Below are 98,881 nucleotides of genomic sequence, written 5' to 3'. Positions count from 1 at the left end.
CGGGACGGATTGGTGTTGGTAGATGCGGAACTGCTGGCCTCGCCCCAGCAGGGCAAAGTGGGGTTCCAGGGTGATTTCGTAGCGGGCTTCATCAACGGAGCCGGACAGGCGTTTGAAGCCGGTGACCACGCCATGCAGCGTGCGCAACTGCCTGGCAGGCGGCGGGATGAAACCGCGCATCGGTGATTGCTGCGGTGCGCTGTACAAGCTGAACGTGGCGTCCTGGCCGAGCATTTTCTCGGCAGCAATGTCGCGGGCGGTGCTGGTGAACTCGACACGGTAGTTGAACAGTTCGCTCAGGCCTTCTGTACCCTCGAAGGCCAGGACGTCGAGTACTGCATCAACATTGCGAACGGTGAGTTTATGGCGACTGTGGTCGAAAAACGGGAAGGGTGATGCGCTGAAGGTCATGCCTTTTCATCCCTGGACTTTGCGAAAGTCCAGAGAGTAAAGAGTTGCTATCACTGATTAATGTCGGAAAGTTCGCCTTTGAAAGCAGGGTGCTTCCCAATTAGGTTTTGCCACCTACAAACTAGCGATCACCGTCACCATCGGGTGCTTGTGCCTCGGCGCCCTGAATACTCGGTCGGTTCAGTGGGCAGTGACCCGCTGGCGCGCCGCGGAGTTACTCGGCGACAACGCCAGCGCCAACTGCGTGCGGTTGTGCATGTGGGTCAGGCGCAGCACCTGGGACACGTAGAGTTTCACCGTGTTTTCAGTGATGCCCAGTTCACAGGCAATTTGATAGTTGGTCTGGCCCTTGCCTACCAGCCTTGCGACATCCAGCTGGCGAGGGGACAGTTGATTGAAGATCGCCGGGATTTCAACACGCTCGATGTCGCTGACGTCGCCATCCGCTTCATTCGGCACGGCGGATTGCGGGCTGCTGCGCACCTTGTCGAGGTCATGGTAAAGATCGTCAATGGACGCCGAAAGAAACTGCAGCTTCTGGTTCAGATTCCCCAGCTCAAGGTTTTTTTGCCGGTCTTGCAGCGCCACGGCCTGGCGCTGTAAGCCTTCCAGCAGTTCGTCCAGGTTGATTGGCTTCTGGTAGTAATCGGCAATCCCGGCGCGCAGGGCCTTGATCACGTCTTGCTTGTCTGCGCGACCGGTCAACATGATGGCCTCAAAAGCGCGCTGCTTGCCGGCCAGGCGTTGCAGGGCCTGGACCAGCTCGATCCCGTCCATCTCGGGCATATGCAGATCGCACAGCACCAGGCCGATCTGGGCATCGTCGCGAAAGCGCTCGATGGCCTGCTGGCTGGAGTGGCAAGGGACACAACGGTAACCGTTGCTTTCAAGAAATTCGCAAAGCTCTTCCACGATCAGGGGCTGATCATCGACAACGAGCACTTTCACTTCAGAGGTAAGCTTGTTCACGCGCTACTCCATGCCTGGGCAAGCCAAAGACCGACCGATCCATTCCGACCACTTTCCTATACAACCTACCCATAAACGTAGACGTACTTTCCTACTATGTACATAGCGATACCCTACGTGGCGACTAATGGGATCCAAAGCCAGGCGACGCCAAAACCGGCCAATAAAAACGGCACGAACGGCTGCTTGGCCGAACAGGCCGGATCCAGGTGCTGCAAGGTATTCCTAACCCCTTGATTCATCAGCGGCCACAGCCTGGGGGCCAGTAGTAGCCAAGCCGCGCTGGCGAGGCCTGCGCCGATAAACGTGCCCAGAATGTAGAGGGAGTTGGTCGCCAGTCCCAAGGCCGCGATCAGTTTCACGTCACCGGCCCCCAGACGGCCCAGCGCGTAGCCGGGCAGGGTGAACAGCAGCGCCAGGACAAAGGCCACGCCACCCTCGACAGCCGGCGCGCCGAGCCAGGTGGTACCGCTCCAAAGCAGGTAGACCAGCGCCAGCAGGCCGGCGCCGAGGGTCAAGCAGTTGGAGATCTGACGTACACGGATGTCTTGCACAGCGCACAGCGCCAGCCAAACGAATAGGACGAGGCTTTGAATCACGTAAAAAAAATCCCTTTTTGCTGAATGATTCTATGCTGATATCAGGTAGTAGCAGTCAGGGTAGACGAGTCATGAAAAAAGACCTCCCTAGAAAGCAGAAAGGTGCCGCCGCGCTGGAGTTCGCGATGGTCTTCATGATTTTTTTTGCCGTGTTTTATGGTTTGGTCAGCTACAGCCTGCCGTTACTGCTGATGCAGTCCTTTACCCAGGCCGCCGCCGAGGGCGTACGGCGCAGCGTCGCACTGGACCCCGCCACGGCCAGCTACCCAACGGCACTGCCCCAGCAGGCCATCGCTGCCGCCCAGGCGCAACTGACGTGGATCCCTCCCCAGTTCAAATTCCTTCCCACGTATGTCACGGCAACCTACACCCCGGCGGGCCTGTTGACGGTGTATATCAACTACCCGACGTCCAGCCTCCAAAGTGTGTTGCCGTTCCTGGTGCTGCCAGGCTTTGGAACCGTCCCCGCCCTGCCCCCCACACTGTCCACCCAGTCGAGCATGCAGTTTTGACCTCAGGGGATAAACTGTTCGGGCGCCTGCTCGGGCGCGGCAATCCGTTGGCTGCCGATGCGCCGACAGCGACGCCAACCACCGCCGCGCTGCTGTTCTACCTCGACACCCTGGGCCAGGTGGTGGACATCCAGGGCCCGCTTCGTCATCGGCTGGAACCGCCCGGCACGCACTCGCAACAGCCGGCTTCGCTGCTCGAATACCTCACGCCACAGAGCAGCCTGGTGATCGAAGGCACGCCCGGCGACTGGCAAGGGCAAAGCCTGGACCTGGCGTTCAAGGGGCTTGCCGGGCAAACCCTGCATACCCGTGGCTGGGTGCAACCGGAGGGCAAGGGTTGGCTCCTGCAACTGCTGGACATTGGCGACCTGGTTGCCCATCGCCAACTCACCCAGGTGCGCGAACACAATCAGCGCGTCAGCGATCAGATCAGCGAACATCTGCGGGTATGCAGCCTGGCACGCCTGCCCGAGGTGCTGCAGGACACGCTCCAGACCGTTTCCCAACACTGGCATATCCCCAGCGTCGCCCTTGCCGTGCTGGACGAGGCAGGCCAGGAGTGGCGTATCCAGGGCCATTACACCTCACACGATGCGCCGGCACTCTGGAGCAACGGGCAAGCCCTGGGCACCAGTCTCGACAGCCTGGGGGCCACGGCACCGGTGAGCCTGGAAGTACACCGTGGCCACAGCGACCACCCGCGCCTGCAAGGCCTGTTTGGCAATACCGATGGTTTTCTGGTGCCCTACCGCGACGCCCATGGCGTCGCCGCGTGGCTGCTGTGCGGCTTTTACCGGGCACAGGCCCACACCAACGACCGTGACTGGCTGCAACTGGCCGCCGCCGTCGCCACGCCCCTGCTCAACCGCCTGCGGGAACAGCGCCACCAGCAGCAGCTGGATCGCCTCGAAGCGCTGCAAGGGCTGCTCGGCACCGGCTGGTGGGAGTTGCCCCTCCACAGCGAAGACATTGAACTCGCCCCGCAGCTGTTGCACACCCTCAGCCAGGGCGAGGCGGCCACCCGGCTATCGTTGCCGATGTGGCTCAACCTGATCCACCCCGCCGACCGGGAAGAACTCGCCAGCCGCCTGCAAGACCTGAAAAACCTGGGCAAGCCGCTCTCCACCAGCGTTCGCCTGCAACGTGCCGACGCGGGGTTGAACCCCATTTGGTACCGCGTGCAAGGACAAGCGCTGGGCTCGGGTGAGCACCGTCGGCTGGTGGGCTTCATGCTCGACATCAGCGACATAAAAAACCAGCAACAACAGGCCGCCGCCGCCCACGCACGGCTGGACAACCTGATCGCCAGTTCCCCGGCCGTGATCTACGTGCAGCGCTATGTCGAAGGCACGTTGCAACCGGTGTTCTTCAGCGACAGCCTGCTGCCATTGCTGGGCCACACCCTGGCCGACTTCACCCCGGCGGCGCTGAACCAATGGGTCCACCCCGAAGACCGCGACCTCTACTTCGACCGCACCCGCCAACTGCTGCGTGAAGGCCACGTGAGCTGCCGCTACCGGGTGCTCGACAAACAGGGCGATTACCACTGGCTGCTGGATGAAGCCCGGCTGCTGCGCGACGACCTGGGGTTGCCCGTGGAAGCTGTGGGCCTGTGGCTGGACGTCACCGAATCGACCCTGGCCGCGCAACGGGTCAAGGACAGCGAGGAGCGCTATCGGATCCTGGTGGAAGACTCCCCGGCCATGATCTGCCGCTACCGCCCGGACCTGACCCTGACCTTCGGCAATACGCCCCTGGCCAACTACATGGAATGCCGGCCGGACCAGCTGCCGGGCATGAACCTCAGCCAATGGCTGTCGGCAGAACAACACGAGGCGTTTGTGCAGCGCATCCGGCAACTGACCCCGGAGTTCCCCGTGAGCACCGCCGAAATCAGCCTGCAACTGCCGGGGCGTACACACGCCTGGTGGGTGTGGTCGGACCGTGGCGTATTCGACGAACAGGGCCAGCTCCAGGAAGTGCAAGCCGTGGGCCGGGACAACACCGAAGTGCGCCGCTCCCAGCAGCAACTGACCCAGAGCGCCAAAATGGCCACCCTCGGCGAAATGGCCACGGGCCTCGCCCACGAGATCAACCAGCCGCTGAATGTGATGCGCATGGCCATCGTCAACGTGCTCAAACGCCTGAGCAATGGCGATGCCCAAATCGACTACCTGACGGAAAAACTCCAGCGCATCGACGCCCAGGTGCAGCGCGCCGCCCGCGTGGTGGACCACATGCGCGTGTTCGGCCGCCGTTCGGAAGTCGAACAGCAGCCCTTCAACCCGGCGCAGGCGGTGGAAGGCACCTTGTCGTTGCTCAGTGAAGGCCTGCGCGGCAAAGGCGTGGAACTGCGCGTGGTACCGCCGGACGTTACGGTGCAGGTCAAAGGTTATGTCGACCAGTTGGAACAGGTGCTGATCAACCTGATGGTCAATGCCCGGGATGCCCTGCTGAGCAAGCGCGAGCACAACCACGATTTGCAACCGTGGATCTCGGTGCAGATCGAGCATGACAGCCGCCATGTACGCATCTGGGTGGAGGACAACGGCGGCGGGATTGACCCGCGGCTGCTGGAGCGGATTTTCGAGCCGTTTTTCACCACTAAACCGATTGGCGTGGGCACCGGCCTGGGGTTGTCGGTGAGCTATGGCATTGTGGAGAACATGGGCGGGCGGCTGAGCGTCGCCAACAGTGAGCATGGGGCGAAGTTTTGTGTGGAGTTGCCGGTGGTCGAGGCCTAGTTCACCAGGGCTGCTTGCCCATGGGGCCGGCAACTGAGGTTGGCGCCCACTTCCACCGCATTCAGGTTCACCCCAAGGTTCGACAGCAAGGTGTTCACCAATGGATCGAGGATCGGGCTGAGCACTCCGCCGATAATCGTGCCCAGGGAGCTGTTGAGCCCGTTGAGCAGCGTGCCTGTCGTCTGTAGTAATCCTCCCAACAGATTGAACCCCGTCGGCTTGTAGACCTGGAACTGAATGCCGCTTAACGCGTTGCTGATGGCGCTCAACAGGTTGGTCGTCGACGAGGCGTAGTACTGCGCCGGTATGACGTTGATTTCGGGCGGCTGATTGTAGGTGTGAGGAGGCAGCGTTTGCACGGCGGCACCCACCTGAGCACTGACGCTGAGGCCTATGCCGCCACCATAGAACGGCTTTCGGGTCGCCGGGTCACACGTCGTCGGGCCGAGCCCCAACAACGGTTTGAAACAGGTAATCGCGCCGATATCGACCACCGGCAGCGGCGCGACCGGATCGAGAGCCGTGTTGTTGTTGAATGCGTTGATCAACTGCGGGCTCTGACCAATTTTCACGTTCACCAGCGAGGCGTTGGTTTGGGTGGTCAGGGTCTTGGTGGCATCACTGGCGCAGGTGAAGCCGGTGACATAGCTTTCAGCCGTACCCAGTTCCAGAACCACGTCGATCCTCGCCGCCGGCGGGTTCGAGGAAGAGGACAACACTTGCAGGTCCGTACGCTGGCAATAGCCGCCCAGCACACACAACAGCGAACTCACCGTTCCGCCCAGGTTCAAGCTGAGCAGGTTGTTCAACACGTCTGAAAGTGGCCCGATCAAGCCATTCAAGGCGACGTTCACCACCGGCTGATCCAGCACCGGCAAGCCCAGCGTCAGGCCGACGCTCATCTGAGCCGTTCTTACATAAATTCGCGTCGCTGGGGTTTTATCTTTGGCATAGGTCGGGTCACCGATCGCTGACAACTGCGGTGGCTGAATCACCTTTACCTGAACACCTGCATTCACCAGCCCCGGGATATTCACCGGGATAGTTGCCACCACCCCGTTCTTGGTATTGGCCAATTGCACAAAGGCTTCCGCCAATTGGAACACGTTCAGGCTGGTGTTCAGCCCCGCCGACACCGCCCCTGTTTGCAACTGCAACAGGCTGCCCAGGGTCACATCCAAGTTGCCGATTATCGCCTTGATACTGGTGAGGCCACTGACCGCCACGCTGGCCGTACTGCCACCGGCATTGAGCACCGTAATCGCCGCATCGAGCAGTTGGCTGATCTTGAGGTTCTTGGTCAACAGTTGGTCATAGGCACCCGCCGTCACCCCCACGTTCAAAGCCAACTGGTTGAGGTAGCTGAGCAGGTTGATATTGGTGTCTACCAAGCCTTGCCAACCGGCCACGCTCAGGTTCAACGAACCGCCCAACAGTTGGCCGAACAGCAGATTCAGCGCGGCCGACTTGGTCGAGTCCACGGTGACCAGCGTCGATTTGATCGTCAGCTGTGCCTGGGGCGGCAGAATCTTCGGCGCCGCCACGGCGACGGCAGACAATTGGGTGTTCACGTTGTAGCCGCCACCATTGGCCATTGCCCAGAGGCCCCCGGCAACACTGGTCATCACCGGGCGCGAAGCGGTCACCTGGATGGCGTCGGTCTTGGTCGAGTCGGCGGAGAACACCCGCTGGTTGGTGGCCCCGGTTGTCAGCACCCCACACTTCACTATCAGCGCACTTCCCGGCGGGATCACATAACCGTTGCGCACGGCACTGGCACCGGCATACGTGGGCGCGGTGTTGGTGGCGGCCAGGCAATCACCCTTGCGCTGCACCGCCTCCAGCGCCGCTATGTCGGCGATCGCCTGCAACTTGCGCTTTTCCATGTACAGACGACCGCTGTCGATGACCAGCAGCAGAAACACCAAGGCGATGCCCAGGGTCGCGGCCGCCATCAAGCCAATTGCACCACGCTGCCCAGCAGGCCCGGCCACGCGGCCGCAACGAACTCGGGGAGACATCAAGCACTCCTTTGCCGGCTCAATGCCGGGCGCCTACTCTCCTGTGTTGAGGTTGAGTGTAGACAAGGCTGCGTGGCGTGCTGGCCGGATCTCAGTGCGGCGGGTAGTTGGAAAGCACCTTGGTCACCGTCGCACGAATAGCCGCGCTACGGTCTTGTGGTTCAGGCGAGCTGGCGAGGATCTGCTCATCGCTGCCACGCCACACCAGCTTGCCGTCCTTGCCGTCGAGCAAATCAATCTGGATGGTCGCCACCTTGTAGGTGATGTTGCGGGTTTCGTTGTACATCGGCGCGCCCCAGTAACCATTCCACGGGCCGCCCCAGGCGCCGCCGTAGTTGGTGGTGACTTGTTGCTGGCGGTCTTCGACGATCAGGTAGGTCTGTACGTTCAGGTCGGCCTTGGTGCCCGGCGCCGCTGGGCGCAGGCCACGTTGGTCGAGTTGCTCGCCCACGGCCTGGCGGATGCGCTGTTCGGTGAGGTCACTCTTGATCCGCGGGTCGTCCGGGCGGTATTGCAACGCGGGTTCTTTCCAGCTCCAGCTGCGGTACGCGCCAAAGTCCCGGCTGGCGTCAAAATCGTGGTTGACCTGACTGGTCTGGCAACCGCCCAGCAACACAACAACAGCAAGTGCAGCGATACGACGAAGCATGGTTGTTCTCCAAAAGACGATCCGGGCCTGAGATGAGAATAGCTGCTAACTGGGCGGGTAGGCAGTCATTGCCTTTTGCATCGCCTCACGCAGGGCATCGGCGCGCTCGCCGAGGGTGCCCTGGCTCGCGGTTTCTGCGCTGGTGCTCCATACCGGCTGGCGGGTGCGGGCATCGAACAGGCTGATGCGCGCCACCGCCACCGTCACTTCATAGGTGCGTACCACCGGCACGCTGTTGTACATGCCGTAGCCGTTGCCATAGCGGTTATAGCCGCCGTAGCCGTAGCCATAATCGTCCTGGACCTGACGCAGGCGTTTTTCCAGGCGCACATCGGCGCTCACCAGCAGGTCGGGGGCACGGTTGTCATGCAGGGGGCGCAGGCCACGCTGGTCGAGGGCGCCGCTGACCGCTTCGGCAATCTGCGCCGAATCGGCCCAGGCCGAGCCCGCCGGCAACTGGTTGTTGAGCCAGGCCCAACTGCGGTAGGCGCCGTAGTCACGCACCGGCGCCGGGTAGGCGCTGGCATCAAAGGTATTGGCCGCCTGGGCAGGCGCCGGTGGCATCGGGGCAGACGCCGCCACATACGGGTTGGGGCTTTGGCAACCCGCCAGGCCCAGGCCCAGCAGGATCAGTCCAAGACAGCGCTTCATTTCGACCTCCGCAGACTGGGCCGCTTAAACCGGACGGCAGATCCAGTGCAAATAACGCCCAAGTCCGGCAAAGCTTGGGTGACGACGGTGTGCGAGCTCCATCTCCAACAAATCCTGCAATTGGGCGCGGGCCTGGAATTCCACCGGCATATAGTCGTGGAACACCCGCACGCCACTCTGGGTTTCGACCTGCCACAGGCCCTCGAGTTGCGTCGCCAACTCCCGTGGGTCCAGGGGTTGTTGCGGCGTGAGGCTCTGTTTTTCGCCGGCCATGTCGTTCTTGCGCATTTTGCGGAAGTGGCCTTTGAGCAGGTTGCGGTAAATCAAGGCATCCCGGTTATAGAACGCCAGGGACAGCCAGCCACCGGGGGCGGTCAGTTGGTGCAGCACCGGCAGGATCGCGTGGGGTTCGGCCAGCCATTCCAGTACGGCGTGGCACAGCACCAGGTCGTAGGGTTCGGTGAGTTGGCCCAGCAGATCCTGCCACGGCGCTTGAATGAAAGTGGCCGTCTGCCCGGCTTCGGCGAAACGCTGGCGGGCGCCTTCGAGCATCGGCTCGGCGGGTTCGGCCAGGGTCACCTCGTGGCCACGCTCGGCCAGCCACAGCGACATATGGCCCAGGCCGGCGCCGATATCCAGCACCCGCAGCGGGCGGTCCGGCAGCGCTTCAATCAGGTCGGCCTGGAGCACGGCCAGGCGAATCGCGCCCTTGGCACCGCCGTAGATCTTCTCGGCGAAACGGGTGGCCAACTGGTCGAAATGACGGTCACTCATTTGGCAAACCGCCGTTCGCTGTCGGCCAGTTTGGCCTGTACCACTTGATCCATGTCCAACCCCAACTCGCTGCACAACAGCAGCAGATACAGCACGATGTCACCGACTTCCTGGCCTGCATGGGCGAGTTTGTCGGCGGGCAGCTGGCGCGACTGGTCTTCGCTCAACCACTGGAAAATCTCCACCAGCTCGGCCATTTCAACGCTGGCGGCCATCGCCAGGTTCTTGGGGCTGTGGAACTGCTTCCAGTCGTTGGTATCGCGGATGCGGTGCAGGCGTTCGGTGAGGTGTTCGAGATTCATGGGGCGCTCCTGAAGGTGCATAGCTTCGGGCGCAAGCCGCGCGAAGGCAAGTGAATCCCTGTAACGCGTAAACCTCTATGCTAGTAGGGAACTAGGGTTGAGTATTAACGACCAAAGCCTCAGCTACGCCCACCTTTTCATCAGGACACACACATGCAGGTAGAAAGCTTCTTCGAATGGCTGGGCCAGGCGCTCGGTTCCGTGATCCGCTTTATCGTCGACGGGCTCAGCGGGTTGTTCAATGCGCTGACCCACGCGGGCGGGAATTTTATCGACGGGCTGTCGCGTACGCTGGGCATGGACACCTCGATCATCAGCATCCTCACCCTGATCATCGGCCTGATGCTGCTGTACTCCGCGGTGCGCGCGTTCATGCGGGCGTCGATCATCATGGGGATTATCTGGTTGATGCTGGGGTTGTGGTTGTTGAGCTGGGTGGTTCGTTAATAAAGGGCCAGCAGGGTAAATCCCTTTAATTTGACGGACGTTTCCGAGACAATCTTTCGGCCTTGTGCCTGTTGGGAGGGGTGGCTAGTCTTCGCTCCTTCACTGCATATCAGTGATCGGGTTTAGTCGCCCGAGTTCAGACAGGCGCATGTCTCCCATGAGGTTTTATGGTGGCTGTGCGCAGGGCACCCTCGGGTGCGCCGGAGTTTTCCTGTCTGACCGGTCGACTAACCTGCGTATAGCCGCCACCCTTCGTTTAGTCGCGACAGGGCCGGCTCCTTAATTAGACAGGAGCTACGCCATGAATAAACCAGTCCCCGATCCACCGAGCGACCTCTTCAACGACCGCGCCGCCTTCAACCGCGCCCTCGAACACTACCTGCCCTCGCAGGGCTTCCACACCATCAACGAAGACCTGAGCTTCGAAGATTCCCTGCTCTACACCGCCAGCCTGCTGAGCAGCGCCTCGGCCACCGCGCTTGATTGCGGCGAGCTGCTGGAAAGTCCACAGCGGGCGAAGATCCTGGCCGTGTGGCACTTGCTGGAAATTGCCAAGACTACTGTCGACCGCTCGATCGAGTGCCTGCACCCGCGTAAGACTTAAACCTTCATTGCCTGGCCGTCAGCTATCGCAGGCAAGCCTGCTCCCACAGGAGGAATGCATTCCAAGTGTGGGAGCCGGGCTTGCCCGCGATAGCGATCGCCCAGGCAACAGATAAGCGTGCAGCCAGTTACACTACCGCTCCCCAAAGGAGCCCGCATGACTTCCCTGCTGACCGACTGGCGCGACCGCCCCACCCACCGCCGCGTGTGGGCCCTCGCCGCGCCGATGATCCTGTCGAACATCTCCGTGCCGCTGGTGGCGCTGGTGGACAGCATGGTCATCGGCCACCTGCCCCACGCCCATCAACTCGGCGCCGTGGCCGTGGGCGCCAGCCTCTATACCTTCCTCGCCTGGGCCATGGGCTTTTTGCGCATGGGCTCCACCGGCTTTGCCGCCCAGGCCGCCGGGCGCGGTGATGGTGCGGCGCTGCGGCAGATTCTGTTGCAAGGACTGTTGCTGGCGCTGGGGCTGGCGATGTTGCTCGGCAGCATCGGCATTCCCTTAAGCGGCCTGGTGCTGGACTGGATGCAGCCCTCGCCCGAGCTGAACCAACTGACCCGCGAATTCTTCCACACCCGCCTCTTCGGCCTGCCCGCGGCCCTTGCCAGCTACGCGCTGGTAGGCTGGTTCCTCGGCACCCAGAACGCCCGCGCGCCGCTGGCGATCCTGCTCACCACCAACCTCGTCAACATTGCCCTCAACCTGTGGTTCGTGCTGGGCCTGGATTGGGGCGTGGTCGGCTCGGCCCGCGCCTCGGTGATCGCCGAATGGACCGGCGCCCTGCTCGGCCTGGCCCTCACCCAAAAAGCCCTGCGCGCCTACCCCGGCCATATCGCCTGGGCCGCCCTCAAACTGTGGCAAAGCTGGCGCCCGCTACTGGCGGTGAACCGCGATATCTTCATCCGCAGCCTGGCCCTGCAATCGGTGTTTTTCATGATCACCGTGCAAGGCGCCAGATTGGGTGATGCGACGGTAGCGGCCAATGCGCTGCTGCTAAACGGCTTACTGCTGACGGCTCACGCCCTGGACGGACTGGCCCACGCCGTGGAAGCGTTGTGCGGCCACGCCATCGGCGCCCACGACCGCCAGGCCTTGCGCCGCTCGCTGGTGGTGGCCTGTGGTTGGTCGTTGCTGGCCAGCGTCGGTTTCGCGATCCTGTTCGCCGTGTTCGGCCACCTGTTTATCGCCATGCAAACCGACATCCCGAGCGTGCGCGAAACCGCCGACATCTACCTGCCTTACCTCGCCGTACTGCCGTTGATTGCAGTGTGGAGCTACCTGCTGGATGGCTTGTTCATCGGCGCCACCCGCGCCCGGGAAATGCGCAACGGCATGCTGCTGACGGTGGTGATTGTGCTGCCGTTCGCCTGGGCCTTGCAGGGGCTGGGCAACCACGGGCTGTGGATAACTTTCCTGCTGTTCATGGCCCTGCGCAGCCTCACGCTGTGGGCGATTGCCTGGCGCCTGAACAAACAGGACCGCTGGCTTACTGGCCCGGCGTGAACTTGATAAACGCGGTGACCCGGTCCAGCACCGGCGCCAGCCAGCGCAACGGCCGGGACATGGACGCTACCAATGTCGCGTGGCTGGTTTTGCTGAAGTAGAACTCCTCAACCGGCACACCCGCCGCCCGCAGCTTGTTCGCCAGGCCGCCGGTGTTGCGCTTGGGGTTGACCAGGTTGTCGTCCACCGAGGCAATCAACAGGCTCGGCGGTGCGTCATGGCTGACGTGGTTGATGGGTTGGGAGTCGGGCGGCGAATCCGGATAGAAGAACACCGGGCGCACATCGCGGTTTTCAATCGGCAGGAAATCATACGGCCCGGCCAGGCCGATCCAGCCTTTGAAGACTGACGGCGACAGGCCGACCCCGGCCAGCCACTGTGGATCCAGCGCCAGCATTGCGGCGTTGTAGGCACCGGAACTGTGGCCCATCACATACAGCTTGCGGGGATCGCCGCCGTACTCGGCACTGTGCTGGTGCGCCCAGGCGACCGCTTGGGCGCCATCCTGCAAAAACGCTGGGTAGCGCACTTGCGGGTAAAGCCGGTAATCGGCAATCACCACCACGATGCCGCGCGAGGCCAGGGCTTCGCCGACAAAACCGTAGTCATCCTTTGAGCCGCTGTTCCAGCTGCCACCATAGAAAAACACCACCACCGGCGCATCGGGCAAGGCGGTGACGGGACGGTAGATATCGAGTTTCTGGCGGGGATCGTCGCCGTAGGCGATGGAGGATGTTTTGGTGAAGGTGCTGGAGGGTGTGAGTGCGTTGAGCACTTTGATCGGGGAGCAGGCCGCGAGCAGAGTCGCGATGGCCAGGGTGAACACTTGCAGGAGTTTGCTCGACATCGTTCAGGCCCTATAAAGAGGGTACTGCCGAAACGCTGATCAAATCTGGGAGCTGGCTTGCCTGCGATGGCGGTGGGTCAGCCAGCCCATTGGCTGCCTGACCCACCGCCATCGCGGGCAAGCCCGGCTCCTACATTAGAGCCGGGTCGACCTTTGGAGCGGTGTACTTACGAGGACAGGTAAGACGAACGGGTCAGCCCAAGACGCAACGCATCCAGGAACTGAGTCCGCTCCGCCGCCGTGATCTTCGCGCTGGCGCACTTGTCACGGTAGTGAGTCATCAACTCCTCCGGCGACAAGTGCACGTAGCGCAGCATGTCTTCGATGGTGTCGTGGGTCTCGATCCCGGCGCTGTACACCGAACCGTCGTCACGCTGGTAGATGTTCACCGAGTCGGTGTCACCGAACAGGTTGTGCATGTCACCGAGGATTTCCTGGTAGGCACCCACCAGGAAGATCCCCAGCAGGTAATCCTCACCCTCTTTCACCGCGTGCACCGGCAAGCTGGTCTCGATGCTCTGCTCGTCGACGTACTGCTTGATCTTGCCGTCGGAGTCGCAAGTCAGGTCTTGCAGCACGGCACGGCGCAGCGGCTCTTCATCGAGGCGATGCAGCGGCAGGATCGGCAGTACCTGGCCGATGGCCCAGGTGTCCGGCAGGCTCTGGAAGACCGAGAAGTTGCAGATGTACTTGTCGGCCAGCTTGTCGTTGAGTTCGTCCAGCACCTGGCGGTGGGAACGCTGGCGGGCCTTGAGCGAGTCGTGCAGGCGACGGCAGACGGCGAAGTAGCACTGCTCGGCCAGGGCTTTTTCGGCCAGGGTGATCTTGCCGTCGGCGTACTGGGTGGCCACGTCGCTCATGTAGTGGGTGGCGCGCCAGTAGGTTTCGGTGACCATTTCAATGTCGGTCGGGCCCAGCAGGTCCACCAGCCATTGCACGGTTTCCGGCAGGCTTTCCTTGTTCTCGATCACCGGCACGTCGTCGTTGTGTTTCTCGACGTCGGTGACTTGCACCACCAGCATGGCGTGGTGGGCGGTCAGGGAACGGCCGCTCTCGGAGAAGATGTTCGGGTGCGGCAGGCTCTGCGCGTCGCAGAATTCCTTGAGCATGCCCACGACCACACCGGCGTAGTCGTCCATGTCGTAGTTGATGGAGCTGGCGTTACGCGAGTGCGTACCGTCGTAGTCCACGCCCAGGCCGCCGCCCACGTCGATGTGGTCTACCGGCAGGCCGAGGTTGCGCAGTTCGCCGTAGTAACGAATGGCTTCCTTGAACCCGTGCTGGTAGTCGGCCAGGTTGGCGATCTGCGAGCCCATGTGGAAGTGCAGCAGGCGGATGCCCTGGTCCAGGCCGGCCGCGCGGAAGCGCTCGACCACCGACAACAGTTGCGCCGCCGACAAACCGAATTTGGATTTCTCACCGCCGGTGTCTGCCCACTTGCTCGACGCCAGGGACGACAGGCGCACCCGCAGGCCCACCTGAGGCTTGACCTTGAGGTTGGCGGCTTCTTCGATCACCAGGCCGACTTCGGATTCTTTCTCGATCACGATAAACACGTTGTGGCCGAGCTTCTGGCCCATCAGCGCGAGGCGGATGAACTCACGGTCTTTGTAACCGTTGCAGACGATGGTGCCGCCTTTCGGGGCCAGGGCCAGCACGGCCAGCAGCTCGGGCTTGGAGCCGGCTTCCAGGCCGATGGACACGTCCTGGGTGGCGATGATGTTCTCGATCACCGCTTCCTGCTGGTTCACCTTGATCGGGTACAGCGCGGTGTATTTGCTCTGGTATTCCAGGCGCTCGATATTCGCGTCGAAGGCACCGGTCAGCTGGCGCACGCGGTCTTGCAGGATGTCGGGGAAGCGCACCAGCAACGGCAAGGACAGGCCGCTTTTGCGCAGCTCGTCGACTTGCTCGTACAGGTCGACGGGCGTGCTGTTCGGGCCGTTCGGACGGACTTCAACGCGACCGGCATCATTGATCGCGAAATACCCGGCCCCCCAATGGCGAATCCCGTAAACACTGCGGCTGTCCGCAACTGTCCATTGGCTGCCATCGTCTTTGCGTGTGCGTCGTACGGACATCGAAGTCCCCTATAAATGAAGTCGAAGTGCACCGGCCTGATCAGAGGCTGGCGCAGTCTAAAGAATGAAAATGACGATTTGCCTGTGAGAGGGGTAGACCCCACTTGCAGGACAGAGTTTAGACACCGGTCAGGAACAGGCTCTGTGAAAACCATGGAGACGACAGTTCGCGTTCAGCAAGCGGGTCATCGGGGTGGTTTTCACAGAGGCTGCTAGCCGCCGGATTTCTTCGCCTTGTAACCCAGCTTGATCAGCTCGGCCAACAGCAACTCGACGTGGTCGCCCTGAATCTCGATGATGCCGTCTTTCAGGGCGCCACCGGTGCCACAGCGCTTTTTCAGCGTGGTGGCCAGCTCCTTCAGGGCATCCTCGGCCAGGGGCACGCCGGTGATGGTGGTCACCGTCTTGCCGCCACGGCCCTTGCTCTCGCGACGTACGCGGGCAATACCATCGCCTTCGGGAATCAGGGTTGTTTTGCAGGTACACGCGTCCACGGGCTGGCGACAGTCCGGGCAGTGTCGACCTGCGTCGGTGGAAAATACCAGGCCACCAAGGGCGGCGAAGGATGCGGCTTTTTTGGCCACCGGCAATCCTCTTGGGAGGACAAAGACTGATCGGTGCGATCACCGACCGCGAAGCCCCACTCAGGCAGGGGCAGCGCTACTGAGCCGCAGGCATTCAACCCACTGTAGGAGCGAGCTTGCTCGCGAAGGTCGTCAACGATAACGCGGGCATTCAGGCAGCACGCGTCGTGCTTACGTTTTTCGCGAGCAAGCTCGCTCCTACAGGGTGAAGCAACAACGGTTCAGCTTGAAAAGTCGCGCAGTGTAACGGCAAAAAGGCCCCTTGCTAAGAGCCTAATGGCGCCAATTTATGCAACTTTAGCGACGCAGGGCCAAATAACGACGCAACCCTTCCTGGGCATCCGGGCAATAGGGCTTTTGCTCGGCCTCCTCCAGCACCGTCGCCAGTGGCAGAAAGCGGGCTTCCATGACTTCTTCCGGCTGGATCCGCAGCGGCCCGTCCCACACGGCCGAGAACGAAGTGCACCAGAGCCGACTGTCGCCGTCTTCGAAATAGAAATGGTCGTGAGCGGTGAGTTCGACGCCGCTGACGCCCAATTCCTCTTCCAGCTCCCGGGCCGCCGACTCGGCGTAGGATTCGTGGGCCGCTACCATTCCGCCCGCCGCCGTGTCCCAGAACCCCGGGTACATGGCTTTGCTGAGGGTGCGCCGATGCACACACAGCTCACCGGCCGAGTTGAACAGAAAGATAAAGGTGCAGCGGCCGATCAGCCCGCGCTGGCGCAAATCGGAACGCACCCGGGAGCCGAGCAGGTTGTCCTGCTCGTCGACCCAGGCGATCAGTTCGGCGTCGGAGGCGGCGCGGTGCGCCGCCTCTCGGGTGGAAGCGTCCATCATCAACCCTGGTTCAGGAGCTGACGCAAGTCGATCACTGCAGCGTTGGCCCGGGAAATATAGTTGGCCATGACCAGCGAGTGGTTGGCCAGGATGCCAAAACCGCTGCCGTTCAGGATCATCGGGCTCCACACAGGCTCCTGCGAGGCTTCCAGCTCACGAATGATCTGGCGCACGCTGACGGTGGCGTTCTTCTTGGCCAGCACGTCGGCGAAGTCGACTTCGATGGCGCGCAGCAGGTGGGACAAAGCCCAGGCCTGGCCACGGGCCTCGTAGAACACGTTGTCGATCTGCATCCATGGGGTTTCCACCACTTCTTCATCGACCTGTGGCACTTCACCCGGCGCCAGCGCTTCGGTTTTCAGCGCGGTGTTGAGCTTGACCCGGCCCACACTGGCCGACAGCCGTTGCGACAGCGAACCCAGACGGGTCGCCACATCACCCAGCCAGTTGTTCAGGTTGTCGGCACGCGCATAGAACAGCGCGCCTTTCTGGTTTGGGTCAGACAAACGGGCTTCGTAGCGGCTCAGGGAGTTGATGCCTTCCTGGTATTCCGACTCGCTGGACGGCAGCACCCAGCTCTTGTTGTCGAAGTTGAAGCGCGGCTCGGCCTTGGCCAAATCTGCGTCTTCTGCCGACTGCGACTGCGAACGGGCGAAGTCCTTGCGCAGGGCACGGGTCAGGTCACGCACCTGCACCAGCACGCCGTATTCCCAGCTGGGCATGTTGTCCATCCACAGGCCCGGCGGGAAACGGTCGTTGGAAATGTAGCCACCCGGCTTGTTCAACAAGGTGCCGACTACGGTCTTGAGGGTTTCGACGGTGGTGAAACCCACCACCATTTGCTTGCCATCCTTCTCGGCGGCAATCTGCGCGTTCTGCTGCACCGGGAACAACGCGGGCTCTTCGCTCCAGTACCAGCCCAGGGCACCGGTGACCAACAGGTACAACGCAACCAGCGAGAGCAACGCACGGCTCATCAGCAGGTTACGGAAATAGCTGCGGGGGGCCGACTTGGTTTCGGGGGCCGGGCCCTTTGCACTGCCTGCGCGGTTTTTCCAGTCCAGCATGGCGATATCCTTTCAATCACTTGAGTTCAATAGCTACGACCACAACCCTACCCCATCGTGCCGAGCATCGGGGCGCTTTTAGTCGGGGTGGCGCGTATGCGCGGCTCGACTATAAAGGATGCACGCTTTTTACGCCCGCGCGACTGCAGGGTCGACAAATGAATATCCAGGACCTCGCAGTTAATTGACGTATGACACTCGTGCAAAGGAAAAGAGGTGCTAGCATAGAGCCATCAGTTCGACCTCAGCATGCAGCCTAACTAGTAGTCAGGATATGACCGAGCCAGAAGACCCCAGCCGTGAGCGTCTCAAGCACCATTTTGCCCAGCGGGTAATTCATCAGGCACGTCAAATTCTTGAGATCTGGCAGCGCCTGCAACGCAGCGAATGGTCGACCACTGACTTGTCCGAGCTCAGTGAGGCCAACCTGCGCCTGCTGCGTTTTGCCGAACGCTTCGAGCAGCCGGAACACGGCCAGTTGGCGCACCTGATCAGCGATTCACTCAAGGCCGTGGACGACAACCGCGGTCGCCTCAGCAGCCACCTGATCACCGAACTCAACCGTTTGATGCAGCGCCTGTCCCGCACCGGCCTGCGCCAGGGCGACCAGCTTGAGCAAACGCTCCTGCCGCCGATGCGCAAACCGATCTACGTGATGCTGGCCGACCACGACCGTGCCGAGCGCCTGGCCAAGCAGCTGGAGTTTTTTGGATTGAGCGCCCAGTCCCTCGACAGCGTGGCGGCGTTTCGCGCCTCGATGTCCGAGCGCTTGCCCGCGGCTATCGTGATGGATGTGGATTTCTGCGGCACCGGCCTCGGCCTCAAGCTTGCCGCCGAAGCCCAGGAAGGCCTTGAGCAAAAACTGCCGTTGCTGTTTTTCAGCCTGCACGAAACCGATACGCCCACGCGTCTCGCGGCCGTGCGCGCCGGCGGCCAGGAGTTCCTCACCGGAACCCTGGAGGCCTCGAGCCTGCTGGAAAAAATCGAAGTGCTGACCTGCGTCGCCCAGTACGAACCTTATAAAGTGCTGATCATCGATGACTCGCGGGCCCAGGCCATGCACACCGAGCGCCTGCTCAACAGCGCCGGCATCGTCACCCGCACCCTGATCGAACCGATCCAGGCCATGGCCGAGCTGGCGGACTTCCAGCCCGACCTGATCATCCTCGACATGTATATGCCGGCCTGCACCGGTACCGAACTGGCCAAGGTGATCCGCCACAATGACCGCTACGTCAGCGTGCCGATCATCTACCTCTCGGCCGAAGACGACCTGGACAAGCAACTGGACGCCATGAGCGAAGGCGGCGACGACTTCCTCACCAAGCCGATCAAGCCCCGGCACCTGATCACCACCGTGCGCAACCGCGCGGCGCGGGCGCGCAACCTCAAGGCGCGGATGGTGCGCGACAGCCTCACCGGGCTGTACAACCACACCCACATCCTGCAACTGCTGGAAGACTGCAGCTTCCGCGCGCGCCGCGAAAACAAGCCGCTGAGCTTTGCGATGCTCGACATCGACCACTTCAAGCGGGTCAACGACAGCCACGGCCACCCCATGGGCGACCGGGTGATCAAGAGCCTCGCGCTGTTTCTCAAGCAGCGCCTGCGCAAGACCGACTATATAGGCCGTTACGGCGGCGAAGAATTTGCCATCGTGATGCCCGACACCGACCTCGACAGGGCTTGCCAGGTACTGGACGAGATTCGCGGGCGCTTCGCCGAGATTCACTACCCCGCCCAGCCGCAGGATTTGTGGTGCACGTTCAGTGCCGGCGTGGTGGAGCTCTGCGACGGCTCCGACAGCCTGATGATGGCCGCCCAGGCGGACGAGGCGCTGTACCGTGCCAAGGATGCCGGGCGTAACCGGGTCGCGTCGGCCCGGGCATCAAAGCAAAGTGCCACCTTTTCACCGGAATCCACCGAATCCGTCATAACTCTGTAATGGAAACGCAATAACTTCAGGCACTTACTTCTGCTGTCGGTTGAAACCACGCATGCGCCTGAAGCTGCTGACGAATCTGAACACCCTCCTGCTGGTCGCCGTTTGCCTGGCCCTGGGCGCGACACTCTGGTGGTCGCAACGCGCCCTGGAACGGCCTTACCTGCTGATGGAGCGCTACCTGGGCCTGTCGCAGACCTTTCAGAACCAGGCCGCGCGCAATATCGACGATTACCTCGCCAGCGGCGACGCCCTGCGCCTGAGCAGCGCCAGCCAGAGCCTGGAGAACCTGCTGCAGCACCTGGATGAGTTGCCGCCGGACCTGGCGCAGAACCTGCGACCCAGCCTTGCCGACCTGGATACCTTCAGCAAGACCGACCTGCTGGCCGCCGGCAAACTGGCCGGCGACCCGCAAGCCCTGCTGCTGCAAGCCGAACGCGAACTGGGTGCCAACCTGGAGCAATTGAACCAGTACGCCAGCGGGGTGAATTCGCCGGAGTCTGCGCGTTATTTGCCGCCTTTATTGGCCGCGTCCCAGCATCTGGCCAAACTCTCCCTGGCCCGGGACAAACTGGTGAGCAGCGGGCGCAGCGAACTGGCTGATGATGTGGAGCGCGAAGTCAGCAACATCCGCAGCCAGGCTGACGTGCTGGGGCAATTGCCCTTGCTGGGCGTGACGGCCAGCAGCGAGTCCAATACCGACGATTTCTCGGCCATGATGGGCCTGGAAAACACCGAAAAAACCGTGGCACAGGACACCGGCGTCGACCTCAAGCGCGAGCTCAACAGCCTGCTGACCCGCTACCCCGCCGAGCTGAAACGCACCCGCGAGCAAATCCAGCAGCGCACCGAACTGGCCACCAGCACCCATCTGAAAATCAATGCCGTACAGCAGGCCATCGCCGGGCTGGAGCCCGTGGTGCGCGCCCAGCACGGGAAAATCCAGGGCGAAGTGCGCCTGATGCAAGGCGTGATGATCGGCCTGATTTTGCTGATCGCGCTGTTGATCGACACCTTGCAGCGGCGCCTGGCACGGGTGCTGACTAACCTGGCGCCGGCCTTGTCCACCTGGGCCGAGGGCGATTTCAGCCAGCCCATTGCCTTGGGCAAGACCAACCGCGAACTGCACGATATCGAAGAATCCCTGAACCGCCTGCGCGCCTACCTGGTGGACCTGGTGGGCACCATCAGAGGCAACGCCGAGCAAGTGGCCGGCAGCAGCAGCGCGCTGGCGGAACTGAGCAGCGGCATGCACGACGGCGCCGAACGCCAGGCCGGTGACACCGCGCAGATTCGCGATTCCCTGGGCGAACTGGAGGCCACCATCCAACAGGTTGCCGGCGACGCCAGCCAGGCCGCCCAGGCCAGCCGCAGCGCAGGCGAAGCAGTGGAACAGGGCCAACGCGTAATCGGCTTGAGCCTGACCGGGCTGCATGCCTTGGTGGGCGAAGTGCAGATCAATGCGCAGATGATCGAAAAACTCGCCGAGGAATCCGCGACCATCGGCGGCGTACTCACGGTGATTCGCTCGATTGCCGACCAGACCAACCTGCTGGCGCTTAACGCCGCCATCGAGGCCGCCCGCGCCGGTGAGGCCGGGCGCGGGTTCGCCGTGGTCGCCGACGAAGTTCGCTCCCTGGCCCAGCGCACCGCCGGCGCCACCGCCGAAATCCAGCACCTGATCGCCGGCCTGCAAACCGCCGCCCGACAATCGGTAGAAGGCATGCGCGCCCAGGTCGAACACGCCGAAGCCACCGCCGAACAAGCGCAGGCGGCTGACGGCGCGCTGGATGAAATCGTCGGGGCGATCCAGACCATTTCCGACACCGCCGTGCGGATTGCCGATGTCACTGCCCAGCAAAGTGGCGCTGTGAGTGAAATCCGCGATAACAGTGAGCGAATTCACCAGTTGGGCGAGGACAACTTGCTGCGAATTGGCCAGGGACGCCGCCAGGGAGAGCATTTGCTGGTGCTGGGCGGGCAACTCAACACCGCCGTGCAGGCATTCCGCGTCTGACCCAATGTGGGAGCTGGCTTGCCTGCGATGGCGGTGAATCAGTCAAAAAACCTGACGCTGACACACCGCCATCGCAGGCAAGCCAGCTCCCACACTGACCGGATTCAGCCTTGCGGTCACATATTTTGCGCAATCCTCGCTAATCGTGCTGCCTACTGCATAGAACTGGACAGTCACAAAGCCTTTGCGGCATAGTCGCCGGGTTCTACCGTGCCCACATCAATAACAAGGAACAGCCGATGGCGACCTTACTGGTTCTTCACGGACCCAACCTGAACCTGCTCGGCACCCGCGAACCGGGCGTCTACGGGGCAGTGACCCTCGAACAGATCAACCTCGATCTGGAACGACGGGCACGTGATGCCGGCCACCATCTGCTCTACCTGCAAAGCAATGCCGAGTACGAATTGATTGATCGAATCCATGCCGCGCGCAGCGAAGGCGTGGACTTTATCCTGATCAATCCCGCCGCTTTTACGCACACAAGCGTTGCATTACGTGACGCGCTGCTGGCGGTGAGCATCCCATTCATCGAAGTGCATTTATCGAACGTGCACAAACGCGAACCTTTCCGCCATCACTCTTACTTCTCCGACGTTGCGGTAGGAGTGATCTGCGGCCTTGGCGCCAGCGGTTACCGACTGGCCCTGGAGGCCGCCCTGGAACAGCTTGAAGACACGGCCAAGCGCCCCTGACCGACCCTTTGGGAGTTGATGATTCATGGATATCCGTAAAGTTAAGAAACTGATCGAACTGCTGGAAGAATCCGGTATCGACGAGCTGGAGATCAAGGAAGGCGAGGAATCCGTACGGATCAGCCGTCACAGCAAGACCCCGGCCCAACAGTTCTACGCGCCACAGATGCAAGCGCCAGCCCCTGCCGCTGCGCCAGTGGCTGCTCCGGTTGCGGCCGCTGCCGAAGCCCCTGCCGCACCTAAACTGAACGGTTTCGTGGTCAAGTCGCCAATGGTCGGTACCTTCTACCGCACTCCGGCACCGACCTCGCCAGCCTTCGTTGAAGTCGGCGCAACCGTGAAAGTGGGCGACACCATCTGCATCGTCGAAGCGATGAAGATGATGAACCACATCACGGCTGAAAAAGCCGGCGTCATCGAATCCATCCTGGTAGAAAACGGTCAGCCGGTTGAGTACGACCAGCCGCTGTTCACCATCGTTTGAACCGCGGAGCGCCTTCGATGTTGAAACCTGCGAAGAAACTGCAAAAAGTCCTGATCGCCAACCGCGGCGAGATCGCGCTGCGTATCCTGCGCGCCTGTAAGGAAGAGGGCATCAAGACCGTCGCTGTTTACTCGACGGCCGATACCGAATTGATGCACGTGAAACTGGCGGACGAAAGCATCTGCATCGGCCCGCCACTGGCCACGAACTCGTACCTGAAAGTCTCGAACATCATCGCTGCCGCTGAAGTGACCGGCGCTGATGGCATCCACCCGGGCTACGGCTTCCTCGCGGAAAACGCCGACTTCGCCGAACAGGTGGAGAAATCCGGGTTTGCCTTCATCGGCCCGAAAGCCGAAACCATTCGCCTGATGGGCGACAAGGTATCGGCCAAGGACGCCATGATCGCTGCCGGCGTGCCTACCGTTCCAGGTTCCGACGGCCCGCTGCCTGAAGACGAGGCAACCGCCCTGCGCATTGGTCGCGAAGTCGGTTACCCGGTGATCATCAAGGCCGCCGGTGGCGGTGGTGGTCGCGGCATGCGCGTGGTGCACAAGGAAGAAGACCTGATCGAAGCCGCCAAGCAGACTCGCTCGGAAGCTGCCGCCTGGTTCGGCAACCCGATGGTCTACCTGGAAAAGTACCTGACCAACCCACGTCACGTGGAAGTGCAGGTACTGTCCGACGGCCAGGGCCACGCCATCCACCTGGGCGACCGCGATTGCTCGCTGCAACGTCGTCACCAGAAGGTACTGGAAGAAGCTCCGGCACCGGGCCTGGACGAGACCGCTCGCCAGGAAGTACTGGCTCGCTGCGTGAAGGCGTGCATCGACATCAACTACCGTGGCGCGGGCACTTTCGAGTTCCTGTACGAGAACGGTCGCTTCTACTTCATCGAGATGAACACTCGTGTGCAGGTAGAGCACCCGGTTTCGGAAATGGTCACCGGTATCGACATCGTCAAGGAGATGCTGAGCATCGCCGCTGGCAACAAGCTGTCGTTTACCCAGGATGATGTGAAGATCCACGGCCACTCGCTGGAGTGCCGGATCAACGCCGAAGACCCGAAAACCTTTATCCCAAGCCCTGGCCTGGTCAAGCATTTCCACGCGCCCGGCGGCAACGGCGTACGTGTGGATTCGCACCTGTACAGCGGCTACAAGGTTCCGTCCAACTACGACTCGCTGATCGGCAAGCTGATCACCTGGGGCGCCACCCGCGACGAGGCCATGGCCCGTATGCGCAATGCCCTGGACGAAATCGTGGTAGACGGCATCAAGACCAACATCCCGCTGCATCGGGATCTGGTTCGTGATGAAGGCTTCTGCGAAGGTGGTGTGAACATTCACTACCTGGAACACAAGCTGGCTAATCAGTAAGCGAAGTGCTCCACCCAACAAAGCCGCCTTCGGGCGGTTTTGTTGTTTGTGGGATACAGAAAACACCACAAAACCCTCTGGGAGCTGGCTTTTGTGGGAGCCGGGCTTGCCCGCGATGCAGACACCTCGATTTATCAGCCGGACCGAGGCGACGCTATCGCAGGCAAGCCAGCTCCCACATTTAGCCTGCGTTCAGTCAGTGGTGTCGTCTTCTGCTGTTCGCTCGCGTAAACTTGCGCGTCTTTCGCAGCCCTACCCCGCTGCACACTCATTTTTTCAAAGGTGCCCGCCATGCCTTGGCTGCAAGTCCGTCTCGCCATCAGCCCAGAACAAGCCGAAACCTACGAAGACGCGTTCCTCGAAGTGGGCGCCGTGTCGGTGACCTTCATGGACGCCGAAGACCAGCCGATCTTCGAACCCGAGCTGAACACCACCCCACTGTGGTCCCACACCCATCTGCTGGCCCTGTTCGAAGACGGCACCGATGCCGCCAGCGTCCTGGCCCACATGGAACTGCTCACCGGCGGCCCGCTGCCCGAGCATCACAGCGAAATCATCGAAGACCAGGACTGGGAACGCAGCTGGATGGACAACTTCCAGCCGATGCGTTTTGGCCAGCGCCTGTGGATCGTGCCGAGCTGGCACGCCGCCCCCGAGCCTGACGCGGTGAACCTGCTGCTGGACCCGGGCCTGGCATTCGGCACCGGCACCCACCCGACCACCGCCCTGTGCCTGGAATGGCTCGACGGCCAGGACCTGCAAGACTGCAACGTGCTGGACTTCGGCTGCGGCTCGGGGATCCTGGCGATCGCCGCCCTGCTGCTGGGCGCCAAGGAAGCCGTCGGTACCGACATCGACGTGCAGGCCCTGGAAGCCTCCCGCGACAACGCCGGGCGCAACAACATCGCTGAAGAGAAATTCCCGCTGTACCTGCCGGAGCAATTGCCCCAGGTGCAGGCCGACGTGCTGGTGGCCAATATCCTGGCCGGGCCGCTGGTGGCCCTGGCGCCGCAGCTGTCGAGCCTGGTCAAGCCGGGCGGGCGCCTGGCGCTGTCGGGCATCCTCGCCGAACAGGGCGAAGACGTTGCCGCCGCCTACGCCCTGGATTTCGAGCTGGACCCGATCGCCAACCGCGACGGCTGGGTACGCATCAGCGGTCGTCGGCGCTAGAATGAGCGCCTGCATGAATCGGATGGCCGCATGACCGACAGTTTCGTCACCCAGTGCCCACATTGCCAAGCGCGCTTTCGCGTCAGCCATGCTCAATTGAGCGTGGCCCGTGGCGTGGTGCGCTGTGGCTCGTGCCTGCAAGTGTTCAACGCCGCTCGCCAATTGCTGGAGCAGCGGGCCAATGCGCCTGCGGCCCAGCCACCGGCAGCCGTAGAACCGCCACCCGAAGCACCGCGGGCCATCAGCCAGAAGCAATGGACCGCCGAAGAGCTGGACCTGGATAACCTGGACCTCGACGAAGAACTGGCCAAGCTGGAGCGCCGCGAGATTCAACACACCCAGCCTGTGGGTGCAGACCGTCGCCAACCCGGCGCCGACCGTCGGCAAAAGGAAGACTCCCTCAGCGCCAGCCGCGACACCGCCAAGGCCGAGGAAGAGCAATGGGCCGCCAGCCTGTTCAGCGAGCCGCGCGACGAAAGGGCCCAAGCCCCGCAACCGAGCGACGACGAACCGCAACCCGCCAAGACAAGCCCCGGCAAACCCAAGCGCACCGAACCGTCGATGTCGTTTGAAGCGGCCGAGCCTGACGACGAGCCGCCGCTGCACGCAGCCGCCGTCGATGACGAACTCGATCCACCGGTGACCGCCGCAGCACAAGCGCCGGAACCCGAACTGCCGGAGCGCGCGCAGCCCAAACGCAAACGCCCTCGCCCAGAGGCAGGCGCCCACGACGACCTGCTGTCGGACCTGGAAGACGACCCGCTGCACCTGTATTCCCAGAAGCGCTCTTCGGGCTGGGGCCGCCGCCTGTTCTGGGGCCTGTTGGTACTGTTGGCCGCCGCCGGCCTGGCAGGTCAATACGTCGCCTACCAATTCGACGACCTGGCACGCCAGGACGCCTACCGCCCGTGGTTCCAGGAACTGTGCCCGAAACTGGGCTGCACCGTGCCCTCACGCGTTGATATCGCCCACATCAAGAGCAGCAACCTGGTGGTGCGCAGCCACCCGGAGTTCGCCGGCGCCCTGGTAGTGGACGCGATCATCTATAACCGCGCGACATTCTCCCAACCGTTCCCGTTGCTGGAGCTACGCTTCGCTGACATGAACGGGAATATGATCGCCAGTCGTCGCTTCAAGCCGGCCGAGTACCTCAGCGGCGAGCTGGCAGGCCAGACCGAGATGCCCTCCCAGACGCCGATCCACATCGCCCTGGACATTCTCGACCCGGGCAACAAAGCGGTGAATTACAGCTTGAGCTTCCACTCCCCCGAGTGAAACGGGTCATCGGCCGGGGTTTGACGGCAGATTATTGACTGCACGGCCTTGGACCAAACCAGCGGCGATAAGAAAATAACTGTTCAGATTTTATCCAATTCAGCCTTTATCCAGTCATCGAGAGCGGGTATCATGCCAACCCTTTTTCGAACTCTAATGATCCGGCCCCACAACAGGGAAGTCCTATGTCGGCGGTACGCATCGGCCCATACACATTGCACAACGGCTTGATCCTCGCCCCGATGGCGGGTGTCACCGACCAGCCCTTTCGTCAGCTTTGCAAGCGTTTGGGCGCAGGGCTTGTAGTCTCGGAAATGGTCACCAGCGACATGAGCTTGTGGAACACCCGCAAATCGCGGATGCGCATGATCCACGAAGGTGATCCCGAGCCCCGCTCGGTACAGATCGCCGGCGGTGATGCGCAAATGCTGGCGGATGCGGCCCGGGCCAACGTGGAGTTGGGGGCGCAGATTATTGATATCAACATGGGTTGCCCGGCCAAGAAGGTCTGTAACAAGGCCGCAGGTTCTGCCCTGTTGAAGGATGAGCAGTTGGTGAGCGAGATCCTGCATGCCGTTGTCGCTGCAGTGGATGTGCCGGTCACCCTGAAGATCCGCACCGGCTGGGACCGGGACAACAAGAATGGCCTGACGGTGGCGAAGATCGCCGAGCAGGCGGGCATTACAGCGCTGGCGGTGCATGGCCGCACCCGCGCCGACCTTTACACCGGTGAAGCCGAGTACGACACCATTGCCGCGATCAAGCAGGCGGTGTCGATTCCCGTCTTTGCCAACGGCGACATCGATTCAGCCGAGAAAGCCCGGCGCGTGCTGCACGCGACCGGCGCCGATGGCCTGTTGATTGGCCGGGCTGCCCAGGGGCGGCCGTGGATTTTTCGTGAGATCGAGCACTTTCTGCGTACCGGCGAAATCATGCCGGCACCGGAGTTGATCGAGGTGGAACGTATTCTGCTAGAGCATCTGGCCGCCCTGCACGCCTTCTACGGAGACGTGATGGGAGTACGCATTGCTCGCAAGCATGTGGGCTGGTATCTCGCAACCTTGCCGGGCGCCAGGGAGTTTCGCGCCCACTTCAATCGTTTGGATGATACGGAAGCACAGTGCGCCAACGTTCGTGAGTTCTTCAGCGAGCGTTACAAGAGCCTGGTGACAGGGGACGGAGAAGGGGTGGCCGCATGACGATGATGACCGAGACTTTAGTGAGTGGAACAACACCCGTGAGCGACAACGTCAATTTGAAACAGCACCTCAACACGCCGAGCGAAGAAGGCCAGACCCTTCGCGGGAGTGTCGAGAAGGCGCTGCACAATTATTTCGCCCACCTTGAGGGCGCTGCCGTCACGGACGTGTACAACCTGGTGCTCTCCGAAGTCGAAGCGCCGTTGCTCGAAAGCGTGATGAACTACGTCAAGGGCAACCAGACCAAGGCCAGTGAGCTGCTCGGTCTGAACCGTGGCACGCTGCGCAAGAAACTCAAGCAGTACGATTTGCTGTAAGCATTCAATCAAACCAGAAAGGCGCCCGCGTAAAAACGGTCGCCTTTTTTGCTGACTCCTTTGCTTTTGATGGAAATTGAAATGACCGACCAGACTACCCGCCTGCCGATCCGCCGTGCCTTGATCAGTGTCTCCGACAAGACCGGGATCCTCGAATTTGCCCGGGAGCTGGAAGCCCTGGGCGTGGAGATTCTCTCCACCGGCGGGACCTTCAAACTGCTGCAGGACAACGGCGTGGCCGCAGTGGAAGTGGCGGACTACACCGGTTTCGCAGAAATGATGGACGGTCGGGTCAAGACCCTGCACCCGAAAATCCACGGCGGGATCCTCGGTCGTCGCGGTATCGACGACGCCATCATGACCGAGCACGGCATCAAGCCGATCGACCTGGTGGCCGTTAACCTCTACCCGTTCGAAGCCACCATCAACAAGCCAGGCTGCGACCTGCCGACCGCCATCGAAAACATCGATATCGGCGGCCCGACCATGGTTCGCTCCGCAGCAAAAAACCACAAAGACGTGGCCATCGTGGTCAACGCCAGCGACTACGCCAACGTACTGGAAAGCCTGAAAGCCGGCGGCCTGACCTACGCCCAGCGCTTCGACCTGATGCTCAAGGCCTTCGAACACACCGCCGCCTACGACGGTATGATCGCCAACTACATGGGCACCGTGAACCAGGCGGCTGAAACCCTCAGCACAGAAGGCCGCAGCCAGTTCCCGCGCACCTTCAACAGCCAGTTCATCAAGGCCCAGGAAATGCGCTACGGCGAGAACCCGCACCAGAGCGCGGCGTTCTACGTTGAAGCCAAGCCTGCCGAAGTCGGCATCGCCACCGCAACCCAACTGCAAGGCAAAGAGCTGTCCTACAACAACGTGGCCGACACCGACGCCGCGCTGGAATGTGTGAAGAGCTTCGTCAAGCCCGCCTGCGTGATCGTCAAGCACGCCAACCCGTGCGGCGTGGCCGTGAGCCCGGACGCTGAAGGCGGCATCCGCCAGGCCTACGAACTGGCCTACGCCACCGACACCGAGTCGGCTTTCGGCGGCATCATCGCCTTCAACCGTGAGCTGGACGCCGAGACCGCCAAGGCGATCGTCGAGCGTCAGTTTGTTGAAGTGATCATCGCCCCGTCCGTGAGCGACGAAGCCCGCGCCATCGTTGCTGCCAAGGCCAATGTGCGCCTGCTGGCCTGCGGCGAGTGGTCGGCCGAGCGTGCCGCTGCCTGGGACTACAAGCGCATCAACGGCGGCTTGCTGGTACAGAGCCGCGACATCGGCATGATCGGCAGCGCTGACCTGAAAGTAGTGACCAAACGCGCCCCGACCGAACAGGAAATCAACGACCTGATCTTCGCCTGGAAAGTCGCCAAATACGTTAAATCCAACGCCATCGTCTACGCCAAGAACCGCCAGACCATCGGTGTCGGCGCGGGCCAGATGAGCCGCGTGAACTCGGCACGTATTGCCGCGATCAAGGCGGAACATGCCGGCTTGCAGGTGCAGGGTTCGGTGATGGCGTCCGACGCATTCTTCCCGTTCCGTGATGGCCTGGACAACGCCGCGAAAGCCGGTGTTACCGCCGTGATCCAACCGGGCGGTTCGATGCGTGATGCTGAAGTCATCGCTGCTGCCGACGAAGCCGGCATCGCCATGGTCTTTACCGGCATGCGTCACTTCCGCCACTGATCCAACCTGATCGAATGTGGGAGCCGGTTTTGTGGCGAGGGAGCTTGCTCCCGCTGGGGTGCGAAGCGCCCCCAAAAGCGGGCTCCAGCTGCGCTGTCGAACGGGAGCAAGCTCCCTCGCCACAAGTGTCCGGCTCCACATTAAAGCGCTTCAGCGGCGCCTTACAGAATTTGAGGTTTTTGAAATGAATGTTTTGATCATTGGCAGCGGTGGCCGTGAACACGCCCTGGCCTGGAAAGTTGCCCAGGACCCGCGCGTCCAGAAAGTTTTCGTTGCACCCGGCAACGCCGGCACCGCCATTGAAGCCAAGTGCGAAAACGTCGCCATCGACGTGCTAGCCCTTGAGCAACTGGCAGACTTTGCCGAGAAAAACGTTTCCCTGACCATCGTCGGGCCGGAAGTGCCGCTGGTAGCCGGCGTTGTGGACCTGTTCCGCAGCCGTGGCCTGGATTGCTTCGGCCCTACCGCCGGCGCTGCCCAGCTGGAAGGCTCGAAAGCCTTCACCAAGGACTTCCTGGCTCGCCACAAGATCCCGACTGCCGACTACCAGAACTTCACCGAGATCGAGCCAGCCCTGGCTTACCTGCGTGAGGTCGGTGCACCGATCGTGATCAAGGCCGACGGCCTGGCCGCCGGCAAAGGCGTGATCGTCGCTATGACCCTGAGTGAGGCCGAAGACGCCGTACGCGACATGCTCGCCGGCAACGCTTTCGGTGAAGCGGGCTCGCGCGTCGTCATCGAGGAGTTCCTCGACGGCGAAGAAGCCAGCTTCATCGTGATGGTCGACGGCAAGAACGTGCTGCCGATGGCCACCAGCCAGGACCATAAACGTGTTGGCGACGGCGACAGCGGCCCGAACACCGGCGGCATGGGTGCCTACTCCCCTGCCCCGGTAGTCACCGCCGAAGTGCACAAACGCGTGATGGACCTGGTGATCTGGCCAACCGTGCGCGGCATGGCCGACGAAGGCAATGTGTACACCGGTTTCCTGTACGCCGGCTTGATGATCGACAAGGCCGGCAACCCGAAAGTCATCGAGTTCAACTGCCGCTTCGGCGATCCGGAAACCCAACCGGTGATGCTGCGCCTGCAATCGAGCCTGGTGCTGCTGGTGGAAGCTGCGCTGGCCCAGGCCCTGGACAAGGTAGAAGCCCAGTGGGACCCGCGCCCGAGCGTCGGCATCGTGCTGGCCGCCGGCGGCTACCCGGCCGACTACGCCAAGGGCGATGTGATTGAAGGTCTGGATGCGGCTGCTACGCTGGAAGGCAAGGTGTTCCATGCGGGCACCGCGCTCAAGGATGGCAAGGTTGTCACCGCCGGTGGTCGCGTGTTGTGCGCAACCGCCATGGGCAGCAGCGTAGATGCCGCCCAGCAACAGGCGTACAAGCTGGCGGCAAAAATCGACTGGAAGGGCTGCTTCTATCGCACCGACATTGGCTACCGTGCCATTGCCCGCGAGCGTGGCGAAAGTCAGTAAACAGCTATCCGTTCGGTTAGGCAGGGGCGTTTTGCCCTTGCCCTACTCTTGTGGCCCCGCGCATAGTTATACCCATGCATCAACCTACGAAGGGATTTCGCCGTGCGCTGGCTCAGGATCGCCATAGGTTTCACTGTCAGTCTGCTGACCTTGCTCTGCTTGCTTCCGGCCCAGGCCGCCGCACAAGGCAGTGGCTGGGCGGTATTGCTTGATGAACAGGCCGATCTGCAACTGAGCGATATCCGCTCGCCCCGCTACATCAATCAATTCAGCCCCATCGAACTGGACCGGATTACCGCCGCGCAACCGGACGGTGCGTTGTGGGTACGCTTCAGGCTGCAACCCGGCAAGCACGAGCAAGTGCTGCGGGTATTCGCCCCTGACCTGTCACACCTGAACCTGTACGTACTCGACGGCGACACCCTGGTGGAGCAGCAAGCCACCGGCACCCGCCAGCCCCAGGCCGAGCGCCCGCTGCCCAGCAGCGACTTCATGCTGCCGATGCCTCAGAGCCAGAAGCCGCTGGACGTGTACCTGCGCCTGGTCTCGGAACACGAACTGCGCCCGTACATCACCCTGGAGCCCGCCGTACTGGCCGCGGCCAACCAGAACCAGACGCTGATCTACGGGCTGCTGTTCGGCTGCCTGGTGATGCTGATCCTGCACAACCTGACCCGCTACGCCTACCATCGCTCCCGCAGCAGCCTGTGGCTCGCCGCCTGCGAAGTGCTGTTGCTGCTCAGCCTGGCGCTGCTGCTCAATGTGGTGGGGCCATGGCTGCCGAACTGGCACGCGGTACAAACCCCCGGCGCCTACCTCGCCCTGCTGCTGACGGCGCCATGCGGGCTGATGTTCGCCTACCGTTTCTTTGCGCCCCTGGGCCCGCATCCGCTGAACAAGCTGTTGATGGCCGACATCCTGCTGATCGTCCTGGTCGGGCTGTTGCTGCTGTTCGTCAACACACTGCCCCTGAACATCATCACCTACGCCCTGGTGGCGCTGGCCGGCCTGAGCATGTTGTTCGTTTCGGCTTATCACTGGCAAAAAGGTTATCGCCCGGCGCGGCTGTTCATGCTGGCGATGGTGATCTTCAACATTGGCACCCTGATTATCCTGCCCGCATTGCTGGGCCTGACACTGGTGGCGCCCCAAGGTCTGATCGTCACCTTGCTCGGTTTTATCTGCCTCAGCGGCTTGTTGATGAGCCTGGCCCTGGGCGAACGCCAGCGCGCCATCACCGAAGACAACTTCAGCCTCAGCCGCGACCTGGCGGCCAGCAATGCCGAGATCGCCGCCAAGGCCGAGTTCCTGGCGAAGATCAGCCACGAAATCCGCACCCCCATGAACGGCGTGCTGGGCATGACCGAACTGCTGTTGGGCACGCCGCTGTCGGTCAAACAGCGGGACTATGTGCAAACCATCCACAGCGCCGGCAATGAACTGCTCACCCTGATCAACGAGATCCTCGACATCTCCAAGCTGGAGTCCGGGCAGATCGAACTGGACGACGTGCAATTCGACCTCAACGCGCTGATCGAAGACTGCCTGAGTATTTTCCGCGCCAAGGCCGAACAGCAGAACGTCGAGCTGATCAGCTTTATCCAGCCCCAGGTGCCACGGGTGATCAGCGGCGACCCGACCCGCCTGCGCCAGGCAATGTTGAGCCTGCTGGAAAACGCCCTGCAAAAAACCGATGAAGGCGAAGTGCTGATCGTCGTCGCGCTGGACGAGCGCAGCAGCAAACCGCGCCTGCGCATCGCCGTGCAAGACAGCGGCCTGCCAATGGAACCCGCCGAGCGCGACGCCCTGCTGCACAGCGAGTTGCACAGCAAGAATTTCCTCTCGGCCACACGCCTGAGCGGCCATCTGGGCCTGGTCATCGCCCGCCAGTTGATCCTGTTGATGAATGGCGAATTCGGCATCAAGAGCGGCAGCCAACAGGGCAGCACCTTGTGGCTGACCTTGCCGCTGGACCCGGAACGCCTGGAGCATCCGACCTCCGACCTCGACGGCCCGCTCCAGGGCGCTCGCGTGCTGGTGGTGGACGACAACGACACCTGCCGCAAAGTGCTGGTGCAGCAATGCACGGCCTGGGGCCTGAACGTCAGCGCCGTGCCTTCGGGCAAGGAAGCCCTGGCGCTGCTGCGCACCAAGGCGCACCTGCGGGACTATTTCGACGTGGTGCTGCTGGACCAGAACATGCCCGGCATGACCGGCATGCAACTGGCGGCGAAGATCAAGGAAGACCCGAGCCTGAACCACGACATATTGCTGATCATGCTCACCGGCATCAGCAATGCGCCGAGCAAGATCATCGCGCGCAACTGCGGGATCAAACGCATCCTCGCCAAACCCGTGGCCGGCTATACCCTCAAGACCACGCTTGCCGACGAGTTGACCCAGCGCAGCAAAGGCACCGTGCAGCCTCGCCAGCCCGCGATCAGCGCGCCCGTCCCGGTGACGGTGCCGAGTGATTTCCGGATCCTGGTGGCGGAAGACAACAGCATCTCCACCAAGGTGATTCGCGGCATGCTCGGCAAGCTCAACCTGCAGCCCGACACCGCGAGCAACGGCGAAGAAGCCCTGCAAGCGATGAAGGCCCAACGCTACGACCTGGTGTTGATGGACTGTGAAATGCCGATCCTCGACGGCTTCTCCGCCACCCAGCAACTGCGGGCGTGGGAAGTCAGCAACCAGCGCATTCGTACGCCGATCGTGGCGCTGACGGCGCACATTCTGTCGGAACATAAAGAGCGTGCACGCCAGGCCGGGATGGACGGGCACATGGCCAAGCCGGTGGAGCTGTCGCAATTGCGCGAGCTGGTGGAGTATTGGGTGGCGCAGCGGGCACAACGGCCGGAACACGCCCCTACCTGACCTGAAACAGGATCTCCCTGTGGGAGCTGGCTTGCCTGCGATGGCGGTGTATCAGCCACAAACATGGATGCCTGACACACCGCCATCGCAGGCAAGCCAGCTCCCACATTTGTTCCGTGGCGCCTGATAGACTCCCCACACGTCCCCGCCGCGAGCCGCGCCCATGCTCCATGTGCTATTCAGCGTTTACCTGAAGATGCTGGTGCTCTACAGCCCCTTCTTCGTGCTCTCCTGCTTTATCAGCCTGACCCGCGGCTACTCCAGCAAAGAGCGGCGGCGCCTGGCCTGGAAAGTCGCCCTCGCCACCCTGGTATCGAGCGTGTTGCTCTACCTGTTCGGCCGGGTGATTTTCAGTGTGTTCGGCATCACCGTCGACGCCTTCCGCATCGGCGCCGGCAGTGTGCTGTTTATCTCGGCCCTGGGCATGGCCCAAGGCAAGTCGGCGGTGCAGACCGACAACGTGCAGCAGGACGTGACCATCGTGCCGCTGACCATTCCCCTGACCGTCGGCCCCGGCACCATCGGTGCGCTGCTGGTGATGGGCGTCAGCCAGCCGCACTGGGACGACAAGATCACCGCCATCCTCAGCATCGCCCTGGCCAGCCTCACGGTGGGCGTGGTGCTGTACCTGTCCAACCGTATCGAACGCATCCTCGGCGACCAGGGCTTGCAGATTGTCAGCCGGTTGATGGGGCTGTTTGTGTGTGCCCTGGCCGCGCAAATCATCTTTACCGGTGTACGCGGCTACCTGGTGCCGTAACGCTCAAATCCTGTATTTGGCGATAGCCAGGCGGACCTTGTCCCCTGCGCTGTCCCGCAGCAGTTGAATCGTGGCTTCATTGACCACCGAGCTGTTCAGCACCAGGCACGTGCGGCCACTGAAGGCTTCAACGGAGGCACTGTCCCACTCCAGAAACGGTATGCCCAACTGCTTGCTGACGCCGTGGGAACTGTAAGTCACCAACACCATCGAGACCTCTCCGGCCGTTTCCGAACAGGACGCCAAGCCGAAATCACCACCGTCGCGGGTGGTGGTATTGCGTTTGAACAACTCGAACGAGGCCGGAAGCTGCTTCAAGGCCTCCACTGCATCACCCACCAGCTTGGGCAGCGCACTGATCAGCGGCCCCGACAGGAACGTCGAAGCCACCGTGGCCGCTACCAGGTTCAGCGCCGCCAACTGCACCGACAGCCCTTTGCGGGTCGTGTACACCCGCTCAAAACTGCTCCTCACCGGGATCCAGCCCAGGCTGGTCATCACCTTGATGAACTCGTCGTACCAGGCCTCGCTTCCCCGGGCGATGCGCAACACATCGCTGACGTAGCTGCTCGCCAGCAAATAGCTCTTGCGGGTGTACTCCTTGTTGAGACTGGTCATGCCGTCCACAAACGACATGACGCTGTTGTTCACCACCGCCGCATTCAAATCATCATCGTCAGCCTTTATCGGCGGGCTCGACCCGGACGACAGGCTGGACGCCCCCGGAAGCCGGTAAGCGGAAATCAGCCTCCTCCTTTTTGCGCTGTTGATCCGTCTGTTATTTCGCTCCATAGCCATTTCTCCATAACCCCCAACATGGGGCTTAACGCCAACACTAGTCGAGTTGCCGGAGATCTTGAGCTACAGGAAATTGACGACAGGACGCGCTGCTGCACGCAGGAAAAATCAGCGCTCGCGGCGACGCTGAGCAAACACGGGGGATGAACCTGTGCGGTGAAAAGATGCGGTGTTTTTCTTCGGCCCGTAGAGAAAGGTAAGACTCGACCTGGCGACAGAACGGCTCGGCAAGCAGACCTTTCTTCCATCACCTGATGGCTTTTTCAAGGTGGCCCCATTGCGGGGCCACCGTGTTTCAGGAGGCCGGTTTCTCGCCGTACCAACGTGGCGTGTACACCCACTCACCGCCACCGGCGCGGGGGAATACGCAGGTGGTGGACGAGCCGATGAGCACCATGGTGCGCATGTCCACCTGCTCCGGGGTCAGTTGCCCCAGTGTGGTGACGCGCAGGGTCTGCCCCGGACGACCGATATCACGGCCCAACACCACTGGCGTCTCGGCCGTGCGGTGCTGCGCGACGATCTCCAGGGCACGCCCCAACTGCCACGGCCGCGCACGGGAAATCGGGTTGTAGAACGCCAGCGCCAGGTCGGCCTGGGACGCCAGGTCCAGGCGCTTCTCGATGATAGCCCAGGGCTTGAGGTTGTCCGACAGCGACATCACGCAGAAGTCATGCCCCAGCGGTGCCCCCGCCTGGGCCGCCGTGGCCAGGGATGCCGATACGCCCGGCAGGATCTCCAGGTCGACCTGATGCCAGGCCGGGTCGCTGGATTCGTGCAAGGCTTCGATCACCGCAGCGGCCATGGCGAATACGCCCGGGTCACCCGAGGACACCACCACCACCGAACGCCCCTGCGCCGCCAGCTCAAAGGCGTGGCGGGCGCGCTGCATTTCTTCGCGGTTGTCGGTGCAATGCTGGATCTGGTCCGGTCGGAATGGCCCGGCCATGCGCACGTAGGTTTCGTAGCCCAGCACGTCGGTGCAGCGGGCCAGCTCGGCCTTTACCGCCGGCACCATCAGCTCGGCAGCGCCGGGGCCCAGGCCGATGACCGCCAGGCGTCCACGGGGACGACCGATCAGGGACAGGTTCAGAGGGGCATCGGCGACCGTGATCGCGATGTCGGCCTGGGTCGCCAAATCGGCAAAGCGCAACGGTACGTCCAACTCGACTGAAGCTTCGTGCAATGACGAATCAGCCATCTCCGTTTCAGCCGCCAGCAGGCACGCCAGTGACTGCACGGCGAGCCCTGCATCCTGCAACGCCGCACGAATGCGCGAGGCCAATTGCGGCCCTGGCTGGCAGGTGACCAACACGTTCTTCGGATAAATCAGCAGTTCATTCGCCGCAGGCGTGCGCTCGGCGCTGCCCACGTGGATCGCCAGTCGCGCCTGCTGATCCTGGGGCAAATTGGCCTGATCCAGCCACGGCGCAGCACCTTCGATGCGCACCGATTCGCCCGCCAGCAAGTCCGACACAAAGCGCTTGCCCAGCTCCAGATCTGCGAGCTGATAACCGCTGGGAGGGTTGAGCAGGCAGGTGCCGAAACGCAGTTCGCCACTGGTGGTGATCGCAGCGGCAACGCCCAACGCAGCAGCGATTTCACGCGCCATTACGTTCACACCGCCGAGGCCACCGAGCAGCGGCACTACCGCGCTGCCGTCTTCGGCGACTGCCAGCACGGCAGGCTCCACGCCTTTCTCCAGCAGCAGCGGCGCCAGGGTGCGGATCACAATTCCGGCGGCGCACAACGCAATGATCGACGTGCCCTGTTGATACAACTGGCGCAGAGTAGCGCCGAACTCGGTGTAGGACTGGTCTGCGCCCTCGACCCGCCCGGCCAGGCCGTGGATCAGCGCGTCGGGATACACCTGCTGGATAGCCCGGGCCGTGGGGAGGCTGCCCTGCCCCAGGATGACAATCGCGGGACTCGTCATCAGCCTTGCCACCTTTCACCAGGAACGATGATCAGCGAGAAATATGGCGAGGACGTTGGATCGACTTCGTTCAGGGCGACGATTTTCTGATTGGCCATGGTCGCACGCTCGACGTACAACGCCCGGCTCGCCAGGCCCAGTTCTTCCAATACCTGGCGCACCTTGGTGAAGTTGCGCCCCAGCTTCATGATCACCGCCGCATCGGCATCCGCCAGGCGACGCTTGAGTTCGTCGTGGGGCAACACGCCGGAGAGCACCGACAGGCTCTGGTTGCGATACACCAACGGCGCGCCCAGCACCGAGGCGCCACCGAGCATCGAGCACACGCCCGGGATCACCTGGGCTTCGTAGCGCTCGGCCAGGCGGTCGTGCAGATACATATAGGAGCCGTAGAAGAACGGATCGCCTTCGCAGATCACCGCCACATCGCGCCCGGCATCCAGGTGCGCGGCAACGTCGACACTGGCGGTGTCGTAGAAGTCGCTGATCACTTGCTCGTAGGACAGCGGCGCCGGCAACACTTCGGTGGTCACCGGGTACACCAGCGGCATCAGGGTCTGCTGTGGCACCAGATGGTCTTCGATGATGCCGAAGGCGTTGCCCTTCTTGCCCTTGGCCACGAAGTACGCCACCACCGGCGATTCGCGCAACAGGCGCAGGGCCTTGAGGGTGATAAGTTCCGGGTCACCGGGGCCTACGCCCAGGCCAATCAAACGTCCGCGTGCCGGCATTATTCGACCTCCGTGGCCAAGGCGTTCACCGCGGCGGCGGCCATTGCACTGCCGCCCAGGCGGCCCTGCATGATCACGAACGGTACGCCACGGCTGTCTGCAGCCAGCATCGCCTTGGATTCGGCGGCGCCGACAAAACCCACCGGGAAACCGAGGATCAACGCGGGTTTTGGCGCACCGGCGTCGAGCATTTCCAGCAGGTAGAACAAGGCGGTCGGGGCATTGCCGATCACCACCACACTGCCTTCCAGGTGCGGGCGCCACAGCTCCAGGGCGGCGGCGGAACGGGTGTTGCCCAGCTCGCGGGCCAACTCCGGCACACTGTCATCGCGCAGGGTACAGATCACCTGATTGTTGGCCGGCAGGCGGGTGCGGGTTACGCCTTCGGAGACCATCCGCGCATCACACAGGATCGGCGCGCCGGCGGCCAGGGCTTCGCGCCCGGCCTTGCCCGCGCCCTCGGAAAATTGCAGGCCGTCGATGGCGTCGACCATGCCGCAGGCATGAATCACCCGCACGGCGAGTTTTTCCAGGTCGGCAGGAATGCGATCAAGCTTGGCTTCTGCGCGAATGATCGCGAAGGAGTTGCGATAGATCTCCTGACCGTCGCGGATGTAATCAATCATCGGTGTTGCTCCGTGGGTGGGCGCGCAACACGGCGCCCGCCGCTTCAATGGAAAGAGTGCGCGCGTGCAGGCGGCCGAAACCGGGCAGGCCTGCGTCGCGAAAATAGAGGTCGTAGTGGCCGGGGCTCACCGCCAGCAAGGTGACCGGCGCGGTGTGTGCGGCAGCGCAGGAACGCGTGCAGCCGGACAGGTGCACGTTGTGGCCGGGGGCAAGCGTGGCCAGGTGCAGGGCGTCGGCCTTGGTGTCGCAAAGGCCTTTGGCGCAGCCACTGGAACCGGTGCAGGCGATCAGGCGCGCCAGGGGTTGGTCCACAGAACACAGAAAGCCAAGCTGTTCGAGGCGTTCGGTCACAGCCGCCGCGTCCCGGATATTGGGCAGCAGCAGGCCTTGCCACGGCGTGACACGCAGGGTGGCGTCGCCATGGTCGACGGCCAGTTGCGCGGCGCCCCTGAGCATCGCCGAATCGAGGCGGCCCAAGGGTGCGACGCCGGCAACGTAGACCCGGGTTTTTTGGTGCTGTGGATAACTTCCCAGGTGCAGCGGCGCAGGGTTTGCACGGCGCGAGAAGCCGTCGGCAGGCTGCAATGGCAGGTTTATTTGCCCCAGGAAGTTATCCACAGATGTTTCGGCCAGCAGGTGCCGCATGCGGGTTTGTTCAGGCCGGGCCAGTGCAAGGAAGCGTTCCAGAACCGCCACCACCAATGCATGCCCTTGCGCCAAAGGCACGGCCGCCAAGGGCGCGTCCTGCGCCGGGCAACCTGCCAGGCCGAACGCCAACAGCGTCTGGCCATTGGCGTTAAAGGCCGACAGCCACAGGTCGTGGTGATGCTCGAGCATCGCCAAGGCTTCACCACCGTCCAGTTGCACGGCGAATTTCGCCGACAATTCATGAAAGCGCGGGTGGGTTTCCAGGGTGACGAGGATCTCGTCCGCCAACGGTCGGGTGTCGAACAGCATGTCGCGGTCGATACCGGCGCTGGGGCTGAGCATCAGGTTGCGCACATCGTCCCCGGCGGCGCTTCTGGGGCCCAGGTCGGCGGCCAGCAAGGCCGCGATCAATGCGTCCTGTTCGGCGCCGATTCCGCGGATTTGCAGGTTGGCGCGGTTGGTCGCCTCGATCACCCCGCCGGCATAGGCCTGGGCCGCGTCGGCCACGGCAAACGCCTGCCCGGCGCGGATCGAACCACCGGCCAGTTTGATCCGGCAAATCCCGCCATCCAACGCCTGGACAATACGCAGCAACCCCGGACAGGCCGAGGGGCGCAAGGTATTGGACGATGGTGTTGGTTTCACAGGGCTACCGGTTCACGGGTAAAGGCGCGGTATTATGCCTGCTTTGTCCGGCGGCATGAAAAGCCTGCCCGTCGGATGTCGTTCAAGGAATTCATATGTCGCCCTGGCTGACGGTAGTAGGCATCGGTGAAGACGGCTTCAAGGGCCTGGGCAGAAACGCCCGGCACGCTCTGTTGCGCGCCTCTCGCATAGTTGGCGGCCAACGCCAGCTGGACTTATTGCCCGTGTGCATTCGCGGCGAACGCCAGTTGTGGCCCAGCCCGTTTTCCACGGAGCCGGTGCTGGCGCGCCGTGGTGAGGCGGTGTGCGTGCTGGCCAGCGGCGATCCGATGTTCTATGGCGTGGGCGCGAGCCTGGCGCGGCAGCTGCCCGCCGATGAGCTGCTGATTCTGCCGGCGCCTTCTTCCGTGTCGCTGGCGGCGGCGCGTTTGGGCTGGCCGTTGCAGGACGTGGTGACACTGTCGGTGGTTGCCCGGCCGCTGGCGGCGCTGAATGCGCACCTGGCCACCGGCGTGCGTTTGCTGGTGCTGAGCAATGATGACCAGAGCCCGGCGGCGATTGCGGCGCAGTTGGCCGAGCGTGGGTTTGGCGCAAGTCGCCTGAGTGTGTTTGAACACCTGGGTGGGCCGGATGAGCGGCGCGTCGACGGTATCGCCCAGGACTGGCAGGGCGAGCCGATTGCTGCATTGAATCTGGTGGCCATCGACTGCGTGGCTGACGCCAACTCACCGCGCCTGTCACGCCTGGCGGGGTTGCCGGATTCGGCGTTCAAGCACGATGGCCAGCTGACCAAGCGTGACGTACGCGCCATGACCCTCGCCCGCCTCGCGCCAATGCCCGGCGAACTGCTGTGGGATGTGGGCGCGGGCAGCGGCTCCATCGGGATCGAATGGATGCGTGCCCACCCCAGCTGCCGCGCGCTGGCCATTGAGGCCGACGAAGGCCGGCAACTGCTGATCGAACACAACCGTGATGCCCTGGGCGTCCCCGGCCTGCAACTGATTCGCGGCACTGCGCCCCACGCCCTGAACGGGCTGGAAGCACCCAACGCGATCTTCATCGGCGGTGGCGTAACCCGTGACGGCGTGCTCGACACCTGCTGGCAACAGCTGCGCCCCGGCGGCCGGCTGGTGGCCAACGCCGTGACCCTGCAAAGCGAAATGACCCTGATGGCCTGGCGCGAACAACACGGCGGCGAGCTGACCCGCATTCACGTGGCCCAGGCCCAGCCGCTGGGGGGCTTTGATACCTGGCGCCAGGCGCTGCCGATCACCTTGCTGGAAGTGACCAAGCCGCTATGAAACGCATCCTGCTGCTGGGCGGCGTGACGGAAGCCCTGGCCATTGCCCGCACACTGGGGCCCGAGCATATCTACAGCCTGGCGGGCGTTGGCCGCGTTCCGACCGACCTTGGGTGCCAGGTGCGCGTCGGCGGCTATGGCGGCGCTGAAGGCTTGGCGCAGTTCATTCGCGATGAAGGTATCGAGCTGGTGCTGGACGCGACTCATCCGTATGCCGCACAGATCAGCGCCAATGCTGCCCGCGCCGCCGGTTTGTGCGACGTTGCCTGCTGGGCCCTGCGCCGCCCGGCATGGCAGCCACAGGCGGGTGACGACTGGCGCGAAGTCAGTGACTGGGCGCAGTTGATCGAAGCCCTCAAGCCCTTCAAGCGACCGCTGTTCACGCTGGGCCGCGAACCGTTGCAGCACCTCGACGAAATTCCCTCCGAGCAGTTCTGGACGTTGCGCGCACTGGATGTGTACCCCGGCAATGAACGCTGCGAAGTGATTGGCGCCCGAGGGCCGTTTTTGATCGAGGACGAGCGGGCGTTGTTTGAGCGGCGGCAGATTGATGTGCTGATCAGCAAGAACAGCGGCAGCACGGCTACGGAGCCGAAGCTGGAAGTGGCAAGGGAGCGTGGGGTGCCGGTGTTGGTGTTGAGGCGGCCGGTGTTGGCGGGGGTGGATATGGAGTTCACGACAGTCAACTCGGTACTGGAAGCATTCCAGTCTGTATGACGCAACACGAAACAAAGGTGGGAGCTGGCTTGCCTGCGATACAGACGACGCGGTCGTTCAGATACACCGCAGCGATGCCATCGCGGGCAAGCCAGCTCCCACACTAACCTGCGTCGCGCTGTCAGCTCCGCGTGGCGGCCGCCTGTTCGGCAGCATCGTGCACCCGATCAGCCAGCAACTCCGCCAGTTCGATCAACTGAGCAACGCCCAACAACTCCTCTCGCTTCGATCCTTCCAGGCTAAACGCCAAGTCGCAACTCAGCGCGTTGGCCGAGGCAAGTGTTTCGATGAGGTTGACCAGCAAGTCTTCGGTGCTGATTCCGTCGGTTACGGTGAACAGCCGAAAAGGGGGATTTGGGGTAGGTTTAATCATTGTGAAGCTCCGGAGAAGTGCAAAGGAGCTACCACTGATCGCCGCGATGCGATGGGGGTGGCAGCTGTACGCAGGTTCGCGGACCGGCTCTCCAGAACACCGGCATACCCGAAGGTATCCCGCGCACAGCCACCATAGCGCCGCACAGTAGACGATAAAAAAGCGCCAACTGAAAGGACACGATGACGCTTTTGCGTCTGAAGAAATCCGGGCCGCGACGCCCGACCGCTGATTTTGCAGCGGTGTACGGAGACTAGAGATTGAGTTTCCCAAGGACAACCTCCAATCTCTGTCGGAAATTTCTGTGGAGGGCCTCCACATTCGAATCGGACACCATCCAAACTGTGGGAGCTGGGTTGCCTGCGATACAGACGACGCGGTCGTTCAGATACACCGCAGCGATGCCATCGCAGGCAAGCCAGCTCCCACACTAACCTGCGTCGCGCTGTCAGCTCAGCGCGGCAGCCGTCTGTTCGGCTGCATCGTGCACCCGATCAGCCAGCAACTCCGCCAGTTCGATCAACTGAGCAACGCCCAGCAATTCCTCTCGCTTCGATCCTTCCAAGCTAAACGCCAAGTCGCAACTCAGCGCGTTGGCCGAGGCAAGTGTTTCGATGAGGTTGACCAGCAGGTCTTCGGTGCTGATTCCGTGGGTTACGGTGAACAGCCGAAAAGGGGGATTTGGGGTAGGTTTAATCATTGTGAAGCTCCTAAGGGAAGTGGAGCTGCCACTGATCGCCGCGACGCGATGGAGGGTGGCAGCTGTGCGCAGGTTCGCGGACCGGTCCCTAGGCAACCCGGCATACCCGAAGGTATCCCGCGCACAGCCACCATAGCGCCGCACAGTAGACGATAAAAAAGCGCCAACTGAAAGCAGACGATGGCGCTTAGCGCCTACAGGAATCCGGGCCGCGACGCCCGCCCGCTGAGTTTGCAGCGGTGTACGGAGACTAGAGATTGAGTTTCCCAAGGACAACCGCCAATCGCTGTCGGAAATTTCTGTGGAGCATTCCCGTATCCAGGTTACATGGGGGCCCAATGAGAAGCTGCCTACACAGACACCAGAACCCGCTGACTACCGGAATAAGTATTCCCTTGGCGATGATCTTCAACATTTCGTCCACCGACGTTAAACATGAGGTTCATCGCATGACTGAAAAATCCCATCCCCGACGCTTAACTCGACCTGCTGAACATACGATTATCGAACACATAATCGCGAATCCCGAGCTTGCGCACGCGATTGGCCTTGAAGCGGAAGCCCCTAAATCGGATGAGCCCGAAGTCGCAGAACGATTGAACCAATGGCTGGAAAAAGCCCAATGCCTGCCTGACACGAAGACACAGTTCACGCGTTTCGATGCTGCCAACCATCTACGTACACAAGAAGAGATCGACGCTTATCTGGAAGCCTGCATCGAAGAAGACCCAGGCGATGGCTCATTGGTCAGCACAGCGCGAGAGACCATTGCCCGAGCAACCCGCAGGCTGAATACCAGGCAATAGCCGAATACAATCCCTCAGTTCCCGTCTATCCTCAAACCCAGCACTGCGACACCAAACCACACCGTCCCTTTTTACTTATCCCCCCCGATCAGGCTAAATACCCACCTGATCGCTTAACCCTACGGATTGTCCGCCATGGCCCGTCAACGCTTTGCAATTGCCTGGATAGCCTGCCTTGCAGTGCTGTTCAATGCGTTTGCTATGCCGCTGGCGGGTGCGATGCAGCAGGCGGATGACCCGGTCAAGCAATTGCTATGGGGCAGTTTCTGCTCCTCCAATGCCAACAAGCTGACGGCCATTGCCCTGGGCAAGCTGGAGATTCCGGCGCCGCAGCAGGACGATCACTCCACCATGCAGCATTGCTGGTGCTGCTCGGGCTCGGCGCCGTTGGTGGCGCTGCCGGGGCATTCGCCAACACTGTATTTCGCACGATTCGACGCAGTGCAGGACCTGCCGCCGCCGTCATTGCAATCCCCTGCCCCGCGCCAGCAATGGCCGAGCCTTAACCCCCGCGCCTCTCCAACGGTCTGATTTCTTCGCAAGTGAACTGCGTTTAGAACCGTTCTGGAGAACTGCCATGCTCAAATCTTCCCTGCTTCTGGCTGCGTTGTTGCTGCCGGTGTGTGCTGCTGCCAATGCCGAAGACTTCAAGGTCGGCGAACTGGTGGTCAGCGAACCCTGGTCTCAGGAACTGCCGCCCAACGCGCCGACCGTCGCGGCGTATTTCGTGATTCATAACCAGGGCGAGCATGCGGACCGCCTGCTCAGCGTCGACACGCCCGTGGCCGCCAAGGCCGAGCTGCATGAGCATGTGATGCAGGGCGACCTGATGAAGATGCAACAGGTGACCAGCGTCGCGGTGCCGGCCAAAGGTGACCTGACGTTCGCCCCCATGGCCTACCACGTGATGCTGCTGGACCTGAAGGACCGCAGCGTATTGCGCGACGGCCAGCATTTCCCGCTGACCCTGAATTTCGAGAAAGCCGGGCCGGTGAAGGTGGAAGTGTCGGTGCAGAAGCAACCGCCCATGGCCGGCCACGAGCACATGCACGCCCAGTAGATAAACCTTGATGGGCGCCCCACGCGCCAGGTTGCCCGCACACCGCCGTAAGCCGATGAGCCTTATGCGCGGCAGCTGGATCAGCCTGTTCGCCATGCTGATGATCTTTATCGGTCCGCTGATTTCCCAAGCGATGCCGATGGATCATCACGCCGGTATGTCGATGGCAATGTCCATGGACATGCCGAGCTGCCATGGCGACGCAAAACCTCAAAAGGCCCCCGACGAACACCACGTGCTGTGGGAAAAGTGCGGCTATTGCAGCCTGCTTTTCAGTTGCCCGGCGCTGCCTGGCAGCGTGTCGTTTGTCACCCTCGGCAGCCCGCCGCCCGCCAACGGCCTCACCCCCGCCCCACGCCTGGGCCATGCCCGGCAAACCGTGTTCCCCGGCGCCCGCAGCCGCGCGCCACCCATCATCGCGTAAGCACTTCACACCGTTACTTCACACCGGCCGACTTTCAAAAAGACAGCCGCAGGCTGCTGGCCGTGTTGTTTACGACTGATTGATGGAATTTTTCATGTCCAGGTTTTCTGCTGACACCCGTTTGGGATGCACTCCCGTCTTCGCCGTTCTGTGCGGCGCGTTGCTGGTTCCACAGGCCCACGCCGATCAGGCTGACACTGAACTGAGCCCGACGGTGATCACCGCGATCGCCCCCAGCTCGCCGCTGACGATCGTCACCAACCCGAAAGACCCGCGCCAACCGGTGCCCGCCAGCGATGGCGGCGACTACCTCAAGACCATCCCCGGCTTTGCCCTGGTGCGCAACGGCGGCACCAATGGCGACCCGGTACTGCGCGGCATGTTCGGCTCGCGCCTGAATATCCTCACCAACGGCAGCATGATGCTCGGTGCCTGCCCCGGCCGGATGGACGCGCCCACCTCCTACATCTCGCCGGAAACCTACGACAAGCTGACCGTGATCAAGGGCCCACAAACCGTACTCTGGGGCCCGGGCGCTTCCGCCGGCACGATTCTGTTCGAGCGCGAGCCCGAGCAGTTCGGCACGTTGGGTACACGGGTCAACGCCAGCATCCTGGCAGGCTCTAACGGGCGCTTCGATAAAGTCGTCGACGCGGCAGCCGGCGGGCCATTGGGTTATGTGCGAGTGATCGGCAACCAGGCCCACGCCGATGACTACAAGGACGGCAACAACGACACCGTCGCCTCGCGCTACGACAAGTTGAATGGCGACGTGGCCGTGGGCTGGACCCCGGACGCCGACACTCTGCTGGAACTCACCGCCGGCCGTGGCGACGGCGAGGCGCGTTACGCCGGGCGCGGCATGGACGGCTCGCAGTTTCTGCGGGAAAGCCTCGGGCTGCGCTTCGAGAAGTCGAACATCGGCGAGGTGCTGGACAAGGTCGAGGCGCAGGTCTACTACAACTACGCCGACCACGTGATGGACAACTACACCCTGCGCGTCCCGTCGGGCACCGGGATGATGGCCGGCCCCATGGCGGCCAACGTCGACCGCCGCACCCTCGGCGCACGCATCAAGGCCACCTGGCGCTGGGCCGATGTGCAGTTGATCGGCGGCATCGATGCGCAAACCAACGAGCACCGCGAACGCAGCGCCATGGGCGTCGACACCTACAAGGACCTGCCCCGCAGCAAGGACGCCAACTTCCACAACTACGGCGTGTTCGGCGAGCTGACCTGGTACGCCGCCGACCGCGACCGCCTGATCACCGGCGCCCGTGTGGACCGTGCTTCGGCCAAGGATTTCCGGCAAACCATCGACTCAGGGATGATGAGCAGCCCCAACCCTACCGCCGATAAGACCCGCGCCGACACGCTGCCGTCGGGCTTCGTGCGCTATGAGCACGACCTGGCCGACAGCCCGACCACCGTGTACGCGGGCCTCGGCCACTCAGAGCGTTTCCCGGACTACTGGGAGCTGTTTTCGCCGAACACCGGCGCGGTGGGGTCTGTGAATGCCTTCGACGGCGTGAAGCCCGAAAAAACCACCCAGCTGGATTTCGGCCTGCAATACAAATCCGCCGACCTCGACGCCTGGGCCTCGGGCTACGTCGGCCAGGTGCGGGACTTCATCCTGTTCGACTACCAACCGGGAATGATGGGCACCACCTCACAGGCGCGCAACGTCGACGCACGAATCATGGGCGGTGAACTGGGCGCGGCGTACAAGCTGACAGCCAACTGGAAGGCCGATGCCACCTTCGCCTACGCCTGGGGCAAGAACAGCAGCGACGGCAAGCCACTGCCACAGATTCCGCCGCTGGATGCGCGTTTCGGGCTCACCTACAGCCAGGACGACTGGAGCGCCGGCGCCTTGTGGCGAGTGGTCGCGGCGCAAAACCGCATCGACCAGAACAAGGGCAACGTAGTCGGCAAGGACTTCGACAAGAGCTCGGGGTTTGGCGTGTTCTCGCTGAACGCGGCGTATCGCATCAACAAAAACTTCAAGGTCAGCACCGGCGTCGACAACCTGTTCGGCAAGGCGTACGCCGAGCACCTGAACCTGGCCGGCAACGCCGGGTTCGGCTACCCGGCCAATGACCCCCAAGCCATCAAGGAACCGGGGCGCACGCTCTGGACCAAGGTGGACATGAGCTTCTAAGAGCATCGCAGGCAAGCCCGCTCCCACAGTTGAACTGCATTCCCCTGTGGGAGCGGGCTTGCCCGCGATGGCGTCCTCGATAACACAAAAAATCCAAGCCTTTGCGGAGCACACCCTGATGAACCCACCGAAGATTTCCTTCTACAACCTGGCCTGGCGCTGGCATTTCTACGCCGGGCTGTTTGTCGCGCCGTTCATGGTGCTGCTGGCCCTGACCGGCATCATCTATCTGTTCAAGCCCCAGCTCGACCCGCTGATGTACGGCCACCTGCTGACCGTGCAAAGCGCCGAGCACGCATTGAGTGCCGACGAGCAACTGCAACGCGCCCAGGCCGCCTACCCACAAGGCAAGATCAGCAAGTACCTGCCGCCGGCCGACGCCACCAGCAGCGCGCAATTCGTCATGCAAAACGACGGGCACGAAGTGAGCGTATTCGTCGACCCCTATCGCGGCACCGTCCTCGGCGAACAGGACGCCAAGAAAAATCTGCAGGCCATCGCCCGTGCACTGCATGGCGAGCTGATGATCGGCACCGTCGGCGATCGCCTGGTGGAACTCGCCGCCGGCTGGGGCGTGATGCTGGTGATTTCTGGCCTGTATTTGTGGTGGCCGCGGGGCAAGTCGGCGGCGGGCATTCTGTGGCCACGAATGGGCAGTCGCGGTCGCTTGTTCTGGCGCGATTTGCATGCGGTCGCAGGATTCTGGGGTGCGGCCTTTCTGCTGGTGATGCTGCTCAGCGGCATGACCTGGACCGGCTTCTGGGGCAAGCAATACGCCGAGCTGTGGAATAAATTTCCGGCGGCGATGTGGAACAACGTCCCGCAGTCCGACCAGCAGGCCCGCATCCTCAATACGGCAAGCCAGCAGACCGTGCCGTGGGCCATGGAAAACACGCCGATGCCAATGTCCGGCGACCACGCCGAGCACATGAAGCATGGCGGCATGACCAAAGGCCCGGCAGCGCCCACCATCAGCCTGCAATACGTCACGGATCTGGCGCGCTCGCGCAACGTCGAGCCCGGCTACAGCATCACCTTCCCCACCACCGCCGAAGGCGTGTTCACCATCGCGGTGTTCGCCAATGACCCGCGCAACGACGCCACCCTGCATGTGGACCAATACACCGGCAAGGTCCTGGCCGATGTGCGTTGGGAGCACTACAACACCGTGGCGCGGGTCACCGAATCCGGCGTGATGCTGCATGAGGGCAAGATGTTCGGCGTGGTCAATCAGATCATCGTGCTGCTGATTTGCCTGATGATTTTGCTCAGTGCCGTCAGCGGCCTGGTGATCTGGTGGAAGCGCCGGCCCCAGGGCGGCCTGGGGGTTCCGCCGTTGCGCCATGACTTGCCGAAGTGGAAAACCGCGATGGCGATCATGCTCGGGCTGGCGATTGTCTTTCCGCTGGTGGGCGCCTCGCTGATCGTGGTCTGGGCACTGGACCGCCTGGTGCTTTCACGCCTTTTTGCACAACGTGAATCTGCCTCAGGTTCGGCATGAAACAGGCGAGATGCCCTGTATAGAGGCGTTAGGTAGTCTTGCGCGGGCTTTCACCCACGCCATGGCAAGTGTTATAGTATAACACTTGCTGTATATTCCCGGCTTGCCGCGCCCTGCGGCAAGTACCGCCTCGAAGAAGCGATTTATCGTCCGATGAACAAGTACCTTGCGTCCGGCCTGTGCCTGCTCGCCCTGCATAACAGCGCCCAGGCTCTGACTCTCCCAGCCAGCCCCGTCACCGCGCCTGCGGTGGACGATGAACGCGTCGACCTGAACACCCCGACCACGGCTGGTTCGCGCCTGAACCTCACAGCCCTGCAAACTCCGGGCAGCGTTGAGAGCCAGACCGGCGAACAGATCCGCGCACGGGGCGACGCCACGGTGCAGGACGCCATTTCCCGGGCCACCGGCATCAGCCGCACCGGCACACCTGGCGACGGCGGCACCTCATTGTCGGCGCGCGGTTTCACCGGCCAGAGTTCGGTACTGCAACTCTACGACGGCGCCCGCATGTTCGATGGCGCGGGCACGTCCACTTTCCCGGTCGACACCTGGTCCGTGGAGCGCGTGGATGTACTGCGCGGTCCGGCCTCGGTGATGTATGGCCAGGGCGCCACCGGCGCAGTGATCAACACCATCCCGAAGAAACCTTTCGAGGGCGAGATCGAAAACCATATCCGCCTGGGCTACGGTTCTTATGATCGCCAGCAGCAAGCCCTGGACAGCGGCGGCTCGCTGACCGATACCCTGAGCTATCGCCTGAACATCAACCGCCTGCGCAGCAACGGTTTTATCGACCGCGGCGAGTCCGCAAGCGACTTCGTCAGCGGTGCCCTGCGCTGGCAGGCAGCCGACAACCTGAGCTTCACCCTGGCCACCGACTACGGCGACCAGACCCCGCAAAACGATTACGGCACGCCACTGATCAACAGCCAGTTGCACAAGGGCCTGCGGGACAAGAACTACAACGTCAGCAACGATATCCAGCATTACAACGACCAGTGGACGCGCCTGACCAGCGAGTGGCAGATCAACGACAACGTCACCGCCACCAACGAGCTGTCGTACCTGAAAAACCAGCGCCGCTGGCAGAACGCCGAGAGCTACAACTTTGTCGACGGCGGCCTGGTGCGCCAGAGCTACCTGGGCATCAAGCACAACCAGGAACAGGTCGGCGACCGCCAGACCTTTACCTTCAAGCACACGTTGTTCGGCCTCGACAGCCAGACCGTGACAGGCGTCGAGTACAACCGCATTCGCTTCCGCCTGGCCAGCAACTCGCCGTTCAATGACCTGACCGACGGCCAACCGGTGGACATTCTGCATCCGGTGCCGCAGCCGTTTGAAAGCGCCAGCCCGTTCATTCCACAGTCCGTCAGCACCACCAAACAGCTTGCCGCGTTCGCCGAAAACCGCCTGCAACTGACCGACAAACTGTCGCTGATCACCGGCGTGCGCCGCGACTATCTGCACATCGATCGTGAAGACCTGACACAGAACAACAGCGACTCCAACAAGACCTTCACCGGCAACAACTGGAAAGCCGGCCTGGTCTACGCGATCACCCCGGACACCTCGGTCTACGGCCAGTACGCCACCAGCACCGATGGCGTAGGCAGCCTGATCACGCTGAGCCCGAGCCAGCAGCAGTTCGGCCTGTCGACCGCCAAGCAGACTGAAATCGGCATCAAGCAGGCCTTCTGGGATTCTCGTGGTGAATGGACCCTGGCGGCCTACCACATCGTCAAAAAGAAACTGTTGACCGACGTGCCAGGCACCGACCTCAAGGAGCAGGTCGGCCAGCAGTCTTCCAACGGCCTGGAAGCCAGCCTCGACCTGCAACTGCCCAACGCCTGGCAACTGCAAGCCAACGCGGCCATCGTGCGGGCGCAGTACGACGATTTCTCCGAAGTGGTCAACGGCCAGGCTGTGTCCCGCGACGGCAACCGCCCCACCGACGTCCCGCGCCGCACCGCCAACCTGTGGCTGAGCAAGGCGATCACTGACGACGTGCGTGCCGGTGCCGGTGTGCGCTACGTTGACGCGCGTTATGCCGACACCGCCAACACCAGCGAAGTGCCAAGCTACACCGTGGTCGACGCCAGCGTGTCATGGAAAGCCATGCGCAACACGACATTGGGCCTGCAATTGAATAACCTGTTCGACCGCACCTACGCCGTCAGCCAATACAATAACGGCCAGCAATGGATCCTTGGCGAGCCGCGCTCGTTCTTCGTGACAGCGGACTACACCTTCTAAAGCAACGAGAATCCAGTGTGGGAGCTGGCTTGCCAGCTCCCACAGGGGCCCGTATCGAACCTGAGAGTAAAGATGACCTCACTCAACCTCACCGACCTCGCCTGGACCCCGCCAGGCCACGAGCACTGTCATCACCAGTTCCAACTGCGTGACGCCAGCCTGCACGTGAGCGCCGGTGAGTTTGTCGGCCTGATAGGCCCCAACGGCAGCGGCAAGACCAGCCTGCTGCGCTGTGCCTATCGGTTCAGCAAACCGGCCGAGGGCGAGGTGCTGCTGGAACACCAGAACGTGTGGAAGCAATCCTCGAAGTGGTGCGCGCAGCGTATCGCCGTGGTGCTCCAGGAGTTTCCCGATGCATTCGGCCTGCGGGTGGATGAAGTGGTCGCCATGGGCCGCACACCTCACAAGGGCCTGTTCGACAGCGACACGATTGAAGACCAGGACCTGATCCGCCAGGCCCTCGAAAACGTCGGCTTGCTGGGCTTTGAAGACCATGCCTTCGCCACCCTGTCGGGCGGTGAGAAGCAACGGGTGATCCTCGCCCGCGCCCTGGCCCAGCAACCGCAATTGCTGATCCTCGACGAGCCGACCAACCACCTCGACCCACGCTATCAGCTGCAGTTGCTGCAATTGGTGAAACGCCTGAACATCGGCACCCTGGCGAGCATCCACGACCTGAACCTGGCCGCCGCGTTCTGTGATCGCCTGTACGTGATCAACCACGGGCGCATCGTCGCCAGCGGCACACCTCATGAAGTGCTGACCGCCGAACTGCTGCGCGAAGTGTTCGGCGTTGAAGCATTGATCGACACCCACCCCTTGTCCGGCTACCCCCGAATCACCTGGATAACCCAACCATGATCCTGCGCTCCCTGCTGTCTCTCGCTTTGTTGCTCGGCACTTCCCAGGCGTTCGCCGAAGCGACCCGTTACCCGCTGAAAATCCAGAGCTGCAACCGCGAAGTGACCTTCGCCGAGGCACCCAAGCACGCGGTCAGCCATGACATCAACATGACCCAGATGATGCTCGCCCTGGGGCTCAAGTCGCACATGGCCGGCTACAGCGGGGTCACCGGCTGGAAGTCGGTGACCCCGCAAATGGCGCAGATCCTCGACGGCCTGCCGGAGCTTGCGAGCAAATACCCGTCGGTGGAAACCCTGCTGAATGCCAACGTCGACTTCTTCTTCGCCGGCTGGGACTACGGCATGCGCGTCGGTGGCGACCTCACCCCGCAAACCCTGCAGCCCTTGGGCATCAACGTCTATGAGCTGACCGAGTCCTGCGCCTTCGTGATGAAGCGCCCGGCCGCCACTCTGGAAGACACCTATAACGACCTGCGCAACCTGGGCAAGATCTTCGATGTGCAGGACCGCGCCAATGCCCTGATCGCACAGATGCAGGGGCAAGTGGCCGAAGTACAGAAAACCCTGCCTGCCGAAAAACCTCGCGTGTTCCTCTACGACAGCGGTGAAGACCGCGCCATGACCTCCGGCCGCCTGGGCATGCCCCAAGCGCTGATCGACGCCGCTGGCGGGCGCAATATCCTCGACGATGTGGACGCCAGCTGGACCCGCGTCAATTGGGAAACCGTGGTGGAGCGCAACCCGCAGGTCATCGTGATCGTCGACTACAGCGAAATCACCGCCGACCAAAAAGAGCAGTTCCTGCTGAACAACCCGGCCCTGCAATCGGTGGACGCCATCAAGAACCAGCGCTTTATCGTGATCCCCTACGTGCAGGCCACGCCGGGCATCGACAACGTGCTGGCGGTTGAAACCCTGGCCAAGGGGTTCCACGGCGAATGATCACCCGTCGCTATGCCCTGCTGCTGAGTGCCCTTGGCGCGTTGTTGCTGATCTCGTGCGTGGTCTCGCTGGGGTTCGGCTCGGCGCGGGTGCCGGTGGACGTGGTGTGGCGGATTTTGCTGCATAAAGCCTTCGGTATGGGCGAGGTGGACTGGAGCGCGGGGCAGGAACATATCGTGTGGCTGATCCGAGTGCCGCGCATGTTGCTCGGTGCCCTGGTGGGCGCCGGGCTGGCGTTGATCGGGGCGGTGTTGCAGGCCGTCACCCGCAACCCGCTGGCCGACCCGCACCTGCTCGGCGTGACCTCCGGCGCCACCCTCGGGGCGGTGATCGTGGTGCTGCATGTGGGTGAAGTGATCGGCTTGCTGACCCTGCCCATCGCGGCGTTCATCGGTGCGTTGCTGAGCATGATCGTGGTGCTGGCAGTGGCCAGTCGCAACGGTCGGCTGGAGAGTGACCGACTGCTGCTGTGTGGCGTGGCGGTGTCGTTCGTGATGATGGCGGTGGCTAACTTGCTGCTGTTCATGGGCGACCACCGCGCGGCATCGGCAGTGATGTTCTGGATGCTCGGCGGCCTCGGTCTGGCGCGTTGGGAGTTGCTGGCAATTCCCTTCGCTACGGTGTTGCTGGGGCTGGTGTTGCTGCTGGGCATGGCGCGTCCGTTGAACGCGCTGATGGCCGGTGAGCAGACCGCCGTGACCCTGGGCCTGAACGCGCGCAATGTGCGCTTGAAGGTGTTCCTGATCGCCTCGCTGATGACGGGCGTGCTGGTGTCCATCAGCGGCTCCATCGGCTTTGTCGGGCTGATGGTGCCGCACATTGCCCGGCGTCTTGTGGGCGCTGAACACCGGCGGTTATTGCCGGTGTGCGTGCTGCTGGGCAGTGTGTTTCTGGTATGGGTCGATGTGGCTGCCCGCACAATGATCGCGCCTGAAGACCTGCCCATCGGCGTGGCCACGGCGGCCATCGGCGGGCTGTTTTTTATCGGGCTGATGCGCAAGCGCTGACGCCTTGCCTTCAGGCCGCTGCGCTGGACAATTGCCCAGACGCACCGTCAGAGCTCATCGTGCTCAAGCACGTCCTGATCCTCCGGTTGGTGCTGCACGTCCTCGACTTGCCACTCTTCACCGAGGGCACCCTGGTGTGTCCAGAACGCGTCAGTGTCCAGCACTGAGAGTTGGCCGACTCTTCTCAGTTGACTCACTAACTTGCTGGGGGTGGGCGGCAAGCTGGGTTGCAGCAGTGCGGTTTCCTGGGTGGAGAAACTGGGCACGTACTTGAGCAACGCGCCGCCCCGGCAGCTCAGGTAGCAACTTTGGGCCTGCGGCAAATTGCGCTGCAGCACCTCCACATAGCGCCGCAGGTCATGCGTGGAGACAAAGCTCTGCAGCAGGTCCTGGTCAATGGGCTCACGGCTCACCGTCGAGGCAATCGTTTTGTAGAACGCGTGTATCGCCACGATGCTGTACGTGGATAGCAAATGCGTGGGAAGCACATAGAAACCCTGCTTATCGGACCAGAACAACAAATCCAGGCTGTTCGGGCTGCCAATGCCCCAGTCAGCGTCTTCCACCGGGTCCAACGCCACATAGCCGGCTGTCTCGGGCGGCGCCATTACTGCGCCTATGTACTCTTTTGCGGCGAATGCCCCCACCCGGCTCAGCGCCGACCGGGCCGCGTCATCGATATGACCGAACAGCGGGCCACAAAACGAATGAAAGTGCGGATCGCTGATGGCGCTGTCGGGCGGTAACTGGGGATGCCATCGCTCCGTCACGCGTTGCTTCTTGCCCCAGATGCGGCTTGTCACACGGATATACAGCTCCCCCTTGGTCGCCAGGTCGAGGATGTAGTCACGCCCACTCAGGGAACCCTCCAGCAAGCGGGTTCGTGCGCTACGCGCCTTATTCATCAAGCCAAATACCGCTTTCTGCGCCGTCAACTGATAGCTGAGCAACGCGCCGTCGGCACACATCAGGTACAAAGGAGAGATACGTCCATTGCCGGATGTCTTGAGGAAGTTCAGGGCATTGGCAATGTCCTGCGGGCTGAAGAAGCTATACACCATCTCATCGCCAGGTTCGGTGAATGGCTCATCGTGAGCGCACAAGTAAAACCCTTCCAGCCTGAAACCTTGGGGTAAGAGGCCATCGATGAACACCTGCGCAAGATGGGCGTAGTTTTCCCGCACCAGTGGCATGGTGGCCATGTACAGCGGTTTTTTCTGTGACTTGAACACATAGCCAAACTTCACCTGTGTATCGGCGCGGTACTGCAAGTGAACGTGCCGCACCGCGTCAAATGCCTGGGTAAATATCGGGCTATAGCGTGGGTCCGCGCTCGTGGCTCGGATCGACAATGGACCAGGTCGCAGGACGGAGGGAACGAACGTACCCTTGAGCGTCCTGGCCGGCCCCCACATCGGGCTGTCCTCAACCACACGCAGGGTGCCGGCCTTGGCAACTTGAGTGACAAAGTCCGACGGCAGCAGGCGCCCTTCGCGAATGTCCTGCTCAATCTGGTTGTCGGCAAGGTCGCCTCTCACCAGGTTACGCGCGGCCAGAGCGCGTTTTAGGGCCAACTCCGCGGCAGACTGGGACGCTCCGTAGCTGAGTATCGAACCGTTGGGCCCAAACACATATTCGCTGCCGATATGCGCCTCATGAAACAGCAGGTTCGCCAGTACCGCACTGGGGATCATGGAGGTGTAGAGGGTTTTCTGGGAAGCCGACAGCAGGATGGGCACCTCCCGTTCCACCAGCGAGGAGTAACGTGCTACGACGGTACTGCCGGGCGGGTACAGGCCCATCGAAATGCTTGGGTTCGGGTAAATCCAGTCGGTGGTGAACCCCCGGGGCGGCACCACCAGCGGCTCGGTGGCCGCGAACAGCCCATTGACCAGCCTGAGGACCACGCCCCCATAGGTACGCCGCAGCCTCGGCCCCACCTGCGCCGCGACATGACGTATCGCGTCATCGGGGTTGGCGAAGGAAGGACTCAATCGCCGTCGCACCAGGTTCTCGTAGCCCGACCAGGTTTCACCCACCACGCCCAACTTGTCCCAGCAATGGCTGGTGCGCACCACGCGAAGCTGGCCACGTTTAGCCCACTCGCGGACAAAATCCAACGACGTCTTCTGACCCGAAGCCAGCAATGCAGTAGCCTGCGTAAATTCGGCTTCCACCAGCCCGCCCTGTCCGATAACGATTGGCGCGGGCAAGTAACAGAGCAGCGCACCGTCCAGGGTCGATAAATACACCGGCAGGTTTGTGCCCTTGTTGTATTGGCGCCCCCTGCGGTCGGAATCGTACACCGCGACATACAGCACCATCGGCATCACAAAGTAAGTCGTCAACCACGCACTGCTCGTACTCAGCCCCGTGGGTTGCCAGTGCTGCGAGCGAAACAACGCATGCAATACAAACCCCTCAGGAAACCGGAAGCCCGAGGCGCCATCGACGGCAAACAGGCTATTGAGTTTGAATAACGTATTGGCCCCCTCCACACACACCACCTCGGTGGCGATGTATTGCTCCCGGTCCTTGTGCTTGAGGACAAACGCAAAACAGTCCTGGGTTGTCCGGTTACTCCCATGCACGCGGGCATGCAGGTTACGTGCGGCGGCATCGGCAGTGCCGAACAGGGCGCCGTAGGTGACGTACTCGGGCGGGCCGAGAGGCTGAGAGTAGGTGGCATGGGGCATCCAGTCACTGCCAATCTTCGCCCGTGGGCCCCATAACGCATTGCCTTCTATCACGCGCAGATCGCCGCTTGCCGCCAATCGTACGACCCACTGGGCAGGCGTCAGCGAGGGATCGGCGAACGGCCCTGTCCAGGATGGGCCGCCCGGCGTATAGGCCAGCAGGCAGTCTTGCCCCGCCGACAAATAGGCAGGGCGCTGTGAAGCGATGATCGAGGCGGTTTCCTCGGGGGAAAACACCTGCAAATTGATCATCGCCGCTTCGCGCGTCCAGCCACGCGCCTCGACCCACGCAGGGTCGACCATCGACAAGGCCGGGTGGGAACCGTAACGCCCATGCACCTCATAGCCCACCTGCGGAATCAGCGGCCCGCGATCGCCCAAGGGGAAGAACAGCGTACCGTCAAAGGGGTTGCTCGCACTTTCCCGGGGGATCGTTGCGACAAAACGCCCATCTTCACTCTTGAGAATATAGCCACCGTAGTAACGGCCACGCCGCGAGCCGATTTGTAGATGGGCATACACCGCCGCATCATGGGCGGTGCGGAAATGACCGTTCCAGGTCGCGTTGGGGAACGCGGCAAGCAATGGCGAACGCGTGTCCACCGGGCCCACATCGCGCCACAGCGCACCACGCCACACCACCGATAACTCAGTGACGGCAAGCACCCGGCGCACGTAATCACGCGGTGTCAACGTACCAGCCACCAGCTCAGCCTCGGCCCCATTATCATCGAGTACACCGTCGGGACTCTGCCGGGCCAGGTCACCGGCAGCACTGACAGCGGGCACCTTGAGTTTGAGCAGCGCGCCGTCCGGGACCAGCGCATACAGCTGCAACCCACGGCTCGTTTCCTGGTTTATCCGGGTAGCTCTTTCCTGAGAGATAGCTGCGAGCAGCTCGGCCGGTTTAATAAAAGTGGAATACAACCAGGGCTCCCGCGCGCTGGTCTCGGTGGGCGAAGGCGACGAACGGAAGTAGATGGCTTCAAGGGCATAGTTGGCAGGCAACGCCCATTCGTAATCGCCTTTGTGCGGGAATGTGCCCTTTGGAGAGAACAACGGCGTGCTTTCGGCCCTGGGGAAAGTTGCCACGTAGTGTTCGCCGTTGCGGTGTTTGAGCAAAAAACCGAATGTGCGGCCCTCCGGGGTGATAACGGACTCAGCTTGCGCGGCCTTGATTGCGTCCTCCGCCCGCTCACAAATCGATGTGTACAGCGGTTGGCTCGTAACGGCTGTTGATGTGAAGGGTTCGAACACCACCCAATCGGCCGGCACGACGCCCATCGAACCACCCCACAAATCGGTGGGTACGATCAGGCTGAGTTCTCCCAGCGTGGAGATTTTTTTCACCAACTCGCTGAACGGACCATAGACCCCGACCTTATTCCCCGCCGGCTTTCCCGCCCGCAGCCACAACGCAAAACTGCGCTCTTGCGGCGAGCCACTCGGCGCGTAACGAATCAGCGAGCCGTCCGGCCCCGAGAGATAGGCCGCCTGGAAAAACAGTCGATCATCGACATCGTGAGAAAAGTCCGACCCCGAAAAAAATCCGAGGAAAGCCTTCACCATTCGGGCATCAAAACTCGGGTTTCGTTGCCCGATTCGCTCATGTTGCGCCGGGTGTGAATGGTAGCTCGCGACGCACGTGTAGCCCTTGGGCTGCTGGTAATACCCATCGTCGCCAAGCGCGAGTACTTTGAGCAAATTGAACTGCATGTCGTCGCCAGGCAGTGGTTCGGTGGCGCGGTACAGCCCTGTCGGCCCGCGCACAATTACGCCGCCGTATTCTCGTTCGCGGCGTCCGCCAATTTTATTGTGTGCCCAATAAGCCGCATCCGCCTCATGCACAAATGCGTCGCTCAGTGCCGGCAGTCGGGCAGCGCCCCTGTTTGAGCCGGCGGCGCGTTGTTCCCGCGATAATCTGATGGCCATGCGAACTCCCTTTAAAAACGCTGGATCGGTGTTGTCGTGGGCCATTTTCGCCACCGGTAACCCGACTCAAGCGGTAGGTAGTTAACGATTTGCCTCAAGCGACGTTGCGCGCCCCGTTCCGGAGCAGCGTCACGCACCACCACCAGACACTGCCTTTTTGTGGTGCGCCACCGCCGGGCCGCATCGGGCAAAAACGGCGAATACATACCTGCAACCGACTAGGCACACCCCTTGCAATGTCTCCAGCATCTGCCCTTACAACAACATTGAGTTCTGGAGATCGCACCATGAAGCGTCGCAGCTTGATCAAGGCTTTCACTCTCTCGGCATCCATTGCCGCCATGGGCATGACCTGGACCGTGCAGGCCGCCGAGACCATCAAGGTCGGCATCCTGCACTCGCTGTCCGGGACCATGGCAATCTCCGAGACCTCGCTCAAAGACATGGCGCTGATGACCATCGACGAGATCAACGCCAAGGGCGGTGTGAACGGCAAGATGCTCGAACCGGTGGTGGTCGACCCGGCCTCCAACTGGCCGCTGTTCGCCGAAAAGGGCCGCCAGTTGCTGACCCAGGACAAGGTCGCCGTGGTGTTCGGTTGCTGGACCTCGGTGTCGCGTAAATCGGTGTTGCCGGTGTTCGAAGAACTCAACGGTTTGCTGTTCTACCCAGTGCAATACGAAGGCGAAGAGATGTCGCCCAACGTGTTCTATACCGGTGCGGCGCCGAACCAGCAGGCAATCCCGGCGGTGGAATACCTGATGAGCGAAGAAGGCGGCGGCGCCAAGCGCTTCTTCCTGCTGGGCACCGACTACGTGTACCCGCGCACCACCAACAAGATCCTGCGTTCGTTCCTGCACTCCAAAGGCGTAGCGGACAAAGACATCGAAGAGGTCTACACCCCGTTCGGCCACAGCGATTACCAGACCATCGTGGCCAACATCAAAAAATTCTCCGCCGGTGGCAAGACTGCAGTGATCTCCACCGTGAACGGCGACTCCAACGTGCCGTTCTATAAGGAACTGGCCAACCAGGGCCTGAAAGCCACCGACGTACCGGTCGTTGCGTTCTCCGTGGGCGAAGAAGAACTGCGCGGCATCGACACCAAGCCGCTGGTGGGCAACCTCGCCGCCTGGAACTACTTCCAGTCGGTGGAGAACCCGGTGAACAAGAAATTCGTCGCCGACTGGAAGGCCTATGCCAAGGCCCACAACCTGCCAGGCGCGGACAAAGCCGTGACCAACGATCCGATGGAAGCCACCTACGTGGGCATCCATATGTGGGCGCAGGCGGTGGAGAAAGCCAAGTCCACCGACGTCGACAAAGTGCGTGAAGCCATGGCCGGGCAGACCTTTGCCGCGCCGTCCGGTTTCACCCTGACCATGGACAAGACCAACCACCACCTGCACAAGCCGGTGATGATCGGTGAGATCCAGGCCGACGGGCAGTTCTCGGTGGTGTGGCAGACCCAGGAGCCGATTCGTGCGCAGCCGTGGAGCCCGTACATCCCTGGCAATGACAAGAAGCCGGATTACGCCGTCAAGAGCAACTGAACCAAGGGGTGTCGGCACCTGAGAGCCGACACAAACCCTGTGGGAGCTGGCTTGCCTGCGATGCGGACACCTCGATAGGTCTGATGCACCGCTATCGCAGGCAAGCCAGCTCCCACATTTGTTCGAGCAAGGCCCAAGAATATGCCCACTGCCCTCCACCGCTTCATCCTCGCCGCCCTGCTGTTGCTGCCCCTCGCCGCACACGCCAGCGACGCCGAAGACTTCCTTGCCGCCAACCCGATGCAACAAGCCAAGCTGCTCCAGGACTGGGCCGCCCAGCCCGACCCGGCGCGCATCGAGCTGGTGGACGCCCTGCAACAAGGCCAGATCACGGTCAACGGCGAAACCAAGACCGTACGCCTGAACAATCGCCTGCGCGGCCTGATCGACAACGTGCAAGCCAGCCAGCAACTGCTCGCCGCCGACCCCAAGGTGCGCCTTGGCGCCGCGCAAACCCTGCAAAAAAGCGCTACACCTGCGCAGCTGAAATTCCTCGACCAGCAACTCGCCGGCGAAACCAACGACGACGTGCATGTGGCCCTGAGCCTCGCCCTGGCCAACCTGCAACTGGTGGACGCCGACCCGGCCGTGCGCCTGGCCGCCGTGCGTTTGCTCGGAGGCACCGGCGACCCGCTGGCCCGCACCCGCCTTGAGGCCCTGCTCGCCCCCGGCGTCGAAGCCGACGCCGCCGTGCACACCGCCGCCGAAACCAGCCTGGCCCAGGTCAAGCGCAAACTGATGGTGGGCGAGATCCTCGGCCAGGCCTTCAGTGGCATGTCCCTGGGTTCGATCCTGCTGCTGGCCGCGCTCGGCCTGGCGATCACCTTCGGCCTGCTCGGGGTGATCAACATGGCCCACGGCGAGATGCTGATGCTCGGCGCCTACTCCACTTATGTGGTGCAGTTGCTGATGCAGCGCTACGTGCCCCAGGCCATCGAGTTCTACCCGCTGGTCGCGCTGCCGGTGGCGTTTTTTGTCACCGCCGCCATCGGCATGGCCCTGGAACGTACGGTGATCCGTCACCTGTACGGTCGCCCCCTGGAAACCCTGCTCGCCACCTGGGGCATCAGCCTGATGCTGATCCAGCTGGTGCGTCTGGTGTTCGGTGCGCAGAACGTTGAAGTGGCCAACCCCGAGTGGCTGTCCGGCGGGATCCAGGTGCTGCCCAACCTGGTGCTGCCGTACAACCGCATCGTGATCATCGCCTTCGCGCTGTGCGTGGTGGTGCTGACCTGGCTGCTGCTGAACAAGACCCGCCTGGGCCTCAACGTGCGGGCCGTGACCCAGAACCGCAACATGGCCGCCTGCTGCGGCGTGCCCACCGGGCGCGTGGACATGCTTGCCTTTGGCCTCGGCTCCGGCATCGCCGGCCTCGGTGGCGTTGCCTTGAGCCAGATCGGCAACGTCGGTCCGGACCTCGGCCAGAGCTACATCATCGACTCGTTCCTGGTGGTGGTGCTCGGTGGCGTCGGCCAGTTGGCCGGCAGTGTCATGGCCGCCTTCGGCCTGGGGATAGCCAACAAGATTCTCGAACCCCAGATCGGTGCCGTGCTCGGCAAGATCCTGATCCTCGCGCTGATCATTCTGTTCATCCAGAAACGCCCGCAAGGACTCTTCGCACTGAAAGGACGGGTGATCGACTGATGAACCAGCCATTGATGCTCACGGCCGCGCAAAAGGCCGGCCCCAAGGTGACCGTCGCGGTCGGTGCAGTGGTGCTGATCCTGCTGCTGGCGCTGCCGTTGTTCTCGCTGCTGTCACCGGAAAACCCGCTGCACGTTTCCGCCTACACGCTGACGCTGGTGGGCAAGATCCTGTGTTACGCCATCGTCGCCCTGGCGCTGGATCTGGTGTGGGGTTATGCCGGGATGTTGTCCCTCGGCCACGGCCTGTTTTTCGCGCTGGGCGGTTATGCCATGGGCATGTACCTGATGCGCCAGGCGTCCGGCGATGAGCTGCCGGCGTTCATGACCTTTTTGTCGTGGACCGAATTGCCGTGGTACTGGACCGGCACCAGCCACTTCCTCTGGGCCATGTGCCTGGTGGTCTTGGCGCCGGGCTTGCTGGCGCTGGTGTTCGGGTTCTTCGCCTTCCGCTCACGGATCAAGGGTGTGTATTTCTCGATCATGACCCAGGCCCTGACGTTTGCCGGGATGCTGTTGTTCTTTCGCAACGAGACCGGGTTTGGCGGCAATAACGGCTTTACCAATTTCCGCAGCATCCTTGGGTTTGGCATCACCGAACCGGGCACGCGGGCGGCGCTGTTTGTGGCCACCGTGGTGCTGTTGGTGGCGAGCCTGTACATCGGCTGGCGCCTGGCCCAGAGCAAGTTCGGCCGGGTGCTGACGGCACTGCGGGATGCGGAAAACCGCCTGATGTTCTGTGGCTACGACCCGCGTGGGTTCAAGCTGTTTGTGTGGGTGTTGAGCGCGGTGTTGTGCGGTTTGGCCGGTGCGCTTTATGTGCCGCAGGTAGGCATCATCAACCCGAGCGAAATGTCACCGACCAACTCCATCGAGGCCGCTGTGTGGGTGGCCCTCGGTGGTCGCGGAACATTGATCGGCCCGCTGCTGGGCGCCGGCGTGGTCAACGGCATGAAGAGCTGGTTCACCGTGGCGTTTCCTGAGTATTGGCTGTTCTTCCTGGGTGCGCTGTTCATCATCGTCACCCTGTATCTGCCCAAGGGTGTGATCGGCCTGCTGAAGAAAAGGGGCGACCAATGAGAATCACTGCGACGGCGGAATTCATGCTCGAACCCATTCTGGAACCGAACAAAGACCAGGGCAGCGCCCGTGATGCCATCGGCCTCGGCCAGTCGGCCGGCAAGGGCCTGAACACCCGTCACGGCACGATCCTGACCCTGGAAGACATCAGCGTCAGCTTCGACGGCTTCAAGGCGTTGAACGACCTGAACCTGTACATCGGTGTCGGCGAATTGCGCTGCATCATCGGCCCCAACGGCGCAGGCAAGACCACGCTGATGGACGTGATCACCGGCAAGACCCGGCCCAGCCACGGCAAGGCCTGGTTCGGCGAAACCCTGGACCTGACCAGCATGAGCGAAGTACAGATCGCCCAGGCCGGCATCGGGCGCAAGTTCCAGAAGCCCACGGTGTTCGAAGCCCTGAGCGTGTTCGAAAACCTGGAGCTGGCGCAGAACACCGACAAGTCGGTGTGGGCCAGCCTGCGGGCGCGCCTGAGCGGGGAGCAGAAAGACCGCATCAGCGAAGTCCTCGACACCATCCGTCTCACCGCTTCGGTCAATCGCCCCGCCGGCTTGCTGTCCCACGGCCAGAAGCAGTTCCTGGAAATCGGCATGCTGCTGATGCAAGACCCGCAACTGTTGCTGCTGGACGAACCGGTGGCGGGCATGACCGACGCCGAAACCGAATTCACCGCCGAGCTGTTCAAGCGCCTGGCGGGCAAGCACTCGCTGATGGTGGTGGAGCACGACATGGGCTTTGTCGGCTCGATTGCCGACCACGTCACGGTGCTGCACCAGGGCAGCGTGCTGGCCGAAGGGTCGCTTGCACAGGTGCAGGAAAATGAGCGGGTGATCGAGGTTTACCTCGGTCGCTGATGCTTTATGTGGGAGCTGGCTTGCCTGCGATGGCATCGACACGGTGCAACTGATACACCGCGTCGCCCGTATCGCAGGCAAGCCAGCTCCCACAAGGAATTGAGGAGATTTTGAACATGCTGCAAGTCGACAAACTGCACCAGTACTACGGCGGTAGCCACATCCTGCGCGGGCTGTCCTTTGAGGTAAAAGTCGGCGAAGTCACTTGCCTGCTGGGCCGCAATGGCGTGGGCAAGACCACCCTGCTCAAGTGCCTGATGGGTTTGCTGCCGGCCAAGGAAGGTGCGGTGAACTGGGAAGGCAAGGCCATTACCGGCTTCAAGCCGCACCAGCGGGTGCACGCCGGTATTGCCTACGTGCCTCAAGGCCGGGAGATTTTTGGCCGGCTGACCGTGGAAGAAAACCTGCTGATGGGCCTCTCGCGCTTTCCCGGCGCCGAGGCCAGGGAAGTGCCAGCCTTCATCTACGAACTGTTCCCGGTGCTGCTGCAAATGAAGCAACGCCGTGGCGGCGACTTGTCCGGCGGCCAGCAACAGCAACTCGCAATCGGCCGCGCCCTGGCCAGCCGCCCGCGGCTGTTGATTCTCGACGAGCCCACCGAAGGCATCCAGCCGTCGGTGATCAAGGAGATCGGCGCGGTGATCAAAAAACTCGCAGCGCGGGGCGACATGGCGATTCTGCTGGTGGAGCAGTTCTACGATTTTGCCGCCGAACTGGCCGACCAATACCTGGTGATGTCCCGGGGCGAAATCGTCCAGCAGGGGCGTGGAGAAAATATGGAAAGCGAGGGTGTGCGCGGGCTCGTTACGATCTAATCTGTAGCGTCCTAACGATAAGCACTGACCATGACTCTACCTGCCCCCACCGCGCTGTTCACCCCCAGCTGGCACGCCGAGCTGGAACTCGGCTACGCGCGTTTCGGCGACACCACGCGCCCGGTGATGCGTCGCCACCTCGGCCCGCTGCGGGTGCAAAAGCACCTGTACGCCGAAGGCCCCGAGGTGTGCCAACACATCATCGTGCACCCGCCGGGCGGGATTGCCGGCGGTGACCGCCTCGACATCACGGCCCATGTCGCCGAAGGTGCCTGGGCACAACTGACCAGCCCCGGCGCAGCCAAGTGGTACCGCGCCAATGGCCCGGCCTTTCAAACACTGGAGCTGACGGTTGAGGCGGGCGCCACCCTGGAGTGGCTGCCGCAGGAGACCATCGTGTTCAGCGCCGCCCAGGCCGAACTCACCACCCGCATCGACCTGCAAGGCGATGCCCGGCTGTTTTACTGGGACGTGGTCGCCCTCGGACGCCCCGCCAGCGGTGAGCGTTTCGACCTCGGGCACTTCCAGTCGCACCTGGATATCCGCCGCGACGGCCAGTTGATTTGGCATGAGCGCCAGCGCATTGTGGGCGCCGACGGTTTGCTCGATTCGCCCATCGGCCTGGATGGGCAGCCGGTGTTCGCGACCTTGCTGGTGACCGGTGAAATCGACAGTGAATTACTCGAACAATGCCGCTCCCTGCCCCACGCGGTACGCGGCGACCTGACCCAATTGCCCGGCTTGCTGGTGGCCCGCTGCCTGGCCAGTGAAGCGCTGCAGGCACGGGGCTGGCTGATTGATTTATGGCGGCTGCTGCGCCCGGCTGTGCTGGGCCGTGAAGCCGTCTCACCGAGAATCTGGAGCACCTGAACCATGGACCTGACCCCACGGGAAAAAGACAAACTGCTGATCTTCACCGCCGGCCTGGTGGCCGAGCGGCGCCTGGCGCGCGGCGTGAAACTCAACTACCCGGAAACCATCGCCTACATCTCCGCCGCACTGATGGAAGGCGCCCGCGATGGCCGCACGGTCGCCGAGTTGATGCACTTTGGCACCACCCTGCTCAGCCGCGAACAAGTGATGGAAGGCATCCCGGAAATGATCCCGGACATCCAGGTGGAAGCGACCTTTCCCGACGGCACCAAGCTGGTCACCGTCCACCAACCTATCGCCTGAGGCCCGGCCATGTCCTTTTTGATTCGTGATGCGCTGCACGCCGATTTGCCAGGGATTCGCGATATCTACAACGACGCAGTGCTCAACACTACGGCGATCTGGAACGAACAGCCGGTGGACCTGGGCAACCGCCAGGCCTGGTTCAGCGCGCGCCAGGCGCAGTTTTATCCGATCCTGGTGGCGGTCGAGGATGAGCAGGTCATCGGCTATGCCTCGTTCGGCGACTGGCGGCCCTTCGAGGGCTTTCGCCACACCGTCGAACATTCGGTGTACGTGCGCAGCGACCAGCGCGGCAAAGGCCTCGGCCCGCAGTTGATGCAGGCACTGATCGAGCGGGCGAAAACCTGCGACAAACACGTGATGGTTGCCGCCATCGAGAGCGGCAACCAGGCCTCGATCCGCCTGCATGAGCGCCTGGGTTTTGTCACCACCGGGCAGATGCCCCAGGTCGGCACCAAGTTCGGCCGCTGGCTGGACCTGACCTTCATGCAACTGACACTCAACCCTGGCGCCGAACCGCCCAAGGAGTGACACCGATGAACGCCCAACTGCGTCGAGTCAATGCCGAGAGTTTTGCCCATTACCGCCAGGGCCTGGTTGAGCTGTTGCTGGACGCCGTAAAGCACGGCGCTTCGGTAGGCTTCATGGCCGACTTCGACGAAGCCCAGGCCCGCAGCTACCTCAGCGGCGTGCAGGCGAGTATCGAAGACGGCAGCCTGCTGCTGTGGGTGGTGGTGCGCGATGAACAGGTGGTGGCCAGCGTGCAGTTGGCGCTGTGCCTGAAGGCCAACGGCCTGAACCGTGCCGAAGTACAAAAGCTGCTGGTGCACAGCGAGGCCCGGCGCCGAGGCCTCGGCCAACAGCTGATGGCCGCGCTGGAACTGAGCGCCCGCCAATACAAGCGCGGGCTGTTGTACCTGGACACCGAGGCCGGCTCCGGCGCCGAAGCCTTCTACCAGTCGCTGCGCTACACCAAGATCGGTGAACTGCCCAACTACTGCCAAAGCCCGGACGGGCGCTACACCCCGACCGCCATCTACTTCAAGACCCTGGGACAACCTGCATGATTCCTGGCGAATTTCAGATCCAGCCTGGCGACATCGAACTCAACGTGGGCCGGCGTACCGCTACCCTGAGCGTGGCCAACAGCGGCGACCGGCCGATTCAGGTCGGCTCCCATTACCATTTTTTCGAGACCAACGACGCGTTGACCTTCGACCGTGCCGCCAGCCGTGGCATGCGCCTGAATATCCCGGCGGGCACGGCTGTGCGCTTTGAGCCGGGGCAGAGTCGTGAAGTGGAACTGGTGGAGCTGAGCGGCAAGCGCCGGGTGTTCGGGTTTGCCGGACGGATCATGGGCGACCTGTAGTTTTTCTGGTGTCTGCTCGGGCCTCATCGCAGGCAAGCCAGCTCCCACAGGGGAATGCGTTCCAAATGTGGGAGCGGGCTTGCCCGCGATAGAGAGCGAAGCGAACGATTTCAAACTTTCCTGAATCTCAAGGCATGCACATGAAGATTTCCAGACAAGCCTACGCCGACATGTACGGCCCCACCGTCGGTGACAAGGTCCGCCTGGCCGACACCGAGCTGTTCGTCGAAGTCGAACAGGACTTCACCGTCTACGGCGAAGAAGTCAAATTCGGCGGCGGCAAGGTGATCCGCGATGGCCAGGGCCAGAGCCAACTGCTCGCCCATGAAGTGGTCGACACCCTGATCACCAACGCGCTGATCATCGATCACTGGGGCATCGTCAAGGCCGACGTCGGCCTGAAAAACGGTCGCATCTTTGCCATCGGCAAAGCCGGCAACCCGGACATCCAGCCCGGCGTGACCATCTGCGTCGGCGCCAGCACCGAGGTGATTGCCGGTGAAGGCATGATCCTCACCGCCGGCGGTATCGACACCCACATCCACTTCATTTGCCCGCAGCAAATCGAAGAAGCACTGACCAGTGGCGTCACCACCATGATCGGCGGCGGCACCGGGCCGGCTACCGGCACCAACGCCACCACCTGCACCTCGGGCCCGTGGCATTTGGCACGTATGCTTCAGGCCTCCGACTCGTTCCCGATGAACATCGGCTTCACCGGCAAGGGCAACGCGAGTTTGCCGGAGCCGTTGATCGAACAGGTCAAGGCCGGCGCCATCGGCCTCAAGCTCCACGAAGACTGGGGTACCACCCCGGCGAGTATCGACAACTGCCTGAGCGTGGCTGACGAGTACGACGTGCAGGTGGCGATCCACAGCGACACCCTCAACGAATCCGGCTTTGTCGAAACCACCCTCGCCGCGTTCAAGGGCCGTACCATCCACACCTACCACACCGAGGGTGCCGGAGGCGGTCACGCACCCGACATCATCAAGGCCTGCGGCTTCCCCAATGTGCTGCCCAGTTCCACCAACCCGACCCGGCCGTTTACCCGCAACACCATCGACGAACACCTGGACATGTTGATGGTCTGCCATCACCTGGACCCGAGCATTGCCGAAGACGTGGCCTTCGCCGAAAGCCGCATCCGCCGTGAGACGATCGCCGCCGAAGACATCCTGCACGACCTCGGCGCGTTCTCGATGATCAGCTCCGACAGCCAGGCCATGGGCCGCGTCGGCGAAGTGATCACCCGCACCTGGCAGACCGCCGACAAGATGAAAAAGCAGCGCGGCCCGCTGCCGGGAGACGGCGCAGGCAACGACAACTTCCGCGCCAAGCGCTACATCGCCAAGTACACCATCAACCCGGCGATCACCCATGGCATCAGCCATGAAGTGGGCTCCATCGAAGTGGGCAAATGGGCGGATCTGGTGCTATGGCGCCCGGCGTTTTTCGGGATCAAGCCGACCTTGATCCTCAAGGGCGGCGCGATTGCCTCAAGCCTGATGGGCGATGCCAACGCCTCGATCCCAACGCCGCAGCCAGTGCATTACCGTCCGATGTTTGCCAGCTTCGGCAGCTCGCTGCACGCCACCAGCCTGACGTTTATCAGCCAGGCGGCGCTGGCGGCAGGCTTGCCCGAGCAATTGGGATTGAAAAAGCAGATTGCGGTGGTCAAGGGTTGCCGCAGCGTGCAGAAAACCGACCTGATCCACAACGACTACCTGCCGGATATCGAGGTGGATCCGCAGACCTACCAGGTCAAGGCCGACGGTGTATTGCTGTGGTGTGAGCCTGCGGAGGTTTTGCCGATGGCCCAGCGTTACTTTCTGTTCTAGGCAAATTCACTGATCGCCTGGTCGGTCAACCTCTGGTTCAGGGTTATCAGCTCGGCGTTAATGCGGTCGAATGCGTCGCCATATTCCGAGTCGGACATTAGCCGCCCAGGCTCACTGTCAGCGCCAGAGCGGCCCAGGCGTTGCGCCGCCTGGCCGATAGTCTGGCGCAAGGCCTGCCTTGCACTCTCGCTCAGGCCGGCATCACCGGCCCACTTTTTCTGCGCAGCCTGGTAATCGATCAACGCGTCGAATTTTTCGGCAACCACTGCGTACTCAGCGTGATGGGCACGCTGCAGGAAGTCAGTCCACATTGGCTGTTCAAGCAAGTGGGTACGCAGCTGTTCCCCTTGATCGAGCGCTTTTACGCGTTCGAACGCCGAATCGACCATCGACGGGGTCACGTAGTCCTCGCGAAACATCATGGTCCTGGATTGCCACGGTAAATCCAGCCGGGTCGCCAACGGGACGGTATACGCCAAATAGATCTCGACCTCATCGATGTCGCCGATGGGCTCTCCGTGAGCGTCTTCATGCTGAACGCGCTGGCCCTGTTCGTCATACTCCGGAAATTTGACTCCCTGCTCCAGCAGCCGCGCCACGCGATCATGAGCAACGCGCCCCAGCTCATCCAACCGCCACTTGCCTCGGGCGAGTTTGAACACAGCCCTGCGCACTGAGGCCACATCCTCGCTGAAATAGGCTGACCGCAGCAGTACCACAACCCCCATCGAATTGAACAACTGTGCGCCAGCATCAACGCAGGCCGTGGTGTCTCTTGCCATCAAGAACAACTCTTCTCGCAGCAACACGTCTTCACCCATGGCCTCCAGCATGCGCCAGACTTTGGCGGTCAGTTCCGGCAACCATCGACCGCCAGGCGCCAGCGCATCGCCGGAGTTCCTGACGGCTCTGATTACGTCAAAAAAACCTTCCGAGCCAAACGCTCCCTCAAGCATTTCCCATAACAGCTGCCTGGAAGGCCACTCCTCATCCGAATAACCGCTTTTCCACAGGTCACTGTCAAGACTCCCTCTGGCAGGCATACGGCGATCCGGATCCCGCCCGGCAGCCTCAATGTACGACTTGAACCGTGCAAGCTCATCAGGCTCCAACCCGTCGCGGGAGAGGAAGGTTCGCGCCACAATCAGCGCCTTATCGGAGCCGGGCGCAAATTCGGGAACCCGAGATAGAGGGTTGCTCTGCATATCCAGGATGAAATCCGCTGGCCGGGGCACGCGGAACACGCCGGTGGGCCATTCCTGCAGGCCTGTGTCATTCAGTAAAAGTCTGCGCAACAGGGGCATCCGGCTGACATCGGGTGACAAGCCAAGCGGGTTAATGCTCAGGGCCAACTCTCTCAACTGAACACAGCCCTTCAGCCGCAGGACATCTTCAGACGTCAAGACAATGTGGTTGCCCCCCAGCGACAGCCGCCTCAGGTGTGGCATCTGCTCGATGGCCGCCGGCAGTTGAGTCAGCTCGCAGGCCTCCACATTCAATCGACGTAGCCCCCGAAAGTTTGCAAGGAACGGCACGATGTCCGCATCCGTCACATCCACGTCATACAACCCGACGTAGGTGACATGATCGAAGTTTGCCGTTAACGCAGGCAACGCTTGCAACTCCTCCCCCTGACCAACATGGGGCAGACCGATCCTGTTGCGATGAGCATCGGGCAACGCGTGTTGCAACGTGCCATAGAGACCATTGATGCCATGTAATTGCTGACCGCGGCCGTCAAAAGCCTGATAGCGCCCATCACCCACCCGTACCAGTATTTTGCGATCTGTCGCGTTCTTCGGACCAAGGCTGGCCCGCAACACCCCCTCAACGCCTGCCTCGCGTATTTCCAGGCGCAGGTTATCCGACCAACCCGGCAACGCCGGTAGGGTGTTGAGCATCAGGGCTTCAGTGTCAGGACCCGCCATGGCTTCCAGGTACAACCCCTCATAGGCCAGCGCAAGGCGAAACCGGCGCTGCATCATCCTGGCATTTTCAGCCAACTCCAGCGGAATACGTCGGCTGTCGACCATTTTCTGTAACTGCTTCGGCGGGACGTCTGCCAGCAGCTCTTGCGCCATCAGGCCAGGCAGGCTCGAGAAATCGCGTTGAATCAAGGCGACAGGACTATCGACCTTTGGCCGCTGCGTCTCGTAGATACTGCGCATCAAGCGCGCCTTGGCGCCTTTGGCATGGTTTTCCAGCTGATCGCGCAATGCATCAATGCGCGCCTGCGGGTCTTTTGGGGGATAGATCTCTATCAAGTCCTCCAGCTCGCGTTCATCCAGAAACTCGACAATACGCCTGGGCAATAGGCCGTTCACCAAGTCATCACGGCTGACCCTCAAGGTCTCGGCTCTGCTGGCACTCTGGTTACCGTATTTGACCGAGTCGCCCTCCAGGGTCGTCGCCACAAACGCCTCAATGGCCTTGGCCTTCGGCCACCTCGGCATTTCCACTGCAAGAGAGGCCGATTAACTGCACAAGGCGTCGGGGAGCAGGTTGGCCCGGATGCCTTGCGCTACCTGTTCAGCATCGTGGTAGGCCCTGAACTGGCGCAGCGTGTCGAGCAAAATGGCCGGTACCGGCTCGCCCTCCACGTGCACGCGGCGCAGCACATCCTCGCTCACATCCGCCACGTGTCGAACCTGCTGCAACTGGGTATCGCTCAAACCCTCCGTCATCGGCCCCAAACGCCGCATCAGCTTCACGCCCTCCCAACTGTGCGGGCTCTCTGCCTCATGATTCCAGAGGCCAGCGCCATTTTCCGTCAGTTTCGGTTGGTAGGCGTCTGACCGGGTGGGATGGATGATGCTGTAACGGTCAAGCACCGGGTCTTTCTGCAACGCATACCGCCGGCCTTCCAAGAGCAGCAGGGTTTTACCATTGAAGGTGTGCAACCCCCGCTCATCAGACGTGGCGGTTCCAGGTAGCGGCGAGGTGTGCTCGTAGGCTGACAGGTCCGGTTTCCATAGGCGGGTCTTGCCGCTGGGCAAGGTCACCGCCTTGAGCTGCTCGATGAAAGGCGAGACCGTAAAGTGCAGCGCCGCTCCCTGCACCACCAGCAACGCCAGGTTTTCCAGCACATCGGTGATGTGCGACCAACCGGCCTCGCGGTCACCTTGGCTCAGTTCGGTGACGCCTTCAACGATCTCGTAGAGCAGTTGGCCGGCCGTCACGGCAGTCATCACCACGCCCAACGGCGGCACGGCCATCCCCACCAGGTTCAAGGCGAACAGGCCGATGCTCAAGTAATGCGCCGCTCGCCGTGAACGCGAGGCCTCGTCAGCCTCCGCAGTGCTCACCGCCTGGTTTCGGGCATCCGCCAGCATCTGCCCGCGCAAGCTGGCATAGCGATACACCCAAAGGTCCACGCTCGTCACAAGACCGTTGAGCTCGTAGGCCTGGATATTGAATTCGGGGTCGGTCGCAGAAACGCGCACAGACGGCTGCGGCTCGTCATAGGAGGGTTCAGTGGAAAAAGACGGCGCCGTCAGTAACCGCCCCCACTCCGAACGCAACCACTGCTCCCCGAACGGCTGGGGAGGAGCGTCCACCACCAGTTCCGTCAGCCTGCGGTAGTAGTACGCACGATCCGCGTCGGCTACGAACCTTGCGAAAAATTGCTGATACTGCGTGGCTGTCCAGCCGTTGGAGCGGTCGGCGGTCCTACTGGCGCTCGCCGTCAAGCGATCGGTCAGCTCCTTGCTGAATTCCTCGAATGACTCATAACGCTTGATGGGATGGTCGGGGTCATCGGGGATGTAGACAATAACCCAGCACGGAAGACGAGGCTGGCGACAGGGAGCGATGATCAAGCATTCACGCAAGGCCAGGTTCATCAGGCTGAGGCGGCGGTACCGGACCCGTTTGCCGTCGAGCATGATGCGCTTTTCTCCCGTTTCCACGCGCTGCAACAGCGCGTAATCGCTGTGGCCGATATCGCCCTTGATCAGCGCCAGGTGAGCCGCCACCTTGAAGGCGTCTATCTGATAGCGGACATAGGGCTTGCGGCCGTCGGGATGGTGCAACATTGGCCGCAGGTAAGTCTGATATTGATCGCCCAGATCCAGCTCACGGCACAGTTGTGCGAAGGTATGGATTTCCAGGGTTGTGGTGTGGCGCTCGAAATGGCCCTGCTCATTCGGTGCCGTGATAAACCCCGAGGCGCTGTCGAAAAAATCCTCCTCGGCCTCGCGCGCCTCAAAGTTGCAGAGCGCGGCTTTGAGCAACGAAAACGTCTTGACCTTGAAACCGCCGGTCTTTGCACCAAAAGCGTTTTCGACCGGGAAATACAGGCGTAGCCAGGTTTGATTGACGTCCAGTACATGGCCGGACGCTTTTAATTTCGCCTCCAGCAATGGCTGGGCAAACGCTTGCAGCAGTTGGATGCTGCTGAAGTATTTCTCCAGTTTGTTCTGCGAAACACAACGGGCGTCCAGCAGCGTGCTGAGCTGATCCTTCTGCGCCTGGGAAGCAGCGGCATACCAGGCAGGAATATCTGGCGAGGTTTCTTTGAGGGCCCGGCGACGCGGTGGCGAGCTGTTGATGAGGCAGGTCGGAATCGCCTGTTTGATCAACGTGTAATGTTGCCCTTTATCTCCGGGCGGGAGGGTTGGTGGGGTGGTAACCGTGAGATCCGGCATGGGATGACAACCTCGTAATGAGTAAGGTTGCCATCTTATGCAGTGGTTTTTTGAAGCATGTGATAACTATATAGCAGGGCTCGATCAGAGCAGCTCACGCGGATTGGACGCCGCTTTCCGTGCCTCCACGTCCCTCCTGAAGACGCACGTGTCCAGGAGGAACGCACCGAGGCATCAAGCCTCCCGATGTGAAAAATATTACGTGAACAACGTTTTTATCATCTCGTCGGAGTATTGGTAATTCATGCGCAGTTCTGCCCCCGCTGGAATATCTTGCGTCGCAAATACCACTGGCAGGGTGTAGTCCTTTCTTTTTGGTGTGGCGCTCTCGCCCACTCCCAGCATCAGGTCCGCCTCAATCTCGAAGGACACGGCTTCCACGTTATAGCCCTGGGCAGCCTGGCGTAGCGGCTTGCCATCCGCGTCATATTCCAGAACCGTGTTTATTCTGGAAAGGATGTTGTCTCCCGACAGGAAGATCGGCTCACTGGTGAGCACGTCTATCTTGAGGGTTGGCCTGTCGCCGACACGCATGGTGTAGGTGTGCCCTTCGGACCCGAAAATTCCTGTGGGAAGAATGGTCCCGCCATACACACCGACTATTTCGCCTTTGGCGATACGCCGGTTGGCAACGACCATGTTTTGTCCTATCAGGGACTTTTCTTGCGGCACCTGCATATCCTGCTCAATGAACGCGCGCACCTGCAGTTTTTCTTCATACAGCGCGCCGACGCCCTCATATCCTTCAAACTTGATGTAAGGCTTGATGGGCTCTGAGGTGTAGTGAGTACCGGACTCCAGGGTGATGCTTCTCTCCAGCTTGCGAATACGCACCGGCCTGCCCTGGAGATCTCTCAACGGGTACTTGCCGTTGTTGGCACGCACGTAAGTCCCCGGCGGGTGTTGCCTGACCGTAAAGTGAATTTGCTGCCTCATGGTGCGAAGTTCGTCTGACGTATAGGGCGCCGCCGCCATGGATTCCACGGCCTCCTCAAATTCACTGTCAGACCCGCCGCCCGCCAAGCCTCTGCGCGTCCAGCCTCCCGCCACCTCCGGCTTGGCGACAATGCCGCTGCTGACCAGTTCGTAGGGGTTATTCGGGTTCTGCACCCACAACAGATAATGCTGACCGTCGCCCGCGTCCGGCATGCTTGCAATAAAATACGGTGCCTTGTTGAACTCAATGGCACGCGCCTGTGAAAGCTGCAAACCCGGCACCGCGTCGGCTTCAACCAGCGCCTCAAGGGGTTCCCGGGGGAGCCGCATTTCGGCGATTTCCTGGCGGGTCAGCCTGCCGATCAGTTCGCCCTCCTTGATTGCCAGTTGCGCATGCAGGTCATCGGCTTTCTCTTTGTAGACGGTCGCCGACAGTTCCTGGGCCTGCTGTTTTTCATGCAGCGCGGCCAACTGTTGCTGGTAAGGCTCGCTTTGGGCATCGAACTGCGAGCGGTATTTCCGGGTGACATAGTCTTGCCAGAATTCCCGAGACAGCAGCGCCTGAAACTCTTCGGCGGAGTTATCCAACGCGATCACCTTGGCATAGGCACCGTCCAGCATCGTGGGCGTGACCCCCGCCATGCCGATGAACGTGACGTGCTGTGGCTGCCCCGGTAATTGCAGGCGGTCCTTGAGGCCGTAGCGATAGGCCAGACGGATTTCCACCTCCTCTGCCAAACGCTGCCTATGGGGCAGTTTATCGGCCGTGGACACGGCAGGGTCGTTGACGATGGCTTCGCTGCGCTGGATGTCCGCCGCCGCGATCTTGTCGACCTCATGCAAACGCAACAGCCCCTTGGACAACTCGGACAACTGTGTGCCCAGGGTCTGATCCATGGCCTGCGTCCGGGCCTTGTAGAGCAGGGTCCTGACCTCCAGGTTACTGAACGAATACGCAGCACGGTCGCAGCAACCCGGCTCGCCGGCCAGGTCGAACAGTTCCTTGCGCAGGCGTTGGGACTCGGGGGTGTTTTCGCTGATGCTGTCGATCACCTCCCAGACTCGGCGCCGCAGGTCGCTGCTGTCGGCCTTCGTCAGGTCCAGGCGCTGCAGAATCTCGAAGAAAGGTGCCGCGCCTTCCTGCTCCTGCAATACACGCCATTGGGCGCGGCGCAGCGTGACTTGCTCCCCGGGCAACCCAAGGACCCAGCGCTGGAACGGGTTTTGCGAAGCCGTGCCCACTGGCGCTCTGGTCGAACTATTCAGTGCCGTGGCGACCAGGCGGCTGGGGTTATCCGGAGTCGCCAGCCGGGCCTGTTCAAGGCGGGCACGGTAGGCGCTCACCTGTTGCACAGTGGCCACCGACAAAGGGTTATTGCTCACGTCGGTCACGTTATTCACCTGGGCCATGCGGCCCAGGTTCGCCTCTGACGGGGCGATGACCGCATCCGGGATCGTCGTGATCTGGTTATTGTTCAGGTATATCTCGTTAATCCCCGTGTGCTCGGTCAGCCCGGCAGGCCACGTATCAATGCCGGTATTTCTCAGGTCCACCGTACGTATGTCAGTCAGCAGGCTGAAGTCCGGTGCCAGGCCCAGCGGGTTGTTAGACAGCCACAAGGCCCTGAGGGTGATGCGCCCAGACAGGATGCCGACGGCTGTCGGGGTCAGCCGGATCTGGTTGCCGTTCAAGGTCAAACGAGTGAGGCCATTCATTTCGCCCAGCGCCAGCGGCAATGCCAAGAGTCGGTTGTTCGACATATCCAGCCAGCGCACCTGTCGGAATCGCGTGAGAAACCCTTCCGGCGAAGCATTCAGGCCCATGTTTTTCAGTTTGAGCGAGCCCACATGGCTGAAATCGACATCCAGATCCGGCAGGCTGGGCAGACTCAGGCCACTGAGGTCCAATTCATAGCCGATCGGTGTACCGTCGAAGGCGCTCACCTGCTGGCCTTCCTTGCGCCAGCACTGGAGGATCCGTTGCCGCGCCATGAACCTGTCGTCGGCGGCCGAGAAGTTGAGGCCCCGCTCCGAGGTGAGAACGTAATGCTGACTCGTACCGCCCCCCGAAAACGCCCAGGCGTTCAGCTGTCTTTCCAGCGTGTCAAATTCCCGTTCGACCTTGAGCAGGTCGTCTTCTGACGCCCCCCAGATAAACCGCTTGAGTTGCGCAATGGTTTTCTTCGGATAGATGCGCCGAAACCTTTCAAGCCTGGGGTTGGGGCTGTCAAACGCGTCGAGATGCTCGGCGTTCATCAACTCGGGCCGCACCAGGTCCAGGCGTTTCCAGTAACGGTCAAACTTCATCCAATAATCGGAGGGAAATTGATTACCGTGAAGCAAGGTCACGTTGTTGATCCTGGCCATCGCTTCCAACTGATCGTCCAGCGGGTTGAGGTGTGAGGAGGGCGCTTCCCTTAGTTGGTTGTAACGCAAGTCGAGGAGCTGCAGGCCCGTCTGATGTTGCAACCCCGTCGGCCACTGAGCCAGTTGCGTGTTGCTCAACCTCAGCTTCTTCAAGCGGTTCATGCCACTGAAGTCCGGGGTCAGGCCCAGCGCATTACCCGACAGGTCGAGCTCTTCAAGGTTGCCCAAGGCGCCCAGTGTTGCGGAGCTTTGCGGGGTCAAGCGGATGCGGTTGGAGCGCAGATTCAACAAGGTCAGGTTGTTCATTTCGCCGATCACATCAGGCAGCTCGGTGAGCCCCACGCTGATAATGCCCAGCTCTTTGACGTGGGTGAAACGCTTGATAAATGCTTGAGCCGTATCGGACCACTTGATGCCATACAGCTCAAGCGCCCGAACATGGCTGAAATCTGCATTCAGCACCGGTAACTCCTGCTCAGGACCTGCGTGCAACGAGAGGGTGTCGGTCTTGCGGCGCCAGCAGCTTTCGATCCTATCGGCAAAACCGCGCGCCCAACCTCCTGCACGGTCATACGCAGTCACCGGATTTTTCGGGGCGTTGGCTCGCACCCAGACCTGCAGGTCACGTTGGAGGGTTTTGTATTCGAGTTCCAGCGCCGTCAACCTGGCGTGCGGGTCGGGCGCCAGTGAAGCAATAAAGTGGGTGAGTTCTGCCTCGTTTAAGGTCGGATACAGTACCCGGGCCCGGGTTTTCGCCCTGGCCCGCGAAGAGCTGAAAACGTCGGCGACCATCTTTCGAATGCCGCTACCGCCCAACAGACGCATGGAGGGGTCGTAGGCCGGTTTACGCACAGGATTGGCCAGCAACACAGCGCGCAACTGTTCGCGAGGCAAGGGGGAAGCTGTAACGGCCTGCTTTAACTGGCGTGCGTCGGTCATCGCCAAGGCCTGACGCTGCGCGACAGACAAGGCATCCCAGGCAGCGGCGTAAACGTCCCCGGGCATGGGCGCCTCAAACAAACCGTCTTCCCTCAGGACCAGCGTCTTGACCTGCACCGCGTTGGGGGAACCGATCGCATCCAGCAGCGGCCCCGTGGCCGAATATTGGCGCAGTTCCATCCGCGTTCCTTGCGGCCATCCAGGCAACGTTTCCACGCTATGCAAGGCCAGGCGCAGGCTGTCCAGATTGCCCGGCGTGTCCAGGTGAAGCCCCTCATAGGCACGCGACACCCGCACTTCCTGCTCATACCACTTCGCTTGCTCGATGCGCGGAGGTGGCAACAAGCCGGTGTCGTGAAACGCCTGCTGCGCTTCGACCGTCAACCCGCTGAGTAACTGCTCAGCCACTGACGTCGGCAGCATGGGGTGGCTGGCCATCACCCTCTGCACGTCGGGATCGACGGAGGCAGTCAATGCCTTGTAACGCTCTTCAATCAACGCGCTTTTGAACGTATCGACGGTGTCGGCGATGTGCTGACGTAATTTACCCGCCCGTACCGCCTGCGCGTCCAACGCACTGCCCGGGACGTCCTTGAGCTGCGGATCAATGCCCTGCAACGTGTTCAATACTTGCTCAAGTAACTGCCCCCGAATCAGTTGCTCGTCCGTGAGTACGACCACTCGCGTGGGCCAGGACGCCAGCGCCTCACTCTGCCAGAGCACCCTGCCGTGACTGGCCAGGACCCGCAACGCCACGTCTGTGGGCAGCATGCCGTGTCGCTGCATAATCTGCAGTTGCAGCGCCGGATCGGCCTTGGCGTACTCGGCAGGTTCAGCGCTGCTCATTTGCTCGACAAAGGTCGTCAAGGCTTGATGGGCCTTGAAGCGCTCGAGGGTGTCGTTGAGCATCAGGGGCACCGGCTCATGCTCGACAACCGCCTGACGCAACACGTCATCCTCCACACCGCTGGCGGCACGGGCTTGCTCCAGCCGCTCGGGACTAAGCGGCGTCTGTTCAAGCCCCAGGCGCCTGATCAGGGTCTGACGGTCCCAGGTCAGCGGCGCGTCCACCTCGTGGCTCCAGACACCGGCATGGTTATGCCCAAGCTGCGGTTGATAAGCATCGGCTCGGCTGGGGTGGCGAATATGATGCTGCCCTGTTTCAGCGTCCTGTACGACACGGAAATAATCGCCATCGAGGGCCAGGATGGTCTGGCCGTTGTGCTGGTAAAGCCCCAACTCATCCGGCGTTGCATCGGCGCCCAACTCAATGGGCACCTTGTAAGGCGACAGGTCAGGGTTCCACAGCAGCTGCTTGCCCGACGCCAGGGTGACGGGCCTCAGATTGTCGACCACTCCCGCTGTGTTGATACTCGGCAACACCTTGGCCCCGACGCCCAGCATCGCGACATTGAGGGCAACGCTGGAAAAGTGTGCCCACATCGTTTTCACATCGCCTCGCTCATAGGCTTCGATGCCTTCATACACTTCAAAGCACATCTGCGTCGCACCCACGAGCAGCATGACCGGGCCCAGCCCCGGCACGACAAAAGCGGCGAGATTGAACACGCTGATCACCGCATCCACGTAGCCCTCCAGTCGCGCGATGCGTGCCTTTTGGTCTTCATCCCCGGTGGGCACCGCGACGGCGCGGGCATCGGCCAGAATCTTGCGCACCTGCGCCTTACGCAGTTGTTCCCACAGGTTGCCGTTGACGCCCGCCTCCTCTACGGGCAATCGCTTGGGCGTTGCCGCCAAGGGGTAATCACCCGCCACGCCGTTACCATTGGCGGGTTTGTACAGCAGGTTGAATTGCCGGAAAAACCTGCCCTGGTCGCCCTGGGGCACGAACCGGCTGAAAAAGCGCCGGTACGACACACCGTGCAAGCGGGTTCTGAGGTCGGCCATGAACTCGCTACTGGACGCATACTCCTTGAGCGGTTGCTGTGGGTCATGGGGAATGTGTACCAGCAGCCGCTCGACCCTGTCAGAGTCGAGACGCGCGGGGCCAATCAGCAAGGGCCCCACCAGCACGCTGCCGAACACCTTCAGCGCGGCAAACGTCACGGGTTTGCCATCGAGAGTGGCCTTGCCCGGGTCAGTGATGACCTGTTGGATCATGCGATAGCCGTCGGCGCTGATCCCCCATTCGGGCTGGTGCATCGCCACCTCGGCGCTCAGCGCCAACAGTTGTCGCTGATGCTCTCGCAATTGAGTTTCCAGAGCGGCGCGCTGGCTGTTATCCGTGGGTTGGACAATCGCCTTGAGGTGCTTCTGATACAAACCGCCCAAGTCCAGAGTGCGGCACAGCTGGGCAAACTCATGGGGGTTTATGGCCAGGGCGGCACCTTTGATCGCCTCGGGGCTCGGGATGATTTCGCCGTCATACGCGCTCCAGGTTGTGATGACCTGGCAATCTGCACACTCACTGGCTTTTTCTTCGTCGGGAACGAAATTGGCCAGGGCCGCCTCCAGCAGGGAAATACCCCGGTACTCAAAGCGTTGCGACGGGCCACGGTGCTGGTCGAAGACAAACGCACCGCCCAGATCGCCGCGAGCGTTAACCTCATACTTGCTGGCGAAATAGACGTTGTTGACGTCCAGATCCAGGTTGAAGCGTTGCTTGATGGCGTCTTTAAGCGGCTGCTCGGCAAACGCCTTTACGTCCCTGATCTCGCCCAGGGTGTTCTCGACCTGGTTCAGGGCCTCGCGATAACGGGTATGGCTGTCAGCCAGGTCAGCCTTTTGCTGATGCGTGGCGTTCAGGTACCAGTTGGGCAGTTCCATCTGGTGGTTGGCGAGTTCTTCCTGGCGCCGGTTCAAGGCCCCGAGAAACCAGGCTGGGACGCGGTTTTTGAGAAAGTCGTAATGCACACCCCGAAGGTCAACGTTGAACGTGCCTTCGGGGGTGGGGTTAATGGGTTGTTCTGACATATCGGGCCATCCATGACGGGCTGTAAAGAATCCAACCTATCGAATTGCGCTGCCTGAACGTCCCTAGATATGTAGGTGAATCAAAATGCTCACCGGCAATGAACGACACCTGACGCAGGTGTACTTAGAGCGGATGCTTTTCCAGCAGCTCTCGGCTCAACGTCTCGATCAACTCGGACTCTTCTATCTGCCACTGCGCTGCCAGCGTATCGGCCTGCTCGGTATAAGCGCTGCCCGACAGTTCGCCCGATGAAGAGCGATCATGCAGGCTGGCCTGATGCACATCAAACGGTTTGCGCTTCGCCTCGAACTGCGGGCGGTAGGTGTTGGTCACATAGTCTTTCCAGAAGTCCCGCGCCAGCAATGCTTGAAATTCCGCCGGGGAGTTGTCCAGGGCAATGACCGCGTCGTACGCCTGATTGAGCATCGGCGCAGTGACTTGCCCCAACTGGATGAACCTGGCCTGGCTGGGCGCCGCCGGCAGCTTGAGGCGGTCCTTGAGGCCGTAGCGGTAAGCCAGGCGGATTTCGACTTCTTCCAGCAGGGCAATGCGGGCATCTTGTTCCAGAAGCGTCAGCCCCGGCGTGCTGCGGATCGCCGCCGTCCGACGCTCGATATCCGTCAGGGCCATTTTCTCCACTTCATCCAGGCGGAACAGCCCACGTGCCAACTTCAACAGCTGCGCCGCCTGCTGCCCCTGCTCTGCCTGGGACTCGGCCCGGTAGACCAGCGACATGATCTCCAGATTGCTGAACGACAAGGACGCACGGTCACAACACGCCGGGCGTCCCGCCCATTCGAACATTTGCTCGCGCAATGCTTCAGACTTGACACTGTCCTGGGTAATCGTATCGATGACCGCCCACACCCGCTGCTGCAGATCTTCTTCGCCAGCGCCGGCGTTTTCCAGGCCCGCGAGCAGGTTAAAGAACCCGTCAGCTTTCTCATGCCTGGCCAATGCTGACCATTGCGCCTCGCGCGTCGCCAGTTGGTCCGCTGGCAGGTCGACAGTCCAGCGCAGGATTTGCCTAGAAACCTGAGGGTTCGGTCGAGTCGGCACGCCGGCGCCCACGGAATAAAACCTGAAACCCGATTCAGCCCGGTTACGTGCCAGGTCAGGATGCTCTCGCTCAAGGCGATCCCAGTAATCATTCAGCCGTTGCTGGGTTGCCTCGGACAGTGGGTTGTTGGCGAGGCTTGTTACGTTATTGGTCCGTGCGATCCGCTCCAGGTTTTCAGCCGAGGGTGCCACCACGCTGTCGGGAATGGTGGTGATCCGATTGTTGTCCAGCACAACCCAATCGAGCGACGGTTGCTCAAACAAACCCACCGGCCACGCCTCAAGTTGCGTATTGCCGAGAGCGAGTCCACGCATATCGGTGATTGCGCTGAAATCCGGCGCCATGCCCAGGGGATTATTCTGCAGCGACAACACTCTGAGGGTGGTTCGCTCGGACAACACTCGTGCGGTTTCAGCGGTCAATCGAATGCGGTTGAAGCTTAGATTCAGGCGGGTCAGGCCGTTCATGTGCTCCAGTGCCTGGGGCAGCCGTGTCAATTGGTTGCCCGCCATGTCCAGCCAGCGCACGTGCCGAAATCGCGTCAGAAAACCGTCCGGCGAACTGCTCAGCTCCATTTTCCTCAACTTCAACGAACCCACATGGCTGAAGTCGGCATCCAGGTCCGGCAGGCTCGGTAACCGCAGTTCGCTCAGGTTAAGTTCCAGGCCGATCGGAGTGCCGTCGCTAGCCAGTTGTTGTGCGGTCTCGCGCCGCCAGCAGCGCAGGATGCGACCCATCGCCTGGTACCGATGCTCTTGGGCAGCGTCCGCTTGTACTACCCGTCGAAGCGCCCTGTATCTTTGCGACTCGCCCACTCCGGAGAATGCCCAAGACGACAGCTGGCTGTTCAACCGCTCGTACTCTTGCTCCAGGGCTGCCAATTTCGCCTCCGCCTCCGCCTGCTCCAGCGGTTGCAGGAAGGCTTGCACCTGCTCATCGTCGAACTCGGGGTACAGATCGCGAACCCGGGTGGCCTGCGGGTCCACTACCTCAAAGGCGCCGGGCTGCCCGCCCACCAATAGCTCCGGCCGCGTATCTGTCAGCCGTTGCGAATACGCCTTGAGCTGTTGATAGCCGTCCAAGGAAAACGGATTTCCTTGCAGCAGGGTCACGCGATTGATGCGGGCTTGCGCCTCCAGTTGTTCAGGCGCGGGATTGAGGATGGCGGGCGGCACTTCCCGCAATTGGTTGTTGCGCAGATCCACCAGTTGCAGGTTCGGTTGTTCCACAAGCCCAGTAGGCCACTGGCTGATGCCGGTGTCACTCAGGTTGAGACTCTGCAATTGGCGCAGCCCGCTGAAATCCAGCACGCGCCCCATCAACACATTTCGCTGCAGGTTCAGGGTTTGCAGCGTACTCAACCCCTCCAGCAGGGCGATATCCCTTGCACTCATGGGAATCAGGCAGTCACTCAAGTCCAGGTGAGCCAACTCTTTCATGTCGGCAACCGCCTCGGGAATACGGCTAAAAAACGCGACCTTGATACGCAGGCGCTTGAGCCGGGTAAACCTCTTGAGGAACCCACCGGCGCGATCCTTAAAGGTCGAACCATCAAGGACCAGTTCCTCAATATGGTTGAAGCTTGCGTTCAACGGGGGCAACTCTCTCGCCAATTGCAGGTTCAGTGTCGTACCACTGCGACGCTGCCAGCAGCGCTGGAGCTTGAGGGCGATGGCCTGTCTTTCCGCGATCTTCCAGCGGTGGTCGCCAGGTTGTGAGGCCGGCTCTTGCACCCAGGCCGACAACTCCTGTTTCAAGGTCGCAAACTCGCCCTCCAGCCGGCTCAATTCATTACGGGGAGAGCCGCCCAGGTTTTGCAGAAATGCATCGGCTTCACCCTCGGTAAAGTCGGGGTACAACTTGATGATCCGACCGCGTGGTGTGCGCAACAGGCTTGCCAGTTGCTGACGCAGGGGCATGCCACCGATCAGCCGCGAACCGGGCGCAAGATCAGGCTTGAGCACCCGCTGTTCATGCAACACCGACTGCAAGTCATCCCGTGGCAACGGCGCCTGTTCCACAGCCTGTTTCATCCGCAGGCCATCGCGCAAGGTGAAACCCAGCGCCTGCCGTTCCTCGGGCGACAGGTAGGACAGCACCGCGCAATACAGGCTGCCGGCACCGTCCTGGGCAAAGCCGGAGCCATCGTTGACCGACAACACGCCCCGCACTGGCGACTGCGCGTCGCCGATGCTGTCCAGCAGCCGGCCCTGTGGCCCGCCTTCTCGCAATTCAAACCGCGCCTGCGCCGGCCAGCCGGGCAGGGTTTCAAGGCTGCGCAACGCCAGCCGTTCGCTGTCGACACCGGCGGAAATATCCAGGTGCAGCCCTTCATAGGCCCGGGTCAGGCGCAGCTCCTGCTGGCACCACTGCGCCCACTGATCGATCCGTGGCGGCAGTTCACCGGGGCGGCCGAGGGCTTCCAGTTCCGCCTCGGTGGCGTGTTCCAGCAGTTGCTCCACCACGGCGTCCGGCAGGTGCCGGTAGCGCGCCTTGACCCGCCCGATCAAGGGGTCGGCGGCCGTATTCTGCGCATCGTAGAGGGATTCAAAAAGCGTCAGCCGGTTGTGCTGCGCATCGGCTGCGATCTCTTTGCGCCACGCGCGGGCCCTCTCGGCCACCCTCATCTGCGAGGTCCCGGGCACGCTGCTCATGTCCACTCGGTTGGCCTTGAACAGAACCAGCATGCTCTCCAGCAACGAGCCCTGAGTACGGGTGTCTTCACTGACCACAAACGTGACGCGCTGGGAGCTTCCTTGCGGCCCGGGCGGGTCTTCCCAGATAACCTTCATCCGGCTGTCCAACACCCGCCAGGCCGGCTTCTGCGGCAACAGGCCCTGGCTGCGCATGATTTTGAACTGCAAGCCCAGGTCCGCCTGGGCGAAGACTCGGGGATCATCACTGGCGATCTGCTGCGCGAAGGTTTCAAGGTCATGCTCGATACGAAAACGGCTGAGGGTGTCGCTGAGCTGCGCCGACGGCCGATCCTGCTCGACATACTGGCGGCGCAAGGTGTCGTAGTCGGCACCACAGGCCGTGCGCACGCGCTCAAGCTGGGCATCGCTCAGGGCCTGGGCGCGATACCCCAGGCGCTGCATCAGGGTCGGGCCGTCCCAGGTCAGCGGGTCTTCAGCGCCATGGGTCCAGATACCCGCTCCGTTGTGCTCCAGGGGCACCGCGTAGCCATCGGCACGGGTTGGATGGGGAATTTGATACTCGCCACTGACCGGGTTTTGTTCCACCACATGGTTGCCGCCGTCGAGGGGCAGAATGTGCTGGCCGTCATGGCGATGCAGGCCCAGCTCATCGGGCACTGACTCGGCGGGCAGCTTCACGTCGCTGCGATAGGGCACAAGGTCCGGTTTCCACAGGCGTTGCTCGCCGTTGGGCAACTTGACAGGCTGAAGTTCGTCGATCAACGGCGGCGTCTCAACCTTGGGCAATTTCGCCAGGCCCTTGCCGACCCCGGCCATCAGCCCCAGCATGGCCAGGTTCTGTGCCACGTCGATCAGGTGCTGCCGAGCGGCCTCGCGGTCACCCTGTTCCCACTCCATCACCCCTTCGAACGTCTCGTACAGCAGTTGCTCGACCATCACCGCCATCATCACTTCGCCCAGCACCGGCACGAACATCGATAGCAGGCCAACCGCCGCAAATCCGCCTTCCAGCCAGTGCGCAAGTTTCTGTGCGCGAACCCGCGCATCCACATCGGCGGTGGGCACGGCCTGGTGACGCGCATCGGTAATGATCTTGTCGCGCCCGCTCTCATACAAGTCAGTCCACAGGTCGACATTGGCCGACCACAGCCCATGCCGGGCGACGACCATCGGCTGCAGTTCAGCCCCCGCATCGGTTTGGCGTGTGGCCGTTTTTTCCGGCGGCCATTCCTGAGGCTTGAGCAGCATCGACGCGAGCGGGTTCGTCACGTCGAAGACGCTCTGGAACACCGGCGACTTCACGACGGTGCTGAGCATTGAAGTGGCGTTCGACTCGGCCCGGGTAAACCGACTGAAGTAATACGGGTGCTTGGCGGCGTCGACAAACTGGCTGAAAAACCGCTGATAACGCGTGGGTTGCGGGCCCGTCGCCGCCGTGACCTGGGCCGGGTCCGTCGCCAGCAATTGGCGGGTGAGTTCTTTCTTCAAGTCATCAAAGCGGTTGTAACGCTTGAACGGATGCTCGGGATCATGGGGCACGTAGACAATGGAGACTTCGCCGTAGCGGTATTTTTCGGTGAGCTCGAACGACACGCAGCCCTTGAGCTTGAGCCCCATGACACTGAGCGAAGAAAACCACACCGGCTTGCCGCGCAGCGTAGGGTTGCGTTCGCCGTTAATGACCTGCAGCACCATGGCGTAGTCATCCGCCTCGATGTCTTTCTTGACCAGGGCCATGTAGGCCGCCGCTTTCATCGCATCCTTCTGGCTGGTGATGATGGCCTCGCGCAGGACGGTGTCGACGTGCGCCTCTTCGGTCCCCAGGTTGTCCTTGAGGTAGGCCTGGTACTGCGCGCCAATGTCCAGGCTGCGGCACAAGTTGATGAACTGCTCGATAGTCAACGAGCTACTGACCGGCGCACCGTCCTTGGTGACGAATTGGGACGCCTCGTCATAGAAGTCCGCGCCGCCTTCGTCCGCTTCGAAGTTGTGCAAGGCCGCGTGCAGGAGTGAGACGTTCAACACATTGAACTCCCCGACCTTGAGGTCAAACACCCCCAATTTCACGGACTTTTCCAGCTTGATAAAGGTGTCGTCGACATCCAGTTCAACCTTGAAACGATCCTTGAGCGCCTTGACCAGTAGCGGTTTGGCAAACGCCTCGACCGCCGGCACGTTGGCCATGCGGCCATCCACCGCTTGCTGCGATTGCAGGCTGGTGCGGGTGTAGCGTTTCAGGGTCTGGCGTTGCTCGGATGTCAGGCCCTGGAACCAAGGCAACTGATCAAACGCATTCACCTGCTTCTCCAGACGCTGTCGGGCAAATGCCTTGATCAGCCACTCGGGCACTGCATGGGTAATAAAGTCCTGATTGGACAGGGACAGGTCCGGAGTGCTTGCTTGCCGTGATGTCATGCTCGCACGCTCTGCACGTTGAATGAGGGTTGCAAGCCCAATGCCCTTGAGCACCGTTCCGGCCCCCCTTGGCTGGATAGTCTGGTGGCCCACAGGATCTGGTCGGTCAACGCCACGAATCGGGCGAAGAATTGCTGATGCTCCGTGGGCTCGACCATGGTTGGGCGACCGAGGCCCGGTTTGGGCCAGTTTTTCAGCCGGCGCGTCAGCTCCTGCTCGAACGGGTCAAAGGTTTCATAACGCTTGATCGGGTGTTCCGGGGTGGCGTGGATCAGGCTCTGGGGAATGGCAGCCTTGATGTGGTCGTAGTGACGGCGCTGAACGCCGGAAACGGGCGTTTGAGAGGTTGGCATACACACCTTCCTTGGAAGAGGAGAAAGGTGATTACCTTAATCACCCACCTTCCAGGGCCGGGCGTAACTATGTAGCGGGCAGGTAGCGGGCAGGTAGCGGGCAGCGCTTACTCGACGACGAGGCGGCCCAACCGCTGCTTGAGCATCTGGTTTTCGGCACGCAGTTGCTGCACTTCTTCCAGCAGGTCCAGCGCCAGGGCGACGCCTTCCCATTCCAGCTCCAGGTCCTTTTGCAGCGCCGACGCACGCTTGGCCAGGGCCAGTTCGTAATCGGTGAAACGCCAGGACTCCGGACTCGTCCCCACCGGTTCAACAATGCCGTGCTCGACGATTTCGATCACGTAGGCCACCGACAGATCGGTGGCCTCACAGAATTCTGCCATGTTCACTTGAACCAAACGGGGACTGCTCATCGTTAGCTACTCCATGATTCTCTTGGATCGAAGGCGGCTTTTTGTGCCAGTTCCTGCCACAACGCCTTGACCTCGTCGTCGGTGTTTTTCGGCATCACCGCCTTGAGTTGCACAAACAGGTAACCGCGCTGCCCGGCCTTGTTCAACAAGCCGTGGCCCTTGGCGCGCATGCGCTGGCCGTTCTGGCTGCCGGCGGGCACCTTGAGGTTGATCTTGCCAGTGAGGGTCGGCACCGCCACCTCGGTACCCAGCGCGAGCTCCCACGGGGCCAGCGGCAGGGTGATGATCAGGTCTTCGCCTTCCACATCGAATTTGGGGTGCGGCGCGAACTTGATGATCAAGTACAGATCACCTGCGGCCCCACCGCCAATCCCCGGCGCGCCCTGGCCCTTGAGGCGGATGCGCTCGCCGTCGGTCACACCGGCCGGGATCTTCACGTTCAGGCTCTTGGTGGTGTTGCTGACGTGCTGGCCGGCCGCGTTGTACTGCGGCACCTGGAAGTTGACCTGCTTGGACTCGTTGGACAGGGTCTCTTCGAGGAAGACCGGCAGTTCCATTTCCACATCTTGCCCTCGACGCCCGGCACTGCGGCCCTGGGCGCCACCAAAACCGTTGCCGCGGGAACCGAAGATCGAGCTGAAGAAGTCCGAGAAGTCGCCGGTGTCCTGGCCACCGCCGCCGTAGCCGCCACGGCTCTGCCAGCCTGGCGGGCCCTGGAACGGCTGGCCATGCTGGCCGTATTTGCGCAAATCGTCGTATTCGGCGCGCTTGTCGGCGCTTTTCAACGCTTCATAGGCTTCGGACGCGTCCTTGAACTTGGCTTCAGCGTCCTTTTCCTTGCTCACGTCGGGGTGATATTTGCGCGCCAGCTTGCGATAGGCGGCCTTGATCGTCTTGTCGTCGGCAGTCGGCTCGACGCCGAGAATCTTGTAATAGTCTTTGAAGTCCATCGGGGGTTTCACCGTCCGTTATCGATATCGCACTGCCAGCGTCACAGCATGCGCCTGTTTGCGGCGTCTGGATTGACCGATCTCAATCTTGTGACCGAAGGGTGCGTCAGAAGTTTATCGGCGCTGCGGGCAGAATCCTGCAGCCACCAACCGTATGGAGGGGATTTGGGGGCAAACACCGGGCTTTCAAGGTAACAAGTGTGCTGTATTTAGCGGATAGTCGGCCTACGCATCTGCACGCGGGTGGCATACACTGCGCGGCCGTTTTTCAACCGGAACCCGATTGACATGAAAAACCCATCCCCAGCCCGTGCCTGCGGTATCGACTTCGGCACGTCCAACTCCACCGTCGGCTGGATTCGTCCCGGCATGGAAACGCTTATCGCGCTGGAGGACGACAAGATCACGCTGCCGTCGGTGGTGTTCTTCAACTTCGAAGAGCGCCGCCCGGTGTACGGCCGCCTGGCCCTGCACGAGTACCTGGAAAACTACGAAGGCCGGCTGATGCGCTCCCTCAAGAGCCTGCTGGGTTCCAAGCTGATCAAGCACGACACCAGCGTATTGGGCACGGCGATGCCGTTCACCGACCTGCTGGCGCTGTTTATCGGCCAGCTCAAGAGCCGCGCAGAGACCACCGCCGGGCGTGAGTTCGACGAAGTGGTGCTGGGCCGCCCGGTGTTCTTCGTCGATGACGACCCGATGGCCGACCAGGAAGCCGAAAACACCCTGGTGGACGTGGCCCGCAAGATCGGGTTCAAGGACATCTCGTTCCAGTACGAGCCGATCGCCGCGGCGTTTGACTACGAGTCCACCATCGAGAAAGAAGAGCTGGTGCTGATCGTCGACATCGGCGGTGGTACCTCCGACTTCTCCCTGGTGCGCCTGTCGCCCGAGCGTCGCCAGATCGACAACCGCCACGACGACATCCTCGCCACCGGCGGCGTGCACATCGGCGGGACCGACTTCGACAAGCAACTCTCCCTGGCCGGCATGATGCCGCTGTTCGGCTACGGCAGCCGCATGAAGAGCGGCGCCTACATGCCCACCAGCCACCACATGAACCTGGCGACCTGGCACACCATCAACTCGGTGTACTCGCAAAAATCCAAGCTGGCATTGGGCAGCATGCGCTACGACATCGAGGACACCGGCGGCATCGACCGCCTGTTCAACCTGATCGAACAGCGCGCCGGGCACTGGCTGGCGATGGAAGTGGAAGAAACCAAAATCCAGCTGACCCAACAGGACAGCCGCCATGTGCTGCTGGACCGGGTTGAGCCTGGGTTGAGCGTGGAATTGAGCCGGGCGTTGTTCGAGTCGGCCATTGATGGCCTGCTGGAGCGCGTGCGCAACAGCGTGACCCAACTGCTCAACGATGCCTCGGTGGACGTGGCCCAGGTGGACACGGTGTTCTTTACCGGCGGTTCCAGCGGGATTCCGGCCCTGCGCCACAGCATCTCGGCGATGCTGCCGAATGCGCAGCATGTGGAAGGCAATATCTTTGGCAGTATTGGCAGTGGCCTGGCGATTGAGGCCAGCAAGCGCTACGGCTACTGATTACACGGCTTGTGTGGCGAGGGAGCTTGCTCCCGCTGGGGTGCGAAGCGCCCCTAAAAACTGGGCCTGCTACGCAGTCCAACGGGAGCAAGCTCCCTCGCCACAAAAAGCGGATCGCTACACCATCCCCGCCAGCTTCAACTCACTCTTCAAGTACGCGTAATAAATCGGCCCCGCCACCACGCCCGGCAGGCCGAAGGCGGCTTCGAACACCAGCATCGCCAACAACAATTCCCACGACTTGGCACTGATCTGCCCGCCGACAATCCGCGCGTTGAGGAAGTACTCGACCTTGTGGATCACGATCAGGTAACCCAACGCCGCCACCGCCACCCAGATCGACAGCGACAAAGCCACGATCGTAATCAAGGTGTTGGACATCAGGTTGCCGATCACCGGCAGCAGGCCCAGCAGGAACGTCAGCACGATCAGGGTCTTGGTCAGCGGCAGGTGGATCCCGCACAGCGGCAGCACCACCGCGAGGAAGATCGCCGTGAACGCAGTATTCAGCGCGGCGATCTTGATCTGGGCGAAGACGATGTTGCGAAAGGCCTGGACCAGCAGGTGCAGGCGATCAAACAGGGCAGCCGCCAGGGGTTTGCGCTTGGTGAGGTCCGGCACGCGTTGCAGGGCGATGATCGCGCCCAGCACCATGCCGATCAGCAGGGTCACGAACATGTGCGCGGCGTCTTTGCCCACCAACTGCAGTTCGCTGAGGTGTTTGCTCAGCCATTCGCCAATGGCCACGCGGAACTCGGCAGCACTGGCCGGCAGGTAGGCGTCAAGGAACGGCGGCAGTTGGCCGCGGGCACGGTCGACCACGCCCATGAATTTATCGAGGGAAGCCCCGGGATTTTCCGCTTCGTGGAGCAGGAAGCTGATGGCCCCGGCAAAAATCAGGGTCAGGATGCTGACGATCAAGGTCCCCAGCAACGCCACTGCCAACCAGCGCGCACGCCGGCCTTCGATCAAGCGCTGCAACTGCGGGGTGAGCATGTTGACCAGCTCATACACCAGCAGCCCGGCCAGCAGGCTCGGCAGCAACTTCAACGGCAAAACCAGCAGCAGCCCGCCAAAAATAAGCACGCAACTGACCAACAACAACACGTGACGCTGAGAAAACGTTGGCATACAGCCTCAAAACGAACGGCGTTAAAGGATGGGCAGTCTGCCAGCCTTGGGGAAATCAAGCGAGAAGTCTAAACGCGGTCCAATGTGGGAGCTGGCTTGCCTGCGATGGCGGTGGGTCAGTCAGCAGAGGCATCGACTGTCAGATCGCGATCGCAGGCAGGCCAGCGCCCACAGGTTTGTGCATTATTTCTTCAGGCAGGTGCTCATAAAGGTTTTACGCGCATCGCCGGTCAGCGCCTGGGTTTTCGCCGTGGCGTTGCAGTCTTTCATCTTCTGCTGCTGTGGGGTGAGGGTCTTGGCGTCGTTGGCGGCCGGGGCGGCCGACAGGCACGTTTTCATGAATGCCTTGCGATCATCACCGGTCTTGCCACTGGTCTTGGCTTCGGCGTTGCACGAGGTCATTTTTTGTTGCTGAGCCGTCTGTGCGGCAGTCGCGGCAAAGCCTTGAGAACACAACAGCAAGCCCATCATCAACAGCGGAATACGCAGCATCTTCATGGAGTTTTCTCCCTGTTACCGTGCCGAGGGGCACGGCCTCTCCAGCAGTGTAGTCAAACCCTGTTACACGTTCACCTGCCGCGGATATTCGTCCGACGGTACTGCTCCGGGGTGCAGCCCGCCTGGCGTTGAAACATGGCGATGAACGCCGAGGCGGTGCTGTAGCCCAGGTCAAACGCCACTTCCTGGACGCTGCGCGAGCTGTCCAACGCTTCGATGGCTGCAAGAAAACGCAGGCGTTGGCGCCACTCACCGAAACTCATTCCCAGTTCGCGCGCGAATTGCCGGGCCAGGGTGCGCTCGCTGACATGTGCCTGTTCCGCCCACTGGGCCAGCGCGCGGTTATCGCCGGGATCGGCCTGCATGCCCTCCAGCACGCCGAGCAGCCCGGGATGGCTGGCATACGGCAGGAAACAATCATGCACCGGGGCCTGCCGGAGCTGGTCGACCAGCACCTGGGCCAGGCGCACATCGGCTTCATTCTCGGGAATATTCACGTCGCGCTCGGCGAAGTCACTGAGGATCGCCTTGAGGATATCGCTGACGCTCAGGGTGCACGGCTGCGCCGGCAAGTGCTCGCACAGCGCGGGCGCCAGGTACACCGAGCGATAGACAATCGCCTGGGCGTTGTAGGAGCTGTGCTGGGTGTTCGGCGGGATCCACACCGCGTATTGCGGTGGCGACATGAAGCGGCTGCCCGCCACTTCAAAGCGCATCACGCCACGGGCCGAGTAGTCCAAAGAACCCCATGCATGCTGGTGGGCGCTGGCGTGGGTGTCGGCCTCGAACTCCGAATATCGGAAGTACACCGGGGACGGCAATTGGTCGAAATCGGGAAGGTTGATGTACTTCTTGAGCATATTGTCTGGATACAAAGGTCGGATGGCTGGATCGAAGTATAGGCTTCGATCCAGACAAAGGATAATTGGCCTTCATAGACGCAACGGGTTCCTTTCCATGCAATACGCTTATCCGTTACTGGCCATTTTTATCTGGGCCGGCAATACCGTGGTCAACAAGCTCGCGGTGGGGACGATTTTTCCCGCCGAGATCGGCTTTTATCGCTGGCTGCTGGCGGGGTTGCTGTTTACCCCGTTCATGCTCAAGCCGGTCATCGCCAACTGGCCGCTGATCCGCCCGAACCTGGGCAAGATCTTCATCCTCGGCGTGCTGGGCATGGCGGTTTATCAGAGCCTGGCGTATTACGCCGCGAACCTGACCTCGGCCACCAACATGGGCATCATCCTCTCGCTGATGCCGCTGATGGCCCTCACCGCCGCCATCATCAGCCTCGGCCAGCGCCTGACCTTTGGCGCCCTCACCGGTGCCGTGCTGTCGTTCGCCGGCGTGGTGGTGGTGGTTTCCGCCGGCAGCCTCAGCGCCCTGCTGCAACACGGGCTGAACCTGGGTGACGCGATGATGCTGGTGGCCACCCTCGCCTACGCGGTCTACAGCACCTTGCTGAAAAAATGGCAGCTGCGGTTGCCGCCACTGGTGTTGCTGTATTTGCAGATACTGGTGGCGGTGGTGGTGCTGTTTCCACTGTTCCTGTTCTCCGACAAGGCCGGCCTTGGCTGGTCGAATATCCCGCTGGTGCTGTATGCCTGCCTGCTGGCCTCGATGCTTGCGCCGTTGGCATGGATGCATTCGGTGAAAACCCTGGGCCCGAGCCGCACCACGCTGTTTTTCAACCTGCTGCCATTGATCACCGCACTGATTGCCGCGGTGGTGCTGAAGGAGCAGTTGGCGATGTATCACCTGGTGGGTGGCTTGCTGACGTTGGGCGGGGTGATTTTGTCGGAGCGCTGGACGACGCCGGTTCGCAGCAAGGTCAGTGTTGCCTGATCTGACGCCATCGCAGGCAAGCCAACTCCCTCATTTGATCGGCATTTAGCCGGACAACTCGGTCCAGTGTGGGAGCTGGCTTGCTGCGATGAACGATAACCCGGCCTGCCGGTTGCCATGACGCTACTTAAGCCCCACCACACCGGCGACGATCAGCCCCACCGACACCAGCTTGACCAGCGTCAGGCTCTCCCCCAAAAACATAAAGCCGAGAAACACCGTGCCCAATGAGCCGATGGCCGTCCAGATCGGGTAGGCAACACTCACCGGCAGCTCACGCATGGCCAGGGTCAGGAAATAAATTCCGCCCACCGCCGCGATGACCGTGATCAACGATGGCCACAGGCGGGTGAACCCCTCGGCGTACTTCATGCTCATGGCGAACGTCACTTCGAACCCGGCCGCGATCAACAGGAAGAACCAGGACACGTCAGAAGCTCCCGGCCAGATCGCGCAATTGGCCCTCAACGGCGTCACAGGAACGGCGGAACACCTGCGGATCAGACTCCTCGCCCTCGGCCGCAATCACCGTGACGTCGGTGATGCCGATAAACCCCAACGCCGTTCGCAGGTGCGGATCGGCATGGTTCATCGCCTCGTTTTCACCGCCCGGGCCAAAGCCACTCCCGCCGCGACTGGTGATGATCAGGGCCTTTTTACCCAGCAGCAACGGCTGGTACTGGGCGATGCCCTGGCTGTCCTGGGTGATGTCCACGGTGTGGCCCATGCGCACGACCTGGTCGATCCAGGCCTTGAGGCCGCTGGGAATCCCGAAGTTGTACATCGGCACGGAAATCACCAGCAGCTCATGTTCGATCAACTCGGCTACCAGCTCATTGCTCAGTTGCAAATCGGCGTGCATGGACAACGGCATCGACTGCGGCTCGGGGTGAAAGCTGGCGGCAATGAACGCTTCGCTGACATGGGGAATCGAGGCACGGCCGACTTCGCGGCGGGTCAGGTACGCGTCGGGGTTCGCGGTGTGCCACGCAGCGAGAAAGACCTCGGCCAGGCGCCGGGAATGGGAACGCTCACCACGGGGGCTGGAATGGATCGCAAGCATTTTTTTCATCTGTAGACCTTCACGCGCTAGACTCAGGCAACCTGAATGGCTGCCTCTGCTGCACACAAATCTAGAGATGCGCAGCTTGCCTCACAAATGAGCAATAGTTGCTTTGGATGAGATCAATTCATCCATGGAGCCTTACATGTTTGCCTCGCTGCCCCTGACCGCCCTGCGCGCCTTTGAATCGGCCTCGCGCCTGTTGAGCTTCAAGGCCGCCGCCCAGGAGTTGTCGGTTACCCCGACGGCCGTGTCCCATCAGATTCGCTCCCTGGAAACCTGGCTCGGCGTGCCGCTGTTCGAGCGCCTGCCGCGTCAGGTCCGCCTGACAGAGTGTGGCGAGCGATTGTTCCACAGCCTGCACGGCGCACTGCTGGACGTAGCGCAAAGCGTCGACACCCTGCGCCCGCAGCGCAGCGCCGGCCATCTCACGCTGTCTACCACGCCGGCGTTCGCCGCCTTGTGGCTGGTGCCGCGACTGGGACGCTTCTACGCCGCCCATCCGGATATCAGCCTGCGCCTGGACACCAACTGCGATGCGGTCAACCTGCAGCAGGATGCAAGCATCGACCTGGTGATTCGCTACAGCGCCAGTAGCTACCCCGAGCTGTTTGGTTTATGCCTGTTCGATGAGTCGTTCGCGGTGTATGGCTCACCCGCACAGGTCGCACTGGCCGCCCGGCAGACGCCACAGTTGATCAGCGTGTATTGGCACAGTTGCAAACTCTTCACCGCCGCCTGGAAAGACTGGTGCGCCAAAGCCGCTGAGAACTGGCTGCAGTCACCACAGTTGATCCGCGAATACGACGAAGAACACTACGCCCTGCAGGCAGCGATTGCCGGCCAGGGCCTGGTATTGGCCAGCAACATTCTGGTCTCGGAAAGCGTGGCCAATGGACTGCTGGTGCCCTACCGGCCAGAGATCAGTGTCGACGGTTCCGGCTACAGCGCCCTGTGCGTACCGGGTCGTGAACGGCACCCGCCGGTCCGGGCGTTTTTTGAGTGGTTGCAGGAGGAAGCGCAACTGTCGGGGCACGCGCTGTAAAATCCGATAAAACTTTTTGCGTTGCCTGGGACTCACAATTGGATGCGATCACGCCGACAGAGCGTGGCGTAAAACCGGATCAGCCCCAGGAGAATCAAGATGACCGACTCACATTTGTCTGACATAGCCACCCTGCGTGACCGCGCCCGCAAGAACGTCGAAAACGGTGCCGTGACTGAAGGCTACGACGCCGATCGCCAGGAAATCCTGCGCCTGCTCAACGAATCCCTGGCCACCGAACTGGTGTGCGTGCTGCGCTACAAGCGCCACTATTTCATGGCCAATGGCGTCAAGGCCCATGTCGCCGCCGAGGAATTCCTTGAGCACGCCACCCAGGAAGCCGAACACGCCGACAAGCTGGCCGAGCGCATCGTGCAGTTGGGCGGCGAGCCGGAGTTCAACCCCGACCTGCTGTCGAAGAACTCCCACGCGCAGTACGTGGCCGGCAACACCCTGAAGGAAATGGTCTACGAAGACCTGGTGGCCGAGCGCATCGCGGTGGACAGCTACCGCGAGATCATCCAGTACATCGGCGACAAAGACCCGACCACTCGCCGGATCTTCGAAGACATCCTGGCCCAGGAAGAAGAACACGCCGATGACATGGCGGATATTCTGCAGGACCTGTAATTAACGAAGCTAACACCGCAAACCCCATGTGGGAGCGGGCTTGCCCGCGATAGCATCACCTCGGTGCAACTGAAATACCGAGGTGCCTGCATCGCAGGCACGCCAGCTCCCACATTTTTTGGTCCCGACTTCTCCAGTTAGCCTTTCACCGTCTTCGGTGCCTTGCCTTCCTTCATCTGTTGCAGCAACGGCGCACACTGGTTCGGCTCGTCGCCGCTCGGTGCCACCAGCGCCAGCAGGCCCGCCGCCGGTCCGGCAATCACGCCGAGCGCAACCATGCCCGCGCCACGCAACATCAACGGCACGGCCTTTACCCCCGCATTGGGCTTGATAAACGGCCCATTGACGTACAGCGGCGAGCGCAGTGAAAACAGGCGGAAGCCCTTGGACTCCGGCGTGATGGTCAGGTCCAACTGTTCGCTGGCCATGTTCGCCGTGCCATCGATGTAGATGATGGCGTTCTCGGTATCGAACACAAACAGGCGAGTCGTCGCCAGGCCGGACTTGATACCGAAGTCGGCGGCCGCGCAGTTGATCTTCACTTCCTTGTCGCCAAACAGGCGGCCGACCACGTAGTTGCCCACGTTGAGCCCGGCGATTTCCATCAGGCTGCGGCTGATGGCGCCGTCGTTGATCAACATCTTCAGATCGCCATTCGAGGTGCCGAGCAAGGCTGCGACAGAGTTGCCGCGCCCGGAAATGTCCGCGTCGCCGTTGAGTTCACCAAAGCTGGTCTTCATCGGCTCGAAGGTCGGGAACAACTGCTTGAGCTTGAAGTTGCGAGCGGTAAGTTTGGCCTGGCCTTCCATCGGCGTGATGCGCCCGTTGAGGCGGATCTGCGCGTCGAGCTTGCCGCCGGCCACGCCGAAACGCAGGGGCTCCAGGCTCAACTGGCCGTCGTTGAGCACCAGGTGGGTATAGAGGTCGGTGAACGGCAAATCAGCACTGTGGACGATGCGCTTGCCGGTGAATTCAACGTCGGCATCCATATCGCGCCAGCGCTCGGTGCGGAACTCTTCCACCGGCAGCACCTTGGTTGCCGGCTGCTTGCTTTCGCCGCCACGGGCCTTTTGTTTGGCGTTGGAGTCGGCACCAATCAATGGCGCCAGGTCAGTCATCAACAATTGGTTGGAGACCAACGCACCCGTGAGTTTGGGCCGGGGTTGGCTGGCGACATAGCCCAGGTTGCCGTGGATATCGCTGTTGCCGATCTTGCCGTTGAAGTTTTCATACTGGAACGACGCACCGCTGGCCTCATGCAGCTTGGCGATCAGGTGGCCGTCGGTGGAATAAGCCGGCGAATCCGGCAAGGTCACGCCGGTCAGCGGGTACAGGTTGCCCAGGCTGCTGCCGGAGAGTTTGAGGCGCAGGTCGAGGGCGCCGAGGTTCATCGGGTCGGTCAGGGTGCCGGCCAGGGCGATGCTGGTGTCGCCGATCCTCGCCTGGGCTTGCAGCGGGAACGGCTTGGCCGCGTCCTGCAGCGCCAGCAGCCCACCGATCTTGCCGGTGCCATCGAGTTTCTGGCCGTGGTACTGGCCTTTGACCTTGAGGCCGAACGCGTAATCCTGCGGCGCCGAGCCTTTTTCCAAGGCCTTTTTGGCGTCGGCATCACCGACGATCTCGCCGAAAGGAATCGGCTTGCCCAGCAGGTCGATCACCACGTCAAGCTGGGTCTTGAGGGTTTGGTCGTCGAGGGTCACGTGGCCCTTGTCGAAGCCGATGGCGCCGATATCCACCACCCAGTTGGACGGTTCGGCGTTGGGGTCCTTGGGGTCGAACTTGAAGGTCCAGTTTGCGCGACCATCGGCGAGGCGCTGCAATTGCGCGCTCGGTTCGGTGAGGTCGATACGCGGGATCACCACGCGCTGGGCCAGCAACGCCAGGGGCGAGATACGCAGTTCCACGCGCTTGAGGGTGACCATCTGCGGGGTTTTCGACCAGTCAGGGTTGCCCAGGGTCAGGTCTTCGGCAATCACATGGGGCCACGGAATCCAGGCGCGCCAGCCGCCTTCGTCAGGCTCGCGCTGCCACACCACGGCCAGGTTGCCGTTGATAGCAAAGTCGCGATGCAGCTCTTCGGAGACCTTGGCGTTGAGCG

78 protein-coding genes and 1 pseudogene (1 of these 79 cut by a window edge) are annotated in these 98,881 nt (G+C 61.9%); 45 read left to right on the top strand and 34 right to left on the bottom strand.

Annotated elements, in window-relative coordinates; translation table 11 throughout:
* The 3 genes from V3W39_RS08000 to V3W39_RS07990 all read right to left on the bottom strand — a co-directional run.
* Window positions 1–411 (bottom strand): contractile injection system protein, VgrG/Pvc8 family (locus V3W39_RS08000; RefSeq protein ID WP_330212469.1); only part of this gene is annotated, 411 nt, incomplete at its 3' end.
* 180 nt (window positions 412–591) lie between these two features.
* The gene (locus V3W39_RS07995) at window positions 592–1,380 is read right to left on the bottom strand and encodes a response regulator transcription factor (protein WP_177041451.1); all 789 of its coding nucleotides are present in this window, start codon (window positions 1,378–1,380) and stop codon (window positions 592–594) included.
* Between the two features lie 113 nt (window positions 1,381–1,493).
* Window positions 1,494–1,979: a prepilin peptidase gene (locus V3W39_RS07990; RefSeq protein WP_330212468.1), complete on the bottom strand. Its 486-nt coding sequence runs from the start codon at window positions 1,977–1,979 to the stop codon at window positions 1,494–1,496.
* Between the two features lie 71 nt (window positions 1,980–2,050).
* Between V3W39_RS07990 and V3W39_RS07985 the strand changes: the two genes are divergently transcribed.
* The gene (locus tag V3W39_RS07985) at window positions 2,051–2,491 is read left to right on the top strand and encodes a TadE/TadG family type IV pilus assembly protein (RefSeq protein ID WP_177076250.1); all 441 of its coding nucleotides are present in this window, start codon (window positions 2,051–2,053) and stop codon (window positions 2,489–2,491) included.
* Window positions 2,488–5,235, top strand: a complete 2,748-nt coding sequence (locus tag V3W39_RS07980; RefSeq protein ID WP_330212467.1) for a PAS domain-containing protein — start codon at window positions 2,488–2,490, stop codon at window positions 5,233–5,235. Before V3W39_RS07985 ends, V3W39_RS07980 begins: the two co-directional genes overlap by 4 nt.
* Here V3W39_RS07980 and V3W39_RS07975 read toward each other — a convergent pair.
* The 5 genes from V3W39_RS07975 to V3W39_RS07955 form a co-directional block, all read right to left on the bottom strand.
* Window positions 5,232–7,256 carry a pilus assembly protein TadG-related protein gene (locus V3W39_RS07975; protein WP_330212466.1) on the bottom strand — a complete coding sequence of 675 codons (2,025 nt, stop codon included), beginning with the start codon at window positions 7,254–7,256 and terminating at the stop codon, window positions 5,232–5,234. The two genes, V3W39_RS07980 and V3W39_RS07975, sit on opposite strands and share 4 nt — an antisense overlap.
* A 91-nt stretch (window positions 7,257–7,347) precedes the next feature.
* Window positions 7,348–7,905 carry a DUF4136 domain-containing protein gene (locus V3W39_RS07970; protein WP_003212927.1) on the bottom strand — a complete coding sequence of 186 codons (558 nt, stop codon included), beginning with the start codon at window positions 7,903–7,905 and terminating at the stop codon, window positions 7,348–7,350.
* A gap of 45 nt (window positions 7,906–7,950) precedes the next feature.
* On the bottom strand, window positions 7,951–8,556 hold the full coding sequence (locus V3W39_RS07965) for a DUF4136 domain-containing protein (protein ID WP_330212465.1): 606 nt from the start codon (window positions 8,554–8,556) through the stop codon (window positions 7,951–7,953).
* A gap of 24 nt (window positions 8,557–8,580) precedes the next feature.
* Entirely contained in the window at window positions 8,581–9,330 is a 750-nt protein-coding gene (locus tag V3W39_RS07960; protein WP_330212464.1) for a methyltransferase, read from the bottom strand.
* A complete protein-coding gene (locus tag V3W39_RS07955) occupies window positions 9,327–9,632 on the bottom strand; it encodes a MazG-like family protein (protein ID WP_177041441.1) in 306 nt (101 codons plus the stop codon). The genes V3W39_RS07960 and V3W39_RS07955 overlap by 4 nt, the downstream gene beginning before the upstream one ends.
* 153 nt (window positions 9,633–9,785) lie before the next feature.
* Here V3W39_RS07955 and V3W39_RS07950 point away from each other — a divergent pair, with 153 nt between their 5' ends.
* The 3 genes from V3W39_RS07950 to V3W39_RS07940 all read left to right on the top strand — a co-directional run bounded on the left by V3W39_RS07950 (window position 9,786) and on the right by V3W39_RS07940 (window position 12,186).
* On the top strand, window positions 9,786–10,079 hold the full coding sequence (locus V3W39_RS07950; protein WP_076017968.1) for a hypothetical protein: 294 nt from the start codon (window positions 9,786–9,788) through the stop codon (window positions 10,077–10,079).
* 301 nt (window positions 10,080–10,380) lie between these two features.
* A complete protein-coding gene (locus V3W39_RS07945) occupies window positions 10,381–10,683 on the top strand; it encodes a DUF6124 family protein (protein WP_330212463.1) in 303 nt (100 codons plus the stop codon).
* A 156-nt stretch (window positions 10,684–10,839) separates the two neighbouring features.
* The gene (locus V3W39_RS07940; protein WP_177041421.1) at window positions 10,840–12,186 is read left to right on the top strand and encodes an MATE family efflux transporter; all 1,347 of its coding nucleotides are present in this window, start codon (window positions 10,840–10,842) and stop codon (window positions 12,184–12,186) included.
* Here the strand turns inward: V3W39_RS07940 and V3W39_RS07935 are convergent.
* The 5 genes from V3W39_RS07935 to V3W39_RS07915 form a co-directional block, all read right to left on the bottom strand.
* Window positions 12,170–13,033 carry an alpha/beta hydrolase gene (locus tag V3W39_RS07935; protein WP_330212462.1) on the bottom strand — a complete coding sequence of 288 codons (864 nt, stop codon included), beginning with the start codon at window positions 13,031–13,033 and terminating at the stop codon, window positions 12,170–12,172. The two genes, V3W39_RS07940 and V3W39_RS07935, sit on opposite strands and share 17 nt — an antisense overlap.
* Before the next feature lie 167 nt (window positions 13,034–13,200).
* Window positions 13,201–15,114, bottom strand: a complete 1,914-nt coding sequence (gene speA / locus V3W39_RS07930; protein ID WP_177041417.1) for an arginine decarboxylase — start codon at window positions 15,112–15,114, stop codon at window positions 13,201–13,203.
* Between the two features lie 212 nt (window positions 15,115–15,326).
* Entirely contained in the window at window positions 15,327–15,698 is a 372-nt protein-coding gene (locus V3W39_RS07925; protein WP_167664869.1) for a translation initiation factor Sui1, read from the bottom strand.
* Between the two features lie 297 nt (window positions 15,699–15,995).
* Complete coding sequence (locus V3W39_RS07920; RefSeq protein WP_177076316.1) at window positions 15,996–16,532, bottom strand: NUDIX hydrolase; 537 nt, start codon at window positions 16,530–16,532, stop codon at window positions 15,996–15,998.
* Window positions 16,533–16,534: 2 nt separating this feature from the next.
* Window positions 16,535–17,602: a DUF2333 family protein gene (locus tag V3W39_RS07915; protein WP_003217301.1), complete on the bottom strand. Its 1,068-nt coding sequence runs from the start codon at window positions 17,600–17,602 to the stop codon at window positions 16,535–16,537.
* A 274-nt stretch (window positions 17,603–17,876) separates the two neighbouring features.
* Here V3W39_RS07915 and V3W39_RS07910 point away from each other — a divergent pair, with 274 nt between their 5' ends.
* The 13 genes and pseudogenes from V3W39_RS07910 to V3W39_RS07850 all read left to right on the top strand — a co-directional run bounded on the left by V3W39_RS07910 (window position 17,877) and on the right by V3W39_RS07850 (window position 34,883).
* Window positions 17,877–19,547 (top strand): PleD family two-component system response regulator, encoded by a 1,671-nt coding sequence (locus V3W39_RS07910; protein WP_330212461.1) that lies wholly within the window; start codon window positions 17,877–17,879, stop codon window positions 19,545–19,547.
* Window positions 19,548–21,066: 1,519 nt separating this feature from the next.
* A pseudogene (locus tag V3W39_RS33750) lies at window positions 21,067–21,561 on the top strand (methyl-accepting chemotaxis protein); the annotation flags it as partial.
* Window positions 21,562–21,800: 239 nt separating this feature from the next.
* A complete protein-coding gene (gene aroQ, locus V3W39_RS07900; RefSeq protein ID WP_003217307.1) occupies window positions 21,801–22,256 on the top strand; it encodes a type II 3-dehydroquinate dehydratase in 456 nt (151 codons plus the stop codon).
* Window positions 22,257–22,281: 25 nt separating this feature from the next.
* Window positions 22,282–22,740, top strand: coding sequence for an acetyl-CoA carboxylase biotin carboxyl carrier protein (gene accB, locus V3W39_RS07895; RefSeq protein ID WP_177041411.1), 459 nt, complete (start codon window positions 22,282–22,284; stop codon window positions 22,738–22,740).
* A 17-nt stretch (window positions 22,741–22,757) separates the two neighbouring features.
* Complete coding sequence (gene accC / locus V3W39_RS07890; protein WP_076017979.1) at window positions 22,758–24,119, top strand: acetyl-CoA carboxylase biotin carboxylase subunit; 1,362 nt, start codon at window positions 22,758–22,760, stop codon at window positions 24,117–24,119.
* A 291-nt stretch (window positions 24,120–24,410) separates the two neighbouring features.
* Window positions 24,411–25,289: a 50S ribosomal protein L11 methyltransferase gene (prmA, locus tag V3W39_RS07885; RefSeq protein WP_330212460.1), complete on the top strand. Its 879-nt coding sequence runs from the start codon at window positions 24,411–24,413 to the stop codon at window positions 25,287–25,289.
* A 30-nt stretch (window positions 25,290–25,319) separates the two neighbouring features.
* Entirely contained in the window at window positions 25,320–26,564 is a 1,245-nt protein-coding gene (locus V3W39_RS07880) for a DUF3426 domain-containing protein (protein WP_330212459.1), read from the top strand.
* A 185-nt stretch (window positions 26,565–26,749) separates the two neighbouring features.
* Window positions 26,750–27,763: a tRNA dihydrouridine synthase DusB gene (gene dusB / locus V3W39_RS07875; protein WP_177076227.1), complete on the top strand. Its 1,014-nt coding sequence runs from the start codon at window positions 26,750–26,752 to the stop codon at window positions 27,761–27,763.
* Entirely contained in the window at window positions 27,760–28,080 is a 321-nt protein-coding gene (fis, locus tag V3W39_RS07870; RefSeq protein ID WP_003186237.1) for a DNA-binding transcriptional regulator Fis, read from the top strand. Before dusB ends, fis begins: the two co-directional genes overlap by 4 nt.
* An 81-nt stretch (window positions 28,081–28,161) precedes the next feature.
* Window positions 28,162–29,769 carry a bifunctional phosphoribosylaminoimidazolecarboxamide formyltransferase/IMP cyclohydrolase gene (purH, locus tag V3W39_RS07865; protein WP_330212458.1) on the top strand — a complete coding sequence of 536 codons (1,608 nt, stop codon included), beginning with the start codon at window positions 28,162–28,164 and terminating at the stop codon, window positions 29,767–29,769.
* A 184-nt stretch (window positions 29,770–29,953) separates the two neighbouring features.
* Window positions 29,954–31,246, top strand: a complete 1,293-nt coding sequence (gene purD, locus V3W39_RS07860; protein ID WP_177076225.1) for a phosphoribosylamine--glycine ligase — start codon at window positions 29,954–29,956, stop codon at window positions 31,244–31,246.
* 102 nt (window positions 31,247–31,348) lie between these two features.
* Window positions 31,349–34,123, top strand: coding sequence for a hybrid sensor histidine kinase/response regulator (locus V3W39_RS07855; RefSeq protein WP_177076223.1), 2,775 nt, complete (start codon window positions 31,349–31,351; stop codon window positions 34,121–34,123).
* Between the two features lie 163 nt (window positions 34,124–34,286).
* Window positions 34,287–34,883, top strand: a complete 597-nt coding sequence (locus tag V3W39_RS07850) for a MarC family protein (RefSeq protein WP_003217330.1) — start codon at window positions 34,287–34,289, stop codon at window positions 34,881–34,883.
* A gap of 3 nt (window positions 34,884–34,886) precedes the next feature.
* Here V3W39_RS07850 and V3W39_RS07845 read toward each other — a convergent pair whose 3' ends face one another.
* The 5 genes from V3W39_RS07845 to cobG all read right to left on the bottom strand — a co-directional run bounded on the left by V3W39_RS07845 (window position 34,887) and on the right by cobG (window position 40,268).
* Window positions 34,887–35,675: a hypothetical protein gene (locus V3W39_RS07845; RefSeq protein WP_330212457.1), complete on the bottom strand. Its 789-nt coding sequence runs from the start codon at window positions 35,673–35,675 to the stop codon at window positions 34,887–34,889.
* A gap of 301 nt (window positions 35,676–35,976) precedes the next feature.
* The gene (gene cobJ, locus V3W39_RS07840) at window positions 35,977–37,617 is read right to left on the bottom strand and encodes a precorrin-3B C(17)-methyltransferase (RefSeq protein WP_330212456.1); all 1,641 of its coding nucleotides are present in this window, start codon (window positions 37,615–37,617) and stop codon (window positions 35,977–35,979) included.
* Complete coding sequence (locus V3W39_RS07835) at window positions 37,617–38,348, bottom strand: precorrin-2 C(20)-methyltransferase (RefSeq protein ID WP_177076217.1); 732 nt, start codon at window positions 38,346–38,348, stop codon at window positions 37,617–37,619. The genes cobJ and V3W39_RS07835 overlap by 1 nt, the downstream gene beginning before the upstream one ends.
* Entirely contained in the window at window positions 38,348–38,974 is a 627-nt protein-coding gene (locus V3W39_RS07830; protein WP_010174005.1) for a precorrin-8X methylmutase, read from the bottom strand. Before V3W39_RS07830 ends, V3W39_RS07835 begins: the two co-directional genes overlap by 1 nt.
* On the bottom strand, window positions 38,967–40,268 hold the full coding sequence (cobG, locus tag V3W39_RS07825) for a precorrin-3B synthase (RefSeq protein WP_330212455.1): 1,302 nt from the start codon (window positions 40,266–40,268) through the stop codon (window positions 38,967–38,969). Before cobG ends, V3W39_RS07830 begins: the two co-directional genes overlap by 8 nt.
* A gap of 95 nt (window positions 40,269–40,363) precedes the next feature.
* Between cobG and cbiE the strand changes: the two genes are divergently transcribed.
* Window positions 40,364–41,569, top strand: coding sequence for a precorrin-6y C5,15-methyltransferase (decarboxylating) subunit CbiE (gene cbiE, locus V3W39_RS07820; RefSeq protein ID WP_330212454.1), 1,206 nt, complete (start codon window positions 40,364–40,366; stop codon window positions 41,567–41,569).
* Window positions 41,566–42,285, top strand: coding sequence for a cobalt-precorrin-6A reductase (locus V3W39_RS07815; RefSeq protein ID WP_330212453.1), 720 nt, complete (start codon window positions 41,566–41,568; stop codon window positions 42,283–42,285). Before cbiE ends, V3W39_RS07815 begins: the two co-directional genes overlap by 4 nt.
* Window positions 42,286–42,406: 121 nt before the next feature.
* Here V3W39_RS07815 and V3W39_RS07810 read toward each other — a convergent pair whose 3' ends face one another.
* Window positions 42,407–42,658 (bottom strand): DUF6124 family protein, encoded by a 252-nt coding sequence (locus V3W39_RS07810; protein WP_177041387.1) that lies wholly within the window; start codon window positions 42,656–42,658, stop codon window positions 42,407–42,409.
* Window positions 42,659–43,106: 448 nt separating this feature from the next.
* Window positions 43,107–43,358 (bottom strand): DUF6124 family protein, encoded by a 252-nt coding sequence (locus tag V3W39_RS07805; RefSeq protein WP_330212452.1) that lies wholly within the window; start codon window positions 43,356–43,358, stop codon window positions 43,107–43,109.
* 395 nt (window positions 43,359–43,753) lie between these two features.
* Between V3W39_RS07805 and V3W39_RS07800 the strand changes: the two genes are divergently transcribed.
* From V3W39_RS07800 to V3W39_RS07755, 10 genes are all read left to right on the top strand, one after another.
* Window positions 43,754–44,164 carry a helix-turn-helix domain-containing transcriptional regulator gene (locus tag V3W39_RS07800; RefSeq protein ID WP_177076211.1) on the top strand — a complete coding sequence of 137 codons (411 nt, stop codon included), beginning with the start codon at window positions 43,754–43,756 and terminating at the stop codon, window positions 44,162–44,164.
* A 135-nt stretch (window positions 44,165–44,299) separates the two neighbouring features.
* A complete protein-coding gene (locus tag V3W39_RS07795; RefSeq protein ID WP_259195330.1) occupies window positions 44,300–44,695 on the top strand; it encodes a DUF2946 domain-containing protein in 396 nt (131 codons plus the stop codon).
* A gap of 46 nt (window positions 44,696–44,741) precedes the next feature.
* Window positions 44,742–45,224, top strand: coding sequence for a copper chaperone PCu(A)C (locus V3W39_RS07790; protein WP_076017993.1), 483 nt, complete (start codon window positions 44,742–44,744; stop codon window positions 45,222–45,224).
* Window positions 45,225–45,288: 64 nt separating this feature from the next.
* Window positions 45,289–45,648 (top strand): DUF2946 domain-containing protein, encoded by a 360-nt coding sequence (locus V3W39_RS07785; RefSeq protein ID WP_330212451.1) that lies wholly within the window; start codon window positions 45,289–45,291, stop codon window positions 45,646–45,648.
* Window positions 45,649–45,742: 94 nt separating this feature from the next.
* Window positions 45,743–47,809, top strand: a complete 2,067-nt coding sequence (locus V3W39_RS07780; protein WP_330212450.1) for a TonB-dependent copper receptor — start codon at window positions 45,743–45,745, stop codon at window positions 47,807–47,809.
* A 118-nt stretch (window positions 47,810–47,927) separates the two neighbouring features.
* The gene (locus tag V3W39_RS07775; RefSeq protein ID WP_330212449.1) at window positions 47,928–49,310 is read left to right on the top strand and encodes a PepSY-associated TM helix domain-containing protein; all 1,383 of its coding nucleotides are present in this window, start codon (window positions 47,928–47,930) and stop codon (window positions 49,308–49,310) included.
* 153 nt (window positions 49,311–49,463) lie between these two features.
* The gene (locus V3W39_RS07770; RefSeq protein ID WP_330212448.1) at window positions 49,464–51,569 is read left to right on the top strand and encodes a TonB-dependent receptor; all 2,106 of its coding nucleotides are present in this window, start codon (window positions 49,464–49,466) and stop codon (window positions 51,567–51,569) included.
* 72 nt (window positions 51,570–51,641) lie between these two features.
* A complete protein-coding gene (locus tag V3W39_RS07765; RefSeq protein WP_330212447.1) occupies window positions 51,642–52,430 on the top strand; it encodes an ABC transporter ATP-binding protein in 789 nt (262 codons plus the stop codon).
* On the top strand, window positions 52,427–53,374 hold the full coding sequence (locus tag V3W39_RS07760; RefSeq protein WP_177041375.1) for an ABC transporter substrate-binding protein: 948 nt from the start codon (window positions 52,427–52,429) through the stop codon (window positions 53,372–53,374). The genes V3W39_RS07765 and V3W39_RS07760 overlap by 4 nt, the downstream gene beginning before the upstream one ends.
* Entirely contained in the window at window positions 53,371–54,381 is a 1,011-nt protein-coding gene (locus V3W39_RS07755; RefSeq protein ID WP_177041373.1) for a FecCD family ABC transporter permease, read from the top strand. Before V3W39_RS07760 ends, V3W39_RS07755 begins: the two co-directional genes overlap by 4 nt.
* A gap of 47 nt (window positions 54,382–54,428) precedes the next feature.
* On the opposite strand, the gene V3W39_RS07750 is transcribed toward V3W39_RS07755, so the two are convergent.
* A complete protein-coding gene (locus V3W39_RS07750) occupies window positions 54,429–59,054 on the bottom strand; it encodes a DUF4329 domain-containing protein (RefSeq protein ID WP_330212446.1) in 4,626 nt (1,541 codons plus the stop codon).
* Between the two features lie 242 nt (window positions 59,055–59,296).
* Between V3W39_RS07750 and urtA the strand changes: the two genes are divergently transcribed.
* From urtA to ureC, 11 genes are all read left to right on the top strand, one after another.
* The gene (urtA, locus tag V3W39_RS07745; protein WP_177041371.1) at window positions 59,297–60,562 is read left to right on the top strand and encodes an urea ABC transporter substrate-binding protein; all 1,266 of its coding nucleotides are present in this window, start codon (window positions 59,297–59,299) and stop codon (window positions 60,560–60,562) included.
* Window positions 60,563–60,703: 141 nt separating this feature from the next.
* A complete protein-coding gene (gene urtB / locus V3W39_RS07740) occupies window positions 60,704–62,206 on the top strand; it encodes an urea ABC transporter permease subunit UrtB (RefSeq protein ID WP_177041369.1) in 1,503 nt (500 codons plus the stop codon).
* Entirely contained in the window at window positions 62,206–63,285 is a 1,080-nt protein-coding gene (gene urtC / locus V3W39_RS07735; protein ID WP_003217376.1) for an urea ABC transporter permease subunit UrtC, read from the top strand. The genes urtB and urtC overlap by 1 nt, the downstream gene beginning before the upstream one ends.
* Window positions 63,282–64,142: an urea ABC transporter ATP-binding protein UrtD gene (gene urtD / locus V3W39_RS07730; RefSeq protein WP_371132039.1), complete on the top strand. Its 861-nt coding sequence runs from the start codon at window positions 63,282–63,284 to the stop codon at window positions 64,140–64,142. The genes urtC and urtD overlap by 4 nt, the downstream gene beginning before the upstream one ends.
* Before the next feature lie 116 nt (window positions 64,143–64,258).
* Window positions 64,259–64,957, top strand: coding sequence for an urea ABC transporter ATP-binding subunit UrtE (urtE, locus tag V3W39_RS07725; protein ID WP_010173963.1), 699 nt, complete (start codon window positions 64,259–64,261; stop codon window positions 64,955–64,957).
* A 30-nt stretch (window positions 64,958–64,987) separates the two neighbouring features.
* Window positions 64,988–65,827 (top strand): urease accessory protein UreD, encoded by an 840-nt coding sequence (locus V3W39_RS07720; RefSeq protein WP_177041367.1) that lies wholly within the window; start codon window positions 64,988–64,990, stop codon window positions 65,825–65,827.
* Window positions 65,828–65,830: 3 nt separating this feature from the next.
* Window positions 65,831–66,133 carry an urease subunit gamma gene (gene ureA, locus V3W39_RS07715; RefSeq protein WP_032878149.1) on the top strand — a complete coding sequence of 101 codons (303 nt, stop codon included), beginning with the start codon at window positions 65,831–65,833 and terminating at the stop codon, window positions 66,131–66,133.
* Window positions 66,134–66,142: 9 nt separating this feature from the next.
* Window positions 66,143–66,664 (top strand): GNAT family N-acetyltransferase, encoded by a 522-nt coding sequence (locus V3W39_RS07710; RefSeq protein WP_177041365.1) that lies wholly within the window; start codon window positions 66,143–66,145, stop codon window positions 66,662–66,664.
* A 5-nt stretch (window positions 66,665–66,669) separates the two neighbouring features.
* Complete coding sequence (locus V3W39_RS07705; protein ID WP_330212445.1) at window positions 66,670–67,200, top strand: GNAT family N-acetyltransferase; 531 nt, start codon at window positions 66,670–66,672, stop codon at window positions 67,198–67,200.
* Window positions 67,197–67,502, top strand: a complete 306-nt coding sequence (locus V3W39_RS07700; protein WP_177039716.1) for an urease subunit beta — start codon at window positions 67,197–67,199, stop codon at window positions 67,500–67,502. Before V3W39_RS07705 ends, V3W39_RS07700 begins: the two co-directional genes overlap by 4 nt.
* A gap of 140 nt (window positions 67,503–67,642) precedes the next feature.
* Entirely contained in the window at window positions 67,643–69,343 is a 1,701-nt protein-coding gene (gene ureC / locus V3W39_RS07695) for an urease subunit alpha (RefSeq protein ID WP_177076196.1), read from the top strand.
* Here ureC and V3W39_RS07690 read toward each other — a convergent pair.
* The 7 genes from V3W39_RS07690 to V3W39_RS07660 all read right to left on the bottom strand — a co-directional run bounded on the left by V3W39_RS07690 (window position 69,340) and on the right by V3W39_RS07660 (window position 89,014).
* Entirely contained in the window at window positions 69,340–71,757 is a 2,418-nt protein-coding gene (locus V3W39_RS07690; protein ID WP_330212444.1) for an NEL-type E3 ubiquitin ligase domain-containing protein, read from the bottom strand. The genes ureC and V3W39_RS07690 overlap by 4 nt on opposite strands.
* A 60-nt stretch (window positions 71,758–71,817) precedes the next feature.
* Window positions 71,818–73,989, bottom strand: a complete 2,172-nt coding sequence (locus V3W39_RS07685; RefSeq protein WP_330212443.1) for a dermonecrotic toxin domain-containing protein — start codon at window positions 73,987–73,989, stop codon at window positions 71,818–71,820.
* A 198-nt stretch (window positions 73,990–74,187) separates the two neighbouring features.
* On the bottom strand, window positions 74,188–81,165 hold the full coding sequence (locus V3W39_RS07680) for an NEL-type E3 ubiquitin ligase domain-containing protein (protein WP_330212442.1): 6,978 nt from the start codon (window positions 81,163–81,165) through the stop codon (window positions 74,188–74,190).
* 124 nt (window positions 81,166–81,289) lie between these two features.
* Complete coding sequence (locus V3W39_RS07675; RefSeq protein ID WP_330212441.1) at window positions 81,290–87,298, bottom strand: dermonecrotic toxin domain-containing protein; 6,009 nt, start codon at window positions 87,296–87,298, stop codon at window positions 81,290–81,292.
* Complete coding sequence (locus V3W39_RS07670) at window positions 87,295–87,651, bottom strand: hypothetical protein (protein ID WP_330212440.1); 357 nt, start codon at window positions 87,649–87,651, stop codon at window positions 87,295–87,297. The genes V3W39_RS07675 and V3W39_RS07670 overlap by 4 nt, the downstream gene beginning before the upstream one ends.
* A 107-nt stretch (window positions 87,652–87,758) precedes the next feature.
* The gene (locus V3W39_RS07665) at window positions 87,759–88,064 is read right to left on the bottom strand and encodes a chaperone modulator CbpM (protein ID WP_177041353.1); all 306 of its coding nucleotides are present in this window, start codon (window positions 88,062–88,064) and stop codon (window positions 87,759–87,761) included.
* A gap of 2 nt (window positions 88,065–88,066) precedes the next feature.
* Window positions 88,067–89,014, bottom strand: a complete 948-nt coding sequence (locus tag V3W39_RS07660) for a DnaJ C-terminal domain-containing protein (RefSeq protein ID WP_177041351.1) — start codon at window positions 89,012–89,014, stop codon at window positions 88,067–88,069.
* 288 nt (window positions 89,015–89,302) lie between these two features.
* Here V3W39_RS07660 and V3W39_RS07655 point away from each other — a divergent pair, with 288 nt between their 5' ends.
* Window positions 89,303–90,571 (top strand): Hsp70 family protein, encoded by a 1,269-nt coding sequence (locus V3W39_RS07655; RefSeq protein ID WP_093202293.1) that lies wholly within the window; start codon window positions 89,303–89,305, stop codon window positions 90,569–90,571.
* Window positions 90,572–90,688: 117 nt separating this feature from the next.
* On the opposite strand, the gene V3W39_RS07650 is transcribed toward V3W39_RS07655, so the two are convergent.
* The 3 genes from V3W39_RS07650 to V3W39_RS07640 all read right to left on the bottom strand — a co-directional run bounded on the left by V3W39_RS07650 (window position 90,689) and on the right by V3W39_RS07640 (window position 93,060).
* A complete protein-coding gene (locus tag V3W39_RS07650) occupies window positions 90,689–91,702 on the bottom strand; it encodes an AI-2E family transporter (protein WP_003217402.1) in 1,014 nt (337 codons plus the stop codon).
* A 183-nt stretch (window positions 91,703–91,885) separates the two neighbouring features.
* Window positions 91,886–92,200, bottom strand: a complete 315-nt coding sequence (locus tag V3W39_RS07645) for a PsiF family protein (RefSeq protein WP_177041349.1) — start codon at window positions 92,198–92,200, stop codon at window positions 91,886–91,888.
* A 71-nt stretch (window positions 92,201–92,271) separates the two neighbouring features.
* Window positions 92,272–93,060, bottom strand: coding sequence for an AraC family transcriptional regulator (locus V3W39_RS07640; RefSeq protein WP_177076186.1), 789 nt, complete (start codon window positions 93,058–93,060; stop codon window positions 92,272–92,274).
* Between the two features lie 97 nt (window positions 93,061–93,157).
* On the opposite strand from V3W39_RS07640, the gene V3W39_RS07635 reads away from it, so the two are divergent.
* The gene (locus tag V3W39_RS07635) at window positions 93,158–94,045 is read left to right on the top strand and encodes a DMT family transporter (RefSeq protein ID WP_177041345.1); all 888 of its coding nucleotides are present in this window, start codon (window positions 93,158–93,160) and stop codon (window positions 94,043–94,045) included.
* 123 nt (window positions 94,046–94,168) lie between these two features.
* Here the strand turns inward: V3W39_RS07635 and V3W39_RS07630 are convergent, their stop codons facing one another.
* On the bottom strand, window positions 94,169–94,474 hold the full coding sequence (locus tag V3W39_RS07630; RefSeq protein WP_177041343.1) for a DMT family transporter: 306 nt from the start codon (window positions 94,472–94,474) through the stop codon (window positions 94,169–94,171).
* Between the two features lies 1 nt (window position 94,475).
* Window positions 94,476–95,117, bottom strand: a complete 642-nt coding sequence (locus V3W39_RS07625; RefSeq protein ID WP_177041341.1) for an FMN-dependent NADH-azoreductase — start codon at window positions 95,115–95,117, stop codon at window positions 94,476–94,478.
* A gap of 124 nt (window positions 95,118–95,241) precedes the next feature.
* Between V3W39_RS07625 and V3W39_RS07620 the strand changes: the two genes are divergently transcribed.
* Window positions 95,242–96,153, top strand: coding sequence for a LysR substrate-binding domain-containing protein (locus V3W39_RS07620; RefSeq protein WP_259195373.1), 912 nt, complete (start codon window positions 95,242–95,244; stop codon window positions 96,151–96,153).
* Window positions 96,154–96,252: 99 nt separating this feature from the next.
* A complete protein-coding gene (locus V3W39_RS07615; protein WP_259195307.1) occupies window positions 96,253–96,783 on the top strand; it encodes a ferritin-like domain-containing protein in 531 nt (176 codons plus the stop codon).
* 137 nt (window positions 96,784–96,920) lie between these two features.
* Here the strand turns inward: V3W39_RS07615 and V3W39_RS07610 are convergent, their stop codons facing one another.
* Window positions 96,921–98,881, bottom strand: partial view of an AsmA family protein gene (locus tag V3W39_RS07610; RefSeq protein WP_177041337.1) — the 3' portion only. 109 nt of this gene lie beyond the right edge of the window; 1,961 of the gene's 2,070 nt are visible here — the last part of the coding sequence; its start codon lies off the right edge, out of view — the gene reads right to left on this strand; its stop codon occupies window positions 96,921–96,923.

This window comes from Pseudomonas sp. Z18(2022) (genome assembly GCF_036346535.1).
In the GTDB taxonomy this organism is placed as follows: Bacteria; Pseudomonadota; Gammaproteobacteria; order Pseudomonadales; family Pseudomonadaceae; genus Aquipseudomonas; species Aquipseudomonas yamanorum_A.
This window is presented reverse-complemented; position numbering and strand designations above follow the sequence as displayed.

Coding starts and splice junctions, on each gene's coding strand:
- prmA (WP_330212460.1), top strand. CDS start 24,411: ATGCCTTGGCTGCAAGTCCGTCTCGCCATCAGCCCAGAACAAGCCGAA.
- aroQ (WP_003217307.1), top strand. CDS start 21,801: ATGGCGACCTTACTGGTTCTTCACGGACCCAACCTGAACCTGCTCGGC.
- V3W39_RS07960 (WP_330212464.1), bottom strand. CDS start 9,330: ATGAGTGACCGTCATTTCGACCAGTTGGCCACCCGTTTCGCCGAGAAG.
- V3W39_RS07665 (WP_177041353.1), bottom strand. CDS start 88,064: ATGAGCAGTCCCCGTTTGGTTCAAGTGAACATGGCAGAATTCTGTGAG.
- cobJ (WP_330212456.1), bottom strand. CDS start 37,617: ATGACGAGTCCCGCGATTGTCATCCTGGGGCAGGGCAGCCTCCCCACG.
- V3W39_RS07645 (WP_177041349.1), bottom strand. CDS start 92,200: ATGAAGATGCTGCGTATTCCGCTGTTGATGATGGGCTTGCTGTTGTGT.
- cbiE (WP_330212454.1), top strand. CDS start 40,364: ATGTCGCCCTGGCTGACGGTAGTAGGCATCGGTGAAGACGGCTTCAAG.
- speA (WP_177041417.1), bottom strand. CDS start 15,114: ATGTCCGTACGACGCACACGCAAAGACGATGGCAGCCAATGGACAGTT.
- V3W39_RS07910 (WP_330212461.1), top strand. CDS start 17,877: ATGACCGAGCCAGAAGACCCCAGCCGTGAGCGTCTCAAGCACCATTTT.
- urtB (WP_177041369.1), top strand. CDS start 60,704: ATGCCCACTGCCCTCCACCGCTTCATCCTCGCCGCCCTGCTGTTGCTG.
- V3W39_RS07660 (WP_177041351.1), bottom strand. CDS start 89,014: ATGGACTTCAAAGACTATTACAAGATTCTCGGCGTCGAGCCGACTGCC.
- V3W39_RS07795 (WP_259195330.1), top strand. CDS start 44,300: ATGGCCCGTCAACGCTTTGCAATTGCCTGGATAGCCTGCCTTGCAGTG.
- V3W39_RS07700 (WP_177039716.1), top strand. CDS start 67,197: ATGATTCCTGGCGAATTTCAGATCCAGCCTGGCGACATCGAACTCAAC.
- V3W39_RS07710 (WP_177041365.1), top strand. CDS start 66,143: ATGTCCTTTTTGATTCGTGATGCGCTGCACGCCGATTTGCCAGGGATT.
- accB (WP_177041411.1), top strand. CDS start 22,282: ATGGATATCCGTAAAGTTAAGAAACTGATCGAACTGCTGGAAGAATCC.
- V3W39_RS07620 (WP_259195373.1), top strand. CDS start 95,242: ATGGAGCCTTACATGTTTGCCTCGCTGCCCCTGACCGCCCTGCGCGCC.
- V3W39_RS07650 (WP_003217402.1), bottom strand. CDS start 91,702: ATGCCAACGTTTTCTCAGCGTCACGTGTTGTTGTTGGTCAGTTGCGTG.
- V3W39_RS07970 (WP_003212927.1), bottom strand. CDS start 7,905: ATGCTTCGTCGTATCGCTGCACTTGCTGTTGTTGTGTTGCTGGGCGGT.
- purD (WP_177076225.1), top strand. CDS start 29,954: ATGAATGTTTTGATCATTGGCAGCGGTGGCCGTGAACACGCCCTGGCC.
- V3W39_RS07915 (WP_003217301.1), bottom strand. CDS start 17,602: ATGCTGGACTGGAAAAACCGCGCAGGCAGTGCAAAGGGCCCGGCCCCC.
- V3W39_RS07685 (WP_330212443.1), bottom strand. CDS start 73,989: ATGCCGGATCTCACGGTTACCACCCCACCAACCCTCCCGCCCGGAGAT.
- V3W39_RS07950 (WP_076017968.1), top strand. CDS start 9,786: ATGCAGGTAGAAAGCTTCTTCGAATGGCTGGGCCAGGCGCTCGGTTCC.
- V3W39_RS07785 (WP_330212451.1), top strand. CDS start 45,289: ATGCGCGGCAGCTGGATCAGCCTGTTCGCCATGCTGATGATCTTTATC.
- urtA (WP_177041371.1), top strand. CDS start 59,297: ATGAAGCGTCGCAGCTTGATCAAGGCTTTCACTCTCTCGGCATCCATT.
- V3W39_RS07880 (WP_330212459.1), top strand. CDS start 25,320: ATGACCGACAGTTTCGTCACCCAGTGCCCACATTGCCAAGCGCGCTTT.
- V3W39_RS07975 (WP_330212466.1), bottom strand. CDS start 7,256: ATGTCTCCCCGAGTTCGTTGCGGCCGCGTGGCCGGGCCTGCTGGGCAG.
- V3W39_RS07755 (WP_177041373.1), top strand. CDS start 53,371: ATGATCACCCGTCGCTATGCCCTGCTGCTGAGTGCCCTTGGCGCGTTG.
- V3W39_RS07850 (WP_003217330.1), top strand. CDS start 34,287: ATGCTCCATGTGCTATTCAGCGTTTACCTGAAGATGCTGGTGCTCTAC.
- V3W39_RS07945 (WP_330212463.1), top strand. CDS start 10,381: ATGAATAAACCAGTCCCCGATCCACCGAGCGACCTCTTCAACGACCGC.
- V3W39_RS07815 (WP_330212453.1), top strand. CDS start 41,566: ATGAAACGCATCCTGCTGCTGGGCGGCGTGACGGAAGCCCTGGCCATT.
- dusB (WP_177076227.1), top strand. CDS start 26,750: ATGTCGGCGGTACGCATCGGCCCATACACATTGCACAACGGCTTGATC.
- V3W39_RS07615 (WP_259195307.1), top strand. CDS start 96,253: ATGACCGACTCACATTTGTCTGACATAGCCACCCTGCGTGACCGCGCC.
- V3W39_RS07635 (WP_177041345.1), top strand. CDS start 93,158: ATGCAATACGCTTATCCGTTACTGGCCATTTTTATCTGGGCCGGCAAT.
- V3W39_RS07805 (WP_330212452.1), bottom strand. CDS start 43,358: ATGATTAAACCTACCCCAAATCCCCCTTTTCGGCTGTTCACCGTAACC.
- V3W39_RS07770 (WP_330212448.1), top strand. CDS start 49,464: ATGAACAAGTACCTTGCGTCCGGCCTGTGCCTGCTCGCCCTGCATAAC.
- V3W39_RS07720 (WP_177041367.1), top strand. CDS start 64,988: ATGACTCTACCTGCCCCCACCGCGCTGTTCACCCCCAGCTGGCACGCC.
- V3W39_RS07830 (WP_010174005.1), bottom strand. CDS start 38,974: ATGATTGATTACATCCGCGACGGTCAGGAGATCTATCGCAACTCCTTC.
- V3W39_RS07955 (WP_177041441.1), bottom strand. CDS start 9,632: ATGAATCTCGAACACCTCACCGAACGCCTGCACCGCATCCGCGATACC.
- V3W39_RS07940 (WP_177041421.1), top strand. CDS start 10,840: ATGACTTCCCTGCTGACCGACTGGCGCGACCGCCCCACCCACCGCCGC.
- urtC (WP_003217376.1), top strand. CDS start 62,206: ATGAACCAGCCATTGATGCTCACGGCCGCGCAAAAGGCCGGCCCCAAG.
- V3W39_RS07780 (WP_330212450.1), top strand. CDS start 45,743: ATGTCCAGGTTTTCTGCTGACACCCGTTTGGGATGCACTCCCGTCTTC.
- V3W39_RS07760 (WP_177041375.1), top strand. CDS start 52,427: ATGATCCTGCGCTCCCTGCTGTCTCTCGCTTTGTTGCTCGGCACTTCC.
- V3W39_RS07835 (WP_177076217.1), bottom strand. CDS start 38,348: ATGCCGGCACGCGGACGTTTGATTGGCCTGGGCGTAGGCCCCGGTGAC.
- V3W39_RS07640 (WP_177076186.1), bottom strand. CDS start 93,060: ATGCTCAAGAAGTACATCAACCTTCCCGATTTCGACCAATTGCCGTCC.
- V3W39_RS07625 (WP_177041341.1), bottom strand. CDS start 95,117: ATGAAAAAAATGCTTGCGATCCATTCCAGCCCCCGTGGTGAGCGTTCC.
- V3W39_RS07705 (WP_330212445.1), top strand. CDS start 66,670: ATGAACGCCCAACTGCGTCGAGTCAATGCCGAGAGTTTTGCCCATTAC.
- V3W39_RS07765 (WP_330212447.1), top strand. CDS start 51,642: ATGACCTCACTCAACCTCACCGACCTCGCCTGGACCCCGCCAGGCCAC.
- V3W39_RS07670 (WP_330212440.1), bottom strand. CDS start 87,651: ATGCCAACCTCTCAAACGCCCGTTTCCGGCGTTCAGCGCCGTCACTAC.
- V3W39_RS07935 (WP_330212462.1), bottom strand. CDS start 13,033: ATGTCGAGCAAACTCCTGCAAGTGTTCACCCTGGCCATCGCGACTCTG.
- urtE (WP_010173963.1), top strand. CDS start 64,259: ATGCTGCAAGTCGACAAACTGCACCAGTACTACGGCGGTAGCCACATC.
- V3W39_RS07810 (WP_177041387.1), bottom strand. CDS start 42,658: ATGATTAAACCTACCCCAAATCCCCCTTTTCGGCTGTTCACCGTAACC.
- V3W39_RS07680 (WP_330212442.1), bottom strand. CDS start 81,165: ATGTCAGAACAACCCATTAACCCCACCCCCGAAGGCACGTTCAACGTT.
- V3W39_RS07655 (WP_093202293.1), top strand. CDS start 89,303: ATGAAAAACCCATCCCCAGCCCGTGCCTGCGGTATCGACTTCGGCACG.
- V3W39_RS07845 (WP_330212457.1), bottom strand. CDS start 35,675: ATGGAGCGAAATAACAGACGGATCAACAGCGCAAAAAGGAGGAGGCTG.
- ureC (WP_177076196.1), top strand. CDS start 67,643: ATGAAGATTTCCAGACAAGCCTACGCCGACATGTACGGCCCCACCGTC.
- V3W39_RS07675 (WP_330212441.1), bottom strand. CDS start 87,298: ATGACATCACGGCAAGCAAGCACTCCGGACCTGTCCCTGTCCAATCAG.
- ureA (WP_032878149.1), top strand. CDS start 65,831: ATGGACCTGACCCCACGGGAAAAAGACAAACTGCTGATCTTCACCGCC.
- V3W39_RS07985 (WP_177076250.1), top strand. CDS start 2,051: ATGAAAAAAGACCTCCCTAGAAAGCAGAAAGGTGCCGCCGCGCTGGAG.
- V3W39_RS07790 (WP_076017993.1), top strand. CDS start 44,742: ATGCTCAAATCTTCCCTGCTTCTGGCTGCGTTGTTGCTGCCGGTGTGT.
- urtD (WP_371132039.1), top strand. CDS start 63,282: ATGAGAATCACTGCGACGGCGGAATTCATGCTCGAACCCATTCTGGAA.
- fis (WP_003186237.1), top strand. CDS start 27,760: ATGACGATGATGACCGAGACTTTAGTGAGTGGAACAACACCCGTGAGC.
- V3W39_RS07775 (WP_330212449.1), top strand. CDS start 47,928: ATGAACCCACCGAAGATTTCCTTCTACAACCTGGCCTGGCGCTGGCAT.
- V3W39_RS07965 (WP_330212465.1), bottom strand. CDS start 8,556: ATGAAGCGCTGTCTTGGACTGATCCTGCTGGGCCTGGGCCTGGCGGGT.
- accC (WP_076017979.1), top strand. CDS start 22,758: ATGTTGAAACCTGCGAAGAAACTGCAAAAAGTCCTGATCGCCAACCGC.
- V3W39_RS07920 (WP_177076316.1), bottom strand. CDS start 16,532: ATGGACGCTTCCACCCGAGAGGCGGCGCACCGCGCCGCCTCCGACGCC.
- V3W39_RS07750 (WP_330212446.1), bottom strand. CDS start 59,054: ATGGCCCACGACAACACCGATCCAGCGTTTTTAAAGGGAGTTCGCATG.
- purH (WP_330212458.1), top strand. CDS start 28,162: ATGACCGACCAGACTACCCGCCTGCCGATCCGCCGTGCCTTGATCAGT.